Source organism: Gordonia otitidis (assembly GCF_020735545.1).
Taxonomy (GTDB): Bacteria; Actinomycetota; Actinomycetes; order Mycobacteriales; family Mycobacteriaceae; genus Gordonia; species Gordonia otitidis.
The window spans coordinates 57672-173014 of sequence record NZ_CP085974.1 but is presented as its reverse complement, the minus strand read 5'-3'; the positions used below and the strand labels follow the sequence as shown (position 1 = coordinate 173014).

The following is a 115343-nucleotide window of genomic DNA, read 5'->3' as shown; positions in this document are numbered from 1 at the left end:
TCCGTGCGATGAGGTCGCGGCGTCCGATCACCGCACCGCCCATCGCGTCGCCGTGGCCGTTGATGTACTTGGTGAGCGAGTGCACGACGAGGTCGGCTCCGTCGCGGATGGGTCGGTACAGCGGCGGCGGGGTGAACGTCGAATCGACCATGAGGAGCGCGTCGGCGTCGTGCGCGATGTCGGCGAGTGCTGCGATGTCGGCGACCTTGGTGGTCGGGTTCGCGATCGCCTCGGTCACGAGCAGGCGTGTGGTCGGGCGTATCGCTGCCGAGACCGACTCGAGGTCGGTGATGTCGACGAAGGTCGCCTCGAGCCCGTACTTACGGGGCAGCAACTCCGTCCACAGTTTCCATGTCGCCTCGTAGGTGGTGTCGGACACGATGACGTGGTCGCCGGTGCGCAGCAGACTGAAGAAGACGGCGTGCAGTGCCGCGACACCCGACGCCAGTGCGACGGCGTCCTCACCCTCGTCGAGAGCGGCCAACTTCGTCTGTAGCGCAAGCTGATTGGCGCCGGAGTTGCGGGTGTAGAGCAGTTGATCGGTGCCCGACCAGTCGACGGTCTCCGGCTCGGCAGGCAGATGGTACGAATTGGCCATCGTGATGGGCGTCCGTATGGCCGCGCCGGTGTCGTCGTTTCCGCTGTGTACAGCGCGCGTCATCTCTCCGATGCGTGCGTCTGAGCGAGGTTGCTGCGGGCTCATTTCGGTACACCTCCGGGGACCAGGTCGCGTTCAGGAGTGGTCGTTGCCGGCGAGGCGGGTGCGTCACGAGGTTCGAACGCTGCGCGGTAGGCGATCGCCGGTATCCGATGGAGCTTGCCGACGCCGACAACGCGCCGGAACTCCGCCCACGCCCAGCACGCGCCGAACACAAGCAGCGTCGCCGCGATCGCTGTGGTCTCGTCCCACGGTCGATGAGCGATGTGGATGGGCACGACGATCAGCGCGATCGCCTGGATGACGTACGAGTCGAGACTGCGGGCTCCGGTCATCACCAGCGGACGCAACCAGTCGTGGTGCCACACCCGCAGCAGTGCGCGGAAGATGCCGTAAAGCGCCGGGACCACGACCCACGCACCCAGTGCGCGAGCCGGGGCGAAAGACACCTTGTCGGCGAAATGTGCCTCGAATTCGGCCCAGGGGCCTGTGTCGATGGCGTAGTGGAAGACCATCCACACGCAGGCGGCGACCGCCACGAGCGCGACCAGATATCTGTCGATGAATCGAGCTCCATGCCATCGACGCCAGTTCCACCCGACGATCACTGCCGGGACGAACATGATCTGCCAGGCCGCCCAGTTCTCGGTGCGCGGTGACGCCATCGACTGTGTGAGGAAGAACCAGTCAGGTGAGTGGATCTGCGAGAACACGTACAACACCACCGACGCGCCCAGCACGGTGGGCCACCACCCGCGCGCCAGCAGAGGGAACACGACATACGCCGACGCCATCAGGACCATGTACAGCAACAGGATGTTGCCGCCGCTCGGAAGGTAGTCCATGGTCAACGCCAAGCGGATGCCGTCGGTCCACCCGTCGATCGGGAGGAGCAGCGTCAGCCAGCGGTGGCCGGCCATGGCGGCGGCGACGGCTACCAGCGCGATCGACAATTGGCAGACGTACAGCACGACGATCCGCTTCGTGAGCCGTCGGTAGGCGAACCACATCCCGTATCGGTCGATCCACCGCTGATACACCAGTCCCAGGACGAAGCCCGACAACAGGACGAACGCCGACATCCCGTCGACGTAGGGGAATGCGTGCGTGGGCTCGGCGATGCGCGTCCCGAGCGCGAAGTGGGCGGTGATCATCGACCAGATGGCGACGCCGCGCGTGGCGTCGATGGCGAGATCACGAGTCATGGTCACCCGAGCGTAGAAGACCGCACCCCGCGTGGCCGTGCAGGGCCGCGCGGGGTGCGGTGTGAGTCTCCTCTAGGGCGCGATCACGTGTAGAGGTCGGCGATCGCCTTCTGATGAGCCGAGTGGATGATGTTGCGCTTGAGCTTCATCGTCGGTGTCAGCTCGCCCGAGTCGATGGTGAAGTCCGTGTCCAGAATGCTGAACTTCTTGATCGCCTCAGCCTTGGAGACCTTTGCGTTGGCGGCGTCGACCGCCTCGGCGATCTCCGCTCGCAGTTTCTCGTTGGTTGCGAGGTCGGAGAGCGAGGTGTCCGATGCCAGCCCGTTGCGCTCCAACCACCCGGGAACCGACTCGGCGTCGATGGTGATGAGCGCCGCGATGAACGGCTTGTTGTCGCCGACGACGAGGCACTGACTGATCATCGGATGCGCACGGATCGAGTCCTCGAGCTGGGCAGGGGAGACGTTCTTACCGCCTGCCGTGACGATCAGCTCCTTCTTGCGGCCGGTGATGTAGAGGAAGCCGTCGTCGAGATTGCCCACGTCGCCGGTGTGGAACCACCCGTCACGAATAGCATCCGCGGTGGCTTCGGGGTTGTGCCAGTACTCCGTGAACACCACCGGACCCTTGACGAGGACTTCACCGTCCTCGTCGGCGATCGCGATGGAGACACCCGGGATGGGCCGTCCGACCGAACCCACACGCTGGTGTTCTTCGTTGTTGGCGGTGATCGCCGCAGTCGTTTCCGACAGTCCGTAGCCCTCGTAGACCGGTACCCCTGCACCGCGGAAGAAGTGCCCGAGACGCGCGCCGAGCGGGGCGCCGCCGGAGATCGCGCCGTCGCAGTTCCCGCCGAGAGCCGCGCGCAGCTTCTTGTAGACGAGGGCGTCGAACACTGCGTGCTTGAGCTTCAGCGCGATCCCCGGGCCACCCTTCTCTAGGGCCTCGCTGTACTCGATCGCGGTGTCGGCGGCCTTGTCGAAGATCGACCCCTTGCCGCCGTCATACGCCTTCTGCTTGGCCGAGTTGTAGACCTTTTCGAACACACGCGGCACAGACAGAACATAGTTCGGCTTGAAGGTCCCGAGATGTTCGACGAGGTGCGGGATGTCGCTCGTGTGGCCGACGATGACTCCGCTCTCGAGACTCGCCACCGCGATGACACGGGCGAAGACGTGGGCCAGCGGCAGGAAGAGCAGCGTCGAATTGCCTTCTTCGAGTCCCGATCCGACGGCCTCGCGAGTGGCAGCGCATTCGGCGAGGAAATTGGCGTGGGTGAGGACCACGCCCTTGGGTCGACCGGTCGTGCCCGACGTATAGATCAGTGTCGCGGCATCGGAGGAGACGGTATTGGCATGTCGCGCATCGAGTTCGGCGTCGGGGACGTCCTTGCCGCGCGCACTCAGTTCGTTGATCGCTCCGTCGTCGATGACCAACGTCTCGCGAACGGCGGGCAGCGCGTCGGTCACCTCGCGGAACTTGTCGCGGTGGTTGTCGTCCTCGACGATCAGCATCACGGTGCCCGAGTCGTCGAGGAGGTACTGCACCTGGTCGGGTGCCGAGGTCTCGTACACCGCGACGGTCGTGGCGCCCGCCCGCCAGATGGCGTAATCGAGCACCGACCACTCATACCGCGTGGCCGAACAGATGGCGACGCGGTCGCCCGGCTCGACGCCCGATGCGATGAGCCCCTTGGCGACGGCGTCGACCTCGTCGGCGAAATGCTTGGCGGTCACCGTGATCCACTCGCCCGACGACAGGCGTCGGAAGAGTGGCAGCGTTGGGCGCTCGTCACGGTAACGGAGGAGAGTGTCGACCAGCGTGGCCTTGTCTTCGACGGTCAAATCCGACGGAGTGGCGTACTGCTGCATGTAGGTGGCTCCCTGAAGCGTGTGATCCGGCATTTCGGACATAGGCGAGGTCGGGTGTGATGCCGATCGCGAATGTTGGCACCGAGAGTAGCAGGGTAGTGGTGCGCGTCACATTCGGGTGGAACGATGCCGGTCACGGCCGCGCCGTACGCGAATGCCGCTTTCAGCGGCCTCGCGGATTAGAGTTGAGTCGATGAACGGGACACCCAGACCATGACCGACAGCCCGACCCCCGACGCACCGTCGATCACCTTCGACGATCTCGACATCGACGAGCGCGTACGCAACGCCATTGCCGATGTCGGCTACGAGACCCCGTCGCCCATCCAGGCGGCCACGATTCCTCCGCTCATGGAGGGCCGCGACGTCGTCGGCCTCGCCCAGACAGGCACCGGTAAGACAGCGGCATTCGCCATTCCCATCCTGTCGCGCATCGACCCGCAGATCCGCAGGCCGCAGGCGCTGATCCTCGCTCCCACCCGCGAACTCGCTCTGCAGGTGTCCGAGGCTTTCGGCAAGTACTCGGCGCACATGCCCGACGTGCGTGTGCTGCCGATCTACGGCGGACAGAGTTACGGCGTGCAGCTCGCGGGCCTCAAGCGGGGGGCGCAGATCATCGTCGGCACCCCCGGGCGTGTGATCGACCACCTCGACAAGCACACCCTCGACATCTCCCAGCTCGATTTCCTCGTGCTCGACGAAGCCGACGAGATGCTGACGATGGGCTTCGCCGAGGATGTCGAACGCATTCTCGCCGAGACTCCCGACGACAAGCAGGTGGCGCTGTTCTCGGCGACCATGCCGAGCGCGATCCGACGACTCGCCCAGCGATACCTGCACGACGCGCAGGAGATCACGGTCAAGGCCAAGACCGCGACGGCGCAGAACATCACGCAGCGCTATCTGCAGGTCTCTCACCAGCGCAAACTCGACGCGCTCACGCGTTTCCTCGAGGTCGAGACGTTCGACGCGATGATCGTGTTCGTCCGGACGAAACAAGCAACCGAGGAACTCGCGGAGAAACTTCGTTCACGCGGGTTCTCGGCGGTCGCCATCAACGGCGACATGGTGCAGGCGCAGCGTGAGAGGACGATCAACCAGCTCAAGGCGGGAGGGATCGACATCCTCGTCGCCACGGACGTGGCCGCCCGCGGACTCGACGTCGACCGCATCTCCCATGTCGTCAACTACGACATCCCGCACGACACCGAGTCCTATGTGCACCGCATCGGGCGCACCGGTCGAGCAGGCCGATCGGGCAACGCACTGCTGTTCGTCTCGCCGCGCGAGCGTCACCTGCTGCGCGCCATCGAGCGTGCGACGCGTCAGCCGCTCACCGAGATCGATCTGCCGTCGGTCGACGACGTGAACGCGCAGCGCGTCGCGCGGTTCGCCGACTCGATCACCGAGAACCTGGCGTCGGAGAACCTCGACATGTTCCGGCAGTTGATCGAGAACTACGCGCGTGACAACGACGTGGCGATGGCCGATATCGCGGCAGCGCTGGCCCTCGAGACCCGCGACGGCGGTTTCCTCATGGCACCGGACCCGCCGAAGAGTGAGCGGCCGGAGCGCCGGGAACGGGCACCTCGGTCGGGTGGGGGCACTTTTGCCACCTATCGGATCGCCGTCGGGCGCAAACACAAGGTGTCCCCGGGCGCCATCGTCGGCGCTATCGCCAACGAGGGTGGCCTCACTCGGGGTGACTTCGGCAACATCAGCATCCGCGACGACTTCTCACTCGTGGAGCTTCCTGAGGATCTCGACCGCGACACCTTGGATCGTCTGCGACATACGCGAATCGGCAAGAATCCGATCGATATCCGGCGCGACCAGGGGCCGCCCCGTGCTCGTGGGGGCAAACGCAATGGTCAGGGCGGTGGCGGCTTCAACCGCGACCGTCACGGCAAGCGTGGTGACAGCTGGGGCAAACGCGGCAATCCGCGCGTGGCGGGGCGCGGGCGAGGCTGACACACACGCCTTTTCGGGTCCTTTCCTGAGAGCTGACCGGTGGTGCGGAGGTGGACAGATCGATATCTTTCCGTAACCTTTTTTGAGGGGAAGATGCGTTCTGACCGCACCGGCTCCCATACGCAAGCAGAAGTTCGATTTCAGGAGTGAGTCACCAGTGTCAGTGGTGAGTGCGATTACCGCAGCAGAAGCCATCGATCATGTCGAGCACGGCGACGCCGTCGTCGTCGACGCCCGTCCGCAGGTCGTCCGTCATCAGGGCAGTGTGCCCGGCGCGGTCGTCGTCGACCCGAACGAGGTCGCAACCCGACTCGCTCCCACGCCCACCGGGTCTTTCCCGCTGGTCAGTGATCGCGACACCGAGATCGCCGTCGTGTCGGTACGGTCGCAGGCTCCGCGTATCGCAGAGCAGATCGCAGGCCTGGGTTACACCAACGTGCACTACATCGACGGCGGGTTCCCCGCCCTGCGCGGTACCGCCGGTCGCTGAGCTGCTTTCACGACGGTGTCGTCAACACAGCTGGCTCGCCGGGGCCTTGGTAGCGTTGACGAACTCTGGTAACCAGGCGGGAAGGCAGCACGCGCATGACCAACGACACTCCTGATGAGCGTCGGGATCAGGTGTCGAGGCTGCTCGGCTTCCTCCGCGGCCTGGTGCGTTCGCGGTCGGTGTCGGTCACCGATGTCGACGCCCATCCCGCCGTGTTGTGGGTGGGGAAGTCCACGCCGGTATCCGTGCGCGCGGGAGCGACACCGGGCCGCGCGGTCGTTGCACTCTCGCCCGACGACGACCAGTACGAGCAGTTGTCGGCGATGGTCGACGATCTCATCGCCGAACCGGAGACACTCGAACTCGTCCTTGCCAGTGCACTCGTCACCGTCGTCGACCGTGAGAACGACGCCGAGCCTGTTGTCCGCGAACACCTGCTGACCCAGGATGTCGTCGCCGAGCGCGATCCGGAATCCGGCGCCATCACGGTCTCACTCGGATCCGGCGCCGTCCCGATGATGCATGACACCCACCTGCTCGCGTCCATCGACGGCATCGACCTCTCGGAGTCGATCACACCGAGAGGCCGTGCCGCAGGGCTCACCAACGTCGCGAACCCGGCTGCAGAACAGGTGATCGCCGCGTGGCGCGAGGCCGTCGTCGTCGACGACAACCAGGTGTCGCTGACCGTCGACATGGCGCCCGCCATCGTCCTGCGCAACCGCGGCGCGGGTTCGGCGCTGCGCTTCTACGACGCGATGCTGGCCGCGCTGCGCGACGACGACACCGAGGTGCCGATCGGGCTCGCGCAGCTCGTCGCCCCCATCGAAGCCGCCGACCGGGTGGCGGCCCTGAACCGACCGGGCACCACGCCTGCAACCGAACTCGTGGCCGACGCGATGTTCCCGCTCGCGTCCAACGTCGAGCAGCGTGACGTCCTGGCCCAGTTGGGTGTCGACAGCGGTGTGGTCGTCGAGGGGCCCCCGGGTACGGGTAAGACCCAGACCATCGCGAACGTGGTGTCGGCGCTTTTGGCCAAGGGGCAGCGCGTGCTCGTGACCAGCGAGAAAGCCAACGCTTTGCAGGTGCTGCGTGACCTCCTCCCACCAGAACTGCGTGAGTTGACCGTCTCGCTGGCTGACATCAGCACCGACAATCACGACGCCGTGGTGTCGGGAGTCGAGGCGATCGCCGACCGCAAATCGAGCTTTTCCGCGGGGGTCGCCGACGCGGAGATCGACGACCTCGCATTCCGTCGCGAACAGGCACTCGACCGACGAGAACGTGCGCTTGGGGGCCTCTGGGATCTGCGTACCTCCGAGACCGAGGTGCACGAGTGGGTCGCGGGCGACTACCGAGGCACCGCTGCGGCGGTGGTTCGCGCATGCAATGCCGACGCAGCCCGGTTCGATTGGCTGCCCGGGCCGCTCGAGGGTGCGTTGCCTCCCCTCGACCGGGGTGAGTTCACCCGACTTCTCGAACTGCTCCGCAGAATCGGCGACACCGCCGATCGGCTCGCCCAACGGCTGCCCGATCTCGACGAGTACCTGCCGGACACGATGACGATGGACGCGATCTGTCAGCGCATCGGACATCGACCCGAAGAGCCGATGGTCGGCAGCGGCTCGCTCATGTCGATTCTCTCGGACGTGCGCAGCGAGCCGTTGTTGCGGATCAAGGGCATCTGCGATCACCTCGCTGTCGCGTCCGGTGAGGTGGCGACATTCCCGCCGCTGATCGTCGACATGGCGGACAGGTTGCTCGCGGGCCAGGAAGCGCATCTGTGGACGCGCGTGACCGCACTCTCGTCAGTGATCGCCGATGCCGCCCGGCGCGACCATGCAATCGGGGCGCACGTGGTCGTGGTCGAGAATGCTCGACCTGGCGACGGTCAACTCTTCGCCGCAGCCGCCGCGCACCTCCGTGACGGCGGCCGCTGGCGAGGCCGTCTGTTGCGATCCGAACAGCAACGGGCAGTTGAGGATTCGGGTGTCATCGCCACCGTGGACGGTCGCCGCCCCACTGATGCCGAGAGCCTCGGACTCGTCGCGGATCATCTCGCGGTACTCGACGCCGTGCATCAGGTTCAGCGGGTGCTCGCCGACCTGCACGTCCCGGTCGACACCTCGGGATCGCGATCCAAACAGCTCAACCAACTCGTTCGCCTCGACACCCAACTCTCGTGGGTGTCCGACCTGCTCTCCGCGCGAGATCAGTTGATCCACGAACTGGAATACATCAGCCCCGGTGGCCCTCGGCCGCGCAGCGTCGCCGAGGTGGCAGAAGTCGCACGTGAAGGCGCATCCATCGCCGCAGCCAACGACGCTGTGCTCGCCGAGCAGGAACTGGCCGAACACGCGTACCGGCTGTCCACCGAGGTCGAAAAGGGACCGTCACACGAAGGCGACGCGCTCGTCGCGGCGCTTGCCAACGCCGACGCCGAGTCGATCCGAACGGCTCGGCGCGCCTTCACCGCCGCGCGCGGTGAGTTGCAGGATCAGGCGGCCCTCGATCTACTCGCGCTGCGACTCCGCACCAAAGCGCCGGAATTCTATGCCGCGCTCGCGGACTCGCCTGACGACCCGGCCTGGGACGCGCGGCTCCGCGATGTGGTCGCCGCGTGGGAATGGCGCCGAGCACGCACCTGGGCGGTCGAGCGTAGCGATCCGCACGCAGAGGCCCGGTTGGCCTCCGCGCTTGACGAGGCCGACGCCGATATCGCCCAGTTGACCACCGCCCTCGCGACCGCCCGCGCGTGGCGGGCCTGCCTGGCGCGCACCACCGTTGCGCAGGTTCAGGCTCTGCAGTCCTACCGCGACCACATGATCAATCTGGGCAAGGGATCAGGCAAGCACGCCAATCGCTTCCGAACGGCAGCGCGCGAGGCGATGGAACAGGCGCAATCGGCGGTGCCCGCGTGGATCATGTCGACCAGTCAGGTCGCCGACATGCTTCCGCCCGAACCGAACTCATTCGATGTGGTGATCGTCGACGAGGCGAGCCAGGCCGACATCACCAGTTCGTTCCTGCTCTGGCTTGCACCACGGGTCATCGTGGTCGGTGACGACAAACAGTGCGCCCCGCGCGGTCTGAGCGGCACATCGCTCGACGACGCCTTCGCCAAGCTCGACGCGGAGCTCCCTGATCTCCCGCACTATTTGCGCGACGGTCTGACCCCACGATCGAGTCTGTTCTCGCTGTTGCGCAGTCGATTCGGCCACCTGATCCGGTTGCGCGAGCACTTCCGGTCGATGCCCGAGATCATCGAGTACTCCTCGCGACAGTTCTACAGCGGATCGCCGCTCGTGCCGGTCCGGCAGTTCGGCGCCGAGCGGCTCGACCCGCTGCGCACCGTACGCGTCGACGGTGTGGCGATCGGTCAGGGGCAGTCGCTGGTGAACGAGGGCGAAGCTGCCGCGATCGCGGCGACCGTGCTCGACTGCCTTGCCGATCCGGCTTACGCCGGAATGGATTTCGGTATCATCGCTCTGCAGGGCAGCAAGCAGGTCGACGCGATCACTCGCGTTCTGCGCGACGTGGTCGATGAACAGACGTGGCGTGCACGCCGCATCCGTGTCGGAACGCCGCCTGACTTCCAGGGCGACGAGCGCCACGTCATGTTCCTGTCGATGGTGGTCTCCGACCCCGCGTCGCTGAGTGCGTTGACGCGTGCGGAATCGCAGCGCAGGGTGAACGTCGCGGCCTCTCGTGCCATGGACCAGATGTGGTTGTTCCACTCGGTCGCACTCGACGACCTCGGGACCAACGATCTGCGCTACTCGCTTCTGGGCTACCTGCAGGCCAACCAGGGGCCGACGATCCCACCGATGCCGTCGGATGTTCCCGACGACGAGCGTGTCGAACCGTTCGACAGTCTCTTCGAGCAGCGGGTCTTCAATCGACTTGCGGCGCTCGGCTATCACGTGACCCCGAAAGTCGTAGTCAACAACCGTGTCATCGACCTCGTGGTCATGGGCTCGGAGGGCAGGATGGCCGTCGAGTGCGACGGAGACGAATTCACCTCGACGGGTGCGCAGGCGCGCTCGGACATGGAGCGGGAGCGCGAATTACGCCGCTGCGGGTGGGAGTTCGCGCGCGTGCGTGAGTCGGAGTTCGAGCTCGACGCCGACACCGCACTCACTACGGTGATCGGACTCCTCGACCGTCGTGGAGTCAAGCCGGGGTCTGTGGCGGTGAGCGCCTCGCGCGATGTCGCCGCGTGGGAGCCGATCGATCTGACGGCAGCCGAATAGCGTTCGCGGCTGTGGGGACGTGTCGGCCAACCTAATCGGCTTTGCCTGCGCGTGCTGCGCGCACCCGCTCGATGATGTCGGGTAACCCGCGTGCCGCCGTCGTCCTGATGCTGTGAGTGGCGATGGAACTGAGCCCCGACGGCTGAGGATTGAGTTCGATCACCGGGATGCCACGTGCGGCCGCCCGCTCGGGCAGAGCCGCTGCGGGGTAGACGATCCCGCTCGTCCCCACGACGATGATCGCGTCTGCGGCGTCGAAGACCTGCTCGGCGCGCGCCCAGGCATCCGCGGGGAGTGACTCTCCGAACCATACGACACCCGGACGCACAGGCGACAAGCAGATAGGACACGCGGGCGGTTCGACTGGTCGCTCGTCTGTCGCCGTGGACGGATCGGCGTCGGTTCCCTGGTACGGATGGCCACAGCGTGAGCATCGCGGCGCGAAGAGGCTGCCGTGCAGATGACTGACGACCGTGTTGCCCGCGCGCTCGTGCAGGTCGTCGACGTTCTGCGTCACCACCATCACCGACGGCATGTCGCCCGTGCCGTCGGCCGACTCCGCAAGAGCCGTCAGTGCGACGTGCCCGGCATTGGGTTCTGCTTCGCTGACGAGGTGTGCGCGCCACTGATACCAACCCCACACGAGAGCGGGGTCGGCGTTCCAGGCCTCAGGGGACGCGAGTTGTTCCGGGTCGAAGTTCTCCCACAGTCCCGTCTGGGCGTCGCGGAAGGTCGGCACCCCGCTGTCCGCCGACATTCCCGCGCCGGTGAACACAATGATCCATTCGGCGCCGGCCAGCACGTCGACCGCGGCCTGGGGAATCCGCTCGGGCGCGTCACCCTCGGGCGTGTTCACTGCTGCTCGATGCGTTCGCGGACCGCTTCGCTCACCACGCGTGCCGTCGAGTCGGGATCTCGGACGCGACGGATCGCCAGCGACCGGAGTACGCGCAGTTTGTCCCCGCGATGTCGGGGGATCACATGCAGATGTGTGTGGAACACGGTTTGGAACGCGGCTCTACCGTCGTTGATCACGAGGTTCGCACCGTCGGCACCTTCGCCACCCGGACGCAGGGGTGCGTTTCGCAGGGCGGTGGCCACGAGTTGTCCGGCGCGCATCACCGCTGCACCGTCGTCGACCGAGAGGTCCGCGAGGCCCGTCGAGTGTGTCCGGGGCACGATGAGAACGTGGCCGCGCGTCACCGGCCTGATATCGAGAAAGCCCACCACGTCGTCGTCCTCGTACACCGTGCGGGCTGGTGCGGAGCCGTCGACGATCCGGCAGAACACGCAGTCACTCATCCCTGCACCCTAACGACTCGTGGGGGAGGACTCGACCGCGCCACGAGTTCGCGTATGTCGCAGCCCGCGACACGCAGTGCGCCACGTCACATAACGATTGGATAACGGCGTTGCAGGCCCCGCATTTCGCGCGGGTTGTCGATTGAAACACCCTGCGAACTGGTCGAACGTCGCCACGGCGAACGACGCCTCATGGCGTTCGCCTTGTTACTCGCGGGACTACTCGCGGGTATACCTGACGGTCGGAAACAACATGAGGACTCCCTCACGTTTGTGTGCCATCATGAGTTCCACGTTCATGTCGACGACGTACCAGCGCTGGTTCGTCTGTCGCCCGCCACAGCGTCAAAGGTGTTGCTGGGCAAGCATGTTCGTGAGCCACGTGTGCGCGACCCGGCGTTTGACCCCCCGCCGCCGGGTCGCCACACCGTGCCCGTATCCAGACCCTGAACTCCTGCACCTCACACACGCCGAGTCCCGATCCACGAGGAGAGCCCGTGACCGTCGACCAATTCCGCCCCGGAGCACACGGAACCCGCCCCACCGGCGGACCCGCCGAATCGCTGATGGATCGACTCGCGGCAGGCGAGCGGTACGCAGTCAGTTTCGGCGGACAGGGCGGTCCGTGGTTGTCGACGCTCGCCGAACTGGTCGTCGACGCCGACCTCGAACACAAGCTCGCGACCGCGGTCGCTGTTGCCGAGCGCATGGTCGCACCGGTCGCCGACTCGCTGGAGATCGCTCGACCGGACGGATTCCATCCGCTGGCGTGGGTCAGGGCAGCCGACGCCGGGGAGGAGATACCCTCCGACGCCGAACTCGCCGACTTCGCACTGAGTGGACCAGGTGTCCTCCTGAGCCAGGTCGCAGCCGTCGAGTCGCTCAAGAAGCAGGGCTTCGATGCCGACCTGATCGCACCTGTCGCGGTTGTCGGGCATTCACAGGGATCGCTTGCCGTCGACGCCATTCGGCACGGCGAGAGTGGATGCGGGCAGCTGCTGGCCATCGCGCATCTCATCGCCGCGGCGGGAACCCTCGTCGCCCGCCGCCGAGGGCTGGCGACCACGCCGGACGGCTCGCCGATGTTGTCGGTATCGAATGTGACTCCGGAGCGGGTCGACGAGATCCTGAAGGCCTACCGCGAGCAACTACCCGAGGCCGAGTTGGCCACTGCGCCCGTCATCGCGATCCGCAACAACCGACGTTCGGTCGTATTGTCCGGAGCACCACGACATCTCGCGGCATTCGCCGCCGAATGCGAACGCATTGCGGCAGCTGAGGCCGACGAGCGCAAGCGCAAGGTCACCGGCGGCGCCCCGTTCGCGCCGATCCTCGACGAACTGTCGGTCAGCATCGCGTTCCATCACCCGGGTATGGCCGACGCGGTGGCCCAGGTGCGCGAGTGGGCGCAGGAGTGTGGGATCGACGCCGAACTCGCAGCGCGGCACGCCGAGTCGATACTCGTCGCGCCCGTCGACTGGGTTGCCGACATCGACGGCGTGATCGCCGAGGGTGCCGCGTGGATCCTCGATTTCGGCCCGAGTGATCTCGCAACCCGACTGACCGCGCCGCTCGTGCGCGGGCAGGGTGTCGGCCTGGTCTCGACCGCGTTGCGCGGCGGACAGCGAAATCTCTTCAGCCCCGGTGGGATTCCCGAGGTCGCGCGCCGCTGGTCCGACTTCGCCCCGACGCTGGCTGTTCTTCCCGACGGACGTCGCGTCGTGCAGACGGCGTTCACCCGTCTCACCGGACGCTCTCCGATGCTTCTGGCGGGCATGACTCCGACCACCGTCGACCCTGCGATCGTCGCTGCTGCCGCGAATGCGGGGCACTGGGCAGAACTCGCCGGTGGTGGCCAGGTCACCGAGGAGATCTTCGCGCGTAACGTGGCCACGCTGAGCGACCTGCTCGAGCCGGGCCGTGAAGCGCAGTTCAACGCACTGTTCCTCGATCCGTACCTGTGGAAACTGCAGCTCGGCGGCAAGCGTCTGGTGCAGAAGGCACGTGCGCAGGGAGCTCCGATCGATGGTGTGATCGTTTCGGCGGGTATCCCCGAACTCGAGGACGCTGTGGCCATGGTCGACGAGTTCGTCGACGCGGGACTGCGTTTCGTGGCCTTCAAGCCGGGCACCGTCGAGCAGATCCGGTCGGTGATCCGCATCGCTGCCGAGGTCCCGCAGCATCCGGTCATCGTGCAGATCGAAGGTGGGCGCGCGGGTGGTCACCATTCGTGGGAAGACCTCGACGACCTGCTGCTCTCGACCTACGCGGAGCTTCGCGTCCGTGACAACGTCGTCATCTGCGTCGGTGGCGGAATCGGCACGCCGGAGCGCGCCAGCGAGTATCTGACCGGCACGTGGGCGACGCGGCACGGATATCCGTCGATGCCCCTCGACGGCATCCTGGTCGGAACCGCCGCGATGGCGACCGCCGAGGCGACCACCGCTCCCGAGGTCAAGCAGCTGCTCGTCGACACCGAGGGCGTCGACGAGTGGATCGGTGCGGGCAGGGCTGCCAACGGAATGGCTTCCGGCCGGAGCCAGCTCGGTGCCGACATCCACGAGGTCGACAACGCGGCCTCACGCTGCGGTCGGTTGCTCGACGAGGTCGCGGGTGATTCGGATGCCGTTGCGCAGCGGCGGGACGAGATCGTGGCAGCGATGTCGCCCACCGCGAAGCCGTACTTCGGCGACGTCGACACCATGACCTACCGGCAATGGCTCGACCGTTACGCGGACCTGGCGGTGGGGGACGGTCGTACCGACCATGTTCCGTGGGCAGACATCACCTGGCAGCAGCGGTTCGTCGACATGCTGCAGCGCACCGAGGCGCGCATGCACCCGAAGGATTCGGGGCCGGTGCCCACGATGTTCGCCGATATCGCCACGACAGACGATCCGCATGCGGCGATCGATGCGCTCGGTGGTGTCTACCCCGACATCGAGAGCGACATCCTGCATCCGGCGGACGTCGCCTTCTTCCTCGGCCTGTGCCGCACCCCGGGCAAACCGGTGAACTTCGTGCCCGTCATCGACAAGGACGTTCGTCGTTGGTGGCGAAGCGACTCCCTGTGGCAGGCGCACGACGCGCGGTACGGCGCCGATGCCGTCTGCATCATCCCGGGTCCGGTCGCCGTCTCCGGTATCACGCGCGTCGACGAACCGGTCGGAGCGCTTCTCGACCGGTTCGAGGCCAAGGTTGTCGACGACCTGACCGCCGACGGCGTGACCGCCGAATCCGTCACCGCTCGCAAGCAATCCGGAACGCCGAACGCAGGTCTTCTCGGCGCGGTGCTGAGCGCCGACGACGTCTCATGGGCCGGCCGCATCGTGCCGAGTCCGGTTGCGCTGCTCGGTGATCGCGAGTCGTGGGAGGTGTGCTCGGAGGGCCGGGCCGAACATGCGGCGACGGGCGCCGTACTCGAGCACCACGGTGAGGACAGGTTCGACCTCGTGGTACCCATCTCGGGATCGTCCGTACGCATTCCGTTGCGTGTCGACCGCAGCATCGCCGACGGGGGCAGTCCGCGCGTCGAGCGGGCCGATGCCGCGGGAGCGATGCGTGAGATCCTCACCGTGGCCGCAGGCGGACGCCTCGCCGAGGTCGTCGACGGTGTCGCGATCACCCGCGTCGACTGGAGCGGCGACGGCGTCTCCGACCACGCCGTGGTGACCGCCAACACGCTGCCCGCACAGCTGCATGCTGTGACGCCGTCGCAGCCGTTCGGATTCGCGGTGCCCGATACGCTCGTCGGTGCCTGCTGGCCGAGTGTCTTCGCTGTGATCGGCGCTGCCACCACCGACGACGGGGTGCCCGTTGTCGAGGGCTTGCTCGATCTCGTCCACCTCGACCACACCATCGAGATACTCGGCGCGATCCCCGGGCAGGACACAGAACTCACCGTGGTCGCGCGCTCCGGCGCTGTGCGCGACACCTCGGTTGGACGAGTCATCGATGTCGACGTCGAGATCTCGGGTCCCGACGGCGACATCGCCCGCATGGCAGAACGATTCGCCATCCGCGGTCGTGTCGGTGACGCCGACCTCGACGATCCGCAGCGCGCCGGGGGCGCGACCCGAGACGAGTCGACGGCAACCCGCAAGCTGCTGCGTACCGCCACCCTCACCGCCCCGACCCGTATGGGTGCGTTCGCAGTGGTGTCCGGCGACCGCAATCCGATCCACACGGATTCGTCGGCGGCCAAACTCGCCGGGCTCGGCGAGCCGATCGTGCACGGGATGTGGCTGTCGGCAGCTGCCCAGCATGTGGTGACCGCAGCCGATTCGCGTAACAGGGTTCCGTCGCCGCGACCGATCATCGGGTGGACGGCGCGATACCTGGGAATGGTTCGTACCGGCGACGCGATCTCGGTCCGCGTCGACCGCGTCGGACTCGATCACGGCCGCGAGGTCGTCGAGGTGACCTGCAAGGTCGGCGACACTCTGGTGATGAGTGCGACGGGTCTTCTCGCCGCGCCACGCACCGTGTACGCATTCCCGGGACAGGGAATCCAGAGCAAGGGCATGGGGCTCGACGCCCGATCGCGCTCCAAGGCGGCCCGGGCGATCTGGGATCGCGCGGACAAGCACACGCGCACAGCGCTCGGCTTCTCGATTCTGGCTGTCGTGCGCGACAATCCGACGACCCTGGTGGCTAATGGCACGACCTACAACCACCCGGACGGCGTGCTGTACCTGACCCAGTTCACCCAGGTCGCCATGGCGACGCTCGGTGTCGCGCAGATCGCGGAGCTCAAGGAGGCCGGCGGCTTCGTCGACGGAGCGATCACCTGTGGACACTCGGTCGGTGAGTACAACGCGCTGGCCGCATGCGCGGGAGTTCTTCCCCTCGAAGCGGTACTGGAGGTGGTCTTCCAGCGTGGTGAGGCCATGCACCATCTGGTTCCCCGAGATGATCTCGGACGCAGCGACTATCGCATGGCGGCGATTCGTCCCAGCCAGTTCGGTCTCGCCGACGCCGACGTCGAGTCATTCGTCGGGGAGGTCGGGGAGTCGATCGGCGAGTTCCTCGAGGTGGTCAACCTCAATCTGCTCGGCTCGCAGTACGCGATCGCGGGCACCGTGCGCGGCCTCGAGCACCTCGAAGCCGAAATCGAGCGTCGTCGAACCGAATTCGGTGGCAAACGATCCTTCATCCTCGTCCCCGGGATCGACGTCCCGTTCCACTCGACGGTGCTGCGTGCCGGAGTACCGGAATTCCGGGGCAAGCTCGACGAACTGCTGCCCGAGCGTATCGACCCGGACATCCTCGTCGGGCACTACATCCCGAACCTGGTGCCGCGCCTGTTCACCCTTGACCGGGCATTCGTCGAAGAGGTTGCGGCCCTGGTGCCGTCCGAACCGCTCGATGCCGTCCTCGCCGACTGGGACGCCCGTGCAGCCGATCCCGCAGGCCTCGCACGAGTCCTGTTGATCGAATTGCTCGCCTGGCAGTTCGCGAGCCCCGTGCGCTGGATCGAGACGCAGGACCTCCTGTTCGGCGGGGCCGAGCGTGGCGGGTTGGGCATCCAACGTTTCGTCGAGATCGGGCTCAAGGGCGCACCGACGCTCGCGGGCCTGGCCACCAACACACTCAAACTCGACGACTACAGCTCTGCGACAACGGAAGTGGTGAATCTGGAGCGCGACTCCGATGTCATCCTCGCCAAGGACGCCGGCCAAGAACTCGACGACGAGCCCGTCTCCGAAGCCCCTGCGCAGGCCGCTTCCGAGTCCGCTGCTTCCGAGTCCGCAACACCCGCGCAGGCTGCCCCGTCAGCTGCTGCGCCTGCCGCGCCTACCGCGCCTGCGGGTGCGCCACGGCCCGACGACATCGCCTTCGGCCCGTCGGATGCGGTGCGTGCTGTTGTGGCGCTCTGGACCAAGATCCGCCCGGAGCAGATCGGTGCCGCCGACACCATCGAGGCGCTGTGCGACGGCGTGTCGTCGCGGCGCAACCAGCTGCTCCTCGACATCGGCGGCGAGCTCGGGCTCGGCGCGATAGACGGCGCCGCAGAGGCCGACATGGTCGCACTCGCCGCGACGGTCGACAGCCTCGCGCGGGGCTACCGACCGTTGGGTGCTGTTCTCACCGACGCGGTCTCCGACCAGGTACGCAAGGTACTCGGCCCCGTCGGCAAGCGTCAGGCATACATCGCCGATCGGGTGACCGGTGTGTGGCAACTGGGCTCCGGTTGGGGTCTGCACACCACCGTCGCACTCGCGCTCGGCACGCGCGACGGGGCTAGTGTCCGCGGCGGCGAGCTCGGCGACCTGCTCGATGGCCCGCTCGCGAACACCGACGCTCTCGACGCGCTCATCGATCGTGCAGTCGCCGCGGTAGGGGCCTCTCGTGGAATCGCGGTCGCCAAGCCGGCGTCGGAGAGCGGTGGCGGCGCAACGGTCGACGCCGCCGCACTGGGCGAGTTCACCGAGCAGCTCACGGGACGCAGCGGTGTGCTGGCGTCGGCCGCCTACACCGTGCTGGCCAAGCTGGGACTCACGGAGGACGAGACCGCACCCGAACTCGCCGAGAGTGTGGATTCCTCGCTCGCCGAGCGTGTCAGCGCAGAACTGGGGTCCGATTGGGCGCGGACAGTCGCGCCGGCGTTCGATGCCGACAAGATCGTGCTGGTCGACGACCGGTGGGCGACGAGTCGTGAGGACCTGGTGCGCATCTGGCTGACCGCCGACACCGATCTCGACGACCACGACGCCGTCGTCGACTCCTTTGCGGGTGCGGGACAGACCGTCGCGCAGCACGCCGCGTGGTGGCAGGGCAAGGCCCGTGCCGCGGGAGAAGCCGTGCACGCGCAGATCTTCGGCGCGATCGCCGGAGCAGCCGAGGTGCCGGGAGCGGGTGAATGGTCCGACGAGGTCGCCGTGGTGACCGGCGCGGGCAAGGGATCGATCGCCGCGGGTGTGATCGCAGGGCTACTCGCGGGCGGCGCGACGGTGATCGCGACGACATCGAAACTCGACTCCGACAAGCTCGCCTTCTACAAGAAGCTCTACCGCGACAACGCACGCCACGACGCCGCACTCTGGGTCGCACCGACGAACATGGCCTCCTACACCGACGTCGACGACCTCGTCGAATGGGTCGGCAGTGAGCAGACCGAGAACATCGGTGGCACAACGGCTGTGATCAAGCCCGCCATGAAACCGACGCTGCTGTTCCCGTTCGCCGCCCCGCGGGTCGCCGGAGACCTCACCGATGCCGGCGCTCGTGCGGAACTCGAGATGAAGGTACTTCTCTGGTCGGTCGAGCGGCTCATCGCCGGACTGTGTGCGATCGGCGCGGACCACGACATCGCAGCCCGCCTGCACGTCGTGCTCCCCGGATCGCCCAACCGCGGCATGTTCGGTGGAGACGGAGCATACGGAGAGGCCAAGGCTGCGCTCGACGCACTCGTCACGCGCTGGTCGGCGGAGGAATCCTGGGGCGCGCGAACCACTCTCGCGCATGCGCTGATCGGTTGGGTGCGCGGCACCGGACTGATGGGGCACAACGACGGCATGGTCGCTGCCGTGGAGGCCGCGGGTGTGCAGACGTGGAGCACCGACGAGATGGCGGAGAACCTGCTCGGATTGTGCGTTCCCGAGCAGCGCATCGCTGCCCGTGACGCGGCGATCCTGGCCGACTTCACCGGAGGACTCGATCCCTCCATCGACCTCAAGGCATTGGCCGCCGATCAGGAGACCGTCGAGGGATCGGCTGAGGCGGACGACGTCGAGACTGCCACGGTCGCGGCGCTGCCCGCCCCGGCACGGGCTGTCACGGGTATGGCCCCCGCATGGCCATCGATCGACGCCGCGCCCGAGGACCTCGTGGTCATCGTCGGTGCGGGTGAGCTCGGACCCTACGGTTCGTCGCGCACCCGATTCGAGATGGAGGTCGATGAAAAGCTCAGCGCCGCAGGTGTGTTGGAGCTCGCGTGGAACACCGGTCTCGTTGCCTGGGATGACGCGCCCAAGCCGGGCTGGTACGACACCGAGAGCGGTGACCCGGTCGACGAGGCCGACATCGCCGAGCGCTACCACGACGAGGTGGTGGCACGGTGCGGTATCCGCCGCTACGCCGACGACGGTGCGATGGTCGACAACACGTCGCCGCTGCTCACGTCGATCTTCCTCGACGAGGACCTCAGCTTCACGGTCAGTTCCGAGGACCAGGCACGAGCATTCGCTGCCGCCGACCCCGACAAGACACGGATCGCGCCGATCTCCGACACCGGCGACTGGCGGGTCACGCGTCTGGCCGGAACCGAGATCCGCGTACCCCGCAAGTTTGAACTCAGCCGGACAGTCGGTGGACAGATCCCGACCGGATTCGACCCGACCCGTTGGGGCGTCACGCCGGACATGGTGGAGTCGATCGACCGGGTGGCGCTGTGGAATCTCGTCGCGACCGTCGATGCGTTCCTGTCCTCGGGATTCACCCCGTCGGAACTGATGCGTTGGGTCCATCCCGGTCTGGTGGCGAACACGCAGGGCACCGGTATGGGTGGCATGACCTCGATGCGGGAGCTGTACGTCAACACCCTCCTCGGGGAGGCGAAAGCCAACGACATCCTGCAGGAGGCACTCCCCAACATCGTTGCCGCACACGTCGTCCAGTCGTACGTCGGAAGCTACGGTGCGATGATCCATCCGGTCGCGGCGTGCGCGACGGCCGCGGTGTCGGTCGAGGAGGGCGTCGACAAGATCCGCCTCGGCAAGGCGATGTTCGCCGTGGCAGGTGGATTCGATGATCTCGGGATCGAAGGCATCGTCGGGTTCGGCGACATGTCGGCCACCGCGGAGTCGGCGAAGATGGCTGCCCGTGGGATCGACGAGCGGCGCTACTCGCGCGCCAACGATCGCCGACGCGGCGGGTTCGTCGAATCAGCCGGTGGCGGAACGATTCTGCTGGCGCGGGGCGACGTGGCTGCGCAGTTGGGGCTGCCGGTGCTGGGTGTGGTTGCCTGGGCGCAGAGCTTCGGCGACGGGGTGCACACGTCGATTCCCGCGCCGGGACTAGGCGCGCTCGGAGCCGCCCGCGGTGCCCTCGGGTCCCCGCTGGCGAATGCGCTGAACGCGCTGGGGGTGACCGCAGACGACGTCGCGGTGGTGTCCAAGCACGACACCTCCACGCGCGCCAACGATCCCAACGAGTCCGAACTGCACGAGCGGCTCGCGGACGCGATCGGCAGGACGCCGGGAGCGCCGTTGTTCGTCGTCTCGCAGAAGTCGCTCACCGGCCACGCGAAGGGCGGTGCCGCGGCGTTCCAGCTCATCGGCCTCTGCCAGGTGCTGCGCGACGGCGTGATCCCGCCCAACCGCAGTCTCGACTGTGTCGACGAGCAGATGCGTGAGTACCCGCACCTGGTGTGGGCGCGTGAACCGCTCGCTCTCGGTGATCGATTCCCGCTGAAGGCAGGCCTGCTCACCAGTCTCGGATTCGGTCACGTATCGGGCCTGATCGCTGTCGTGCACCCGGAAGCCTTTGTCGCAACGCTGGATGCGGAGCAGGCACAGGAGTACCGCGAGCGGGCCAAGCGTCGTGAGCGTGATGGGGCGCAACGTCGTCTGGTCGCGATGTGTGGTGGCGAGCCCGCATATCGACGCCCCTCGGGTCGTCGTCTCGACGACACAGTCGACGAGCACGACGCGGAAGCCGGTGTGCTGCTCGACCCGGCAGCCCGCCTGACGGCCGACGGCGCGTACGGCGCAGCCGTGTCCGATGGCGCCCACGGCACAGCAGTATCCGATGGGGTCTGACGCGATGGCGGTACTCGGGGTGGGGATCGACGTCGTGTCGATCCCGGAGTTCGGTGACCAACTCGACCAGGTGGGCACCACATTCGTCGAGAGGTTCACGGTGGGCGAGCGGCGCGACGCGGCAACCGGCACGGGTGAGGACGCCCGCCATCTCGCCGCACGATGGGCGGCGAAGGAGGCGGTGGTCAAGGCGTGGTCGGTGAGCAGGTTCTCGCGTTCGCCACTACTGCCGCTGATCCGGCACAGCGACATCGAGGTCGTCACCGACACCTGGGGCCGACCGGCGATTCGATTGTCAGGCGAGATCGCCGAGCATCTCCGGGATACGACAGTGCACATCTCGCTCACGCATGACGGGGATACCGCTGCGGCAGTGGCGATCCTCGAGGGGAGTTGAGCCCGCGGGCGAGGCAGCGCGAGATCGTTGCGCCGCGGGACTCAGTTCCCGGTCGATTCCTCGAGGAGGAGGTAGCCGGCGAGCATCCGCTTGAGTTCGTCGACCGTCGCCGAGTGGTCATGCCCGTCCTGTACCGAGAAACTCAGCAACGAATAGGCAGTGTGTACGAGGACCTGCGCCATCATCTCTCGCCTGATGGTCTGCGACGGCGTCAACGGGGCAAGCAGGCGGGCGACCTGCTCGGCGAGCACCCTCTCGTTGAGCGTCGCGGTGGCCCTCGTGGCAGGCGTCGATTGGACGGCGAGCCACACCGCGCGTCGCGACGGATCGTCCCGCCAGAGTGTCGCGAGGTGGTCGAGGAACTTCTCGAGCAGATTCGGCCACTCGAGCGACGGCACCTCGGACGCGAACGCGGTGAGTTCTTCGCGAACCCCGACCGTGTCCTGGCGGTCGAGTTCGCACACGATGACGTACTTGTTGGCGAAGTACTGGTAGAGGGTTCCGATGGGAACGCCGGCACGCAGGGCGATCTCCTCGCAGGTGAGTGATTCGAACCCCACCTCTGTCAAGAGATCTCGCGCCGTGGCGAGCATCGCGGAGAACTTCCGCTTGCTGCGCTCCTGCGTCGGGCGCTTGCGGGGGACCAGCGGCTGGGGACCCACCGACGCGTCGGCGTTCACACCGACAGGTCGCGCCTGAGCTTGGCGACGTGTCCGGTCGCACGCACGTTGTACTGCGCGAGCGCGATGGTTCCGTGGTCGACGAGGAACGTCGACCTGATCACTCCGGTCACGGTCTTGCCGTAGAGCTTCTTCTCGCCGAAGGCGCCCCACTCGGTCATGACCTCTTTGTCGGGATCGGACAGCAGGGGGAATGTCAGACCCTCGGCATCGGCGAACTTCGCCAGCTTCTCCGGCTTGTCGGGGGAGATGCCGATGACGGCGATCCCCTCACCGGCCAGTTCTCCCAGGTTGTCCCGGAAGTCGCATGCCTGCTTGGTGCACCCCGGTGTCGACGCCGCGGGGTAGAAGTAGACGATGACCTTGGAGTCCTCGTAGTCCGAGAGTGATACCGACGATCCGTGCGCATCGGTGAGTGTGAACCCGGGCGCGGTGTCGCCGACGGCAAGACGGGATGTGCCAGACATGGGGGTCAGGCTAACCGATGAAGCAGGTCGGCCGGGTAATCGACCCGCAGTCGGGCAATCCGGGCATCGGGGCGGCGGCCGCGCGCGGGACGAGGCTCACGACGGCGTGATGACGTAGTCTCGACGTATCGTCTGCTCCGTCGACGCGTTCGTGACCGGCTCCGGTTCCCGCGCGCGTCGGCGGTGTCATGCGGAAAGGCGCGGATCGGCTGGTCCGCAAGTGGAGTTCGACAGTCTGGGAGGACAACTGTGGCCGGCGATACCGACCGTATCGAGCAGGACATCGTGCAGGCGCGCGAGGACCTGGCCAATACACTCGATGAACTCGCTGTCCGGGTGAGCCCGGAACGGCTCGCAAGTGACGCGAAGTCCAAGGCCCTCGCGTTCGTCAACAAACCCGTGGTCAAGGTGTCACTGGCCGTCGCGGGTGCTGTCGTGTTGGTGATCGTCGCCCGCAAGGTGATCGCGTGACTCGTGCCCGTCTCCTGGGTGGGTTCGGTGAACGGATGTCCCGGGGTTCGCGTGGACGTCGTGTAGGTGCTCTGGCCGCAGCTGGGCTCGTCGTCGTCAGCGCGGCGGCCTGCTCGCAATCACCCGAGTACCCCGAGACCGTCACCAACGCTCCCGCTCTGCAGTCGTTGGCGCAGCCGACGATCTCCGTCACCGGCTGGCGCGATCGACCGATGTCCGATCACGCGGTCGGTGTCATGCCCGGCGCACCGGTGAAGGTCGCCGCGCAGAACGGCAGCCTCACGTCGGTCGTCGTCTCCGGGCCCGACGGCCCTGTGCAGGGCACCGTGTCGCCCGACGGCGGCACGTGGGTCTCGAACCAACCGCTCGACTTCGGCGGTGACTACACGCTCACCGCTGCGGCGAAGGGCGTCGAGGGTGACGGCGCGCGAAAGATCAGCTTCACCACGGCGTCCGCTGATTCGCTCGCATCCGCGTCGTCGGTGGTCCAGGACAACGAGACGGTCGGCGTGGGCCAGACCGTCGCGATCAACTTCGACACCCCGATCACCGACAAGCTCAATGCGCAGCGCGCGATCTCGGTGACCACCGACCCGCCGGTCGAGGGCGCGTTCTACTGGCTCAACGACAGCATGGTGCGCTGGCGCCCCGAACATTTCTGGACCCCGGGCACGAAGGTGCACGTCGCCGCGAATATCAAGGGCATCGACCTCGGTGGCGGCGTCTACGGCAGCAACAACCTCGACACCAACTTCAAGGTGGGTCGGAGCTTCGTCGCGGTCGCTGACGACAAGAGCAAGAACATCACGATCTCGGTCGACGGCAAGGTCGTCAAGACGATGCCGACGTCGATGGGGAAGGATTCGACGCCCACCAACAACGGCATCTACATGGTGGCCGAGCGGGAGCCGAGCGTGATCATGGACTCCTCGACGTACGGCGTCCCGGTCAGTTCGCCCGGCGGCTACCGCGAGACCGTGTACGACGCGACGCGAATCTCGTTCAGCGGCATCTACGTCCACTCGGCGCCGTGGTCGTTGGGAGATCAGGGAGTTGACGACGTCAGCAACGGATGTCTCAACGTCAGCCCCGACAACGCGGAGTGGTTCCTCAACCACGCGCTCCGCGGCGATGTCGTCATCGCCAAGAACACCGTCGGTCCACCGCTGCCCGGTGATGACGGCCTCGGCGATTGGAACGTCCCGTGGGCTGTCTGGAAGAAGGGCAACGCATGATCGTCCGTGCGAGAAAAGGCCGAGAAGAGGCTCTGAGCAGGCGATTTCACTTCTGACGCAGTGACCCTGTAAGGTTCTTTCTCGCACGGCAAGCGCCATTAGCTCAATTGGCAGAGCAGCTGACTCTTAATCAGCGGGTTCGGGGTTCGAGTCCCTGATGGCGCACAACGACAAGCGATCGCCTCGGCTTCGGCCGGGGCGATCGTCGTTTTCGGTGAGACCGGTATGCGCCCGGGGTCAACTGGCCATGTCGGTCGACTCGGGCAATCGGCATATCTCGTACACTGGTGGCGCGCTCTCGCGCACAGTCATTTGATCCACACACCGCGGTTCCGCACACGGGACCGCAACTCGGTGAAACTTGGGGCAGGAGTCACATGCGGAACGGTCGTATCCGGCGGAACGGTTTGATGATCGTCGGACTGATGGTTGCCGTGGCCGCACTGCTGAGTTCGTGCTCGCAGACGGCCAAGTACTCCGAGAATGTGCAGAGCTCGGCGCTCTTCGGTGACCTGCTCATGCCGGGCCTCGAGATCACCGAATGGGCGGAGCGGCCGCTGGTCGATCAGGCTGTCGGCGTTCAGCCGGGAGCACCGATCACGGTGCAGGCCAGCGAGGGTGCACTGACCAACGTGCGTATCGACAAGGTGGACGGCACACCTCTGCGTGGCACGCTCAGCGAGGACGCGACGCGTTGGACGAGCGCCGAACCCCTGGGCTACGGCCGCAACTACACCGTGCAGGCCGACGCCAAGGGTGTCGGCGGGACGAGCACCAAGCGCGTGTCCTTCACCACCAGGGCGCCGGCAAATCTGACACAGGCGTACCTCACGCCGTCGAACGGTGAGACCGTCGGCGTCGGACAGCCGGTCGCCGTCAAGTTCGACGAACCGATTCCCGACCGCAAGGCCGCACAGCGGGCGATCTCGATCACCGCGAATCCTCCCGTTGAGGGGGCCTTCTACTGGATCAGCGACACCGAGGTCCGTTGGCGGCCCAAGGACTACTGGAAGCCGGGGACCGCGGTCTCGGTCGCCGTGAACACCTACGGAATCGACCTCGGCGACGGCCTCTTCGGGCAGGAGAACCTCAAGGCCGACTTCAAGGTCGGGCGTTCCATGATCGTCACCGCCGACGACCGCACCAAGCAGGTGGTCTTCAACCGCGACGGTAAGGACATCCGCACCATGCCCACCTCGATGGGAAAGCCGGGCACCGAAACCGACAACGGTGTGTACCTCGTCTCCGACAAGCACGACCACATCATCATGGATTCCTCGACCTACGGCGTTCCCGTCGGTTCCGCCGACGGCTACCGGACGCCGGTCGACTATGCGACGCGGATGTCCTACAGCGGCATCTTCTTCCACTCGGCGCCGTGGTCGGTGTGGGCGCAGGGCAACACCAACACCAGCCACGGATGCCTGAATCTGAGTCCGGACGATGCGCTCTGGGTCATGCAGAACACGCTCCGAGGAGACCCCGTGATCGTGAAGAACACGGCTGGTGGCACATTGTCGGGGACCGATGGCCTCGGTGACTGGAACGTGCCGTGGGAGGTCTGGTCGAAGGGCAACGCCTAGCGCTCATCGTGACACCAACCACTGTTACGATCGTCAGTGATACTGATTGCCGACGATCGAGGTGTAAAGCATGGGCGAGCGCTCTCCCTGGGAAACCGACGACCTGACAGCGGTGCGCGATCTGGCTCGCAGTTTCTGCGAGAAGGAGATCAAACCCAATATCGAGAAGTACATCGACCAGCACCATGTCGATCGTGAGCTGTGGAACAAGGCAGGCGACCTCGGCCTCCTGTGCATGTCGATCCCCGAAGAGTACGGCGGTGGCGGCGGAACCTTCGCCCACGAGGCCGTGTTGATCGAAGAGCAGGCCCGCATCGCCGATTCGTCGTGGGGCGCGAGCTTGCACAACGGGATCATCGCTCACTACCTGCTCTCCTACGGGTCGGAGGAGCAGAAGCGCACGTGGCTGCCGAAGATGGCGTCGGGAGAGGTGGTCGGGGCCATCGCGATGACCGAGCCCGGCACCGGCTCGGATCTGCAGAGCGTCAAGACCAAGGCGATCCGTGAGGGCGACGAGTATGTCATCGACGGCTCGAAGACGTTCATCACCAACGGTGGACAAGCCGATCTCATCATCGTCGTGGCCAAGACCGACGTCAGCGAGGGTGCCAAAGGAATCTCGCTGGTTCTCGTCGAGGCCGACCGCCCGGGCTTTCGCCGAGGACGCGTCCTCGACAAGGTCGGACAGCGTGGCCAGGACACCTCGGAGCTGTTCTTCGACGGGGTTCGTGTGCCGACGTCGAATCTTCTCGGCAGCGAAGAAGGCCAGGGCTTCATCCAACTGATGCAGCAACTGCCGCAGGAGCGACTCATCATCGCGGTCGCGTCGACCGCGGGGATGGAGGTCGCCCTCGAACACACGCTTGCCTACACGAAGGACCGCACCGCGTTCGGGCGGCCGATCTTCGGATTCCAGAACACCAAGTTCAAACTCGCCGAGGTCGCCACCGAGGCACGGATCGCCCGTGTGTTCACAGACGACTGCATCATGAAGCACCTCGACGGCAGGCTCGACATCCCGACCGTCGCCATGGCGAAGTGGTGGACAAGCGAGCGCGCGATGGCTGTCGCCGACGAATGTCTGCAGCTATTCGGTGGCTACGGGTACATGAACGAGTACCCGATCGCACGGATGTGGGCGGACCAGCGGGTGCAGAAGATCTACGCGGGCACCAACGAGATCATGAAGGAGATCATCTCCCGCAGTCTTTGAGACGCCACGATCTCGGCATCTGGTGCATGCCTTCGGGTCTTCGTAACGGCCACATGGCCGACGCTCAGTCGGCGAACGCTGCGAGCATCGCGAGTTTCTCATGGTCGGGCGTGCCGGGAACCGCCGTGTAGACCAGAAGTGCTTGCACGCTATTCGGATCCAGCAATGTCTGGCACTGCACCTCGATGACTCCGAGCGAACCGTGCACGATCCGTTTGTCCGTGTCGGTGAGCCGGGTGCCGACGTCGTGCAGGTGCCACAACTCGGCGAATTCGGGACTCTCGACGAGCAGTGCGTCGGCAACCGTTGCGGCTCGCGACTGCGATCCACCACGGGTGACGGCCTCACGCAGCCTCGCGGTATGCGCACGAGCGTGCAGTGCGTGATCCTCGGGCAGGAAGCGTGCACGAGTACCCGGGTCCGTGAACCAGCGATAGGTGATCGACCGATTCAACCCGGTGAACACGCTGTCGTCACCGACGAGTGCGATCGCCAATGGTGTTTGCAGGAGGGTCTCGCCCGCACTGTTGACCACCATGGCAGGAGTGTCGGCGAGCCGGTCGATGATGCGGAGCATGCCGGGGGACACATGGTCGTCGCGACTCAAGCGGTCGGGTGCGCTGTGTCCGGCCAGACGGTACAGATGATCGCGTTCCTCGAGGGTGAGATGCAATGCCCGCGCCAACGCGGTGAGCATCTGCTCCGACGGGTGCGGCCCACGCTGCTGTTCCAACCGGGTGTAGTAGTCGACCGACATGCCCGCCAGCGTCGCAACCTCCTCGCGTCGCAGTCCGCGTGTTCGTCGGCGCTGTCCCGCGCCGAGTCCGACGTCGGCGGGTTGTAGGGCTTCGCGACGACGTCTGAGGAACTCGGCGAGGCCCACGCGGTCGACGGTGCTCACCGGACTCTCGTGGAGGGCACAGGTGCTTCACTCATCATTCAAGGGTGACCCATTCAGCGCATGCCAACCAGGGATCATGGGTCCCGGGATACCCGGTGCCTTGTCGGGGCGTCGCATCAGGAGTGAACTCGATGTCACGGAATCCCCGACCAGCCGGCTCTCACTGACCGTCGACAGGTCCACGGATCACCGGATTCAGGCTTACACGCATACGAGGAGACGACAGTGAACATCAGCGACAACACCATCTTCATCGCGGGCGCCACCTCGGGCATCGGGCTCGGACTGGCACTGCGACTTCACGAGGCGGGCAACACGGTCATCATCGGAGGGCGACGCGCGGCGCTGCTCGATCAGGTCGCCGCCGAGAATCCTGGAATCGCGACCGTCCGCATCGACACCACCGACACCGACGACGTGAATCGAGCTGCCGCCGAGGTGATCCAACGTTTTCCCGCCGTGAACGTCGTCGTCGCGATGTCCGGGATCATGCGTCCGGAGGATCTGACCACCCCGGATTTCCTGGCGACCGCCGAGCTCGAGGTCGACACCAACATCATGGGTCCGCTGCGCCTCGTCGCCGCCTTCACCGATGCTCTCACGGGCAAGGATGGGGCGACGTTCATCACGGTGTCATCGGGCCTTGCCTTCACGCCGATGGTGGGCACTCCGACCTACAGCGCCACGAAGGCGGCCATCCATTCGCTCTCGGAGAGCCTGCGAATGCAATTGTCGGACAAAGGTATCGACGTCCTGGAGCTCGTACCGCCCGCCGTACAGACCGATCTCATGCCCGGTCAAGCAGAAGCGGAGTGGGCCATGCCGCTCGACGAGTTCCTCACCGAGGTGATGTCGCTGCTGCCCGCAGCAGACCGCGAGATTCTCGTCGAGCGGGTCAAGCCGCTGCGCTTCTCCGAGCAGTCCGGGCAACACGACGAGTTGGTGAGGCAACTGGCGCACCTGAGCTGACCGGGTGTGTCCTGCAGCCACGGGAGTCCGCAACGCAGCGCCTGCCGGTTGCGGCGGCACGCGCAATCACTTGCGGTCTTTGATGATCTTCTTGACCTCGTCGGCGTCGATGTTCTTGGCGATGAGCTTGCCGCTCTTCGACTTACGCACCGAGTAGGTGTCCTTCTTTTTTCCGGGCGCGACGTGTAGGCCCGCTTTCTTGGCAGCCTTGTTCAGATCTTCCAGCACGGATGCAGATCGTAGAGCATGTAGGTGAACGATCGTGTTACGGCGAGGTTCCGTCGGAAATCCGAGGGGCTCGTGTCAGGAGGACGATTCCGGGTTTCCGTGGCCCGCCGATTCGGGCGTCGTGGCGTCGCCCGAATCAGTGGTCGACGAGGAACTCGACGACGTCGGTCCGCCAGTGTCGGCAGGATGCGTCGTCGTCGAGTCGGACTCGTCGCCGACCGCGGTATCGGCTGGGCGGCTGTGGGCGGTTGTATCTGTCGGTTTCTCAGCGGTCGTGGTGTCCGGGACCGGTGATCCCGCTGTTGGTGGGGTCAGTGAATAGTCCGTCGGAGCGGTCGCCGTGAGGGTCGTTGGACCGGCCGCCGGCGCCGATGCGACGCGTGAGGTCGCCGTGGCGCTCGAGACGGCGGTGGTCATGGTGCGCTCGGTCGTCGTGGCGCTGGCGGCGCCCTGCTGAGGGGGCAGCGGCAGAACCGGAGTGGTTTCGCGGGTGAATCCGCTGCGGTCATAGGCGGAATCGACGATCGGCTTGAGGACGGGTTGGAGTTGATCAGCGATCGCGTGGAGGCCGAGTCTGCGCAGCGGTTCGAGAAGTGGTAGGTCGGCTGTGGGCACCAGCACGTAGGTGGTGTTACCGACCGTCTTGACCAAGTTGTTCGGATCGTTGATGTCGACGTCGGTGTAGTCGGTGTGTATCAGGAGGTAGCCGGCCACGGCGTTGGCGACGGCCAGCAGGTTGCCGGGGTTGTCGGGCCAGTCGGACTCCATGTCGTACTGCCTGCTGACATCGATGATCCGGTACGCGGTGTTGGTGGGTGTCGAGCCTCCACCCGTTGCCGTGGAGACACCGCCGACGCCGCGCTGGGGATTTCCGAACACGACAAACGTCAGGTCGTCGGGACTCGGAGCGCTTGCAGCGTGCGCGTGGGCATTGAGCCACATCGTGACGACGAACCCGCCCTGCGAATAGGCCATCACGATCTTCTTGCCCGATGTTGCGGCGATTGCACTCTGCAGGTTGACCGCGCCCTGTTGCAGTGCAACCGAACCGATCGAGGCCGACGGATAGGCGACCACGGTGCAGACGTTTGGTGGCAGGCACAGCTGGCCTCGCAGCTCCTCACTCATCGGCGTGCGCACCACCAGTTGGTTTCCCGCCACGGTCAGTACCGTTGCTGCAGACCCTGCTGACGCGGCAGCGAAGGTGCCGGCCACTGCACCGACGATGGCCGTCGCTGTCAAAAAACTACGCATCGAAGCCCCGATCCGGTTCATCGCGCGACCGGCGGCCGCGCGTCATCGAGAGCTGGCGCACGACTGCGTCACACTCCCCGAGCAGGAGGTTATGTGGTGCGCCGGCCGTTCGCGCAGACTCATCGATTCAGGTCTCGACTTTCGTATGAACGAACCACAGACGGCTGGACCCGAAGCCGCTGGTGCAGCACACGCACGAAGCCCTGCCCACCGGATCGGGTGGGCAGGGCTTCGTGACCTGCGGGGTGAGCGACGGGACTCGAACCCGCGACAGCCAGGATCACAACCTGGTGCTCTACCAACTGAACTACGCTCACCATCGGCGTCGGAAACCCAGGTAGAACACTGGGTCCCAGAGCCAAGGTCATACTCTAGCGGTTCGAACGCTCCGAACTCCAATCGGTTCTGTGACCTGGACGTTCAGGCTGGTCCGAGATCGGAGACGATCGCCGCGAGCTCGTCGACGTCCGGACCGGGTTGCGGAACGAACGCAGCCGCACGGTAGTACCGCAACTCACGGATCGACTCCCGTATGTCGGCGAGCGCGCGGTGCGCGAGGCCTTTCTCCGGCTGATTGAAGTAGATGCGCGGATACCAGCGACGACACAGTTCCTTGATCGAACTGACGTCGACCATGCGGTAGTGCAGATACGCGTCGAGTTCCGGCATGTCGCGGGCGATGAATCCACGGTCGGTGGCTATCGAGTTGCCGGCAAGTGGGACCGCGCCCGGAGTGGTCACGTGCTTGCGGATGTACTCGAGCACCATCGCTTCGGCTTCCGGCACGGTGAGCGTCGACTGCCGGACCTCCTCGGTGAGTCCCGAATCCGCATGCATCTTCGTCACCACGTCGGGCATCGAATCGAGGTCGGCGTCGTCGGCGTGAATGACCACGTCGACGCCGTCTCCGAGAATGTTGAGGTCACTGTCGGTGACAAGAGCGGCGATCTCGATCAGTTTGTCCTTTTCGAGGTCGAGCCCGGTCATTTCACAATCGATCCACACCAATTTGTCCTGCACCTGTCAACCATAGCCAACTCGACGCACCGACTATTGTCTGCTGTACATCATCAGTTTGCATCGAGACACCGACGGGGAGTGGCTGTGTGCGTGCGCTCGGCCATCCATGTGATTTCCGAGAGGACGTGCTCATGACCGATCCCACCCAGGCAGCCCAAACGATTGCGCAGGGATACCAATTCACCTCGACCTCACTCGAATTGGGCACGGTCTCGGTGGACGGTCAGGTCGACTCGGCCGCCAAGGTCCGCATCCCGTTGGCGATGATGAACCGCCACGGTCTCGTCGCCGGCGCGACGGGGACCGGCAAGACCAAAACGCTGCAGCTGATCGCCGAACAGCTCTCGGCCAACGGTGTGCCCGTGGTGATGGCCGACATCAAAGGCGACTTGTCCGGGCTCAGTCGGCCGGGCGTATCGAATGACAAGATCACGGCGCGCGCGCAGCAGACAGGTGACGATTGGGCCGCTACCGCATACCCCGTCGAGTTCGTCTCTCTCGGGTCCGAGGGTGTCGGTGTCCCCGTGCGCGCGACGATCAGCGCATTCGGGCCGATTCTCCTCAGCAAGGTGTTGGGGCTCAACGACACTCAGGAATCGACCCTGGGGCTGATATTTCACTGGGCCGACCAGAAGGGGCTGCCTCTACTGGATCTCAAAGACATCCGCGCGGTCATCCAGTACCTGACCAGCGACGAGGGCAAGCCTGAGCTGAAGGGCATCGGGGGCGTCTCGACCCAGACAGCGGGGGTGATACTGCGCGCGTTGACGAATCTCGAAGCGGCAGGCGGTGATACGTTCTTCGGCGAGCCCGAGCTCGAACCCGCCGATCTGCTGCGTCTCGCCCCCGACGGGCGCGGCATCGTCACGCTCTTCGAGTTGGGCGACCAAGCGGCCAATCCCGTGCTGTTCTCGACCTTCCTCATGTGGATTCTCGCCGATCTGTTCCAGTTTCTGCCCGAGGTCGGCGACATCGACAAGCCCAAACTCGTCTTCATCTTCGACGAGTCGCATCTACTGTTCAACGACGCGTCCAAAGCATTCGTCGCGCAGGTGGTGCAGACCGTGAAGCTCATCCGCTCCAAGGGCGTCGGCGTGTTCTTCTGTTCGCAACTGCCGACCGACATCCCGAACGACGTTCTCTCCCAACTGGGGGCGCGCATCCAGCACGCGCTCCGCGCTTTCACCCCCGACGACCAGAAAGCGCTCACCAAGACGGTCAAGACCTACCCGGTGTCCGACGTGTACGCGCTCGACAAAGCGCTGACGTCGCTGGGGACCGGTGAGGCGATCGTGACCGTGCTCTCGGAGAAGGGTGCGCCGACCCCGGTTGCGTGGACGGTGATCCGCGCGCCGCGCTCGTCGATGGAAGCCGTTGCAGCAACTGACATCACCGCTGCGGCAAAGGCAAGTCCGTTGTACGCGCACTACGGGACGCCGGTCGACAACGAGTCGGCCTACGAAAAGCTCGCGGCCAAGATGCTCGCCCCCGACGAGTCGCCCGACGCGCCGGCGCCCGAACCGGTGCCGACGCCGCCTCGGGCACCGGCTCCGGCGCCCGAGGAGCCGGGCATGATCACCGAGATACTGACCAGCAAGCCGATGCAGAGCTTCCTGCGCAATGCCGCGAGCCAGGCCGGGCGCGAGTTCAGCCGCGCCATCTTCGGCACGGGACGTCGTCGACGGTGAGTCAGCGCTTCGGCGACACGGGCCAGTCGTCGGGGTAGTGATCGGCAACCTCGGCGGCGTCGCGCAAGAGTCGTTTACGTGCCTTGGTGGTGAGTCGGTCGCCGAACACCATCCCGTGCGTGTGATCGGTCTCGTGTTGCAGGCATCGTCCGAGGATTCCGCCCGCGGTGACGGTCACGGGTTCGCCGCGGTGATCGACGCCCCGGCAGGTCGCGACCGTGGGGCGAGCGAGATCTGCGTGCGCACCGGGTAGCGAGAGACATCCTTCGCCGAGAGTGGCGAGTTCTCTGTCTCGACCTTCGGGCAACTCGAGCTCGGGATTGCAGATCACCCCGACCCGACGTCTGCCCGTGTCGTCGCCGCAGTCGTAGACGAACGCGGCGAGGTCGACGCCGACCTGCGCGGCAGCCAGGCCCGCACCGGGAGCGGCGGTGTTGGTGGCGAACATGTCGGCGATCAGGTGGTGCAGAGCGTCGTCGAACTCGGTCACCAGACGGGCCGGCTTGTGTAGCACGGGATCGCCCCATCGCACGATCGGGCGTGGGGTTCCGATGCGGAGCAACTCCTCGAGCGGCATCCGAAGTCCTCTTCTCGGTGAGGCGGTATTGCCGGGGGTTACGACTCGGGTCCCAGGCGCTTGTAGAAGGTGCCGACGATGGGCGCGACGACGGCGCGCGGACTGTACCCGCCCGCGACCGACATCGCCTTCGACAGGGTGCCCGGAACCACCCGCATCTTGTTGTGTTCCAACGCATCCAGACTCATCTTGGCCACTTCGGTGCTGTTGTGCCACAGAAAGCCCGGGACCATTTTGTCGACGATCGAGGCGTCGTCGGGGTCGGGTGTGTGAGTGCGGACCGGGCCGGGGGCGAGCAGCGTGATGTGGACTCCCTGCCCGGAGACCTCGCCGCGCAGTGACTCGCTGAAGGTGTTCACGAATGCCTTCGACGCCGCGTAGGTGGCGTTGTGGGGTATCGGCATGTTTCCCGCTGCAGAGCCCACCATGAGGATTCCGCCGGAACCGCGGGCGACCATCTGGGGGAGTACCGCGAGCGTGAGGTTGTGGACGGCGTTGACGTTGAGCCGGACCTGGGCACGCTCGTACTCGGCGTCGAGTTGAGCGACCTGGCCGAAGGTCGCGATGCCCGCGTTGTTGCACAGCACCGAGATCTCGCGTTCGGCGAGTTCTCCCGCGAGGATCTCCACCGCGACGGGATCGGACAGATCACTCGGCCGCACCTCGACCTGCACGTCGTGCTGTGTGCGAAGCTCCACTGCCAGTTCTTCGAGAATGTCCCCGCGACGCGCGACGACGATCAACGAGTGTCCGCGACGAGCCAGCTCGCGGGCGAGTTCCATACCGATACCGGACGACGCGCCGGTGACGACGGCTCGCGCGGAGGCGGCCGGGGACGCAATGGGCATGGCGGCCATGGTAGCCGCCGTCGGCGCCGTCCCGGCCGTCGCCGGTCAGCTCGCGGACAGCCGGAATACCCTGATCTCGCGGTCGGTACGGTCGCGGTACACCGCGTAGACATCGGTGACGTCGCGCTCGAAGAGGCGGTAGATCCGTTCGCGTTCGGGTCCATGGAGCAGCGTGGCAACGGCGTCGACCTCCGTGCCCGCGGTGTTCACGGTGCAGGCGGGGTTGGCGAGCAGATTCGACGTCCATGCCGGGTGGCGCTCCTGGCCGAAATTGGATCCGACGACGAAGAGATCGGCACCCTCGCGTGCGTAGAGCAGCGGAGACGTCCGCGCGAGCCCCGATCGGGCGCCTGTTGTCGTCAGCAACAGGGTGGGTGCACCGATCGGGCCGAGGACGGTGAACCTGCCGCTCGACGCGTGCAGCAGACGCCGGTCGATACCTGCCGATCGGCGGACCATCCACGATCCGACGCCGGTCTTCGCGAGTGCGGTCATCGGCCGACGCAGGGGGCTCGACGTCGAACCCCAGCGACGCTCGGCGAAAGGAGATGACATCACGGTTCCTCTGTTCTGCGAGAGGTGAGCGGCTTCATCTTGCCAGCCGGTCGGGCGTGGTGTTCGCGGCTTGCGCCGATCGGATCATTCGATTCCCGCTGCGACCTCCGTGCCCTGGCGGATCGCGCGTTTGGCGTCGAGTTCTGCGGCGATGTCTGCGCCGCCGATGACGTGCGTGCGCACGCCTGCAACGGTGAGCGGGTCGACGAGATCGCGCACCGATTCCTGGCCCGCGCAGATCACCACATTGTCGACCTCGAGCAGCCGCGTCTCGCGCACCGAGCCGTCGTCGTCTCGAAAGCTCAGGTGTAGCCCGGCGTCGTCGATCTTGTCGTAGGTGGCACCGGAGATCTGTTCGACGCCCTTCATCTTCACGCTCGCCCGGTGTACCCAACCGGTCGTCTTGCCCAGCGACTTGCCCTGTTTACCGCGCTTGCGCTGCACCAGGTAGACCTCGCGGATCGGCGGCAGCGGTCGGGGTGTGGTGAGGAAGCCGGGAATGTCGAGATCTTCGCTCACCCCCCATTCTTGTTCCCACTCTTTGAGATTGAGCGTTGGCGAGTCGTCGACGGTGAGGAACTCGGTGATGTCGAAGCCGATCCCGCCGGCACCGATCACGGCGACGCGCTTGCCGATCTCACGGTCTCCGAGGACGGCGTCGGCATACGACATCACCATCGGATGGTCGATGCCGGGGATGTCGGGCATGCGTGGGGTGACGCCTGTCGCGACGACGACCTCGTCGAATCCGGCGGCGATGATGTGCTCGGCGTCGACGCGTTCCTCGAGATGGACCCGGACGTTGTTGAGTTCGAGCTGGCGGGTGTAGTAGCGCAGCGTCTCGGCGAACTCTTCCTTACCGGGAATTCTTGCGGCAATGGAGAATTGGCCGCCGATGGTCGGTCCTGCCTCGAAGAGTTCGACACGGTGTCCGCGTTGCGCAGCCGTCACGGCGGCCGACAGCCCCGCGGGTCCGGCCCCGATGACGGCGACCTTGCGTGCCCGACGCGTGGCACCGAGGGTCAGCGTGGTCTCGCGCCCTGCGCGCGGGTTGAGCAGGCACGAGACCTTCTTCCCGACGAACGCATGGTCGAGGCATGCCTGGTTGCAGCCGATGCAGGTGTTGATCTCGTCGGCCCGCCCGGTCATGGCCTTCACCGGGAACTCCGGATCCGAGAGCAGCGGTCGTGCCATCGACACCGCATCGACGCGGCCGCGGTCGAGGATCTCCTCGGCGACCTCGGGAGTGTTGATGCGGTTGCTCGCGATGAGCGGGATCGACACCTCGTCACGCAACCGTTCGGTGAACTTCACGAACGCGGCACGCGGCACCGAGGTGACGATCGTGGGCACACCTGCCTCGTGCCATCCGATGTCGGTGTTGATGGCGTCGACGCCGAGCGTCTCGGCCTTGCGTGCCATGAGAGCGATCTCGTCCCAGGTCTGACCGCCCTTGACGAAGTCGGCGATCGACTGCCGCAGGATGACGGGGAAGTCGCGGGGGACGCGGCGTCGGATCTCGGTGATGACCTCGACGAGGAAACGCTGACGATTCTCGGTCGACCCACCCCACTCGTCCGTTCGGTCGTTGGTGTGCGGGCACAGGAACTGATTGACGAGATAGCCTTCGCCGCCCATGATCTCGACGGCGTCGTATCCGGCCTGACGCGCGAGCTTCGCGGCCTGCCCGTACGAGCGGATCACGTGTCCAATGACCGCTTCGGGCATCGGCAGGTTCTTGAACGGGTGGATGGGCGAATTCTCGCTTCCGGGAGCCACTTTGAGTGGTGTATACCCGTAGCGACCCGCCTGCAGGAGCTGCATCGCGATCTTGCCGCCCGCCTCGTGCACCGCACGGGTGACGCGTTGGTGACGCTTGGCGTCGAGCGTGTTGGTCATCTTGCCCGCGAAGGGCAGGAGCTGGCCGGTGCGGCTGACGGCGAACCCGCCCGTGACGATCAGTCCTGCACCACCGCGTGCGCGCTCGGCGTAGTAGGCGCCCAGTTTGTCGGTGTCCCAGACGCGGTCTTCGAGACCGGTGTGCATCGAACCCATGACGATGCGGTTGCGCAGTGTCATGCCGCCGATGGTCAGCGGCTCGAAGAGTCGTGGATAGTAGGGATTCGGTTGGCCGGGACTGGTATTCGCTGATGGGGCTGACATCGGCGTTCTCCTGGATTGTCGGGGATGAATCAGGGGTCAGGACCCGAGGGACGGATTCGGCGCTGCGTCGATTCGACGCTTCTCGTCGTCGAGTGCGGAGATGACTTCGTCACACCAGCCGACGAAGCCCTCCTCGATGCGGACACCGCCGCGCAACACGAGGTACTGGTGCAGGCGGCGTCCGGTCAGCGAATGCGGGTCGGGGTAGTCGTTCTTCTCGAAGGATTCGTAGAGCCGCAGTCGCGTCAGATGTTCCGCGCGGTGCGTGCGGAGTTCGTCGATGACCGCGGAGAGGTCGGCGTGTTCGGCGGCACGGATCTTGAGTCCGAGGTCGTCGCGCAGTTGCTGGATCGGGGTAGGCGAAGAGACCCAGTCGCGCAGCGCGTCGCGCCCCGCGTCGGAGAGTGTGTAGATCTTCTTGTCCGGCCTGCCCTCCTGGGCGACGGGTTCGTAGCTCACCATGCCGTCGGCGTGGAGTTTGCCCAGGGTGCGGTAGATCTGCTGATGAGTCGCAGACCAGAAGTATCCGATCGATCGGTCGAACTGCCTGCCGATCTCGTACCCGGTGCCCGGACGCTCGGCGAGCGACACCATGATCGCGTGTTCGAGTGCCACGCGTCGACCGTAGCAATGCACTCACGCACTATGCAACAAGGTGCATAGTGCGTGAGTGCTCATCGTGCGGTCATGCAGAGGCGTGCACGACATGCGGCCACGGATCACGTTCGCGTAGTCGTCCGTCGCGCAGCTCGACGATGCGGTCGGCGATCGCGGTCACCCGGCTGTCGTGTGTGATGAGCAGCGTGGTGCGGCCGTCGGCCAGGCGACGTAGCGGATCGAGGATTCGGCTCGTTGTCGCGGCGTCGAGCCCCGACGTCGGTTCGTCGAGGATGAGTGCCGGAGTGTTCCGGAGCATCGCCCGCGCGATGGCGATGCGTTGGCGCTGGCCGCCGGAGAGGGTGAGGCCGCCGTCGTCGAGCGGGGCGTCGTAGCCGTCGGGGAGTCTGTTGATGAACTCATCGGCATCCGCGGCAACGGCCGCCGCGACGATCTCGGCTCGCGTCGCGTCGGGGCGCCCGTAGGCGATGTTGTCGGCCACTGAGGCGCCCTTGATGATCGGTTGCTGGGGCAACAGCGTGATGTGATCCCGAATCCAGTGGCCGGTCAGGTCGGCGTAGTCCGTCTCGCCGATGCGCAACTGCCCGGCGTCGGGGTGCTCGAAGCGGCACAGCAGCGAGGCCAGTGTCGACTTGCCGACGCCGCTCGGGCCGATCAGGGCTGTGACGGTGCCGGGCTCGAGGTCGAGGTTCACGCTGTCGAGGACTGTCTGGTGACTCCTGGTGAGCGTGACGTCGCGGATCGAGATGCCGAGCGGTGCCGCAGCGGCGTGCCCGCACCAGACGGGCACATCGGCCCGGTCGATGCGTTCGACGGGCCGCAGGTCGAGAACCTCGGCCACACGTTCGGCACTGATCAGTGCCGACGCGACGGCAATACGGATGTCGGCCAGTTCCTGCATCTTGGGGTACAGCATCCCGAGATAGCCGGTCAGCGCGAGCAATCCGCCGACGCTGAGCTGTCCTTGCCGTACCTGCCAGACACCGACGACAGCGATGGCGAGCGTGACGACGACCTGCCCGAAGCTCAGGATGCCGCCGAGCCCGGCCTCGACCCGCGTCTGCGCGAGGCGGGCGCCCATCCAGGTCACACCGTGCGCGTGTAGTCGAGAGTGCTCACGGGCCTGCTGGTTGTAGGCGACAGCGGTCTCGTGGCCCAGCAGTGCTGTCTCCACGGAGTCGGCGATGTCGCTGTTCGCCCCACGCTCGTCGCGGGTCACGCGCTCCTGTCGGCGTGCGAACAACGCCGACAGGCCCCACAGCACCGGTACAGCGGCCAAAGCGACGAGCGCAACCTGCCAGCTCATGACGAGCGCGGCGATCACCAGGCCGACCGTGTGGGCCGCAGCGATCACGAACTGCATCACACCCGTGCCGATCATGTACTCGACGGCCTCGAGATCGCCGGTGTGGCGCGTGACCAGATTGCCCAGGCCCAGACGTCGATGCTGGACGGGGTGCAGTAGCTGCACGTGGTCGAAGAGCCGGTCACGCAGCCGCAACACCACCCGCTCGGAGATCCCCACCGACACGACCTGGCCCAGATAGTCTCCGCCGCACGAGATCGCGGTGATGAGGAGCCAGAGCAACGCCAAGCGCGCGAACGTCGTGAAACTGTCGGAGTCGAGTGCGCCGTCGATGACGTCTGCGAGTACGAAGACGGCACCCACTTCGCAGGCAGCGGCGACGCCCAGCAGTGCGCCTGCGAGTGCGAATCGTCGTCCTTCGCCGCGGACCGCGGGCGAGAACCGGCGAAATGCTTGTCGGGCGTTCATCGGTCTCCCTTGATGACATCGTGTGGCCGACCGCGAGTCGTGCCTGCTGTTCGGTTGGAAGGTGGAGGAATCCGACGCGGGGCTCCGGACCGTAACCGCCGCGACGGCGATGTGGATCGTGTGCAGCCCCGCGTCGAATGTCCTGAGATCGGTAGGTCAGTAGACCCAGCGCCAGTCCCAACGGTGCGCGCGGGGATTCCAGAAACGCTGACGGCGGCGGCGACGCGGCGGCTGCGGAGCCGGGGCTTGACGCGGGCCGTTGGTGCTTCGCTGCGGGGTGGGAGGCATGTGGATCTCCTTCGTGGTGACTGTCGGCGGCTTTGCCGACGCAGAGAACACTAAGAACTTTCGCTGGCCGCGCCCTGCACTGATGCTGTCAGCCGGCTGTCAACGCAAAGCTGGTGTCCTGCACCGTCTTACCCAGACGTTTGTGATCGTCTCGTCTCGGCTTCACGTGGGGCGTGAAGGGCGTTGTCCTTCGTGCCGAGCGTCGCGAAACCCGGCGTCGCGGTCGGCGATACCGCAGACTGATCCCCGTGCGCAACAAGGAGACACACAGCGGAGACGACAGCGCAGGGCACGACGGTGACGAAGAGCGTGCAGGTGGGGGAGCAGGCCATTCCGGCGTGACCGCCACATCGCAACGCATCGCCGACGGGATGGGGTGGACCCGCGTCGACGTCGACGACATCGTCGGACCGGGGGAGCGGCTGTCGTGGCCCAAGACAGTCGGCATCGGCCTGCAGCACGTGGTCGCCATGTTCGGTTCGACGTTCCTGGTTCCGGTGCTGACCGGGTTCCCCCCGGCCACGACACTGTTGTTCTCGGGAATCGGCACACTGCTGTTCCTGATCATCACCGGCAACCGCCTGCCGAGCTACCTCGGCTCGAGCTTTGCGATCATCGCCCCGGTGCTGGCTGCGACGGCGTCGAACGGTCAGTCGTCGGCGCTCGGCGGGATCGTCGTGGTGGGTGCGTTGCTCGCGGTGATCGGTGTCGTCGTGCACTTCGCGGGCATCAGGTGGATCGACCTGGTGATGCCGCCGATAGTCACCGGCACGATCGTGGCGTTGATCGGGTTGAATCTCGCGCCGTCGGCGAAGACGAACTTCGAGAAACAGCCGGTGACCGCCACCGTGGTGCTCGTGCTTCTCGTCGTGTCGATAGCGCTGCTTCGAGGACTGCTCGGACGGCTTGCGATCGTGCTCAGTGTGGTGATCGGATACGTGCTGGCACTGATCCGCAACGAGGTCGACACCAGCGCGATCCACACCGCGAGTTGGATCGGGCTCCCCGATTTCCAGACCCCGACATTCCACATCTCGGTGATACCGACGTTCCTGCCGGTGGTGCTGGTGCTGGTCGTCGAGAACATCGGACACGTGAAATCCGTTGCGATGATGACCGGTTCGAACTTCGACGACCGGATGGGCAGGGCGCTGTTCGCCGACGGTCTGTCGACGATGATCGCCGGGTCGGGCGGAGGGTCGGCGACCACGACCTACGCCGAGAACATCGGGGTCATGGCGGCCACCAAGGTGTACTCGACGGCGGCCTACTGGGTTGCGGGCGCAGCGGCCATCCTGCTGGGACTCTGTCCGAAGATCGGTGCGGTGATCGCCTCGGTGCCGCCCGGAGTGCTCGGTGGCATCACGACCGCGCTGTACGGACTCGTCGCCATCATCGGTGTGCACATCTGGGTGACCAACCGCGTCGACTTCTCCAGGCCGATCAACCAGTTCACCGCGGCCATTCCGCTCATCATCGCGATCGCCGACTTCTCGTGGAGCATCGGTGATGTGAGCTTCGGTGGCATCGCGATCGGCGCGGTCTGTGCGCTGCTTATCTATCACACGATCCGGCTCATCGGTGGCTGGCGTGGGACGGCCGGAGTTCGATGTTCCTGACGGCCGCTACCGCGGATGTGTCGACGACACACGCCGTCGGCATGGTTGGGATACTGCACCGACTGCTGCCGATCCGGACCAACGCCTGCCCGTGTTGCGGTTGCGATCAGTCACGCTCAGCCAGACCGATCGCAACCCCATCGACATGGCCACGTACACTCTGCGTGTCGGTTTTCGCCTCCGTAGCTCAGGTGGATAGAGCAAGGGCCTTCTAATCCCTAGGTCGCAGGTTCGAGTCCTGCCGGGGGCACTGTGACACCTTCGCCGGCCTCCGGCCGGTGTGCGCCCACTGTGTTTGAAGGAGATTCACGCGGGCGCACTGTGACACCTTTGCCGGCCTCCGGCCGGTGTCAGCGAATGCGATGAGCCGTGTTCTGCGCCGCTGGCCGCCCGCGACTGTCGCAGCTCCCGGTGCTGATCCACGTGGATCTTCGGCGCCGGGTTGTCCACAGACTTCCTGCACGCGCATCCCACGGGGAAGTTGTCCACAGATCGCTGTCGCGGCCGTTTCTGCGTGTGATTCTGCGGAATGCTCACCTGCAGCCACCTCAGCCGGGTTCGAGCTCGGCGTCTGCAGAGGTATGGCTCATCACGGCAGGAGCAGACCAATGTACGAAACGTATTCGACGATCATCGGGCGCGTGATCTCCGAGCCCAGGCGTAACCGGACGGCCGCAGGTGACGAGGTGATCTCGTTCCGGGTGGCGAGCAACTCGCGACGACGAGACCGGGCGACGGGCGAGTGGATCGACGGCCACAGCCTCTATGTGACGGTCTCCTGCTGGCGGCGTCTGGTCACCGGTGTCGCCGGGGCCATCGACAAGGGGCGACCGGTGATCGTGCACGGGGCGATCCACACGAACAACTACACGACCAGTGACGGTGAGGCACGCACCGAGTTAGAGATGGTCGCCGACTCGGTCGGGCTCGACCTCGCGCGGTGCGTCGTCGACTACCGCGGTCGCGGCGACGGCGGTGGTAACGCGACGGCAGGCGCGGAACAGTCCGGCACGACCACGGTCGAGGAGTCAGATGCTGCGGCGTGACCGGGAATCCCGTTGCGGCGAGCGACAGAGGGGTTCGCTCGCCGCGACGGGGTCAGCGGCAGTAGCCGGTCACGGTTGCGCGACACTGTCTGCCGCACAGCGGAATCCGAGATGAGAGGTCGCTGAGTCGTCGGATTGTGGTGAGCGGGCAGCGGGCCGGTAGCGGCGACAGTACTGCGGCGAGCACAGGTGGGAGCCGCCTTTGGTGACACGGCGTACGCGTGGGGACGTGGTCGGGGCGAGGAGGTCCTGTCGCCCGTTGGGGGAGACGGTCGATAGTCCGGGCGGGATATGGCGCGGTGCGAACACATCCGACGTGCGTTCCCAGACGTTGCCGATCATGTCGAGAAGGCCGAAGCCATTGGGTGGATAGCTGCCGATTCTCGACGTCCCGGCCCACCCGTCGCTGGCGTACGGGAAATCGCCGATCCACGTGTTGGCGAGGATCTCGCCGTCGGGGTGCAACTCGTCGCCCCACGCGTATTCGTGTCCCGCGACGCCTCCTCGCGCGGCGAACTCCCACTCGGCCTCGGTCGGGAGTCGTCGCCCGATCCAGTCGGCATAGGCGACCGCGTCTGCATAGGCGATCTGGGTGACGGGGTGGTCCTCGTAGCCGACGAGGTCGCTGCGGGGTCCGAGTGGGTGCTTCCACGATGCGCCCGGTTCCCACCGCCACCACTGTCGCCAGTCGGCGAGGTCGACGGGGCCAGACGTCGGCGTGAACACGAGTGCACCGGGTACGAGGCTGACTGGGTCGGCGCCCGGAAAATCGGCCGGGTCGATCTCGCGCTCGGCGACCGTCACGTAGCCGGTGGCGGCGACGAATGCCGCGTATTGGGCGTTGGTCACGGGGTGACGTTCGATGGAGAAGGCGCCCATTCGACGCTCGTGCGCGGGGCGCTCCTCGGGATAGAACCGATCCGATCCCATACAGAACAGACCACCGTCGAGTGCGACGAGCTCGGTCGGCTGCGGTGAATCGGTCACCCTCTCGATGGTGCCAGTCTCACAGCGACATGTCCGCAGCCCCGGTTCGCAGCAGATCGTCCTCGACCGTGTGGGAGCGTGTCGCGTCACGTCGATAGAGTGGTACGCGACGTTGCGCCCAGAGCCCGTCCTGTCATCAGAGTGCGCCACCCCGCACGAGGTTCACGGGATCGGGGCTCCGGCGCAGATGACCACAAAACCGCAGGTGAGGACATTACGTGGCTGGCGAGTTCATATACACGATGAAGAAGGTGCGCAAGGCGCACGGTGACAAGGTCATCCTCGATGACGTCACCATGTCCTTCTATCCCGGAGCCAAGATCGGCGTCGTCGGTCCCAACGGTGCCGGCAAGTCGTCGATTCTCAAGATCATGGCCGGTATCGACCAGCCGTCGAACGGAGAGGCATTCCTCGATCCCGAGGCCACGGTCGGCATCCTCCTGCAGGAACCGCCCCTCAACGAAGAGAAGACGGTCAAGCAGAACGTCGAAGAAGGCATGGGCGAGATCAAGGAGAAGCTCGACCGGTTCAACGAGATCGCCGAGCAGCTCGCCACCGACTACTCCGACGAACTCATGGAGGAGATGGGCAAGCTCCAGGAGGACCTCGACAACGCCGATGCCTGGGATCTCGACTCCCAGATCGACCAGGCCATGGACGCGCTGCGGTGCCCGCCGGGCGATTCGCCGGTCACACATCTGTCGGGTGGTGAGCGTCGCCGCGTCGCACTGTGTAAGCTGCTGCTCTCCAAGCCCGATCTGCTGCTGCTCGACGAGCCGACCAACCATCTCGACGCCGAAAGCGTGTTGTGGCTCGAGCAGTTCCTGGCGTCGTACCCCGGCGCAGTGCTCGCCGTGACGCACGATCGCTACTTCCTCGATCACGTTGCCGAATGGATCTGTGAGGTCGATCGCGGCAAGCTCCATCCGTACGAGGGCAACTACTCGACCTATCTGGAGAAGAAGGCCGAGCGTCTCGAGGTGCAGGGCAAGAAGGATCAGAAGCTGCAGAAGCGCCTGAAGGAAGAGTTGGCGTGGGTGCGCTCCGGCGCCAAGGCCCGGCAGACGAAGAACAAGGCACGCCTGTCGCGCTACGAGGAGATGGCTGCCGAGGCCGAGAAGACGCGCAAGCTCGACTTCGAGGAGATCCAGATCCCCACCCCGCCGCGCCTGGGTGACGTGGTGGTCGAGGTCTCCAACCTCGACAAGGGATTCGACGGCCGCGTGCTGATCAAGGATCTGTCGTTCACGTTGCCGCGCAACGGAATCGTGGGTGTGATCGGACCGAACGGTGTGGGTAAGACGACGCTGTTCAAGACCATCGTCGGCCTCGAGGAACCCGATTCGGGTTCGGTCAAGGTCGGCGAGACGGTCAAGCTCAGCTATGTCGATCAGAACCGCGCCAACATCGACCCGAAGAAGAACGTCTGGGAGGTCGTGTCCGACGGCAACGACTACATCGAGGTCGGCCAGAACGAGATGCCCTCACGCGCGTACGTCAGTGCGTTCGGATTCAAGGGGCCGGATCAGCAGAAGCGCGCGGAGGTTCTCTCCGGCGGTGAGCGTAATCGCCTCAACCTGGCGTTGACGCTCAAAGAGGGCGGCAACCTGATCCTGCTCGACGAGCCGACCAACGACCTGGACGTCGAAACGCTCGGCTCTCTCGAGAACGCGCTCGAGTCCTTTCCGGGCTGCGCCGTGGTCATCAGCCACGACCGGTGGTTCCTGGACCGGACCTGCACCCACATTCTCGCGTGGGAGGGCAATGTCGAAGAGGGCCAATGGTTCTGGTTCGAGGGCAACTTCGAGGCGTACGAGGCGAACAAGGTCGAGCGCCTCGGGCCCGACGCCGCGCGGCCTCACCGGGTGACTCATCGGAAACTCACTCGCGACTGAGGCACGTCACTACCATCGCTGTAGGGCGTGTCATGGAGGTCGGCCCCGGCCTCCTCAAGAGAAGGTGAGTGCGGTGTCTCAAGTGAGTGCTCTGCTGCCTGCAGCGGTGGGTTGCTATCTGAACGCAAGCAATTCTCCTGGCAATGCACACGCCCAGACGGCCGCGACGGGGACCGGTTCCGCCGTCGACCCCGGGGCCTTCCCCGGAATCGACGAGGCCGATCTCGAGCGTGTGCGTCGGCACGTCGGGTTGGCGAGCACACGCGCACCGGGACAGTGCCTCGTCGACGTCAGCGCCGGGGCGGCGGGCACCGAGATCGTCGTCGTCAACGACGACATGCCGCTGCTCGTCGAAGCGGTGTTGACCGTCGTCGAGGCGCATGGGCTCACCGTCAGTCGTATCGACCATCCGGTCATGTCGGTCTCGCGCGACGACTCCGGCACGCTCACCGAGATCGGCGCGGGACCTGACCGCAGCACCGAGTCGTGGATCTACGTGGTTGCGGTGTCCAGCAGAGGCGACGTCGACGTCGACGCCCTGCGCAGTGCACTGGTCGATGTCATCGCGCGCGTCGGCGACGTCGACCGAGATGCCCTCGACATGCGCGGACGCCTCTCATCGTGTGGCGCCGACTGCGCCGTTGCACCGACCACGACACAGTCGGGAATCGCGGCCGTCGATCGCTACGAGTACTCGCGGTTGCTCGACTGGTTCGCCGGCAACCATTTCGTGCCGCTCGGCTACTGCAGGGTCAGCATTGACAGGCAGACGACGCAGGGGCGCGGCCTGTGGCGAGCCGGCTCGCTGGCCAACGGGTTCCCCGTGCTCACCGATCCGCCGCTGCTGCCGCGGGTGTCGCGGGTCTATCTCGAAACCGGCGTGCAGCGATCCAATTATCCGATCCTGATCCAGGTGCCGGAGTTCGACGCCTCGGGTGCCCACGTGGGAGAGCACCGGTTCCTGGGCACATTCACGTCGTCGGGCCTGCATCAGACGATCCTCGACGTCCCGGTGCTGCGCGGCAAGGTGCACGAAGTGATCCGTCGCGCCGGCGTCGAGGAGGATTCGTTCGCCGGGCAGTCGATGATCGAACTGCTGCAGAACTATCCACTTGTGGAGATGTTCGCCTCGTCCGACGCTGAGTTGAGCAAACGGATCGCGGAGATGCTCGACGCCGCCGCCACGCGGACGCTTCGCGCTTTCGTCCGCGTCAATCCGCAGGGCAGCACCGCCACCGCTCTGATCTATCTGCCGCGTGACCGCTACAACACGCAGAACCGACTGGCACTGCAGAGCGTCGTGTCCGAGAAGTTGCACGGCACCGCGCTCGAGTACTCGGCGCGTGTCAGCGAGATGCCGCTCGCCCTACTCCAGGTCATGGTGCGCGTCGACCGGGACGAGGCGGCTGGGCTGGGAACGTTCGACTTCGGGACGACGGAGCAGCGCGATATCCAGAGTGCACTCTCGAGCGCGATCCGCACCTGGGATGAACGATTCCGCGAGGCCGCAGGTGGACTCGACGCCGGGTCGACTCGGCTCCCCGAGGGCGGAGTCGACGCACTTCTGCGATTGCTTCCCGCGTTGCCCGACGAGTACAAGGACCAGCGCGCGCCCGCCGCGGCCGTTGCCGACCTGATCCGCGTCGCCGACCTCGGCGCAGGTGACCTCACCGTCGCGCTCGGGCCTACAGACACCGAACCCGGTGCACTCTGGAACTTCACGCTATATCTGTGCGGCGAGGCGGCGACGCTCACCGATGTACTTCCGGTGCTGCACAGCCTCGGTCTCGACGTCGTCGACGAACACCCTTACCGTCTGGTCCGTCCGGACGGCCAGGTCTGTCACGTCTACGAGTTCAGCGTCACGCTCGCCGACGGGATGTCCGTCGATTCCGAGTCGACGTCGGATCTCGCCGACCGGTTCACCGACGCGTTCGTCGAGATCTGGCGGCAGCGCGCCGAGATCGACGCGTACAACGAGTTGGTCATCCGGTGTGGTCTCGACTGGCGTTACGCGGCAATGCTCCGCGCGTACGGGCGATATCTGCGACAGTGCGGGTTCTCGTACAGCAACACACTCGTTGCCAGGACACTCGGCGAACACCGCGCCGTCACACGGGGTCTGGTCACCTTGTTCGAGACGTCCTTCGATCCGGCGCGCGCCGACGAGCTACAGCGCGAGAACGCAGTGGCTCGGCTGGGTCAGGACATCGGCAAGGTCCTCGGTCTCGAGGCCGACCGCATCGTCTCGGCGTTCTCGGCGGTCATCCGCGCCACCTCGCGTACCAACTTCTATGTCCGAGACGACGACTCCGAGCGGCCGGTCATGTCGTTCAAGGTGCGGCCCAGGGAGATCCCGCAGACTCCCGAGCCGCGCCCACTGCACGAGATCTTCGTGTACTCACCGCGCGTCGAAGGAGTCCACCTGCGTTTCGGGGCGGTGGCGCGTGGCGGCCTGCGGTGGTCGGATCGACGTGAGGATTTCCGCACGGAGATCCTCGGCTTGGTGAAGGCCCAGGCCGTGAAGAACGCCGTGATCGTGCCCGTGGGCGCGAAGGGTGGTTTCGTCGTGAAGCGTCCGCCCGCGGCGACCGGCGATGCCGCCGCCGATCGCGACGCCACGCGCGCCGAAGGCGTTGCGCGCTATCGGGATTTCATCTCCGGCCTGCTCGACGTCACCGACAACCTCGACCGTCAGACCGGCACTGTCATCCCCGCGCGCTCGGTGATCCGTCGTGACGGAGACGACTCCTATCTCGTCGTCGCGGCGGACAAGGGAACGGCCACGTTCTCCGACATCGCCAACGACGTCGCCGCCCGGTACGACTTCTGGCTCGGCGATGCGTTCGCCTCCGGTGGGTCCGCAGGTTACGACCACAAGGCGATGGGTATCACGGCGCGGGGTGCGTGGGAGTCGGTCAAGCGGCACTTCCGTGAGATGGGTCTCGACACCCAGTCGCAGGACTTCACCGTGGCGGGCATCGGAGACATGAGTGGCGATGTCTTCGGCAACGGCATGCTCTTGTCCGAGCACATCCGACTGGTCGCGGCGTTCGATCACCGGCACGTGTTCGTCGATCCGAATCCCGACGCTGCGTCGTCGTATGCCGAACGCGCACGGCTCTTCTCGTTGCCGCGTTCATCGTGGGCGGACTACGACACCTCGCTGATCAGTGAGGGGGGCGGTGTCTGGTCGCGCGAGACGAAGTCGATCCCGGTCAGCGCTCAGATGCGCACAGCCCTCGGGCTCGGTGCCGAGGTCGATGCATTGTCGCCGCCCGAACTGATCCACGCGATCCTCCTGGCCCCGGTCGACCTGCTGTGGAACGGCGGCATCGGTACGTACATCAAGTCGTCGTCGGAGTCCGATGCCCAGGTGGGCGACAAGGCAAACGATGCGATCCGCGTCGACGGAGATCAATTGCGCGCCAAGGTCGTCGGAGAAGGTGGCAACCTCGGTGTCACCGAGCGGGGGCGGATCGAATTCGATCTGGCCGGAGGTCGGATCAACACCGATGCGATGGACAACTCGGCCGGCGTCGACTGTTCCGACCACGAGGTCAACATCAAGATCCTGCTCGATGCCGCGGTCTCTGCGGGCCAACTCGAGCACGCCGACCGCGATCCGCTCCTGGAGTCGATGACGGACGAGGTCGGCGACCTCGTGCTGGCGGACAACGTGTCGCAGAACTCCGAACTGGGGTTCTGCCGCGCCTATTCGCTCGACCGGGTCGACGTCCACGCTCGTCTCCTGCACGAGATCGCCGCGCGCGGCGTGGATCTGAAACTCGAAGCACTACCGACACCGCAGGAGCTGATCAAGCGTCTGCACTCCGACGTGCACCGCGGGCTCACCTCGCCCGAGCTGGCGACACTGATGTCCCATGTGAAACTCATCGCGAAGGAGGACCTCCTCGGCGGGGATCTGCCGGAGAACGATGTGTTCGAAGGCCTTCTGGCGGACTACTTCCCGGTCCCGCTTCGTGAACGGTTCGCCGACGGCATCCACGCCCACCGTCTGCACCGCGAGATCGTCACCACGGTCCTCGTCAACGAAGTGGTCGACCGTGCGGGCATCACACACCTGTTCCGGCTGGGTGAATCGACCGGTGCCACGACCGAGGAGGCGGTGCGCGCCTACGTCGTCGCCGACCGTGTCTTCGGTCTCTCGGAGCTGTTCGCGCGTATCGTGCACGCCGATGCTCCGGTGGAGGCCATCGACGAGATGATGCTGTATGCGCGGCGCCTGCTGTTCCGGGCGTCGCGGTGGTTGCTCGCCTTCCGCCCGCAACCCCTGGCGATGGCCGCAGAGGTCACCCGATACGGCCAACAGGTGGCAGACCTGACCGCTCTGATCGACAGTTGGTTCGGGCCGCAATCGGCTGCCGACGTCGAGCACCGTGTGGCGCACTACCGTGAGCTCGGTGTCGAGACCGATCTCGCTCACGATGTCGCGATCAGTCTTCATCGGTTCTGCCTGCTCGACATCGTCGATACCGCCGAGATCGCCGATCGGGATCCCGTGGAGGTCGGCGAGCTGTACTTCGCGATCATGGAGCACTTCGGCCTGGAGGAACTACTCACCGCCGTGTCGACACTCGAATACGGCGACCGCTGGCATGCGTTGGCGCGCTTGGCTCTTCGTGATGACATGCACGGAGCGCTCCGTGCTCTCACGCTCACGATCCTGCAGAGCAGCGAACCCGACGAAGCCGCGGGCGAGAAGATCTCCGAGTGGGAGTCGTCGCATTCGTCACGGTTGGCGCGGGTGCGAACCATGCTCTCCGACATCGAGCACGGCCCCGACCTCGACCTCGCCACACTGTCGGTTGCCGCCCGACAACTCCGCAGCCTCATCAGGTAGCGAATCTCAGACCAGCACGAAGATCGACGCCCGAAGACGAAAGGAATGTCGTGCTCTACGAGGACGAAGGAATCAGGACCGACGACGGATACGTGGTCAAGGTTCCCGTCCGGTGGTCTGACATGGACGTGTTCGCACACATCAACCATGCGCGCATGGTGACCCTGCTCGAGGAAGCGCGCATTCCCTGGCTGTTCTACGACGAACGGCCGACCGCGCACCTGCGCACGGGGTGCGTCGTGGCCGACCTGCACGTGAAGTACCGCCAACAGGTGCGCCACGACGAGGGACCGATCGCGGTCACCATGTTCGTCGAGAAAGTGCGCGCGGTCGACTTCGTCGTCGGGTACGAGGTGCGTCCCGATGCCGCGTCGCCCAGCGACAGGCCCGCGGTCACGGCGACAACGCAACTCGTCGCGTTCGATGTCGACGCACAGCGACTGCGACGGCTCACCACAGGAGAACGTGAGTATCTCGAGAGTTTCCGCCGAACCCCGAGCGTCGACGCGTGACGGCACTACCCGAACGCTTCGTCATCGCCGCGGGACCCGGCGACCGGACCGACGCCACGGCTTTCGTCTCGCGGGCCATGCGACTCGACGACGCGGCGGTGATCCGGGTGGTCGAGCGCTCGGACGGCCTACTCGCCCTGTGGGCGCACACCGGATTCGACGTCCTCGTCACCCGCTCGATCTTCGGGAGTGTCGCGCCGGCCGATCTCGTCGCCGATGCCGCGACCTTGGCCAGCCGGCTCGCGGAGGGGCGGCCGGGCGAACCGGTCGATCCCGGGATGTCACTGGATTCTGCGTGGCGCGGTGCCCTCCCGATCCGTACCGGTTATCGCCACCTCGACGACGTCCCCGCACGCACCGTGGTCGAGCTGACCCGCGAGGGCGCTCGCCTCGCACGCGACGAGGGAAGCAACTTCGGCCCCGCGACCGGCCTCCTCGATCAGGGCGTCCTCGACGTCTCCTCCGGAGACGGAACGCTGACGGCGACGGTATCGCTGCGATCGCTGTTCGCGCTCACCGCGATGGGCTTCGTCCGGGATGCCGACGGACACGAGATCACCGAGACGTCGCCGATCGACGCGATCGGGGAGACCGAACCCGTGCGGGTGCGGATGTCGGCAGCGTGGATCCGCATCGATGCCCGCTATGGCGCCGTTTATCAGCGCAGGCATCGCGACCTCGAGGTCACTGTGCTCTGACCGTGTGATCGCGGCCGACAGCACCGGCTCGACGCCGATCAGATGGTCAGGATCAGATGGGGCCGATCAGATGAGCCAGGCCGCGGCGTTGGGTGCCAGCATGCCATCGACCAGGGGCGAGCTCGTCACGATGAGTTCGCCAGGCGGCAGACCGACCGGCTCGCTTGTGGTGTTGAGCGCGCACACGAGGTGTCCCTCCGAACGGCGGAACGCCAGACACCCCGCGGGTGCGCCGTACCACTCGATGCCATCTCCGGCGAACTCCGTTCTCTCGCTGCGTAACTCGATTGCAGTGCGGTACAGCGAGAGGGTCGAGTTCACGTCCTCGAGTTCACGCTCGACCGTGTACTGCGTCCACGACTCGGGCATCGGGAGCCACGTGTCGGGGTTGGTCGAGAAGCCGAACGGCGGTTCGGTGCCCTCCCACGGAAGCGGGACACGCGAGGCGTCGCGCCCGCGTTCGGTATGACCCGAGCGCTCCCACACCGGGTCCTGGAGTGCCTCGTCGGGGAGATCGGCGTTGGGTAGCCCGAGCTCTGCGCCGTTGTAGATGAAAATCGAACCGGGAAGGGCGAATTCGACGAGCGCCATGGCTCGTGCACGCGCAGTGCCCAGTGCGATGTCGCCGATGTCGGATGTCTCGGCGTCATCTTCTCGTGTGTCACGGCCGTAGCGCGTCACCTCGCGGTCGACGTCGTGATTCGACAACGTCCACGTCGGCGTCCCGTTGACGCTGTGCACAGCATCGAGCGAGTTCTCGATGGCGTCGCGGATGGCGTCGGCGTCGAAAGGTGCCTTGGCGAGGCGGAAGTTGAAGCCGAGATGCAACTCGTCGGGGCGGAGATACTCGGCGAACCGCTCGTTGTCGTCGACCCAGATCTCACCGACGTTCGCGGCGCCGGGGTACTCGTCGATGACCGCGCGGATCTTCCTGTGGATGTCATGGACTGCGTAGTTGTTGAAACGCGGGTCGTCATCGCGATTGACGAGTAGTCCTGCGGCCTCGACATCCATGTCGGGGAGGTCTGCGGGTTTGGCCATGCCGTGCGCGACGTCGATACGGAAGCCGTCGACGCCGCGATCGAGCCAGAAGCGCAGCGTCTTCTCGAGATCCTCGAAGACCTCGGGGTTCTCCCAATTCAGATCGGGCTGCTCACGCGCGAAGATGTGCAGATACCACTGGCCGGGAGTGCCGTCGGCCTCGGTGACCCTCTCCCAGGCGGACCCGCCGAAGATACTCACCCAGTTGTTGGGTGGCTCGTTGCCGTTCTCGCCACGACCGTCGCGGAAGATGTAGCGCGTGCGCTCGGGACTGTCCGGCCCGGCTGCGAGAGCGTCGATGAACCACTGGTGCTGATCGCTGGTGTGGTTGGGAACGAGATCCATGGTCACGCGTATCTCGCGTGCATGGGCCTCTTCGATCAACTCGTCGAACACCTCCAGGTCGCCGAAGAGCGGGTCGATGTCTCGCGGATCAGAGACGTCGTATCCGTGGTCGGCCATGGGGGAGCGCATGATCGGGCTCAGCCACAGTGCGTCGACGCCGAGGAGTTCGAGGTAACCGAGTTTGTCGATCACGCCGGCGAGGTCGCCGACGCCGTCACCGTTGAGATCGGAGAACGACCGAGGATAGATCTGATAGAAGATCGCCGACCGCCACCAGGTGTCGTCGGCAGGGTCCAGTTGTGCTGCGGCGAACCCGGCGACACCGTCAGCCGAGGTCACGCTCTCGTCATCTGCGGTCCCGACGACGCCGGGCTCCACGGTGTCGACTTCCGCGATGCCGGCCTCCACGCTGTCGGCCTCCACAGTGTCGACTTCCGGGCTGTCGACCTCGACGACACCGGGCTCATCGGTGGCGGTGTCGGGCGCGTCGTCGACGGTGTCGGATGCGTCGTCGACGGTGTCCGGCGCGCTGTCGGGTTGCTTTTGCGCGCCGAGCGCGGCCTCGTTGACATCGTCGGGTGTCTCGTCGCTCACCGCGACAATTCTGCCCTACCTGTGTTTTCCCGTAGAAGACCAGGTGACGTCGGCGCGTCGTGTCCGATGTGCCCGACTGACCTCGATCGGATCAGAACGGCGAATTGACCATCGACTGTGCGGCCATCTCCATGTAGTCGACGAGAGCCTGCCTGTGCGGTGCGTCGAGTGTGTCGTCGTCGATCGACGCGATGGCGGTGTGCATGCAGCGCAACCAGGCGTCGCGGGCCAGGGGACCGATGGTGAAGGGCTGATGGCGCATGCGCAGTCGCGGGTGGCCACGTTCTTCGGAGTACGTGCGCGGGCCGCCCCAGTACTGCTCGAGGAACATTCGGAGTCGACGCTCGGCGGGCCCGAGGTCTTCCTCGGGATACATGGGCCGGAGGATCTCGTCGGCGGCGACCTCGCGGTAGAAGACTCTCGTCAGCTTCTCGAAGGTCTCGTGACCACCGACCTCGTCGTAGAACGACCGGTGGACTTCGGTGCTGGCCGGCCGACCGCCGACGGGGATGTTGCCGCTCACCGGATCCATTGTCCCCACGGCCGGGTGTGGTCTCAACATCGGCGCCGCAGAATGTCTACGACAGTCTGTAGGGGTCGGTGCCCGAAGGGCGGTGGTGTGGGCTAAATTGATCACACGACCTGTGCGGCGTGAATGTGCGAGCGCGTGTTCACCGGCCGTGCGCAAGAGGTTTACCGATCGGAAGGGTCTCATGGACAACTGGATCGTCTACATCGGAATGTCGGTCACGGTCCTGGTGATTTTCTTCGCTGCGGCGTGCGTGGTGTCGATGGCATTCTCAAGCGGCGTCAAGTACCCCAAGCAGCAGGAATACACGCTCGACCAAGAGTGGGACCGAGCTCCGCTGCTGCTGTCGGCAACGGACATGGAACCGATTGCGTTGCCGCGTCACGCGGAACCCAACGATGTGGATGGAGGCTCGGCCAGTGCCAAGTGGTGAGATTTCGCAGTCGACCGGTACCGAGCGGACACCGGAGGTCGCCGCGACCTCCGCGCTTCCGGTCGGCACGGTCATCACGAACAGCGGGCGTGTCTCGGCCACCCGGTTTCCGGGCCAGACCGCGACGACTCCGCCGTTCTCGCGTGACGAACTGATCGCACTCGACGACGCGCTGCAGGCTGCCAGTGAGAAGGCACTCGTGCGCTTCTCTGTCTACATCGGCGAGCTCGGCCCCGACCCGGTCGCAGACGCACGCGAGGTGCTGCTCAAGTCGGCACCCGAGCCCGCATACGGAGCCCTGCTGGCAGTGTCGCCCAACACCCACGACGTCGTCGTGGTGTCGGGTAGCGAGGTCGCCGATCGCGTCAACGACCGCGTTGCCGACCTGGGCGTGACCGCGGCAATCGGAAGCTTCCGCCAGAACGAACTCATCGACGGACTGGTCTCCGCACTGCATGTGATGGCGACCGCCGCCGCACCGATCTGAACTCGTAACGAACCGAACTGCACATGAGAATGGCCCGGGAGCAATTCCCGGGCCAATTCTCGTGTGTGCAGTTGGTCCCATAGGCGACCAGCCAGCCGGCATCAGCTAAGGGGCAACCAGGTCTCGGGTAGACGGTGCCTTCTCCGCCGGCCCGGTCGCGGTCGGTCCGTCGTGCGCCTCGTCGCTTCTGACGGGCGTCTTGCCGAGACCGTCGTCCACCATGTCCTTCTCGTCGAACGGGACGCGACCCGTGAGCACGTCGTCGACCCGATCCTTGTCGACGGTCCCTGTCCACGACCCGACGAGCAGCGTCGCGACCGCGTTGCCTGAGAAGTTGGTGACAGCGCGAGCCTCCGACATGAAACGGTCGATGCCCACGATGAGTCCGACGCCGTTCAGCATCGCCGGTTGATGGGCCTGTAGGCCGCCGGCCAGTGTGGCCAGGCCTGCGCCGCTCACGCCCGCGGCACCCTTCGAGGCGATGATCATGAAGACGAGCAGGCTGATCTGTGCTCCGATCGACAGGGGAGCGCCCATGGCGTCCGCGATGAAGATCGATGCCATCGTCAGGTATATGGCGGTGCCGTCGAGGTTGAAGGAGTATCCCGTCGGAACGACGACGCCGACGGTGGACTTCTCCACACCGAGGTGCTCCATCTTGGCGATGAGCCGCGGCAGGGCAGACTCGGAGGACGAGGTGGCGAAGATGAGTAGGTATTCGCGAGCCAGATAGCGGACGAGTCGGAAGATGGAGACGCCCGCGACCGCCCGCAGGATCGCCCCGAGTACACCGAAGACGAACACGATGCACGTCAGATAGAAGGCGATCATCAGGATCAACAGCTGTCCGACCGCCGCCCACCCCGTCTGGCCGACGACGTTGGCGATCGCGCCGAATGCTCCGATCGGTGCCAGCCACAAAATCATGCTCAGGATCTTGAACACGAGCTTCTGGATGTAACCGACAGCGACGAGGATCGGCTCACCGCTCGAACCCATTGCCTGCAGTGCGAAGCCGACGAGAAGCGCGACGAACAGCGCCTGCAAGACGTTGCCCGACGTCAATGCAGACAGGAGCGAGTCGGGAACGATCCCCTGGATGAATGCCATCATCCCGCCGGACTCGTGGGCCTTCTCGGCCAGTTCCGAGCCCTTGCCTGCGGAGGCGCTGACGTTGAGACCCTCACCGGGTTTGATCAGATTTCCGACGACGAGCCCGATAGCGAGTGCGATGGTCGACATCACCAGGAAGTAGACGAACGCGAGACCGCCGACCTTGCCGACGGTCGCGGCCTTTCTGACCGACCCGATACCGAGCACGATGGTGCAGAAGATGACGGGCGCGATCATCATCTTGATGAGGCTGACGAAGATGGTCCCCAGTACGCCGAGGTCCTTGCCGATTCCCGGGGCGATGAGTCCGACCGCAACGCCGCCGACCACGGCGACGATGACCGCCAGGTACAGCCAGTGCGTCTTGTCTCGCTTCTTGGGCGTTGGGTTCAGGGTCTCGTCGCTCGCCGACGCGACCTCGGCGTCGTGGGACCGTCGTCTCACATTCATCGTGCTGTCCTTCCTGTCCTGCAGGTCGACGTTGACGCGCACCCGCTGTGGAAGATTGTTGGACGACCTCGTGATGTGAGTCACCATTGAGTTCATTTCGTTCATGGGGTCACCGTGATGAACTCGATGTCGATCGCGTACCGCGCGATCCTGGAAGGGTGGTGTCTACATGCTCCGATGGCGTCCTCGGACCCTTGCGGGTCAGGCCGTGGCGCTGCAATTGGCCGTCGTCCTGGTGATCGTGGTGTCCGCCGCGTTGCTCGCTTTACTGGATGCTCGATTCGATGGACTACGTGCCGCTCGCGATCAGGTGAGATCGGTGGCGGTGAGCATCGCTGACGCGCCCTCCACCGCCCGTGCGCTGGAGTCTCCTGACCCGAGCACGAGTCTGCAACCGGTGACCGAGGAGATCCGACCTGTCACCGGCGTCTCATTCATCACCATCATGAACACCGCCGGCGTGCGCTACACCCACACGACGCCCTCACTGATCGGGCAGCGATATCTGGGATCGACAAGCCAGGCGCTCCGCGGTGAGGTCTACACCGAGACCTACACGGGGACGCTCGGTCCGTCGATCCGTTCCATCGCTCCGGTCCGGAACGGGAACGGCGTGATCGTCGGGATGGTTGCCGCGGGGATCACGCAGGCCACCCTCACCGACGAGTGGTTGGAGCAACTGCCGTTGATCGCGTCGATCGGTCTGGTGGCCATCGTCGCGGCGCTGGGCGGTCTCTGGCTGATCCGGCGACGATTGTTGCGTCTCACCGGTGGTCTGGCGCCGGGAGAACTACGGGTGATGTACGACCACCACGACGCCGTGCTGCATTCGGTCACGGAAGGGCTCGTGGTGATCGACGACGGCCGGATCGTGCTGTGCAACGACGAAGCGCGACGACTGCTGGCGGGCAACCCGGCTGGCGAGAGCGTGGAATTCGACGACATGCCCGACTTCCTACTCGGCACAGAACCCCTCACGGACGTCCTCTACGTCGATCAGGGCCGGGTACTGGTGGTCAATCGCGCTCCCGTGACGTCGCGGCAGGGTAGCGCGGTCGTCACGATCCGAGACAGAACTGAATTATCCTCCGCGATAGGCGAATTGGATTCGCTCTCACGCTTCGCCGAAGCGCTCCGGTCGCAGGCACACGAGTCGGCCAACCGGCTGCACACGATGGTCGCGCTCATCGAGACGGGGCACGCGGAGCGCGCGGCCGCCCTCGCCACCGCCGATCTTGTCGTGTCACAGAGATTGGTCGACCGTGTCTCGGAGATGATCAGCGATCCCACCCTGAGCGCGTTGTTACTCGGGAAGTCGGCGCAGGCAGCCGAACGCGGGATCTCGATGACCCTCACGGAGGAGTCCGCGCTCGACGACGACGACACGTCGCCGCTGACCACTGACGAGACCATCACCGTCGTCGGGAACCTGATCGACAACGCGTTGGACGCCTGCGATCCGGCGGACGCATGGGTGGAGGTCACGGTTGCCGTGGACGACGGATCACTGCTGATCGTCGTCGCCGACAGCGGCCCGGGGATGACCGACGACGAATTCGAGAGAGCGTGCGGGCGGGGATACTCGACGAAGCCCGGCGGCGACGCCACGGGCAGAGGACTCGGTCTCGCCCTGGTTGCAAACGTGGTCAGCCGACATGGCGGCACCGTGCGAAGCGAACACACCTACGGGTCGGTCATCACCGTGGAGATCCCGAGCAGGGGGCAAGTGTGATCCGCGTGATGATCGTCGACGACGAACCACTTCTGATCCAGGCGCACCGCGACTACCTGGCTCGGATCGGTGGCTTCGACGTGGTGGCGACGGCCGGTACTGCGCGGGAGGCGCACCGCGCGGCGATGGCTGCGGCGGCGGGCGGTGCGCCTGTCGAACTCGTGTTGCTCGATCTCGGACTGCCCGACGCAAGTGGCATCGAACTCGCGTCCGCGCTGTCGGGTCTGCGGCCCGACCCGGACATCATCGCCATCACAGCGGCTCGCGATCTGCCGACGGTTCGCCGGGCGCTCACGCACGGTGCGCTGCTCTACCTGTTGAAACCGTTCTCATACGCCGCTTTCGCTGAGAAGATCGAGCATTACCTGCGCTACCGCGAGACCGTCGCCGGCGACGGTGATGCGGTGAGCCAGCGAGACGTCGACCGTGCCCTCGCTGCGCTGCGCACCGCCGACCCGCGGCGCGGTGCGCCGAAGGGCATGGCTCCCGAGACCACAGATGCCGTCGGCAGAGCGGTGCGCGATGCACCGGGCGGGCTGACCGCCTCGGAAGTCGCTGCACGGGTCGGCAGTTCGCGGGTCACCGCTTGGCGCTACCTGGAGCGGCTCGCCGACGCCGGCACGGTGCGCAGGGTTACCGAGTACGGCGGGGCGGGCCGCCCCCAGATCCGCTACGTCTGGACCGGGTGATCCAACGACGTCACTCGGCGTCGAAGACCCTGGCGCGCAATGACCGTTCGACGCCCGCGCGGCCCTCGACGATCAGCCTTTTGAGCGCCGTCGGATGGTCTTCGGCGAGGAAGGCGTCTGCCTTGTCGAGCGCCTCGGGCGTGATCTCCCACGAGGGATACAGTCCGTTGACCACGGTCTGTGCCACCTCGCTCGAGCGCCGCTTCCATACCTCGGGGACCGCCGCGAAGTATTTGTCGACGTAGGGCGCCAACAGCTCCGACTGGCCGGGCCGAGCGAACCCCGCCACGACCGCTCTGGTGTAGATGTTCGAGAGGGTGTCGTCGTCGAAGGCCGACCACGCGTCTGCCTTCGCTTCGGCGAGCGGGCGGGCTGCACGTGCGGTCGCGGCCTGGCGTGTGCCCGCCGCGGTGTTGTCGCGCTGAGCTTCGGCGTCGATCACAGGAGTCGACGCCGGATCGCCGTCGATGGCTCCCGCAGTCGCCAGCGCGAGTACGAGCTTCCAGCGCAGGTCCGCGTCGACGGTCAGCCCGGCAAGACCGTGCTCGGCCGGGTCGTCGCCGTCGAGGAGCGCCCGCACCACCGCGATCTGTTCGTCGAACAGCCTGCCCGAGAGCAGCGTGTTCACGAACGCGAGCTGATGATCGGACCCCGACTCGGCAGCGCGGGCGAGTTCGAGGAGGCGCGAGCTGAACCCGGGCCATCCGACGGTCTGCGCCCACCCCGGATCGGCGTAGGACTCGATCGCGGTCGTGGCCTGGAGCAGTACTCGCTGCACGACACCGATTTCGGTCTCGGCGGCGATGCCGTGCTCGACGAGCGCGACGAAATCACGGGCTTTCATCTCCGCCTGCCGGGTCATCTCCCACGCCGCCGACCACACCAGTGTGCGCGGCATCGAGTCGGTGATGTCGCCGATACGCGCGGTTGCCGTCGCGAGTGACTCGGGATCGAGACGCACGGAGGCGTAGGTCAGATCGTCGTCGTTGAGCAGGATCAGCTTGCCGCGCGGAACGCCCACGAGATCAGGCACCTCGGTGACCGACCCCTCGACGTCGAGTTCGACGCTCTGCACGCGTTCGAGCTTTCCCTGCGTGGTGTCGTCGTAGATGCCGACGCGCATGCGGTGCACGCGCGTCTCGCCCGCGCCGGGCGCCGCGCCGTCCTGGACGATGGCGAAACGCGTGAACGCGCCCGAGTCGTCGACGTCGAAGTCGGGGCGGATGACGTTGATGCCGGTGGTCTTGAGCCACTGGCTACCCCAGTCGGAGAGGTCGCGTCCCGATGACTTCTCCAGTGCGGCAAGCAGGTCCGAGAACGTCGCGTTGGAGAACTTGTGCGCGGTGAAGTAATCGCGCAGGCCGGCGAGGAAGTCGTCGACACCGACGTAGGCAACCAACTGCTTGAGTACGGATGCGCCCTTGGCGTACGTGATGCCGTCGAAGTTGACCTCGACCGCGGCGATGTCGGGGATGTCGGCGGCCACGGGATGCGTCGAGGGCAGCTGATCCTGGCGGTAGGCCCACGACTTCTCGACGTTGGCGAACGTCGTCCATGCGCTCGTGTACTCGGTGGCCTCCGACTGACACAGCACCGAGGCGAAGGTGGCGAACGACTCGTTGAGCCACAGGTCGTCCCACCACTTCATGGTGACAAGGTCGCCGAACCACATGTGGGCCATCTCGTGTAGCACGGTCTCGGCACGTCGCTCGTAGTTGTAGTTCGTCACGCGTGACCGGAACACGTAGTCCTCGAGGAACGTGACGGCGCCCGCGTTCTCCATGGCACCGGCGTTGAACTCGGGAACGAAGAGCTGGTCGTACTTTCCGAACGCGTACGGGATGCCGAAGTTCTTGTGGTAGAACGCGAATCCCTGTTTGGTCTCGGTGAACAGGCGCTCAGCGTCCATGTATTCCGCCAGCGACGCCCTGCAATAGATCCCGAGTGGGATGGACCCGTGCTCGTCGGTGTAGGTGTCCGTCCATTCCGCATACGGCCCCGCGATGAGTGCAACGAGATAGGTACTCATGACAGGGGTTTCGGCGAAACGGTGCACTCCGCCGTCGACGGACTCGGTTGGTGCGTTCGAGATGACCTTCCAGTCGTCCGGAGCGGTCACGGTGATCGTGTACGTCGCCTTGAGGTCGGGCTGGTCGAAGCAGGCGAACATCCGCTTGGCGTCGGCGGTTTCGAACTGTGAGTACAGGTACACGGAGTCGTCGGTGGGGTCGACGAAGCGATGCAGACCCTCGCCGGTGTGTGAATAGGCGCAGTCGGCGACGACGACCAGTTCGTTGTCGGCGGCGAGATCGGGAAGCGGGATGCCCACCGATTCGTCGAAGTCGCTCACCTCGAGCGCTTTTCCGTTCAGGGTCACCGAGCGGAGTGTCGGGGCGACCAGATCGATGAAGGTCTGCGAACCGGGGGTCGCGGTGAATGTGACGGTGCTCGTCGACCGGAACGTCTTCTCTCCGGGCTTGCCGTTACCGTCGGTGAGATCGAGTTCCACGTCGTAATGGGATACGTCGATGGTGGTGGCGCGCTCGCGCGCCTGGTCGCGGGTGAGGTTCGGGGCAGTCACAATCGCCAGCTTAGCCGCGTAACGTCGGCGTGGAATCGATGTGGACCGTCAACGGTTGGAAGACACGTCACCCAACCGACGCGTCGAGCAGTGCTCATGACGTGATGACTCGAAGGGAATGTGCGGATGTCGCAGAAGGATCGTGTTGATTTCTGGTTCGACCCCCTGTGCCCGTGGTGTTGGATCACCTCCCGGTGGATCCTCGAGACCGAGCAGGTCCGCGACATCGACGTGCACTTCCATCTCATGAGTCTTGCCGTGCTGAACGAGGGTAAGGACATCTCCGACGACTACCGCGAGGGGCTCAAGAACGCGTGGCGTCCGGTCCGCGTGATCGCGGCAGCCGTCGCGGCGAAGGGCGACGACATCCTCGCGCCGCTGTACACGGCCATGGGGACCCGAATCCACAACCAGGGCAACAAGGATTTCGACGTGGTCATCCGGGAGTCGCTCGACGAGCTCGGTCTCGATCCCGAACTGGCCAAGGCCGCCGACTCGACCGAGTACGACGAGTGGATTCGCACCAGCCACCACGAGGGTATGGACAAGGTCGGTGACGATGTCGGCACGCCGACCATCCACGTCAACGGGGTCGCGTTCTTCGGCCCGGTGCTGTCACGGATTCCGCGCGGTGAGACCGCCGGAACGGTGTGGGATGGAGCGGTCGCGCTCGCGTCGTATCCGCACTTCTTCGAACTCAAGCGGAGTCGAGACGAGGACCCGCAGTTCGACTGAGCTCGCCCGCGCAACCGGGCCGATGCGGCCCGGCAGCGGTCACAGTCTGGGTGGCGTCTCCAAACCATTCGGCAACGATCCCTCGGCGACGAGGGCAGGGTGTGGCGGCGGTGTGACCGGAATCGCGTTGCCACTGCCGACGCCCCGGACGATGGTCTTCGGGCGGAACAGTATGGCTCCCGCGCGAGTACGGTCACGCAGCGCCGCCGCGCGCCATGTGAGAACCGGGTGCGAAGCGAGCAGGTTCACCAGGAAGACGAAGAAGCCTTTCTCGTGGGTTGCGCGGTCGGCCAATTGATCGAAGTCGACGGCACGCAGCATGTACTTGCCCGCAGAGAGCACGCCCATCGCCCTGGGCGCACCTGCCGGCTGCGTGTAGTACCCGAAGTTGTCGGCGGAGTACTCCTGTGCCCGCGACAGCAGTGACCCGAGTATCGGCACCTGCATGCCGATACTCGTCGCGAGCTGGCGCCAGTATGAGGTGTGGCCTGCGGCGATGTGGCCGACCTCGTGTCCGATGATGAAGCGCAATGCTTCCGGGTCGCGTGCGCGACCTCCGATCTCGAACAGATCGGAGTAGATGACCACATACCGCCTGAAGCCGTGGCCGGATGCGAAAGCGTTGATCTGGCCGTTTCCCAGCACCACGTAGGCGTCCGGGACGTACTCGAGTCCGTAGCGTGCTGCCGCTTCCACGACCATCCGATACCCCTCGACGAACTGCGTCGGAGTCATCTGGACTCCGTTCACGCGGGGAGTGGCGTAGGTGATGCCGCGGATGAGGAACAGCAGCAACGGGAGCGCGAGGGCCAGAAGCGCGAACTGGTTGAAGACGCCGAGCATGACGAGGACCAACACCGCCCCGTAGCCGAGGGCGGAGATGAGGATCAGTACGACGAGCGTCGGGATCTCCCACGGATGCAGTCGTGGTGTGCCTGCGTACTTCGCCGGCGTGAGCCAGCGGCGGTTGGGGTCGTAGCGGCTTTCCGTCGGCTCCGGGTCGGCGAGTCCGGGAACATTGGGAATAGGCGATGAATCGTCCACGGCGTTCAATCTATAGTGGTCGCTATGCGCGTATACGTCGGTGGCGACCATGCCGGATTCGAACTCAAGGCCAAGATCTCCGAGCACCTGCAGGCGAACGGGCACGAAGTGATCGACTCCGGAGCCCATGTCTACGACGCGCAAGACGATTACCCGGCATTCTGTATCGCAACGGCCCAGAAGACCGTCGACGATCCCGGCAGCCTCGGCATCGTGCTCGGCGGCAGCGGCAACGGCGAGCAGATCGCGGCGAACAAGGTCAAGGGCGCACGATGCGCACTCGCGTGGAATGTCGAGATCGCCCAGCTCGCGCGCCAGCACAACAACGCACAGCTCATCGGCATCGGTGGCCGTATGCACACGACCGAAGAGGCATTGGCCATCGTCGACGCCTTCGTCAACACGCCGTTCTCGCAGGAGCCGCGGCATCAGCGGCGCATCGACATCCTCACCGAGTACGAGGAGACGGGCGTCGCACCTGCGCTGCCCGAGTCCTGATCGCTGAGAACGCCTGCTCCTCGCCGGTCGTTCAGAGCCTGTGCCCGAAGGTCATACGCTGCACCGCATCGCGCGGCGCCAACGAAAGCTGTTCGACGGTCTACGCGTTGCGGTGAGTTCACCTCAGGGACGCTTCGCAGAAGGAGCCGCCGTCGTCGACGGCATGGTGTTCGACGACGCCCAGGCATGGGGAAAACACCTCGTCCAGCGCTATCGCGACGGACGACGTGAGCAACTGCTGCACGTGCACCTCGGGCTCTACGGTTCCTTCACCGAGCTGCCTGTTCCGATGGGCGAGCCCGTCGGCCAGGTGCGGATGAGAATCGTCGGGGAGAAGGTCGGCGTCGACCTTCGTGGTCCTACCGCCTGCGAGTTGTACTCGCCCGCCGATCTGGAGGCGCTCGTCGCCCGGCTCGGTCCCGACCCGTTGCGACCCGATGCCGACCCGGCGCGCGCGTACGAGGCGATCACGCGGTCGCGTCGACCGATCGGCGCACTGCTCATGGATCAGAAGGTCATCGCTGGCGTGGGAAACGTCTACCGCGCAGAAGTGCTGTTCCGCAACGGAATCGATCCCATGCGGCCGGGGACCTCCATCACCGCCGACGAGTTCGACGCGCTGTGGGCCGATCTGGTCGCGTTGATGAGGATCGGCGTCAGACGCGGACGAATACACGTGGTGCGTGCCGAGGACGATCACGGTGCGCCCTCGTATGCCACGGACCGCCCGCGCACCTACGTGTACCGGCGGGCCGGTGAGAAGTGCAGAATCTGCGGAACTCCGATCGCACACGGTGAACTCGACGGTCGAAACCTGTTCTGGTGCCCGACCTGTCAGACGTGACCAAAAGCCTCGGCGCTGGGATCGGACTCAAGCGACCGGGCTCGCCGGTGCAGCCGGATTTCAGTGCGTGCGCTCTTCGGCCCGCTGCGCCATGATCAGAAGTTCGTCGCGCTGAGATGCGGCGCTGACGCGCTGGATCCGGGCGTAGAGCCTACGGCGATCGGAGGAGTTGTGGAGCTGTGCACGGAATCGTGCGAAAGACATTGGTAACGCTGCTTTCTCGTATCGGTGGTCGTGTTCGGTGGTGATGGACGCGAGGTCGGATCACCTGGGTGTGCATCGGGTGGTGGTGGCCCTCGCTCGGAAGTGTCGCACCAGAAGCTGCTCACTCAATTGTTCGCGTTAATTTCATGTAAATCAACCTGCTCCGACGTGATCTGGACTACGTCTGACCTGGGCGCTCGATGTCAGGGGCGCGGCACGGCCCGCGCAGCCAACATCTCGGCGCGACACCCTCACAGCAAAAGCTCAGTGTCGCGCAGCGCTTCTCTCATGGGCGACACGGAGCATCGATGACATGGAGACCATGAACAGCCGCGGTGCGCAGCCATGTGCGGCTCCGACGTCGCAGCCGTACCCGGTCGGTCGGATCACGGTGCTGGCCGTGGGTGGGACCGGGGAGTCCTATCGGGGTGACAGGCGGACGGCGGTCAGCGGGATGTTGGCGGCGGTCGTCGATGATCTCGACGAGCGTTTCGTGCCGCGGTGGGTCGGGTATCCGGCGAGCTACGGGCCCGCGACGGGCAGGCGCGGTATCAGTTACGCCGACAGCGTTGCCGAAGGTGTCCGTTCCCTGCGGCAGGCATTGACCGACACCGACGGGCAGGTTGTGATCGTCGGCTACTCGCAGGGTGCCGTTGTCGTTCGTCGATGTGTGCACGAACTCGAACTCGACGCTGATCTGTCGATCGATCGGGTGATCGGCCTCGGTTTCGTGGCGGATCCCCACCAGCCGCCCGGCGTGGTGACCGGTTGTTCGGGATGGGGCGTTGCGGGGGAGGGGCCACCCCTGCCCGACCGTATCCCCGCGTGGTGGGTGGGCGCCCCGACCGACATGATCTGCAACGCCGAGCCGGATTCGTTGATCCGCGACATCGCCGACCTCACCGCCTCGCTCGAGTTCCGTCGGCCCCTCAACTGGATTCGCGACATGCTGGTCGTGTTGCGGGACAATGCGTTTCAGAATGCAGCGCGCACGTCGCTGCGCCCCGCACAGTGGGGCCGGGATGTGCACCGCCTGCGCGCGGCGTGGCGGGCGGTGCGCAGATATCTACCTGCACTCATCGTCTGGCACAGCCTCGTGATCACGAACCGTGACGGGGGCAGGCACACGGCGTATTGCCGGGAGCCGTATCGCCGACTCGCGACCGCGCCGGAAACGACAGGCTGCCAGGAGTTGGCCCAGTGGTTACAGGTCGGCGCAACCTTTGCGCCGATGCGCGCCTCGAGTCGTGCGAACCCCGCCGCTGAGCGACACTGATCACAGGCCCACGACGGGTCGTCAGGCGAGAGACGAACGAAAGACTGGGCGCGTGGATCATTTCGACATCGTTGTCATCGGGTCCGGGCCGGCCGGACAGAAGGCCGCCATCGCAGCGGCGAAGCTCGGCAAGCGGGCGGCAATCGTGGAGCGCCGCAACATGGTTGGCGGTGTGTGTATCAACACCGGCACGATCCCCTCCAAGACGTTACGTGAGGCGGTCCTGTATCTGACCGGCCTCAACCAGCGGGAGATGTACGGCGAGTCGTATCGACTGAAGACGGATATAACGGTCACTGATCTCTCGGCTCGGACCACCCATGTCGTGGGCAAGGAGATCGACGTCATCCAGAGCCAGCTCGCCCGCAACGGCGTGACCATGTTGCTCGGCAGCGCGTACTTCACCAGTCCGAACGAGATCGCGATCGAGGATGCCACCGGCGATCTCAAACACGTCAGCGCCGACAAGTTCGTGATCGCGGTCGGCACGAGGCCTGCCCGCCCGCCGTCTGTCGACTTCGACGGCACGACCGTCGTCGACTCCGACCAGATCCTGGCACTCGATCGGGTTCCGCGGTCGATGGTCGTGGTCGGCGCCGGTGTCATCGGCATCGAGTACGCCTCGATGTTCGCGGCGCTCGGCACAAAGGTGACCGTCATCGAGCAGCGTCCCACGATGCTCGACTTCTGTGATCGCGAGATCGTGGAGGCATTGCAGTACCAGCTGCGTGAACGCGGCGTGACGTTCCGGTTCGGCGAGCACGTGCAGACCGTCGAGGCCCATCCCTCGGGAACGTTGACGATCCTGGCGTCCGGGAAGAAGATCCCCGCCGACACCGTGCTGTACTCCGCGGGCCGCCAGGGCGTGTCCGACGAGCTGAGGGTCGATGCGGCCGGTCTGACCGCGGACAAGCGCGGCAGGCTCACCGTGGACGCCGACTTCCGTACCGAGGTCGACCACATCTATGCGGTCGGTGACATCATCGGCTTCCCGGCACTGGCGGCAACGTCGATGGAGCAGGGAAGACGTGCGACCTATCACGCGTTCGACGAACCGGTCGGGGCAACCGACGACAACCTGCAACCCATCGGCATCTATGCGATTCCGGAGATCAGCTTCGTCGGCAGGACCGAAGATCAATTGACCGCGGCCAATGTGCCGTTCGAGGTCGGTGTTGCGCGATATCGGGAACTGGCGAGGGGCGCCATCATGGGCGATTCATACGGGCTGCTCAAGCTGCTCGTGCACGCGGAGGAACGCACCCTGCTCGGCGTACATGCGTTCGGCACCAATGCCGCAGAATTGGTTCACATCGGCCAGACGGTGATGGGGCTGGGCGGAAAGGTCGACTACCTCGTCGACGCCGTGTTCAACTACCCGACCCTGGCGGAGGGCTACAAGGTGGCGGCTCTCGATGCGTCGAACAAGATGCGCGCGATCGCCCGGGTACGGGCGGAGGGCAACAGGATGGATCTCGACGTCGGCAGCGGAAGTCTTGTCTGAACCGCGGTGACGCGGCGCGTCGGCGCCCGAATTCAGAAGACGGGAGAGGCCCGGGTCCGTATCGGACCCGGGCCTCTCCCGTATGTCTGTGAGATCAGACGTCAGACCGTTTGATCAGTTGCCGTCGTACTGGCCGCCGACGGTGCCGCGGACGACGATCGGGGTTCCCTGCGGGATCGTGTCGTAGACCCACTTGCCGTTCTCGGTGCTGATGTTGATGCAGCCGTGGCTCACGTTGCTGTTGCCCTGCTGGGCGACCGACCACGGTGCGGCGTGGATGAAGATGCCGTCGCTCGACATACGGGTGGCCCAGTAGACGTCGGTGCGGTAGCCCTCCGGCGAGTCGACCGGCACGCCGTAGGTGGACGAGTCCATCACGATGTGCTGGTACTTCTCACGGGTGTGGTAGACGCCGTTGGGCGTCGGGTGCGCGTTCGAGCCCATCGAGATCGGCATCTTCTTGACGAACTTGCCGTCCTTCCACCAATAGATGGTGTGGTCACCGTCGGTGGCCAAGGCGATCCATCCCGTCGAGGTCTTGACGTTGGGGATGGCCGGGACGCCCGGAGCCTCCTGCGTTGTCGCGGGAGGAGGAGTGGTGGTGGACGGCGCAGGCGCAGGCGCGGGAGTGGTCTGCTTCGGCGGAGTCGGCAGTCCCGGGATGTTGTCGGGAACCTCGACCGGCGGAAGCCCTGGCACCACGGTGACAGGCGTTGCCTGGGCAAGAGCCGGTGCGGCGAGCGCAACGGCGATCACACCGATCACCGCGGCGAGTAGTCCGCGGACGACGCCGCGACGGCGACGATGGGACGGAGTTGAGTTCAGCACGGGAGTTCGCAAACCTTCGCTCTTGGGACAATGTGGACGCACCCCCCCGAGGCGCCGCGACCATCGTTACACAACCGTTGTCTTTCGTTCAAAGGCAAAGCGTCGGACGGCCTCGTTGTTGTGTCGGATCGACGGTTCGTGAAGCCAAAAGGCGAGGTCGTCGCCCGACCGTCACGGATATGTGACAACGGTCACAATAATGTGTGCCGGGTTTCGGGTTCGGCTCGAACCGGCTGCGCTGCCGCGCGTTACGCGCGCAGGCCCTGGATGTCGGGATGCTCGGTCCGTAAATGAACGGCGGGCTCTGCGCACGATTCATTTCGGCATATGAGCATGGCGTCGACGCGCGGGGTGCCACTGTCGGACGTCGTCACATCACGTCGGAAAAACAATGGTGCGCCGCAGCTCGAACATCTGCGCGGGGTCTTCGAGTAACTGGAGGACATGAGTCAAGGCTACACCCGCTTGTGGCGTAGATCACACTCCGACAGGCTGCTCGCGGCTCGAGAAAGGCCAGAGGGAAAAACCCTCTGGCCTGCGTCGGAGCGGGTGACGGGAATCGAACCCGCGTAGCTAGTTTGGAAGACTAGGGCTCTACCATTGAGCTACACCCGCGTGCTGCCGATATCGGCAGCGCATGTGACTGTACCCAATGGTGGGCTCGGATCAGAAATCGACCCGTCGATCGTGGGCTCGACGTACCGGTCGGACCCGCCGTCTGACGGGTACCGTCCGCGCCGCGGGCGCGCCGGGGCGCGCCGACGGCGCAGATTCGCCAGGACCGGATTCGGTTACTGTCCGAGGGCCACGTACTATCGTCTGTTGGCCCTGCTCGTCGGGGACAGATGACCCCGCGAGGCGGGTTCATCGAGGCCGCGGTCCGCGTACCGAGGCCACCGGGATGTGGCGCAGCTTGGTAGCGCATCCGCTTTGGGAGCGGAGGGTCGCAGGTTCGAATCCTGTCATCCCGACCGATCAGGACACGGCCGACCGGACACGCACCGCGGGGCACGATCCGTGACGACAGCGTACGAGACGTATATATGAGGAGCATTCAGGCGTGAAGAGCACTGTCGAGCAACTGAGCCCGACCCGAGTCAAGCTCAATGTCGAGGTGCCGTTCGAGGAACTCTCGGGCGACTTCGACAGGGCGTACCGCTCGCTGGCACAGCAGATCCGCATCCCGGGCTTTCGCCCGGGAAAGGCCCCGGCCAAGCTGATCGAGGCGCGCGTCGGCCGCGACTCGATCCTGGCTCAGGTCGTCAACGACGCGCTGCCGGGTAAGTACTCGGAGGCCGTGGCAGAAACCGAGACCAAGGCGATCGGGCAGCCGGAGATCGACCTGTCCGAGCTCAAGTACGGCGAGAGCATCAGCTTCACCGCCGAGGTCGATGTCCGTCCGGAGATCGAGTTGCCCGACTACTCGACACTTGCGGTCGAGGTCGACGCCATCGCCGACGACGAGGACGCAGTCAACGAACAGCTCGAGGGTCTGCGCGGTCGGTTCGGCACGCTCAAGGGCGTCGATCGTCCCGTCGAGAATGGTGATCACGTGTCGATCGACCTGTCGGCGACCGTCGACGGTGAGAAGGTCGAGGACGCGTCCACCGAGGGACTGTCACACGAAGTCGGCTCCGGGCAGCTGATCGACGGCCTCGACGAGGCGCTCGTCGGTCTCAATGCCGGTGAGTCGACCACCTTCACGACCAAGCTGGTGGCGGGAGAGCATGCCGGCGCCGACGCCGAGGTGACAGTCAAGGTGAACTCGGTCAAGGAGCGCGAGCTCCCCGAACTCGACGACGAGTTCGCGCAGATGGCGTCCGAGTTCGACACCGTCGATGAGTTGCGTGAGTCCATCGTCGAGCGCGTCGAACAGTCGAAGCGCTTCGAGCAGGCCAACGCCATTCGCGATGCCGTCCTCGACAAGCTGATCGAGACCGTCGAGATCCCGCTGCCGGAGAACGTCGTGCAGGCCGAGGTCGACGGACAGCTCGAGCAGGTGCTGCACAGCATCGGCCACGACGACGCTGTCTTCGAGCAGTTGCTCGAGGCGCAGGGCACCACGCGTGAGGAATTCGAGAACAACGCCCGCGAGTCTGCGGAGAAGTCAGTCCGTACCCAGCTGCTGCTCGACGCGATCGCCGAGCAGCAGGAGACCGAGGTCAGCCAGGACGAGTTGACCCAGCAGATCCTGTTCCAGGCGCAGCGTTACGGAATGGCTCCGCAGGAGTTCATCCAGCAGCTGACCCAGGCGAACCAGGTCGGCGCCGTGTACGCCGACGTACGCCGCGGCAAGGCCCTGGCCGGGATCGTCGACGAGGTGACCGTGACCGACTCCGACGGCAAGACCGTCGACACCGCCGAGTTCTTCGGCGGGGCCGATGCCGACGAAGCCGATGCCGACGCCTCGGACACAGCCGACGATGCGAAGACCGACGACAAGGGCGAGGACGCCTGACATCACGAGGCAGGACGCGACAGCCGGATTCTGGGCAATGCCCGGGTCCGGCTGTTCTGCTCTCAGCGAATAGGGGTGTCATCGGCGGTATCGGAACCCGCCGATTGACTACTGTCGGAGAAGACGATCCCGAGCACTCGCGATCGCACCGAACGCGAGATCCCAGAAGACCAGAGGTCGAACGGGATTCGAGTTCTTCGAGTATTCGGGATCAACGAGCACACGGGCCCCGGCTTCGCTGGGGCGCCGATGACAGACCACAAACGACAGACAAGGTGGGAACCGTGAGCAAGCCGACCATTTACACACCATCGATGAGTTCAGGAGTCGCGGGGCTGAACCTGAGCGACTCGGTGTTCGAACGGCTGCTGCGCGAGCGGATCATCTTCCTGGGCACTCAGGTCGACGACGACATCGCGAACAAGCTGTGTGCGCAGATCCTGCTGCTCTCGGCCGAAGACCCGACGCGCGACATCCACATGTACATCAACTCGCCGGGCGGTTCGGTCACCGCCGGCATGGCGATCTTCGACACGATGGAACTCGCCGAGTGCGACATCGCCACCTACGCGATGGGCCTCGCAGCATCGATGGGTCAGTTCCTGCTCACCGCGGGTGCCAAGGGCAAGCGCTACGCGCTGCCGCATGCGCGCATCATGATGCACCAGCCGTCCGCGGGTATCGGTGGTACCGCCGCCGACATCGCCATCCAGGCCGAGCAGTTCGCAACCATCAAGAAGCAGATGAACGAGCTCAACGCCGAACACACCGGGCAGACGGTCGAGCAGATCGAGATCGACGCCGATCGCGACAAGTGGTTCACCGCGGACGCGGCCAAGGACTACGGCCTGGTCGACCGCGTGATCTCGCGTGCCAGGGCGGTCTCGTAGATCCGTTTTCGTCCCCAGGAACCGAGAACGACCACCGTCGAGTTCATTCGCCACCCACACTTTCACGGAGCAGATCATGACGAACATGTACGACTCGCTGCCGGCTGACGTCGCCGCAGGGATCCCCGCATCGGCCCTCGCGCTGAAGAACATCGAAATGCGGTACATCCTCCCGCAATTCATCGAGCACACCCCGAACGGGCAGCGTCAGTACGACCCGTACGCAAAGCTCTTCGAGGAGCGCATCGTGTTCGTCGGCACCCCTATCGACCAGACGGTCGCCAACGACGTGATGGCGCAGCTCCTCGTGCTCGAGTCGCAGGATCCCGACCGCGACATCACGATGTACATCAATTCGCCCGGCGGCAGCGTCCCGGACATGCTCGCCATCTACGACACGATGCAGTACGTCCACTGCGACATCGTGACCGTGTGCCTCGGCGAGGCGGCGTCGGCGGCGGCGATCCTGCTCGCAGGCGGCAGTCCCGGCAAGCGGGCCGCACTGCCGAACGCGACCATCCTCATCCACCAGCCACGCACCGGTGGAGCGTTCCAGGGTCAGGTGTCCGACCTCGAGATCCAGGCTGCCGAGATCGAGCGCATCCGCAATCGGCTCGACGAGATCCTTGCCGGACACACCGGGCAGACCAAGGAGAAGATTCGTAAGGACACCGACCGCGACAACATCCTGACCGCCGACCAGGCGAAGGAATACGGGATCGTGGACGAGGTGTTCGAGTATCGGAAGAAGTCGCTCAAGAAGTAGCGACACACCCGCGAGGTTCCCCGGGGCGGTGCGGGACAAGGGGCATGCTTGAGTGCCGCACCGCTCGGGCGGGCAGGTGGTCGGAGACGTCGAAAAGTCGTCGACGACATTTGCTCTTATCGGTCGAAGTTATGTCCACGCGCGGGTACCGTCGTGATATCGGGCGATCCTGCGTGAAGCGATAGTCCGCGTCCGACTGCCTCTGCAACGGGTTCTTTCGAGACGACACGACGACACGGCAGCACGGCAAGCAAGGGAAGTAGGTACAGCGCGCGATGGCACGAATCGGAGACGGCGGCGATCTGCTGAAGTGCTCGTTCTGTGGCAAGAGTCAGAAGCAGGTCAAGAAGCTCATTGCCGGACCCGGCGTGTACATCTGTGACGAGTGCATCGACCTCTGCAACGAGATCATCGAAGAAGAGCTCGCCGAGAACGGCGACGTGAAGCTCGACGAGCTGCCCAAACCGGCAGAGATCCGCGACTTCCTCGAGAACTACGTCATCGGACAGGACACAGCCAAGCGCACGCTCGCGGTCGCCGTCTACAACCACTACAAGCGCATCCAGGCCGGGGAGAAGAAGGACTCGCGCAGCGGTGAGATCGTCGAACTCGCCAAGTCGAACATCCTGATGCTGGGACCGACCGGCTGCGGCAAGACCTACCTCGCGCAGACCCTGGCCAAGATGCTCAACGTGCCGTTCGCGATCGCCGATGCGACGGCCCTCACCGAGGCCGGCTACGTGGGCGAGGACGTCGAGAACATTCTTCTCAAACTGATCCAGGCCGCCGACTACGACGTCAAGCGCGCCGAGACGGGCATCATCTACATCGACGAGGTCGACAAGATTGCACGCAAGAGCGAGAACCCGTCGATCACGCGCGATGTCTCCGGCGAGGGCGTGCAGCAGGCATTGCTGAAGATCCTCGAGGGCACGCAGGCATCCGTACCGCCGCAGGGTGGGCGCAAGCATCCGCACCAGGAGTTCATCCAGATCGACACGACCAACGTGTTGTTCATCGTCGCCGGTGCGTTCGCGGGTCTCGAGAAGATCATCTCGGAGCGCATCGGCAAGCGGGGGATCGGTTTCGGCAACGAGGTCGCCAGTCGCGAAGACGTCGACACCACCGATCACTTCGCCGACGTCATGCCTGAGGACCTCATCAAGTTCGGTCTGATCCCCGAGTTCATCGGTCGTCTGCCGATGATCGCTTCAGTGACCAATCTCGACAAGGAATCGCTTGTGTCGATCCTGTCGGAACCCAAGAACGCGCTGGTCAAGCAGTACACCAAGCTCTTCGACATGGACGACGTCGAACTCGAGTTCACCCAGGACGCCTTGGAAGCCGTCGCCGACCAGGCGATCCATCGCGGCACCGGGGCTCGCGGCCTGCGCGCCATCATGGAGGAAGTACTGCTTCCTGTCATGTACGACATCCCCAGCCGCGACGACGTCGAGAAGGTCGTCGTGACCGCCGAGACCGTCAACGACAACGTGCTGCCGACCATCGTGCCGCGGTCGAGCAACTCCGAGGAGCGTCGGGACAAGAGCGCCTGACACCTCTGATCCCTGAAACGCGGGTCATCGTCTCCGGACGGTGACCCGCGTTTCGTCGTCTTGCTGATTTCGACGCCGCGGCTGGTACAGACTGGGCAGATGACACGCAGCGAAGAAAAGACCGCGGGCATTGTGTTGGCGGGCGGCCGTTCACGCAGGATGGGCAGCGACAAGGCGGCGCTCGACTGGAACGGCGAGCCGATGCTCGCCGGGGTGGTCCGGACCATCTCGCAGCGCTGCGATCCGGTGTTCGTGGTCGCGACCGAGGACTCGGGAGCCTACCGGTTGCTGCACGGCACAGGCGGCCCGGAAGCCGTGTGGGTGACCGATGAGGAACCCGGTGCCGGTCCGCTCGCGGGACTCGCGGTCGGCCTTGCGGCGGCGCGTGACGCGGGATGCTCACACGCGTTCGTCTCGGCCACCGACATGCCGCTCATCGAACCCGGCCTGATCGACGAACTGCTGGTCGCGGTGACCGACTCGGCGGGAGCCGTGGTCGCTCACGACAACGAGCGTGACCATCCCATGGCGGCGATCTACCGCACCGACGCCGCCGACGCCATCGCCGAACTCGTCTCAGCAGGGGAGCGTCGGATGACCGCGGCCCTCGAAGCGCTCGGAACCTATCGGGTGACCGTCTCCGACCCTCTCTGGCTGACCAACGTGAACTCGCCCGAGGATGTTCATCGTGTCCGTGTTTCGGCCGATGCCGCGCGTGCCGAGGCCATCGGCTGAGCGCTCCGCGGAGAGGGTGTGAGTGTCGTCGGAGCGGTTCCCTAAGATTGAGGGGTGACCGACTCGACGCCTGCGCTGCCGAAGTCCTGGGACCCTGCCGACCACGAGTCGAAGCTCTACCAGGGCTGGGTTGACGCCGGATACTTCACCCCGGATGCCTCCAGCGACAAGCCTGCCTACTCCATCGTCATCCCACCGCCCAACGTCAACGGGTCGCTGCACATGGGGCATGCCTACGAGCATGTCCTGATGGACGCGCTGACCCGGCGTGCCCGGATGCAGGGCTACGAGACGCTGTGGCTGCCAGGTATGGATCACGCAGCCATCGCGATGCAGACGATGGTCGAGCGCAAGCTCGCCGCCGAGGGTTTGACCCGCGACGATCTCGGCCGCGACGCCTTCATCGAGCGAGTCTGGCAGGAGAAGGCCGAGATCAGCGGCAACATCGGTGAGCAGATGCGCCGACTCGGTGATGGCGTCGACTGGACCCGCGAGCGTTTCACGATGGACGAGGGACTCTCGCGCGCGGTCCAGACGGTCTTCAAGAAGATGTACGACGACGGGCTGATCTACCAGGCGGAGCGCCTCGTCAACTGGTCGCCGGTGCTCAAGACCGCCGTCAGCGACATCGAGGTCAGCTACGCCGACGTCGAGGGCGAACTCGTCAGTTTCCGCTACGGGTCCCTCGACGATTCACAGCCCCACATCGTCGTCGCGACCACGCGAATGGAGACGATGCTCGGCGACACGGCGATCGCTGTGCATCCCGACGACGAGCGGTACGCCGATCTCGTCGGCACCGAACTCGACCACCCGTTCGTCGATCGAAAGATCCCGGTCATCGCCGACGACTACGTCGATCCGGAATTCGGTACCGGCGCCGTCAAGATCACCCCGGCACACGACCCGAACGACTTCGCGGTCGGGACGCGACACGGGCTGCCGATGCCGACGATCATGGATGAGGAAGCGCACATCGCCGGCACCGGAACCGAGTTCGACGGCATGGACCGCTTCGAGGCCAGGGTCAAGATTCGCGAGGCGCTCGCCGCACAGGGGCGGATCGTGAAAGAAGTTCGGCCGTACCTGCACAGCGTCGGGCACTCGGAGCGCACGGGCGAGCCGATCGAGCCCCGCCTGTCCATGCAGTGGTGGGTCAAGGTGGAGTCGCTGGCCAAGGCCGCTGGTGACGCCGTGCGGGACGGGTCGACGGTGATCCACCCGACGTCGATGGAGCCGCGGTGGTTCGCATGGGTCGACGACATGCACGACTGGACCATCTCGCGGCAGTTGTGGTGGGGACACCGCATCCCGATCTGGTACGGCCCCGACGGTGAGGTCGTGTGCGTCGGACCCGACGAGCAGGCCCCCGAGGGATACGTCCAGGAGACCGACGTGCTCGACACGTGGTTCTCCTCGGGCCTGTGGCCGTTCTCCACCCTCGGCTGGCCCGAGGACACCCCGGATTTCGAGAAGTTCTATCCCACATCGGTTCTCGTCACCGGGTACGACATCCTGTTCTTCTGGGTGGCGAGGATGATGATGTTCGGCACGTACGTCGGCAAGGATCTCGACGCCGACAAGAAGGTGCCGTTCCACAACCTGTTCCTCCATGGCCTGGTGCGCGACGAGCACGGGAAGAAGATGTCGAAGTCGCGCGGTAACGGCATCGACCCGCTCGACTGGGTCGACCGCTTCGGAGCCGACGCCCTGCGTTTCACGCTCGCCCGCGGCGCCAACCCGGGTTCGGACATCTCCGTCGGCGAGGACCACGCGCAATCGTCGCGCAACTTCGCGACCAAGCTGTACAACGCCACGAAGTTCGCGCTGATGAACGGCGCACAGGTGCCTGCCGATGGCGAACTGCCCGACGCCGCGGACCTGACCGTCGCCGACCGCTGGATTCTCGGACGCCTGGATGAAGTGCTCGCGGAGGTCGACGCGGGGTTCGACTCCTACGAGTTCTCGAAGGCCTGCGAGGCGTTGTACCACTTCGCGTGGGACGAGGTCTGCGACTGGTACCTCGAGCTCGCCAAGGTGCAGTTCGCCGAAGAGGATCCGAAACGCTCGAGGTCGACGGCCCTGGTGCTCGGCGCGGTTCTCGATCCGCTATTGCGTGCCCTGTCGCCGGTCATGCCGTTCGTCACCGAGGTGTTGTGGAAGACGCTGACCGGGGGCGAGTCCGTCGTGATCGCCCCGTGGCCGACACGATCCACGCGTGAGCTGGACACCGCCGCGGCCACCGAGATCGATGACCTGCAGCGCCTGATCACCGAGGTCCGACGCTTCCGCAGCGATCAGGGGCTCCGTCCCGGGCAGCGGGTCGCGGCCGAGATCGACGGTCTCGACGTCGCGGGGCTGGGGGATACGCGGCCCTACCTGGATTCGCTTGCCCGTCTTGATCCCGCGGGCGACGGCTTCGCGGCGACGGCGACCATCGATGTGCGTCTGTCGTCGGCGACGGTCACCGTGCGCATCGACACCTCGGGAACCGTCGACATCGACGCCGAGCGCAAACGCGCGGCCAAGGATCTCGCCGCCGCCGAAAAGGAACTGGCCCAGACGACCGGAAAGCTCGGCAACGAGCAGTTTCTCGCCAAGGCTCCCGACAACGTCGTCGCCAAGATCCGACAACGGCAGCAGGTTGCGACCGAAGAAGTCGAGCGGCTCACGGCGAAACTGGCATCGCTGGGCGGGTCATGAGCCCGCGCGACGGCCGGTCCGACCGGTCGGACGACGACTACGTTCCCGAATCAGTCGACGGGGACGAGGAGCCTATCTTCACATCCGCCGACTTCGCGGGATACGAGGACGGCGACGTCGAACCGGACCCGATGAACCTGGGCTCGCTCCTCGGTGACGACATCGACGACACACCGATCATCGTCGTCGACAGCCCGTCGGATCTCGCCGAGCTCGCGGATCTGGAGAACGAACTCGACACGCGGTGGCCGGAAACGCGAATCGAGCCGTCCCTCACGCGCATTGCGGCGTTGATGGATCTCCTGGGTTCGCCGCAGCACGCCTATCCGGCCATCCACATCGCCGGTACCAACGGCAAGACGTCTGTCACGCGGATGGTCGATGCACTGATGGTCGCGTTGCATCGTCGATCCGGCCGCTACACGAGCCCGCACCTGCAGCGGGTCACCGAACGCATCGCCGTCGACGGCCGGCCGATCTCGGCGCGCGACTTCATCGACACCTATCGCGACATCGAGCCCTACATCACCATGGTCGACGATTCGTCGACGGCGGCCGACGGTCCGCGGATGAGTAAGTTCGAGGTCCTCACCGCCATCGCGTTCGCCTACTTCGCCGAGGCGCCTGTCGACGTCGCCGTGGTCGAGACGGGGATGGGCGGGCGTTGGGACGCAACCAACGTCGTCGACGCGACAGTCGCCGTCATCACCCCGATCGCGATGGATCACGCAGACTACCTCGGCGATTCGCTCGCCGCGATCGCAGGGGAGAAGGCCGGGATCATCAAGCCGGCCAAGGACGATCTGGTGGTGACCGATCCCGTGACGGTGATCGCGCCGCAGGAGCCCGAGGTGATGGACGTTCTGCTACGCGAGGCCGTTGCACAGGACACCGTCGTCGCACGGCAGAACTCGGAGTTCGCCGTGCTCGATTCGATCACCGCGGTCGGCGGCCAGATGCTGCGGCTGCAGGGACTCGGCGGCGTGTACGACGAGGTCTTCCTGCCACTGCACGGCGAGCACCAGGCGCAGAATGCCTCGATCGCGCTTGCTGCCGTCGAAGCGTTCTTCGGTGCCGGCCCCGATCGACAGCTCGACATCGACGCCGTCCGTGCCGGTTTCGCCGCGGTCAGCAGTCCCGGAAGGCTCGAACGTGTGCGCAGCGCGCCGACGGTGTTCGTCGACGCCGCGCACAACCCGCACGGGGCGCACGCCTTGGCACACGCACTGACCGACGAGTTCGACTTCCGACGTCTCGTCGGCGTCATCGGGATGCTCGGCGACAAGGACGCCGAGGGATTCCTCACCGAGCTCGAGCCGGTGCTCGACGCGGTGGTCGTCACCAACAACGGATCACCGCGGGCGGTCGAGGCCGAGGCTCTCGCCGAGACCGCACGCGAGGTGTTCGGCGAGGAACGGGTCCACGTGGAGCCGTTCCTGCCCGACGCCGTCGAGATGGCGATCGGACTCGCAGAGGAATCCGACGGCGAACCGGTCTCCGGAGCGGGCGTGGTGATCACCGGGTCGGTCGTGACCGCAGGTGCGGGACGTACCCTGTTCGGGAAGGACCCGTCATGAGCGAATCCGCAAGTGAGGCACCGAAGTTCACTCCACCGACAAACGATCCGTGGAAGGGCCTGCGCGGTGTCATGGCGGGCACGATGGTGCTCGAGATCATCGTGATGATTCTGACCTTCCCGATTGTGGCGCGGGTGGGAAACGGCCTGACGTGGGTTTCCGGAACGTACCTGGGTGTGGTGACGCTGCTCATGGTGCTCGCCGTCGGAATGCAGAAGCGACCTCAGGCACTGAACATCGATCTGGCACTGCAGGTGCTTGTCATCATCGGTGGTGTCTTCCACTGGTCCATCGCGGTGATCGGTGTGATCTTCGGTTGCGTGTGGCTCTACATCCGCTACATCAAGGGTGACGTCCAGAAACGGATCGACCGCGGACTGCTCTACGGGCAGGAGCCCATCGAGGGGTGAGGTCCTCGCCGCAATTGTCCGATTAGCGCGCAGCGCAACGGATTTCGCTACTGTGGCCTCCCGGGACGACGTTCGTCGTCCGAGTTGAGGGGGCCGCCGACGTGAGTGATCTGTCCTACCCGCAAGCCGTCGTGCTCGGATTGCTGCAGGGTGTCACCGAACTGTTCCCGGTATCGAGTCTCGGCCATTCGATCCTCGTGCCTGCGTGGCTCGGCGGCGACTGGGCTTCGCTGGTCACCGAGTCGAAGAGCTCCGGTCACACTCCCTTCTTGGCATTCGTCGTCGCGCTGCACGTGGCGACCGCGCTCGCCTTGATCCTTTTCTACTGGCGTGACTGGGTGCGTATCGTCACCGGACTCATCCGGTCCATTCGGCGTCGCAGCGTCGTCGACGACAACGACGGTCGGCTGGCGTGGCTTCTCATCGCGGGCACGATTCCGGTGGGCGTTGTGGGCCTGATCGCCGAGAAGCCGCTGCGCGTGCTCTTCGCGACACCCATCGCCGCGGCCATCCTGCTGTTCCTCAACGGACTGGTGCTGCTCACGACGGAGCTACTCCGCAGAAGGCGGCGTCGGATCGGTCGCCATGCAGTCGCTCGTGAGGCACCTGCCCGGTCGGTCGCCTCGTTGTCGATGAAGGAGGGGGCGGCGATAGGGTCGGCGCAGATCCTGGCGCTCTTCCCCGGGATCTCCCGGTCGGGGTCGACGATTTCGGCTGGGCTACTGCGTGGACTCGATCACGAGGACGCCGCGCACTTCGCATTCTTGCTTGCCACGCCGGTCATTCTCGCTGCGGGTGTCCTGAAGATTCCCGAGTTGTTCGGCCCCGATGGTCAGGGCATCGGAGGGCAGGTGGTCGTGGGTTCGGTGTGCGCCTTCGTCGCCGCATTCGCCGCGGTGGCATTCCTGGCGAAGTACTTTCACACGCGAACGCTCTATCCCTTCGTGGTCTACTGCCTCGTCGCCGGTGCCATCAGCATCGTGCGGTTCGCCTGAGCTGCATCGACCCGTATCGCACTGCGGCCGATACGGCATATGTGATGTAGTCATCTTTCCATTCGGTGAGTGCTCTGTGACAATGGCGCACGCACCGGGGGCATGCGAGCGAGGCCTCCCGTGCCGCACGCACACCGACGGCGGGACATCCCGTCGCGCAGCGGGTGCCCAGTACGGCGTCAGACGCACATCCACCCGAGAGGAGCCGCGTGACCTTTCGCGCCCCGACCAGCCCCATCCACTCTCCGGCGACCGCCACCTCGCGACGTCTTCGAGTCGCGCTCACCGCGACAGCATCGATCGCGCTGGTGCCGCTTGGTGCGATGAGCGCGCCGGAGGCCTCGGCCGTACCCGCGCCGTCGGCGCCGCACTCGACCGCACCGCACTCGACCGCACCACAATCCGGGCAGCCACATACGCCGGGAGCTCGTGGATCGTCAGAGTCGGACACCCCGCTCCCGACACCGGGTCCACCCATGCCCGTTCCGGACGACGCATACGGTTACCTCGCGACACACGATCTCACCGTGAGAATGAACGCGATGAATCTGCCGCAGGCAGTGGCCGCACTTCCGGTGCCGGACTCCTATCGACCCGCGAACCTCGCTTTCGCGGGCCAGTTCGACCGGGCGGTGACAGCGGCGCTGGCCGCGCCCGGCGGGTGCGTCCAGGTGATCATCAATTCGCACACCGCGGCGGGCAACCTCTTCGACTACGGATTCTTCCCGATCGAACCCAAGTACTGCCCGTGATCGTGCGTGCCGAACCGTCGGTCCGGGCGGAGAACCGGCGGTGCGCATGGAGAAGCGGCGTCGGGTCGATACAGTGTGCTCGTGACTGAACGGACTCTGGTACTCATCAAGCCCGACGGCGTCTCCCGTGCGCTGGTCGGCGACATCCTCGCCCGCATCGAGCGCAAGGGTCTCACCTTTGCCGCGCTCGAACTCAAGAACGTCAGCGACGACCTCGCCGCCAAGCATTACGCGGAGCACGAGGGCAAGCCCTTCTACCCGTCGCTGGTGGAATTCATCACCTCGGGCCCGCTCGTCGCGGCCGTTCTCGAAGGCCCGCGTGCCGTCGCGGCGTTTCGGCAGATCGCCGGCGGGACCGATCCGGTTGAGAAGGCCGTACCGGGCACGATCCGCGGCGATTTCGCATTGAGCACGCAGTACAACCTCGTCCACGGTTCGGACTCGCCGGAATCGGCCGAGCGCGAGATCGCACTCTGGTTTCCCGACCTGACCGTCTGACAGATCCCCGCGTATCCGAGCGCGCGTCGACGGCAGTACACCCCGTTGACGCGCGCTTTCGCGCATAGTTTGCGGGATACGACGCACCGTATGGGATACTTGCTTGGTTATCGCGAACACACTCTGCTCGTGATGACGACGATGGCGTTCGGCGTCGGACGCAGCAGTGGAGATCGTTGCCAGTGGTAGCGGTCCACACGGCTCGCGTGCGACAGATCGCTTTCCCCATGGACGTCGAGAAGAGACTCGACGGGCGGCCCAGGCCGCCGCGCATGGCGTGGAAGGCATGACGGACCTCATCACCCAGCAAGAGCGCAACCTGCGGACTCCGGACAACGGAACACCAGGAGCGCGGAGACCATATAACACCGGTCCGGGAGGATCGGGACACACGAGAGACCCCCGCGTGGCCGCCGACAATGTCGCGCCCGGGGGTTCAAGGAGACATCAGTGACCGACAACGGGTCGCCGATCGACGCGAACGCTGCGTCAGGCTCGGCGGAGGATTTTCCCAGCAAGCTCCGGGTGCACGCGCTGGCGCGCACTCTCGGCCTCACGAGCAGGCAGGTGCTCGCGCATCTCGCCGAATTGGGCTGGCACAGTCGTAGTGCCCAGTCGAGCGTCGAGCGAAGCATGGCGCAGGCCGTCGCCGACCGCGTGCGCAACCATGTGGAGGTCGACGACGCCGGACTAGCCGTCGACGCACCAGCGCCGGTTGCCGAGCAGCCGGGCACCACCGACCCGACTGTCGCGGATTCCGAGCCCGCAGGGGTGGCAGAGCCGACCGAGGCCCCCACAGCCGCCGAAGAGCCGCAGGCGGCCGATGAGCCTGCAGCCGCGGCGGCCGGGGCCGACGCTCAGGCGGCGACGCCCGCGCAAACCTCGGAGGCCGCGGCTCCCGCGGGCACCACCGCCGACGTCGCGATCGCAGGCGCGGAGGGTTCACAAGAGGGGAACCCGGAGCCGACCGGGTCGGCCACAGAGGGGGAACCAGAGCCGACCGGGTCGGCGACGCTGTTCTCCGCGATAGAGACAGAGAGCCCACAAGCGCTGGCGGCTGCAGAAGCCGTCGCAGCAAGCCCGCTGTTCCTCCCGCCTCAGCCTGCGACCGTCACCGAGACCTCCGCCGGCCGTCACCGCAAGAACGCGGATGCGGATAGGGACGGTACTGACAAGGCGGGCTCGGATAAGGCCGGCGCGCCTGCCGCCCCCGACAGCGCGCCCGACGACGACCGTTCCGATGACGCTGCGCGGACAGACGCGAACACCGTGGATTCGGCCGACACCGACGACTCCGAGGGCTCCGGCGACGAAGGCGGCCGCAATCGTCGGCGTCGTCGTGGCCGTCGTGGCCGTGGCCGCGGCCGTGGTGATCAGAATGATCGCGACCAGGGCGAGGGCACGAGCTCTGCTGACTCGACGGACACAGTCGAGTCGGACCAGACCGACACCGCGGGGTCCGAAGCCGCGGAGTCCGACGCCGAAGATGGCCGTCCGTCAGGAAAGAAGCGTAAGAAGTCCGGCAAGGGCAAAGCGGCCGAGGGCAAGGGGACCGGAAGCTCCTCGGACGACACCGGCTCCGACGACGAGGCGGACGCGGACACGACTGACGTCGACGATGCCGACAACGGGTCCGAGGATGCCGACTCAGACGGTTCGTCGACCAAGCGCCGTCGCCGTCGCCGTCGTCGCAAGGGAGGCGGCGAAGGAGACGACGTCTCGCCCGACGATCCGCCGAACACCGTCGTCCACGAGCGCGAGCCGCGTAGCAAGCGCGCCCGCGACGAGGTGCAGGGAATCTCGGGCTCGACGCGACTGGAGGCCAAGCGCCAACGCCGTCGTGACGGACGCGACGCGGGGCGTCGCCGTCCCCCGATCCTGAGCGAGTCTGAGTTCCTCGCGCGTCGTGAGGCCGTCGACCGCGTGATGGTGGTGCGCGAGCGCAGTGCCAACGTGCGGCTCGCGCAGTCCGACGAACACGAGCACGTAACGCCTGTCGAGGACTACACACAGGTCGCCGTGCTCGAGGACGGTGTGCTCGTCGAGCACTTCGTCACCACGGAGACGTCGTCGTCGATGGTCGGCAACATCTACATCGGCCGGGTGCAGAACGTCCTGCCCGGCATGGAAGCGGCGTTCGTCGATATCGGCCGGGGACGCAACGGCGTGCTCTATGCCGGTGAGGTCAACTGGGACGCGGCGGGCCTCGACGGCGGTTCCCGCAAGATCGAGCAGGCTCTCAAACCGGGCGACCCGGTGCTCGTGCAGGTCAGCAAGGACCCGGTGGGCCACAAGGGCGCCCGACTCACCACGCAGATCTCACTGGCCGGCCGCTACCTGGTGTACGTGCCCGGCGGGACGTCGACCGGAATCAGTCGCAAGTTGCCCGACGTCGAGCGCAAGCGCCTCAAGCAGATCCTGGCGAAGCTGGTTCCCGACGACGCCGGAGTCATCATCCGCACGGCATCGGAAGGTGTCAGCGCAGACGATCTCGCCGCCGACATCGAACGCCTCGAGAAGCAGTGGAAGTCGATCGACGAGGCATTCGGCAAGGCCAACAAGGGATCGGTCTCGCCTCGCCCGCTCTACGAGGAACCCGACCTGCTGGTTCGAGTCGTGCGTGACCTGTTCAACGAGGATTTCAAGAAGCTCGTGGTCGAAGGCGACAAGGCGTGGAACCTTGTCGAGGGCTACGTCAGCTCTGTCGCACCCGACCTCATGGAACGCGTCGAGCGGTTCGAACGACCGCACGCCGACGCTCCCGACTCCTTCGTGGTGCATCGCATCGACGAGCAGCTCGCGAAGGCACTCGACCGGAAGGTGTGGCTCCCGTCGGGCGGCACGCTGATCATCGAGCACACCGAGGCGATGACCGTCGTGGACGTCAACACCGGTAAGTTCACCGGCTCGGGGGGCAACCTCGAGGAAACGGTGACACGCAACAACCTCGAGGCCGCCGAAGAGATCGTGCGCCAGATGCGGTTGCGCGACATCGGCGGCATGATCATCGTCGACTTCATCGACATGGTGCTCGAATCCAACCGTGACCTGGTGCTGCGTCGGCTCACCGAGGCGCTCTCGCGTGACCGCACCCGCCACCAGGTCTCCGAGGTCACATCCCTCGGCCTGGTGCAGATGACACGCAAGCGACTCGGTACCGGTCTGCTCGAGGCGTTCTCGACGACCTGTACGACCTGTGGTGGCCGCGGAATCATCGTGCATTCGAGCCCGGTCGAGGTGACCTCCGACGACGGCGCGAAGTCGGAGAACTCCGGGAGCAAGCGGTCGCGGCGTAACAAGAAGAAGACCGAACCGGTCGAGCAGAAGCCCGCGCACAACCCGGCAGAACACCCGATGTTCCGCGCCATGGCAGCACACGCCCACGACGAGGACGGCGAGGTGATCGACGTCGAGACGGTCATCGACGAGGCCGTGACGTCCCCGACCGATGCGACGGGCGCACGGTCGGCGGGCGAGAGCGCCCAGTCGGCGGACGGGAGCGCACAGTCGGCTGATAGGAGCGCACGGTCGGCGGACGGGAGCGCACAGTCGGCGGACGGGAGCGCACAGTCGGCGGACGGGAGCGCACAGTCGGCGGACGGGAGCGCACAGTCGGCGGACGAGAGCGCACAGTCGACGGACGAGAGCGCACAGTCGACGGACGAGAGCGCCCAGTCAGCGGACGGGAGCGCCCAGTCGGCGAAACGTCGACGCCGCGCGGTTCGCCGGGCAGCGTCGCCGACCGGGACTGCCGAGCCGGTGGTTCTCACCGACGAGGCGCCCGCGAGCGAACCGCTGACCACGTTCGGTCCGGTGTCGTCGGCCCCGACGACCGTCGCGGTGCGCCGCAGGCCGCGGCGGCGGACAGCTGGACGGCCTGCAGGTCCGCCGGTCGAGGACTGACCTGATCGGCGGCTGTGCTGACGTGGTATGGCGAGTTTGACCCAGCGGCGAGACGTCCCGTAATCTTGATTGGTCGCCTTCCGCGGCGGGTTCGAGCTGTGCCGGTTATGCCATGGACACCGCTGACGAGACCCGCGGACAGGCCCTCTGGTGTGATCCGTGAGCATCCCGGGCAGTAATGCCCGATGCCGTGCGGCCCGCACCGGGACGCACACACCCACAACGCTCGTGCGCGACGGACGCGCAACGAGCCCGATGATGAGTAAGAGGACAGCTTCGATGGCAACGTACGCGATCGTCAAGACCGGCGGTAAGCAGTACAAGGTCGCTGAGGGCGACATTGTGAAGGTCGAGAAGATCGACAGCGAGCCCGGCAGCAGCGTGAGCCTGCCCGTGGCGCTGGTCGTCGACGGCTCGACCCTGACCACCGACGCGGACAAGCTCGCGAAGATCTCGGTCACCGGCGAGGTGGTCGAGCACGTCAAGGGTCCGAAGATCCGCATCCACAAGTTCAAGAACAAGACCGGCTACCACAAGCGCCAGGGCCACCGTCAGAAGCTGACGGTCCTCAAGGTCACCGGTATCAAGTAATTTCCGGGGCCACGGCCCTGATCCCCACCCAGACATCCAGGTAGCCAGGAGGACGAGAAAATGGCACACAAGAAGGGCGCGTCCAGCTCGCGCAACGGTCGCGATTCCAACGCCCAGCGCCTCGGTGTGAAGCGCTTCGGCGGCCAGCAGGTCAGCGCCGGTGAGATCCTGGTCCGCCAGCGCGGCACCAAGTTCCACCCGGGCGTCAACGTCGGCCGCGGCGGCGACGACACCCTGTTCGCTCTCGAGTCGGGCGCCGTGCAGTTCGGCACCAAGCGCGGCCGCAAGACCGTGAACATCGTTCCGGAGACCGCGCAGGCCTGACCGAGCGGTTTTCGAGCACAGCTCTCATCACAGGGCGGGCCAGGGGCATATGCACCCGGCCCGCCCTGTTGTTTGTTTCAGAAGTACACGGTTGGTCAAGTAGAGATCAGGTTCGACGAGGCGTCCGCGGTAGGTGCGGAGATCATCGAACGAGAAAGGACGTCATGTCGCGGTTCGTCGACCGGGTGACGATTCACGTCGCCGCGGGCAATGGTGGCCACGGCTGTTCGTCGGTGCATCGGGAGAAGTTCAAGCCCCTCGGCGGCCCGGACGGCGGCAACGGAGGTAACGGCGGCTCCGTGCGGCTCGTCGTCGACCCGCAGGTGCACACACTGCTCGACTTCCACTTCCGGCCGCACGCGAAGGCCGGCAACGGGACGCCGGGTATGGGAGACCACCGCAACGGCGCCACCGGCGACGACCTGATTCTCCACGTACCCGACGGCACCGTCGTGCTCGATGAGAAGGGCACCATTCTCGCCGATCTGGTCGGGGAGGGGACGACGTTCGACGCCGCGTCGGGTGGACGTGGCGGACTCGGCAACGCCGCGCTGGCGTCGAAGGCGCGCAAGGCTCCCGGCTTCGCACTTCTCGGTGAGGAGGGGCAGCATCGCGATCTCGTCCTGGAACTGAAGTCGGTCGCCGACGTCGGTCTCGTGGGGTTCCCATCCGCGGGCAAGTCGTCGTTGGTGTCGGTGCTGTCGGCCGCCAAGCCGAAGATCGCCGACTATCCGTTCACCACGCTGCAGCCCAACCTGGGCGTGGTGCAGACCGCAGGCGGCGTATTCACCATCGCCGACGTCCCCGGACTGATTCCCGGTGCGTCGACCGGTCGCGGTCTCGGACTGGAGTTCCTGCGGCACCTGGAGCGGTGTGCGGTTCTCGCCCACGTCGTCGACCTGGCGACGCTGGAACCCGGCCGTGATCCCGTGTCCGACATCGACGCGCTCGAAGCAGAACTCGCCGCGTACGAGCCCGCACTTCACTCCGATCACGGGCTCGGCGACCTCGCCGAACGCCCGCGGGTGGTGATCCTGAACAAGACGGACGTGCCTGAGGCCAACGAGCTCGCGGATCTCGTCGAACCCGAACTCGCAGAACGCGGTTGGCCCGTGTTCCGTATCTCTGCAGTTGCACACCAGGGTCTCAAGGAGCTGACCGACGCGCTCGCCACGATGGTCGAGGAGTATCGCCGAGCACATCCCAAGCCTGCGGCCCGTCGTCCTGTCATCCGCCCGAAGGCCGTGGACGACAGTGGATTCACGGTGGTCGCCGACCCCGCGACGCCCGGCGGTTTCATCGTGCGGGGTACCAGGCCTGAGCGCTGGATCGCGCAGACCCAGTTCGACAACGACGAAGCCGTCGGCTACCTCGCCGACCGTCTCAACCGGCTCGGTGTCGAGGACGAACTCGTCCGGCTGGGCGCAGAACCGGGCGCTCCGGTCACGATCGGCGACGTCAGCTTCGACTGGGAGCCGACGACACCGATGGGCGACGACGTCCCGATCACCGGTCGCGGCACCGACATCCGGCTCGATCGTTCCGAGCGCGTGGGCGCAGCGGAGCGCAAGGAGGCACGTCGTCTGCGCCGCGGACTGCAGGATGAGACCGACGGTGAGTGACGTACGCGAATCCATCGCCGCAGCGCGCAGCGTCGTCGTCAAGATCGGGTCATCGGCGATCACCGACCTCGACAGCGGCCTCGATCGTGAACGGCTCGGTCGACTGACCGATGCCCTCGAAGCGCGGATGCGAGCTGGTTCGGACGTCATCGTCGTCTCGTCGGGGGCGATCGGTGCGGGAATCGCGCCGCTCGGACTGAAGAAGCGTCCGACCGATCTCGCCACCAAGCAGGCTGCCGCGAGCGTCGGGCAGTTGGCTCTCGCGCATGCCTGGGGGACGTCGTTTCACCGGTACGGGCGCACCGTCGGGCAGGTGCTGCTGACCGCAGACGACATCTCGAACCGCGCGCACCACGCCAACGCCCAGCGCACGCTCAACCGACTCGTGGCATTGCACGCCGTCCCGGTGGTCAACGAGAACGACACCGTGGCCACCAACGAGATCCGCTTCGGTGACAACGACCGTCTCGCTGCCTTGGTGGCGCATCTCGCAGGTGCCGACGCGCTCATGCTGCTCTCCGACGTCGACGGCCTGTATGACGGTGATCCCCGCAAGGTCGGTCCCGACGGTCAACGTGCGCGCTTCATCGACGAGGTGAACGGCCCCGAGGATCTCGACGGTGTGATCGCCGGTTCCGGCGGAACCCTGGGGACCGGCGGCATGGCGTCGAAGCTCGCAGCGGCACGGTTGTCGGCGGATGCGGGGGTTCCCGTGCTGCTGGCCGCGGCGTCCGATGCCGACCGTGCGCTCTCGGACGCGTCGGTCGGCACCGTGTTCGCCGCGCGACCGGAACGTCTGTCCGCCAAACGTTTCTGGGTCAGGCACGCAGCCGACGCGCGTGGGCAGATCGTGCTCGACGACGGCGCTGTCGCGGCTGTCGCCCGCAGGCGGCGGTCGCTGCTCGCGGCCGGCGTGGTGGGGGTGAGGGGTCGTTTCTACGACGGCGACGTGGTTGAACTCGTCGACATCGCGGGCAATCTACGTGCGCGCGGGGTGAGCAGCTACGACTCCGACGAGGTCGCCCGGATGGTGGGCCGGTCGACGTCGGAGCTGCCGAATGAGTTGCACCGACCCGTCATTCACGCCGACGATCTGGTTGCCGTCTGAGTCTGTTGGCGCAGACTGACGGGAGTGCGCTCGCCGAGGAGTGGGGACTATCGGTACAGGTCGAGTCCTGCTCGGACGCTGTCTTCTACGACGTCGCGCGGTCAGGCCGCTGCGTCGCGCGTGAGGGCGGGGAGCACCTGGCCGCAGAAGTGGCCGATCTTGAGGTCCGCGATGTCGTCGGCCCGCGTAATACCGCGGTTGATCACCACGAGCGGTTTTCCCGTGCGATGTGCGTGCCGCGCGAATCTCAGGCCGGACATCACCGTCAATGACGAGCCGACGACGATCATTGCATCGGCGTCGTCAACCGCTGAGAATGCCTGCTGCACGGTCGTTTTCGACGCGTTCTCACCGAAGTAGACGATGTCGGGCTTGAGGGTTCCCCCGCACGCCGCGCAGTCGGCGACGACGAAGTCGCTCGTGTCATCGAGTGTCGCGTCCGCGTCGGGTGCCACCTCGATCGCGCCGCGACTCGCCACGCGTTCGGCGAAGCCGGGATTCAACGCGTCGAGCGCGTCGGCGAGGCGTCGTCGTGAGATGGTTTCTCCGCAGTCGAGACACCGGACGCGGCCGTAACAGCCGTGCAGTTCGATCACCCCGCGCGTGCCCGCCTTCGTGTGCAGCATGTCGACGTTCTGGGTGATCACGGTGGTGAGCCGCCCGTCGCGCTGCAGGTCGGTGAGCGCGTGATGGGAGGCATTGGGCCGAGCGGCATCCATGTGTCGCCAGCCGAGATGATTACGCGCCCAGTAGTGGCGTCGGAACTCGGCTGAGGACAGGAACATCTCGAGAGTCATCGGGGTACGGACGGGTGCACCGGGACTGCGATAGTCGGGGATACCGGAGTCGGTGGAGACACCTGCCCCGGTGAGTACGACGACACGTCGACCGTCGACAAGGCCGTACAGCTGCTCGAGGCGGGAATCGAGATCGTCGTCGATCTGGGTCGGTTCGGCCGGCGTCCAGCCGATCTGTAGCCGCGTGCGCACCCTGTCCAGGATAGACCTCTGAAACGACTCTGCCGCGGCCTCGAGAGGTCGAGGCCGCGGCAGAGTCGTTGTCGATGAACCGCCGGAGGAGGGTCAGGCGTTGGCGTGTTTGCCGCTCGCCTGCTCGGGGACGGTCACGAGTGGGTAGATCCCGTTCTCGTCGTGCACCTCGGTGCCGACGACCGGGGGGTTGAAGACGCACAGCATGCGCATCTCGGTCTCGGCCGTCACCGTGTGACGATCGTGATCGTTGAGCAGATACATCGAGCCTGCCGCCAGGGGATAGGTCTCACCGGTGTCGCGGTTGAGCAGAGTGCCCTCGCCCTCGACGAGCCACACGGCCTCGATGTGGTTGGCGTAGTGGAAGTCGTTGACGGTGCCGGCCTTGATGGTGGTCTCGTGGAACGAGAAGCCGACGCCGTCGCCGCCGAGGACGATGCGCTTGGACACCCAATTGCCCTTGGGGTCGGCGACCTCGCGGTCGGTTCCGGTGATTTCCTGGGTGGTACGGACGATCATGCGATCACCTCCTCCACGGAGTCGACGAGGATGCCGAGTCCGCGGTCAAGTTCTTCGGTGGAAATGTTCAGCGGCGGAAGAAGTTTCACAACCTCATCCGACGGGCCGGACGTTTCTGCGAGCAGTCCGGCCCCGAATGCACGTGCGCACGCCTTGGCGGCGAGCGTCGGCTCGTCGAAGACGAGTCCGCGGACCATGCCACGTCCGCGCGTCGACAGACCTTCGTGGCGATCCGACAGCGCAGAGAACACCTCGTCGATCTGCCGGCCCTTGCGGTGGACGTCGCGGGTGAGCTGGTCGTCGGACCAGAATTCCTCGATCGCCTTCGTCGCGGTGATGAACGCGGGGTTGTTGCCGCGGAAGGTGCCGTTGTGTTCACCTGGCGCCCAGACATCGAGATCACGACGGATCAGCGTCAGGGCCATGGGCAGGCCGTAACCGCTGATCGACTTCGACATGGTGACGATGTCGGGCTTGATGCCTGCCTCCTCGAACGAGAAGAACTCGCCCGTGCGTCCGCAGCCCATCTGGACGTCGTCGACGATCAGCAGGATGTCGCGACGCTTGCACAGGTCGGCAAGTCCGCGCAGCCACTCGGCGCGTGCGACGTTGACGCCGCCTTCGCCCTGCACCGTCTCGACGATGACCGCGGCAGGGGTGTTGAGGCCGCTGCCGGAATCCTCGAGCACGCGCTCGAACCAGCTGAAGTCCTCGACCGTGCCGTCGAGGTAGTTGTCGAAGGGCATCGGGGTGGCATGCACCAGCGGGATTCCTGCCCCCGCACGCTTCATGGAATTGCCTGTCACAGACAGCGATCCGAGCGTCATGCCGTGGAACGCGTTGGTGAAGCTCACGATCGACTCGCGGCCGGTGACCTTACGGGCCAGCTTGAGTGCCGACTCGACGGCGTTGGTGCCGGTGGGGCCGGGGAACTGGACCTTGTAGTCGAGTCCACGCGGCGAGAGGATCTTGTTCTGGAAGGTCTCGAGGAACTGGCCCTTCGCCACGGTCGCCATGTCGAGGCCGTGGGTGATGCCGTCCGCCGAGATGTACTCGAGAAGAGCCTCTTTGAGGATCGGGTGATTGTGCCCGTAGTTCAGGGCACCCGCGCCCGCGAAGAAGTCGAGGTATTCGCGGCCTTCGGTATCGGTGATCCACGAGCCACGCGCACGGCCGAACACGGTGGGCCAGTTGCGGCAGTAGCTGCGGACCTCGGACTCGTTCTGAGTGAACACCGAGTCGTCGATGGTGGTTTCGAGAAGTTGCATCGTGCATCCTCCATAGTGGGAAATCTGTGTGCCACAGAGCTGTTCGGACGCGAAGCGTCCACAAGCACTGTGGGGACGCGCATCTGCGCGTCAGCGCGCCTTGTGCGCCGTTGTCGGACGCGTGACGTTGTCCGCATCGGGAACGCGCAGAGCGGCGAGCCGCGAGGTGAGAGCCGGAGCGACGACGGCGCGTCCGGCGGTCGGGTTAGGGTTCGCCGACCTTTGGCTCGAGCATGTAGAGATCCTCGGGCTCGTGTGCGTCGGGGAAGTCGCCGACGGCGAAGAGGTCTCGCCGGACGAAGTCGAGGCCACGATCGCGTGCCACTGACGCGAACAGGCGTTGCGACGCAACATTGTCGGGACTGATTGTGGTGTGCATGGCCACCACCGAACTGCGTCGAACACGATCGAACAGGTGGTGCAGCATCTTTGCTGCGATCCCATGTCCGCGGAAGTCGTCGTCTACGGCGACCTGCCAGACCATGATCGTCGACGGATCCGACGGACGTCGGTACCCGGTGACGAAACCTACTGCGCGGCCGTCGACTTCGGCGACAATTGAGGTGTCGGCGTAGTCGTGGCACCACAGCACATAGGCGTAACTCGAGTTGACGTCGAGAACCTGTGAATCCGAGGCGATTTCCCAGAGTCTGGTTCCGTCGGACACCGTCGGCGTCCGATATTCGATCGTCAGGACAGTTGATGGGGCCGTTCTCGTTGAGGAAGGGCTCATAACGTTTTAAAGGTTAACAACGTGTGTCGGTGAAGTCATGCTGCTGCGGAAATCGGACATTGAAAGCGGGGTGTCGGCGCTGTTCAACCACCCAATGTGATAGGGGTCACAACGGTGTTTTTCGCGATCCTGCCGTGCCGAGGAGTTGGGTGCCAGGCCGGGGGATCATCGAGCAGAATACGACCAATGACGAGAATCATCGCCGGTGAGTTCGGCGGGCGTCGACTCAAGGTCCCGGACGACGGGACTCGGCCCACTTCCGACAGGGTACGTGAGGCGGTGTTCAACGTGCTCGACGCGCGGATCGATTTCGACGACGCTCGCGTCCTCGATCTGTACGCGGGTTCGGGGGCGCTCGCCATCGAGGCGATGTCGCGGGGCGCGGAACGGGCGACGATGGTGGACAGCCGTAAACGAGCCACGTCGATCATCGCTGCGAATGCGCGGTCGCTGGGTCTCTCGGCCCGGTCGCAGGTGGTGACCGCAGGTGTGGCGTCGTACCTCGACGGCGCGCAGCCGGAACAGTTCGATCTCGTCTTCTCCGATCCGCCCTACGCGCTCGAGACCGCCGAGGTCGAGGTCGACCTGCGGCGACTGGCGTCCGGGTGGCTGGCCGATGACGCTCTCGTCGTCGTCGAGCGTGATGTGCGGTCGCCGTCGCCGACGTGGCCGGAGGAGTTCGAGGTGATCGTCGAGAAGGTCTACGGGGAGACCCGGGTGCAGGTCGGTAGGTTTACGCCATGAGCAGCGCAGTGATTCCAGGCTCCTTCGATCCGTTCACCAGGGGGCATCGGTACATCGTCGAACGTGCAGCACTTGCCTTCGACGAGATCGTGGTCCTCGTGGTGGTCAATCCCAACAAGCACGGACTGTTCAGCATCGACGAACGCATCGCGCTCATCGAGCAGGACTGTGCCGACCTCTCCAACGTGCGGGTCGACCGCTGGACCGGTCTGCTCGTCGACTATTTGAACGAACAACACATCCGGGTCCTCGTGAAGGGGCTCCGCTCGGGCGTCGACTTCGACTACGAACTGCCGATGGCACAGATGAACCGGGAGCTCGCCGACGTCGAGACCGTCTTCATGCTCACCGATCCGCGGTTCGCGCATGTCTCGAGTTCGCTGGTCAAAGAGGTGGCGAAGCTCGGCGGCGATGCGTCGCCGTACCTGGCACCGCACATTCACCAACGCCTCGAGGCCGTGCTGGCGGGGGAGCGCACCGCCTGACCTCTGGTGCCACAAATGCCACTGGCGACACGCCCATATCATTCAGCTCCTCAATCACAGCGACCCCATTCGGCACAATAGTCACATCAGTTTCACGCGGGGCTGCGTCACAGGACACAGGTCTGACTGACACAAGCAATGGCATGAGCCGGATTGGGGTAGCTGTGTACCGGGTATTTGAAGCTCTCGACGAACTCGTAGCCATCGTCGAGGAGGCACGAAGCGTTCCCATGACCGCGGGCTGCGTCGTGCCGCGCGGCGATGTCCTCGAACTCCTCGACGACATCAAGGACTCGATCCCTGGCGAACTCGACGACGCGCAGGACGTGCTCGACCAGCGCGAGAACATGCTCGGTGACGCTGCCGACCACGCCGACAAGGTGGTCACCACCGCCGAGTCGGAATCCGACGCGATGCTCGCGCATGCCCGTGCCGAGGCCGACCGCCTCCTGGCCGATGCCAAAGCGCAGGCGGATCGGATGGTCGACGAGGCAAGCGCGCACGGCAAGAACCTCGTCGACGAGGCGACCGCCGAGGCCCATCGGCTCTCGACGAGTGCCGCACGCGAGTTCGACGCGGTCACCGGTCGTGCCCGCGCCGAGGCTCAGCGGACCATCGATTCGGCGAACAACACCTACGACAAGTCCGTGGCGGACGGTATCGCCGAGCAGCAGCGGCTTGTGTCGGAGACCGAGGTCGTCGCGGCAGCGAAGTCGGAGGCCGAGCGGATCATCGACGCCGCACACGCCGAGGCCGACCGTCTGCGCGGTGACTGCGACATCTATGTCGACGAGAAGCTCGCCGAGTTCGAGGAGATCCTCACCGGGACACTGCGTTCGGTGAACCGTGGTCGTCACCAGCTGCGCACCGGCGCAGGCATGCACGACTACGTCGAGTACCCGCGCAGCGTCGACGATGCGTCGGCGCGTCGGAACAGCTCTGACCAGGCCCGATCGGCTTCTGCGGACGTACACGACCACAGCTCGCCGCTGGCCGTCTGACGGCCGTGTCGGGTGGTTCGATGAAAGCGCCACCCCAGCGTATGGTGCAGATGTGGCCGAGAATGCAGTGAATCAAAGCGCACCGTCACAGCAGGATCCGTTCGTGCTCGACATCCGCTCGATGGGCAGGCGTCCGGGAACGATGGAAGAGGTACATCGCACGGTCGTCACGCCCGAGCGCATCGGCGTCGAGATGATCGCGATTCCCGCGGGTTCCGACGTCGACCTCGACCTCCGGTTGGAATCGGTGTCCGAGGGGGTCTTGGTGACGGGCACCGTCTCGGGTGAGACCGAGGGGCAGTGTGCGCGCTGTCTGGAACCTGTCGACGGCACGGTCACGGTGTTCCTCACGGAGCTCTACGCCTACCCCGACAGCGAGACGGAGCAGACCACCGACTCCGAGGACATCCACCGCATCGTCGACGATCGGATCGACCTCGAGCAGGCCGTCATCGACGCCGTCGCACTGGAGTTGCCGATGTCTCCGCTGTGTAGCGACGACTGCGCGGGACTCTGTAGTGAATGTGGAGTGCGGTTGGCGGTTGCGGAGCCGGGGCACTCCCACGAGATCATCGATCCGCGGTGGGCGGGGCTGGCCGACAAGTTCGGATCCCTGCCGCAGGATGGGGCGTCGGATTCGGCTCCGACGAGTCCCGAGGATGTCGGTGACGCGGACTCGACTGCCGGGGACGCCGGTGGGCGGGGCTCGGCGTGAGTGGTCTCGACGACGCGTCGTCTGCCACGGAGGGTCACGCGCATGAGATAGGGGCGTCGTCGGAAGGCGTCGGCTCGTTGTTGGCCGCGCTCGGTACGCCGATCTCCGACGAGCTGCTCACGCTGGCCCTGACCCACCGCTCCTACGCCTACGAGAACGGTGGCCTGCCGACCAACGAACGGTTGGAGTTCCTCGGCGATTCGGTGCTGGGCGTCGTCATCACCGAGCGGCTCTACCTGCGTTACCCGGATCGACCCGAGGGCGAGCTCGCGAAGATCCGGGCCAGCGTCGTCAACATGCACGCCCTGGCCGACGTCGCGCGCGGACTGGGGGAGGGCGGCCTCGGGCGACACCTCTACCTCGGGCGTGGCGAAGAGATGACGGGTGGACGAGACAAGGATTCGATCCTCGCCGACGGGCTCGAATCATTGTTCGGCGCAATGTATCTCGACCATGGCCTGGAGACGTCGCAACAAATCATCCTCAATCTCTTCGACGAGATCCTCGACCGCGCGGGTCAACTCGGTGCCGGCCTCGATTGGAAGACCTCGCTGCAGGAGTTGGCTGCCGAGCGCGGTTACGGGCCGCCGCAGTACCAGATCAGTTCTACGGGACCGGATCACAGCAAGGAGTTCACCGCGCGCGCGGTGATTGCAGGCGAAGAACTCGGTGAGGGCGTGGGGCGCACCAAGAAGGAAGCCGAACAGAAGGCCGCCTCACTGGCGTGGCAGGCGCTCGCAGAGCGTGGCCCCTCGAGCGATGCCTGAGCTTCCCGAAGTCGAAACCGTTCGTTCCGGTCTCGAGAAGCATGTCGTCGGCCGAACCATCACCGATGTCGAGGTGCTGCACCCCAGAGCGGTTCGCAGGCACGTCGGTGATGCCCCCGACCTCGTCGGAAGGCTGAGCGGCGCAACGATTCTCGCGGCTCGTCGACGCGGTAAGTATCTCTGGCTCGACGTTGCGGCGCCACAGGGTGATGATCGGTTCGCGCTCGTCGTCCACCTGGGCATGAGCGGTCAGATGCTCGTCGCACGGGTCGGCGCACCCGATCACACCCATCTCCGGGTGCGCGCGACACTCGATGACGGCAACGAGCTGAGGTTCGTCGATCAGCGGACCTTCGGCGGCTGGCATCTCGACGACTACGTCGACGCCGGAGAGGAACTGCCCGGCGACTCCGAAGCGCTGCCCCGCTCGATCGCCCACATCGCGCCCGACCCGTTCGATCCGGCATTCGACCGTGACGACGTGGTGCGGCGGATGCGCGGTAAGCACACCGAGGTCAAGCGGGCGCTCCTCGACCAGTCGCTGGTCTCGGGAGTCGGCAACATCTACGCCGACGAGGCGCTGTGGAGAGCCCGGCTCAACGGAACCCGTGTGACCGACGGTATCTCGAAGGCGAAACTCGCCGAATTGCTCGACGCGGCGACAGAGGTGATGAGCGATGCGTTGGCCGCCGGCGGCACGTCGTTCGACGCGCTGTACGTCAACGTCAACGGGCAGTCAGGGTACTTCGAACGGTCGTTGAACGCCTATGGGAGGGCGGGCCAACCGTGCCGACGCTGCGGGACGCCGATGCGACGGGAAGAGTTCATGAACCGCTCGAGCTTCTACTGCCCGGTCTGTCAGCGCAAACGCTAGCGGAGCGGTCGCATGCGCCGAGGCGCTGCAGTCTGGTGACCACGATCTCGGTCGGCGGTTCAGGGGAACTCTCTGGGAGATACGACGCGGTCACCTGGAAATACCGAACGCTGTGGCACCGTTTGAGCTATCACCAGACGAGACGACAAGGGGAGCGACGCCCGAGACAGCTGAGCGGAGCGTCGTCGATCACAAGTGTGAAGGGAGTCATCGCGAGATGACCAGTGAGAATTCGACCGTGGCCACGGCGGCCTCGGGTTCGCGGGAGCCGGACGCCGGAGCACACACCGAGTTGTGGGTGCAGCGGACCGGGACGCGTCGCTACACCGGCAGGAGTTCGCGTGGAGCAGAGGTGCTGATCGGCTCGCAGGACGTCGACGGCGTGTTCACACCCGGTGAGCTGTTGAAGATCGCGCTTGCGGCGTGCACGGGCATGTCGTCGGATCGACCGTTGGCGCGACGCCTCGGCGACGACTACGACGCGACGATCCACGTGTCGGGCGATGCCGATCGCGAGAACGAGGTGTATCCGCGGCTGCGTGAGGTTCTCGACGTCGACCTGTCAGAGCTCGACCCGGCTGCCGCCGAGCGGTTGCTGGTCGTCGTATCGCGTGCGATCGACTCGGTGTGCACCGTTGGGCGGACCCTCAAGGCGGGTACCGAGGTCGAACTCGTCATCGAGAGCGAGTGAGTCCCCGATGACAGGCTCCGACGCGGCGGTTCGGATGACGGCGCACGTCCACGGACAGGTCCAAGGCGTCGGATTCCGTTGGTGGACGCGGGCGCGAGCCCTGGAGTTGGGGCTGGTCGGTTCGGCGACGAACCTCGCAGACGGTCGGGTACAGGTGGTCGCCGAGGGACCGAAGTCGCAGGTGCACGCGCTGCTGGATCGACTCCGCTCCGGCGACACTCCCGGTCGGGTCGACCTCGTCGTCGAGCGTTTCGACGACCCCCGCGGTGACCTGCAGGGATTCGTCGAACGCTGAGTGCTGCACCGGCGGCGTCCCCGGTTGGCGCAACCCGGATGCCCTGATGGGTAGGCTTTACGGTCGTGCACCTGAAAAGCCTGACCCTGAAGGGCTTCAAGTCCTTCGCGTCGGCCACGACGCTGCGATTCGAGCCCGGCATCACCTGCGTGGTGGGCCCCAACGGCTCGGGTAAGTCGAATGTGGTCGACGCGCTGACGTGGGTCATGGGTGAGCAGGGTGCCAAGGCGCTGCGCGGCGGCAAGATGGAAGACGTCATCTTCGCCGGGACGTCGGGCCGACCACCTCTCGGTCGCGCCGAGGTGACGCTGACCATCGACAATTCCGACGGCGCGCTCCCCATCGAGTACTCCGAGGTCTCGATCACCCGCCGCATGTTCCGTGACGGCGCAGGAGAGTACGAGATCAACGGCAGCTCGTGCCGCCTCATGGACGTGCAGGAGCTGTTGTCCGACTCCGGCATCGGCCGTGAGATGCACGTCATCGTCGGGCAGGGGCGTCTCGCCGCGATTCTGGAGTCGCGGCCCGAGGATCGTCGAGCCTTCATCGAGGAGGCCGCCGGTGTCCTCAAGCACCGCAAACGCAAAGAGAAGGCAGTACGCAAGCTGGACTCGATGCAGGCGAACCTCGCGCGCCTCACCGACCTCACCGCTGAGCTGCGTCGTCAACTCAAGCCGCTCGGACGACAGGCCGAGGTCGCACGGCGCGCGCAGACGGTGCAGGCCGACCTGCGCGACGCACGCTTGCGGCTCGCCGCCGACGACCTCGTCACGCGCCGAGCAGAGATGGCCGAACACACCGCGGTCGAGGAGGAGATCCGTGGTCGATCCGACGAGGTGACCGCGGAACTCGACGCCGTCAATGCCGAGGTCGCCGAGCACACCGACCACCTGGCCCAGGTGACTCCCGCGGCCGCTGCGGCCAATCAGGCCTGGTTCCGCCTGTCGGCGCTCGCCGAGCGGGTCGACGCGACGAACCGCGTGGCAAGCGAACGCAGTCGGTACCTCGCAGAGCCGTCGGTCACGTCCAGCGGGCCGGACCCGGAACAGCTCGAACGGCAGGCGGAAGAGGCCGCGCTGACCGAGGCCGAAATGGCCGAGGCCGTATCGCTGGCCGCGGAGTCGCTCGAGGTCGCCAAGCTCGAACTCGAAGAGTACGAGCGCGTCGCCGCCGAGGCCGAACGCGCCCACATGGCTGCCGTGCGCGCCATCGCCGACCGACGCGAGGGACTTGCACGGCTCGAGGGCCAGGTCGAGAGCCTGCAGACCAAGGCCGACGGGGTCGACGCCGAGGCCGCACGCCTCACCGCAGCGATCGCCGCCGCCGTCGAGCGTGCGGAAACTGCTGGACAACAACAGGATTCGGCTGCCGAGTCACTCAGTCAGATGGAAGCCTCCGAACAGGGTCTCGACGAGCACCACGAACGGTGCGTCGCCGCGCTGAACCTCTCCAACGAGCGGGTCGCCTCGCTGCAGGCCGCAGAACGTGAGGCCGAGCAACGGATCGCGTCACTCAGTGCACGTATCGAGGCGCTGTCTGTCGGGTTGGAACGCAACGACGGCGGCGCCTGGCTGCTCGAGAACGCCCCGGACGGCCTGACCGGTCAGGTTGCGGAGCTGTTGGACGTGAACGCGGGCTACGAGACCGCGATCGCAGGCGCCCTCGGACCGGCTGCCGACGCCATCGCGACGGTTGACGCTCTCGCTGCTGTCCGTGCCCTGCAGGCACTCAAGACAGGCGACGGTGGTCGAGCCGCATTGCTGTTGGGCGGCATCGGCAGTGCCGGACCGCAACGCGATCTGCCATTGCCCGACGGTGCGGTCTGGGCGACGTCGGTGGTGGTTGCGCCGCCGCAGATCCGTGGGGCCGTCGATCATCTGCTCACCGACGTGGTGATCGTCGACGACGCCGCACAGGGCGTCGATCTCGCTGTGCAGCACGGGCTTCGATGCGTCACCCGCGACGGCGACCGGATCGGCCCGGCATCGGTCGAGGGCGGGTCGTCGAGGCGTCCGTCGACGCTGGAGGTCACCTCGGCCATCGACACGGCGACGGCCGACCTCGCCGCCGCACGACGGACCACCGAGGAGACGCAGGCGGCGCTCGAGGGCGCGCTCGTCGAACAGCGGGCCCGACGGGAGGCGGCCGAGGAGGCTCTGGCCGCCCTCCACGAATCCGACGCCGCTGTCGGAGGTACCTACGAACAACTCGCCCGACTGGGGCAGGAGGTGCGGGCCGCGCGCGCCGAAGCCGACAGACTGACGCGGCAGCGTGACCGGGCCGAAGAAGGCCGCGGCGAGATGCTCGCGACCCTCGCGCAACTACAGGAACGGCTGCGACTGGCTCGCGACGAATCGACACCCGAACCCGTCGAGACCGGGGGGAACGGCGACGAGCGAACCGCCGCTGCCGCTGCTGTCGCGGGTGCGCGCTCGACAGAGATGGAGGCGCGCCTCGCGCTGCGCACCGCAGAAGAGCGCCTCGCGTCGGTACGCGGACGGGCCGACTCGCTACGACGAGCCGCGCAGCGCGAACGGGACGCGCGCGAACGCGCACGGCGACAGGACGAGGCCCGTCGGGTCGCCGCCCGAGTTGCGGCCGAGGTCGCCGACGCCGCGACCGCCGTGTCCGAGCGGCTCGTCGGCGCGGTCGCGACGGCGCAGACCGGACGCGACGAACTCGAGCAGGTCAAGGCTGCGCGCACCGAGACCCTCGAGGCGCTCAAGACCCGGGCGGCGGCGCTGACCGACCAGCTCAACGCCTTGCGCGACTCCGTTCACCGCGACGAGGTCGCACGCGCACAGTCGGCGCTGCGCATCCAACAACTCGAGGAGCAGATCCTCGAGAACTTCGCGATGTCGCCGGACGATCTGATCGCCGAGTACGGTCCCGACGTACCGATGCCCCCCTCGGCGCTGGAGATGTCCGAGTACGAGCAGGCCAAGGAACGCGGAGAGAACGTCGTGGCGCCCGCACCACTCCCGTACGACCGCGCATCCCAGGAGGCTCGCGCGAAGAAGGCGCAGAAGGACCTCAACACTCTCGGCAAGGTGAACCCGCTGGCCCTCGAGGAGTTCGCGGCGCTCGAGGAGCGCTACAGCTTCCTCTCGGCGCAGCTCGAAGACGTCAAGGCGGCGCGAAAAGACCTTCTCGACGTGGTCGAGGACGTCGACGCGCGCATCCTGCAGGTCTTCACCGAGGCCTACGCCGACGTCGAGCGCGAATTCTCCCAGGTGTTCTCGACGCTGTTCCCCGGCGGCGAGGGCCGACTCGTGCTCACCGAGCCCGGTGACATGCTGACGACCGGAGTCGAGGTCGAGGCTCGTCCACCCGGCAAGAAGGTGAAGCGACTGTCGCTGCTGTCCGGCGGCGAGAAGTCGCTGACCGCGGTGGCGATGCTCGTCGCGATCTTCCGTGCGCGACCCTCCCCGTTCTATGTGATGGACGAGGTCGAGGCCGCACTCGACGACACCAACCTCCGTCGTCTGATCACGCTGTTCGAGCAGCTTCGCGAACGATCGCAACTCATCGTCATCACGCACCAGAAGCCGACGATGGAGGTCGCCGACGCGCTCTACGGCGTGAGCATGCGAGGTGACGGCATCACGACCGTGATCTCGCAGCGTCTACGCGGACAGAACGTCGCCGTGTCGGCGACGACGAGACAGGGCGACGGGGACCTCGACACGGGAGAGAACCACGAGAAGGAAGTCGACGTTCAGCAAGCGAACAGTGCGACAACATAGAGAACGCGCCCTCCGCTAGCCGGCCAGGGAGCACGATGCACAACGCAGCCCGAGATATGCGGGAAGAACTGGAGAAGCAGTGAACACCGGAATCATCATCGGAATAGTCATCGCGGTCGTCGTCATCCTCGCGTTGATCATCGCGGGGCTCGTCCTCGCGCGCCGTCGACGGATCTCGCTGCGTGACGACAGCCAGACGCAGGTGGTCGACGGATCCAAACCGCAGGTCGACCGCTCGGGCGGCTACAAAGCGTCGTCGGGCTTCAGCTTCAGCCAGGGCGGCGCGGCGTCGGGCACCGCGGTCGCAGAACCACCGCAACCGCCGGTGGCGCCGACCGAGCGGACCGAGGTGGACGGTCAGCCCGGCGTCGGAGACGACGCGTCGGTTCCGCGCGATTCCGAACGCAGGGGTATCACCAACGTCGTCCTGCCCGACAGCGACACCGACACCGCGGGCGCGGAACCGGCAACCGAGACCACTGCTACCGACTCCGCTGCGACAGACACCGCTGCGACAGAGACCGGGGCGACCGTCGCCGGTACGTCGGCTGCGGAGACCTCCGAGAGCACCGCGGATTCCGCCGAGTCTCCGCTGACTAGTTCGACGGTGCCCGTCGACGACGCGGATGCCTCGTTCACCACGCCGCTGTTCGAGGAGATCGTCGAGTCGGTCGGGGAGAGCCCCGACGAGATCATCGAAGAGATCGACGAAATCGAGGACGATGAATCCGCAGGCTCGACCGCGACGACCGTCGAGGCCGGCGCCCTCACCGCCGAATCGGCAACCACCGCTGCGCCGCGCGAGGAGATCGAGCCGACCGCAGGCAGGCTCGGTCGGCTCCGCGGGCGTCTGTCGCGCTCGCAGGGGGCGATCGGCAAGAGCATGCTCGGGCTGCTCGGCGCGGGAGATCTCGACGAGGAGAGCTGGGAGGAGATCGAGGACACCCTGGTGATGGCCGATCTCGGCTCTACCGCGACGGACGCGGTGATCGAGCGGCTGCGCACCGAGCTGGCCACCAATCCGGTACGCAACGCCGACGAGGCGCGTGCTCTGCTGCACAAGGTGCTCGTCGAGCAGTTGCATCCCGAGTTCGACCGGTCGATTCGGGCGCTTCCGCACGCCGACAAGCCCGCGGTCGTGCTCATCGTCGGGGTCAACGGCACCGGCAAGACCACGACGACCGGCAAACTCGCGCGTGTGCTCGTGGCCGACGGTCGGCGGGTGCTCCTCGGTGCTGCCGACACCTTCCGCGCCGCAGCGGCAGACCAGTTGCAGACATGGGGTGAGCGTGTCGGCGCAGGCATCGTGCGCGGCAAGGAGCAGGGCGATCCCGCCGCGGTCGCATTCGACGCGGTCGCCAAGGGCATCGAGGAGGGGGTCGACGTCGTTCTGATCGACACCGCGGGACGACTGCACACCAAGACCGGCCTGATGGACGAGCTCGGCAAGGTCAAGCGCGTCGTCGAGAAGAAGGCGCCCGTCGACGAGGTGATCCTGGTGCTCGATGCGACCGTCGGCCAGAACGGTCTGGCCCAGGCGAAGGTGTTCGCCGACGTCGTCGACATCACCGGTGTCGCACTGACGAAGCTCGACGGCACCGCCAAAGGCGGCATCGTGTTCAACGTGCAAGAGGTGCTCGGCGTGCCGGTGAAGCTCGTCGGACTGGGCGAAGGCGCCGACGATCTCGCTCCGTTCGACCCGGACGCCTTCATCGACGCATTGTTGTGATCGGCACATCGGGCCGAGGAGAGTTGTCCGATTCACCTGGTGGTTTACCTGGGTGACATGTGAATCGGGCTTTGGTTCACACGGTGGAAACACGGGAGCACCACAGCTGAAACCACTTGCCGACAGAGTCTTTGCAGGCGCCGAGCCGTCGGCGCGCTCTGAGGAGGTTTTCTACAGTGGTCTCTGCACTACCAGATAGTGTTTTCGGAGAGCCTGACGCCGGCAATACAGCGTGGATGCTGGCCAGCGCGTCGATGGTTCTACTGATGACTCCGGCGCTGGCCTTCTTCTACGGGGGGCTGTCTCGGGGTAAAGCGGTTCTGAACATGATGATGATGTCGTTCGGTTCGGTCGCGACCGTCAGCATCGTCTACGTTCTGTGGGGGTTTTCTGAGTCGTTCGGAAACACCGTCACCGGTGACTCCGACATCTGGGGAGTCTTCTCGAATCCGTTCTCGCTCTTCGGTTCCGACCAGTTGATGAACACCGCGGGAACCGAGGACAAGCCGACCTACGTGCTGTGGACGGGCGTCGACACCCATCTGCCCGCCATCGTCTTCCTTGCGTTCCAGCTCACGTTCGCCGTGATCACCGTGGCCCTGATCTCAGGTGCCGTGGCCGAGCGCGTGAAGTTCTCTACGTGGCTGGTGTTCTCGGTGCTGTGGTCGACCATCGTCTACTTCCCGCTCTCCCACATGGTGTGGGGTGGCGGTCTGATGTCGAACGCCGAAAAGGGCTTCGCCTCCTGGATGTTCGGCACCAATTCGGACGGCACCGCCAACGTCGCGCCGATCGACTTCGCCGGTGGCACGGTCGTCCACATCAACGCCGGTATGGCCGGCCTGGTGCTTGCGCTGATCGTCGGCACCCGCGTCGGTTTCGGCAAGACCGCCTACCGCCCGCACAACATCCCGTTCGTGATGCTCGGTGCAGCTCTGCTGTGGTTCGGCTGGTTCGGCTTCAACGCAGGCTCCGAACTCGCCGCCGACATGACTGCGGGCAAGGTCTGGGTCAACACCACCGCCGCGACAGCGGCCGCGATGGTCGGCTGGCTCGCAGTCGAGTGGGTGCGCGACAAGCATCCGACCAGCGTCGGCGCCGCATCGGGCATCGTCGCGGGTCTCGTGGCGATCACCCCTGCCTGTGGTGCGCTGACCCCGGTCGGCTCGCTGATCCTCGGTGTGATCGCAGGCATCCTCGCCGCACTCGCCATCGGTCTGAAGAACAAGTTCGGTTACGACGATTCGCTCGACGTCGTCGGCGTGCACCTGGTCGCAGGCCTGTGGGGAACCATTGGCATCGGCTTCCTCGCCAAGGACACCGGCCTGTTCTGGGGCGGCGACTACAAGCAGCTCGTGGTGCAGATCGTGATCGCCGCATTCGCACTGGCTTTCACCGGTGTGCTCACCACCATCATCGCTCTGGTGCTCAAGCCGCTCGGCTGGCGCATCAAGCCCGATGAGGAGAAGAGCGGCATCGATGAGGCCGAACATGCCGAGAGTGCGTACGAACTGGCATGAATCCCCGGTCATTCACTACTACGCTGATTCCTGTGGAGAGGGATAACTAATGAAGCTCATCACCGCAATCGTGAAACCGTTCACGCTTGAGGACGTCAAAGCCGGCCTCGAGCAGGCCGGGATTCTGGGAATGACTGTCAGCGAGGTGCAGGGTTACGGCCGCCAGAAGGGACACACCGAGGTCTATCGAGGTGCCGAGTACTCGGTCGACTTCGTGCCCAAGGTGCGAGTAGAGGTCGTCGTGGACGACGCAGCTGTTGACAAGGTTGTCGATGTCATCGTGGAGGCCGCGCGAACCGGCAAGATCGGTGACGGAAAGGTGTGGGTCTCCCCGGTTGAGTCGGTCGTTCGCGTCCGAACCGGCGAGCGCGGCGCCGACGCGCTGTAGCGAGGCCCGTTGCCTTTCGTCAACTCCGACCGTGGCCCTGCGTCCGACGACTCGTCGGGTGCAGGGCCACGATCTGGCATGGGACCAGGCGGTGGCCCTCTCGCCGCCACCGACCTGGCACGCACACGCAAGCAACTGACCGAGGCGACCGGGGTCGGTCGACTCGACGCCGCCGGATTGCGGCAGGTCCTGGTGGACCTGCACGAGTTCTGGTTGACCAGCAAGGCGGCAGAGCTCGGGATCAGGCCGCACAGCGGACTCGCGATCGTCGCGGTGGGTGGACTCGGCAGAGGAGAGATGCTGCCGCACTCCGACCTCGACCTGATCCTGCTCCACGACGACCTCTCGGCCGACCGGCTCTCCGAGGTGGCCGACGGGCTCTGGTATCCGTTGTGGGACGCCAACATTCCGCTCGACCACAGCGTGCGTACCGTTCCGCAGGCGCTGCAGGTGGCGTCTGAGGACGTGACCGCTGCGCTCGGTCTGCTCGAGGCGCGGCACATCGTCGGTGACGAGGATCTCTCCGCATTGCTGATCGGCGGCGTTCGGCAGCAATGGCGTACCGAGATACGGCACCGATTCCCCGAAGTGGTCGAACACGCCCAGGATCGGTGGCGCCGTGCCGGCGATATCGCGCATCGTGCCGAGCCGGATCTGAAGAACGGCCGCGGCGGCCTCCGCGACGTCCAACTCCTCGGTGCCCTCGCGATCGCCCAACTCACCGATGGCATGGGCGGGTTGCGTCCTGACTCACCGAACGCCGGCCCGCAGATGGCCTATCACCGTTTGTTGGACATCCGTACCGAACTGCATCGGATCGCGGGACGCCCGCGGGAACAGGTCCGCGCCCAGGATGCCGACGAGATGGGCGCGTCACTGCGTATCGGCGATCGCTTCGACCTCGCGCGGGTCATCAGCGACTCGGCTCGAACGATCAGCTACTCCATCGACGTCGGTCTGCGTACGGCGGGCAATGCGCTTCCGCGCCGCGGCCTCTCCAAGCTGCGACGTTCGCCGATCCGGCGACCCCTCGACGAGGGCGTGGTGGAGCACAACGGCGAGATCGTCCTGGCGCGCAACGCGATTCCCAGCAAGGACCCGGGACTCATCCTGCGCGTGGCGTCCGCATCCGCGCGGACCGGGCTCCCGATCAGTGCGTCGACGTTGTCGCGGCTCGCCGACTACGCACCAGAACTCCGCGAGCCGTGGCCCGCCGAGGCTCTCAGCGATCTGCTGGTGCTGCTCGGTTCCGGGCACCACATGATCGATCCCATCGAAGCGCTCGACCGCACCGGCCTGTGGGGCAGGCTGCTGCCGGAATGGGGTGCGGTACGTGATCTGCCGCCACGCGACGCCGTGCACACGTGGACCGTCGACCGGCATCTCGTCGAGACCGCGGCATACGCGAGTTCGATGACCACCCGTGTGTCACGTCCCGACCTGTTGGTGCTCGGGGCGCTCATCCACGATCTCGGCAAGGGCCGCGGCGCCGATCACAGCATCGTCGGCGCCGAACTCGCCGTGCAGGTGGGCAACAGGTTCGGACTCTGGCCGCAGGATGTCGACGTGCTCTCGGATCTGGTTCGCCATCACCTGCTCCTGCCGTCGATCGCGACACGACGCGACCTCGATGATCCGGCGACAGCCGCCGAGGTGGCCGAGACACTCGGATACGACCGGGTGCTGTTGGAATTGCTCGCGGCGTTGGCCGAGGCGGATTCGCGCGCCACAGGACCCGGGGTGTGGGGGGAGTGGAAGGCCTCGCTGATCAACGATCTGGTGCGCCGCACCCTGCGCTTGATCGATGGGGAGGCTCCGGACGAACCGGAGCCGCTGAATGCGGAGGCGCGAGCGCTCGCCGAGAGCGGACCCTACGCGGTCAGTCTCACTCCGGGCGAGGGTCCGCACACCTTCACTGTGGTGATGGTCGCACCAGATGCCCCGGGGCTGCTCTCGAAGATGGCGGGGGTGGTCGCGCTGAACGGCCTTCGTTCGCATTCGGCGACGGTCCAGACCATGGAGACCTCGGACGGCCAACGCCGTGCGGTCAACACATTCGTCGTGGTTCCGACATTCGGCTCGCCACCCGAAGCCGGTCTGCTCCGGCAGCAGCTGATCGCCGCGGTCGAGGGCAAGATCGACGTGATCGAACGGCTCGACGCGCGGGAACGAAGCTCACCCATTCCGACGATCGGCACCGTCAACGCCGTCCCGGGGACCGGCGCTGCGGCCGCTGCCGGCAGTACCGATCCGGCCGTCGACGGCGCCGGGCACCCGAAGAACGCTGTACCGGCGTTGTTCGCCATCGCGCCGCCCCGGATCATCTGGGCGTCGGCGCCGTCCGACGACGAGGTGCTCATGGAACTGCGCACCGACGATCGGCTCGGGCTGCTCAGTCGGGTCAGTGCCGTGATCGAGCAGCACGGCGGCGACGTTCGCTGGGCGAAGGTGACCACCCTCGGCCCGACCGTCGTCGACAACTTCTGTCTGCGTCTCGCCGACGACACCCCACAGGCGCGCACGGCGCTCGCCGACGCGGTGATCGCGGCATGTCCGCCGCCACAGCCGAGGTCTGATTCGGGCAAGGACGACGGCGCGTCGGGTGCGACCGGCTCCGGGCGTTCGGGCGTACCGATCAGTTGAGGGCCGAGATCGTCTGCGGCTGACGCACACGCGGTGACCGCAACTCGCACCGCTGCGGCACGCCAGGTCGGCGTCGTGGGACACTGGGGGAATGTTCGACTCCCTCTCCGATCGCTTGACCGGTGCGCTGAAAGATCTGCGCGGCAAGGGACGCCTGTCCGACGCCGACATCGACCGCACCGCCCGTGAGATCAGACTCGCGCTGCTCGAAGCCGACGTCTCGCTGCCTGTGGTGCGCGCATTCATCGCGCGCATCAAGGAACGCGCCAAGGGCGCAGAGGTCTCGCAGGCACTCAACCCCGCGCAGCAGGTCGTCAAGATCGTCAACGAGGAACTCGTCGGGATCCTCGGCGGTGAGACGCGGCGCGTGCAGTTCGCCAAGAACCCGCCGACCGTCATCATGCTCGCCGGCCTGCAGGGTTCCGGTAAGACGACGCTCGCGGGCAAGCTCGGCCACTGGCTCAAGCAGCAGGGCCACACCCCGCTGCTCGTCGCCTGTGATCTCCAGCGTCCGGGCGCCGTGTCGCAGCTGCAGATCGTCGGTGAGCGCGCGGGCGTGACGGTGTTCGCGCCAGACCCGGGAACGAGCATCGGCCAGTCCGGTGAGTTGGGCACCGTCAGCCATGGCGATCCCGTTGCCGTCGCGCGCGCCGGTGTTGCCGAGGCCCGCGACCACCACTACGACGTCGTCGTCATCGACACGGCCGGTCGCCTCGGTATCGACGAGGAGCTGATGGGTCAGGCCTCCGACATCCGGGAGGCCACCGAGCCCGACGAGGTGCTGTTCGTCGTCGACGCGATGATCGGTCAGGACGCCGTCGCCACCGCAGAGGCCTTCCAGAGCGGCGTCGGTTTCACCGGCGTCGTACTCACCAAGCTCGACGGCGACGCGCGCGGTGGTGCCGCATTGTCTGTTCGCGAGGTGACCGGGCAGCCGATCATGTTCGCGTCGTCGGGTGAGAAGCTCGAGGACTTCGACGTCTTCCATCCCGATCGCATGGCCAGCCGGATCCTCGGCATGGGTGACGTGCTCAGCCTGATCGAACAGGCCGAGCAGCACTGGGATGCCCAGCAGGCCGAGGCAGCCGCACAGAAGATCAGTCAGGGTGAGCTCACCCTCGAGGATTTCCTCGAGCAGATGCAGATGCTGCGCAGGATGGGGCCGATCGGCAACATCCTCGGAATGTTGCCGGGCGCCAACCAGATGAAGGACGCGCTCTCGCAGGTCGACGACAAGCAACTCGACCGTGTGCAGGCGATCATCCGGGGCATGACGCCTGCCGAGCGCGACAATCCCAAGATCATCAACGCCTCGCGCCGACTGCGCATCGCCAACGGTTCTGGTGTGACCGTGAGCGAGGTCAACCAACTCGTCGACAGGTTCTTCGAGGCCCGCAAGATGATGGCGCAGATGTCCGGCCGCATGGGCATGGGTGGCGGCTCGCGCAAGACCAACCGCAAGAAGGGCAAGGGCAAGAAGGGCAAGGCCAAGGGACGCGGACCGACGCCACCGAAAGTACGCGGCGGTTTCCCCGGGATGCCCGGTGGATTCCCGGACCTCTCGGGCATGCCCGCGGGCCTCGATGAGCTGCCGCCCGGGCTCGAGGGCATCGACATCTCACAGTTCCAACAGCCGAAGAAGAAGTAACGGCGTGACGGCTCCGGCAACGACGGACTCGTCTACGGCGCGTCATTATCACGGCTGTGACCCGCTGACCGACGACGTCGTCGACCTGTGGGTCGTCGGCGACGCCATCACCCGTGAGCCGGTATCGGGCGCTGTGACCGTGGTGGCCGACGGCTGGATCATTCCCGGGCTCGTCGACGCGCACAACCACGTGGGGATCGCGCCAGGACTGGGGGTGACCATCGACCAGGCGCGTGCCTTCGCGCATACCGACGCCACTGCGGGTGCACTGCTGATCCGCGAGGTCGGTTCACCGCTTGACACCCACCCCCTCGACGGAACTGCGGGTCCGGTGTTCATCCGTTCCGGAAAACACATCGCTCGGACGAAACGGTATCTGCGCGGGTACGGCGTCGAGCTCGACGATCCGGACGAGCTACCCGCCGAGGTGGCACGCCAGGCCGCCGCGGGTGACGGGTGGGTGAAGCTCGTCGGCGACTGGATCGACCGCGAGGTAGGCGATCTCGCGCCGCTGTGGACCCGTGCCCAACTCGACGCGGCGGTCGCCACCGCGCACGACGCCGGTGCGCGGATCACCGCGCACGTGTTCGGCAGTGACGCGCTCGATGACCTCATCGCCGCCGGCGTCGACTGCATCGAACACGGCACCGGCCTGCACGCGGATCAGATCGATGCACTCGTCGAGAAGTCGATCGCCCTGGTACCCACCATGATCCAAGTGGACAACTTTCCCGAGATCGCCGCAGGCGCCGACAAGTACCCGACGTACGCGGCACACATGCGAAAACTGCACGGCGCCGCTCCCGACACGTTCGGCGCGGCACGAGAGGCCGGCGTGGCGATGTTCGCGGGTACCGATGCGGGTGGATTCATCGAGCACGGGCGCATCGTCGACGAGATCGAACGCCTCGCCCAGATCGGTTTCGGTGCCATCGGCGCGCTCGCCACGGCAACGAGCGCGCCTCGACGATGGCTCGGAGCGGGGACCCTCGAGGAAGGCGACCGTGCCGATTTCCTCGTCCTCGACGACGATCCACGGACTGACCTGTCGACGCTCCGCAGGCCGCGTGCCGTCGTGTGCGCCGGTGTGCACGTCGTCTGAAACGACCCCGGGCGCTGCCTCGGTGAGCGACGGCGTCCGCGTCTCCGGCTGCGGTGCGCCGCGAGTCAGCTGAAGCAGGACAGCCCCTGGGTGTGAGGTACGCCACTGACGACGCCATGGTCTGCGAAGTTACCCCCTAGTAGGGTGGCAATCACGTTGCATCGACGCGCGTACGCGGTCCGGTTCGGCGCTGCAGCACACCCATGTTCGTGCTGTGGACATCGATGTCGCTGTGGTGGCCCGGGCTCCCGTTGGACCGCGCAGAGCTCGTATGGGGCATGCGGTTGCCTTTCGCGGGGTGGGCAATCGCATGTTCCATACGACAGCGCCCGCGGTCAGCGGCTTCATCGTCGGGTCCGCCGACCCTCTGGCTGCCGGTTGACGGGATTTTTTCCAGGGGCCGCCGTCTGGCACAATGGATCCTCGGTTCGTCGGACCGGTCACGCACCGCCCGACGGTCACACCCGAATAGATCGCAAAACCGGGTCCGCCACATCGGGCGGGCTGCTGAATTGCGCAGTGACCACTGGAGAAACACCATGGCTGTCAAGATCAAGCTCACGCGGCTCGGCAAGATCCGCAACCCTCAGTACCGCATCGTCGTTGCCGACTCGCGGACCCGCCGCAACGGCCGCGTGATCGAGACCATCGGCAAGTACCACCCCAAGGAAGAGCCGAGCCTCATCGAGGTCGATTCCGAGCGCGCGCAGTACTGGCTGGGAGTCGGCGCGCAGCCGACCGAGCCCGTCGCAGCGATCCTCAAGATCACCGGTGACTGGCAGAAGTACAAGGGTCTGCCGGGTGCCGAGGGCACGCTGAAGGTCGCCGAGCCGAAGACGTCGAAGCTCGACCTGTTCAACGCGGCACTCGCAGCCGCCGACAGTGCGCCGGTCGCCGAGGCGATCACCCCCAAGAAGAAGGCCGCGAAGAAGGCCGACGAGGCTCCTGCCGCCGACGAGGCTCCCGCCGCTGACGCCAAGGACGAGGCGTGAGCGCTGTCGTCGCCGACGCGGTCGAGCATCTCGTCCGCGGGATCGTCGCCAACCCCGACGACGTGCGCGTCGAGCTGATCACGGGTCGCCGCGGTCGTCTGGTCGAGGTGCACGTCAATCCGGAGGACCTGGGAAAGGTCATCGGTCGCAACGGCCGTACGGCCACCGCCCTGCGCACCCTGGTCTCCGGGATCGGTGGCCGAGGCGTCCGGGTCGACATCGTCGACACCGACCGCTGAACCGGCTCCCACGATGGACCTCGTGGTCGGCCGTGTCGCGAAATCGCACGGAATCCGCGGTGAAGTCGTCGTCGACGTCCGTACTGACGTTCCCGAGGAACGATTTGCAGTCGGCACCGTCGTACGTGGACGGCCGGGCCGTGGAGGCAACGAGAAGAACTACACGGTGACAGCCGCCCGGCAGCATGCCGGGCGGCTGTTGCTGTCGTTGGCCGAGGTGTCCGACCGCACTGCCGCAGATGCGTTGCGTGGCACGCTGTTTCTCATCGACAGCGCCGACGTCGACTCTGGTGACGACCCCGACGAGTTCTATGACCACGAACTCGAGGGCGTCGCGGTCACGACCGTCGACGGTGTCGAAGTCGGGGTGCTCAGTGCGATCCTGCACCTCCCCGCGAACGACGTGCTCGCAGTGACGACGCCGTCGGGGTCGGAGGTACTCGTGCCGTTTGTCCGCGAGATCGTGCCGACGGTCGGTGTCGACGGCATCGTGATCGATCCGCCGGACGGGCTGATCGACGACGAGTCATGAGCGATCCACAACACAGCGAACCCACGACAGCGCACACCGTCGCCCCGGCTGTCGCACGCCTAGGCCCGATGCGCATCGATGTGGTCTCGATCTTTCCCGAGTACCTCGACCCACTGCGAATCGCCTTGCTGGGCAAGGCGATCGACAAGGGGGCCATCGAGGTCGACGTGCACGATCTGCGTGACTGGACGCACGATGTCCACCGTGCGGTCGACGACTCGCCGTATGGCGGCGGCCCCGGCATGGTGATGAAGCCCGAGGTCTGGGGCCCATGTCTCGACGACGTCTGTCCCGACGACGCGCTCCTGGTGGTGCCGACTCCCGCGGGTGTGCCGTTTCGGCAGGAGACCGCCGAACGGTACAGCCGAGAGAAGCACCTGGTCTTCGCGTGCGGTCGGTACGAGGGAATCGATCAGCGTGTCTTCGACGACGCGGCACGTCGTGTCCGCGTCGAGGAGGTCTCGCTGGGCGACTTCGTGCTGATCGGTGGGGAAGTGGCCGCGATGGCGATGATCGAGGCGACAGTGCGCCTCATCGACGGCGTGCTCGGCAATCCGCGCTCACACGAGGAGGATTCGTTCTCCGACGGCCTGCTCGAAGGGCCGAGTTACACCAGACCGGTGCAGTGGCGTGGACTCGAGGTCCCGCCTGTGCTGCTCAGCGGTGATCACGCGAGGGTGGAGAAGTGGCGTCACGAACAGTCGCTGCAGCGCACGCGCGAGCGTCGGCCCGACCTGCTCGCGGATTCATCGACACAGCCCGAGTGAACCTGGGGGGTCGCTCGACGACACCGGTGGCCGCGCAACCGTTGTCCACAGGCCTGCGTCGAGTCGACGTGTGACCGTGCCGGGACGGCTATGATCTGCCCATACGTCGTGGGGAGGGGCCGTTGTGCCGGACAGGTGGACACGAATGCTCGACGACCTCGAGCGCCAACGCGTCGAATTGGCAAGAGTGACCGGCGAACTCGATCGGCTGACCGCGCAGGCCACCACGCCGGACCGACTGATCAGTGTGACCGTCGGGTCGCGGGGGCTCATCCGCGATGTCGACATTCGCCCCGCCGCACTGCGGCATTACCGTGCCGAACAATTGTCTGTATCGATCGTCGAGCTCGCCAGGCGTGCCGACGCGGAACTGTGCGAGCAACGGGAACGACTGTTGCGCAGCGTGTCCGAGATGCGGCCGGGATACGCAGACGTACGGCGTGACGGGTATGACGGTCGCACCCGTGCTGACGAGGTCCGCCGGTGAGCGGTTCGGCCGATGGCCGGGAAGCCCCCGAGGAGGGTTCTGCCACGATGCGGCTCGACGCGCGGTTCCACAGCGATGTGCTCGGACGGTTGAGCCGGGTCGCCGATCAGCTCCATGCGCTCCGCGACGAACTCGTCACGGTGTGTGCCGTTGCCGACCGCGCCGTCGGTGAAGGTGTGCAGGCCGAGGCCTTCCGGTCGGGAGCACGTCCGATCGCTGTCGAGTGCGTGCGCGGCGTCGACACCGCGTCGAGCGCTCTCGACACGATCGTCGACCGTGCCCGCCGCGGCGCCGAGCAGATCGTCGACACCGACCGGGAACTCGCTGCACGCGGACGTGCCGACACCGACGAGCGGACAGGCCCCGAAGTCACATGACCAACGCGAACTCGGCAGCGACGACATCGCCGACCGACGAGCTCCGCACCCTCGCCGAGGCACTGGTGCCGGGATGCTGGCCGACGGCGGACGACGCGACATTATTGGACTGCGGCCGTCGGCTCCGCGCACTCGGAGAGGACCTTCGCGACCTCGCCGACGCCGTCGACTCGGCCCGACGAGATCGTGATGGCTCGGGGCGGTTTCACGACGCGC

93 protein-coding genes and 5 tRNA genes (2 of these 98 cut by a window edge) are annotated in these 115343 nt (G+C 66.0%); 67 read left to right on the top strand and 31 right to left on the bottom strand.

Features of this window, described 5'->3' with window-relative positions; genetic code table 11:
* From LK459_RS00775 to LK459_RS00765, 3 genes are all read right to left on the bottom strand, one after another.
* On the bottom strand, positions 1-703 hold the 5' portion of the coding sequence (locus tag LK459_RS00775) for a trans-sulfuration enzyme family protein (protein WP_227921194.1). Its footprint begins 494 nt before the window's first position; 703 of the gene's 1197 nt are visible here — the first part of the coding sequence; its start codon is at positions 701-703; the stop codon falls past the left edge of the window.
* Positions 700-1863 (bottom strand): OpgC domain-containing protein, encoded by a 1164-nt coding sequence (gene opgC / locus LK459_RS00770; RefSeq protein ID WP_227921192.1) that lies wholly within the window; start codon positions 1861-1863, stop codon positions 700-702. The genes LK459_RS00775 and opgC overlap by 4 nt, the downstream gene beginning before the upstream one ends.
* Before the next feature lie 83 nt (positions 1864-1946).
* The gene (locus LK459_RS00765) at positions 1947-3734 is read right to left on the bottom strand and encodes an AMP-dependent synthetase/ligase (RefSeq protein WP_227921190.1); all 1788 of its coding nucleotides are present in this window, start codon (positions 3732-3734) and stop codon (positions 1947-1949) included.
* A gap of 213 nt (positions 3735-3947) precedes the next feature.
* Here LK459_RS00765 and LK459_RS00760 point away from each other — a divergent pair, with 213 nt between their 5' ends.
* The 3 genes from LK459_RS00760 (at position 3948) to LK459_RS00750 (ending at position 10448) form a co-directional block, all read left to right on the top strand.
* Positions 3948-5705, top strand: a complete 1758-nt coding sequence (locus tag LK459_RS00760) for a DEAD/DEAH box helicase (RefSeq protein WP_227921188.1) — start codon at positions 3948-3950, stop codon at positions 5703-5705.
* A gap of 157 nt (positions 5706-5862) precedes the next feature.
* Positions 5863-6195 carry a rhodanese-like domain-containing protein gene (locus LK459_RS00755; RefSeq protein WP_007236854.1) on the top strand — a complete coding sequence of 111 codons (333 nt, stop codon included), beginning with the start codon at positions 5863-5865 and terminating at the stop codon, positions 6193-6195.
* A gap of 95 nt (positions 6196-6290) precedes the next feature.
* Positions 6291-10448 carry an AAA domain-containing protein gene (locus tag LK459_RS00750; RefSeq protein ID WP_227921187.1) on the top strand — a complete coding sequence of 1386 codons (4158 nt, stop codon included), beginning with the start codon at positions 6291-6293 and terminating at the stop codon, positions 10446-10448.
* Positions 10449-10479: 31 nt separating this feature from the next.
* On the opposite strand, the gene LK459_RS00745 is transcribed toward LK459_RS00750, so the two are convergent.
* Both LK459_RS00745 and LK459_RS00740 read right to left on the bottom strand, forming a co-directional pair.
* Complete coding sequence (locus tag LK459_RS00745) at positions 10480-11304, bottom strand: NAD-dependent deacylase (protein ID WP_227921186.1); 825 nt, start codon at positions 11302-11304, stop codon at positions 10480-10482.
* Entirely contained in the window at positions 11301-11750 is a 450-nt protein-coding gene (locus LK459_RS00740) for an HIT family protein (protein WP_227921184.1), read from the bottom strand. The genes LK459_RS00745 and LK459_RS00740 overlap by 4 nt, the downstream gene beginning before the upstream one ends.
* A 497-nt stretch (positions 11751-12247) precedes the next feature.
* Between LK459_RS00740 and LK459_RS00735 the strand changes: the two genes are divergently transcribed.
* Both LK459_RS00735 and acpS read left to right on the top strand, forming a co-directional pair.
* Positions 12248-21511: a type I polyketide synthase gene (locus LK459_RS00735; RefSeq protein WP_227921179.1), complete on the top strand. Its 9264-nt coding sequence runs from the start codon at positions 12248-12250 to the stop codon at positions 21509-21511.
* Positions 21512-21515: 4 nt separating this feature from the next.
* Positions 21516-21908, top strand: coding sequence for a holo-ACP synthase AcpS (gene acpS, locus LK459_RS00730; RefSeq protein ID WP_039994204.1), 393 nt, complete (start codon positions 21516-21518; stop codon positions 21906-21908).
* 41 nt (positions 21909-21949) lie between these two features.
* Here the strand turns inward: acpS and LK459_RS00725 are convergent, their stop codons facing one another.
* On the bottom strand, positions 21950-22570 hold the full coding sequence (locus LK459_RS00725) for a TetR family transcriptional regulator (RefSeq protein WP_039994203.1): 621 nt from the start codon (positions 22568-22570) through the stop codon (positions 21950-21952).
* Positions 22571-22584: 14 nt separating this feature from the next.
* Positions 22585-23055, bottom strand: a complete 471-nt coding sequence (gene bcp, locus LK459_RS00720) for a thioredoxin-dependent thiol peroxidase (protein ID WP_007239556.1) — start codon at positions 23053-23055, stop codon at positions 22585-22587.
* Between the two features lie 249 nt (positions 23056-23304).
* On the opposite strand from bcp, the gene LK459_RS00715 reads away from it, so the two are divergent.
* The 5 genes from LK459_RS00715 (at position 23305) to LK459_RS00695 (ending at position 27557) form a co-directional block, all read left to right on the top strand.
* The gene (locus LK459_RS00715; protein WP_227921177.1) at positions 23305-23526 is read left to right on the top strand and encodes a DUF3618 domain-containing protein; all 222 of its coding nucleotides are present in this window, start codon (positions 23305-23307) and stop codon (positions 23524-23526) included.
* Entirely contained in the window at positions 23523-24761 is a 1239-nt protein-coding gene (locus LK459_RS00710) for a L,D-transpeptidase (protein ID WP_007239554.1), read from the top strand. The genes LK459_RS00715 and LK459_RS00710 overlap by 4 nt, the downstream gene beginning before the upstream one ends.
* A gap of 92 nt (positions 24762-24853) precedes the next feature.
* A tRNA-Lys gene (locus tag LK459_RS00705) sits at positions 24854-24926 on the top strand.
* Between the two features lie 212 nt (positions 24927-25138).
* On the top strand, positions 25139-26344 hold the full coding sequence (locus LK459_RS00700; RefSeq protein ID WP_007239553.1) for a L,D-transpeptidase: 1206 nt from the start codon (positions 25139-25141) through the stop codon (positions 26342-26344).
* A gap of 70 nt (positions 26345-26414) precedes the next feature.
* Positions 26415-27557, top strand: coding sequence for an acyl-CoA dehydrogenase family protein (locus LK459_RS00695; RefSeq protein ID WP_007239552.1), 1143 nt, complete (start codon positions 26415-26417; stop codon positions 27555-27557).
* A 64-nt stretch (positions 27558-27621) separates the two neighbouring features.
* On the opposite strand, the gene LK459_RS00690 is transcribed toward LK459_RS00695, so the two are convergent.
* Entirely contained in the window at positions 27622-28458 is an 837-nt protein-coding gene (locus LK459_RS00690; protein ID WP_227921176.1) for a helix-turn-helix transcriptional regulator, read from the bottom strand.
* A gap of 225 nt (positions 28459-28683) precedes the next feature.
* Between LK459_RS00690 and LK459_RS00685 the strand changes: the two genes are divergently transcribed.
* On the top strand, positions 28684-29427 hold the full coding sequence (locus LK459_RS00685; RefSeq protein WP_007239550.1) for an SDR family oxidoreductase: 744 nt from the start codon (positions 28684-28686) through the stop codon (positions 29425-29427).
* A 66-nt stretch (positions 29428-29493) separates the two neighbouring features.
* Here the strand turns inward: LK459_RS00685 and LK459_RS00680 are convergent, their stop codons facing one another.
* The 4 genes from LK459_RS00680 to orn form a co-directional block, all read right to left on the bottom strand.
* Entirely contained in the window at positions 29494-29655 is a 162-nt protein-coding gene (locus LK459_RS00680) for a hypothetical protein (protein WP_007239549.1), read from the bottom strand.
* A gap of 75 nt (positions 29656-29730) precedes the next feature.
* Positions 29731-30909, bottom strand: coding sequence for a PE-PPE domain-containing protein (locus LK459_RS00675; protein WP_227921174.1), 1179 nt, complete (start codon positions 30907-30909; stop codon positions 29731-29733).
* 244 nt (positions 30910-31153) lie between these two features.
* Positions 31154-31226: transfer RNA gene (locus tag LK459_RS00670), tRNA-His, on the bottom strand.
* Positions 31227-31329: 103 nt separating this feature from the next.
* Positions 31330-31929 (bottom strand): oligoribonuclease, encoded by a 600-nt coding sequence (gene orn / locus LK459_RS00665; RefSeq protein WP_039994198.1) that lies wholly within the window; start codon positions 31927-31929, stop codon positions 31330-31332.
* 131 nt (positions 31930-32060) lie between these two features.
* Between orn and LK459_RS00660 the strand changes: the two genes are divergently transcribed.
* On the top strand, positions 32061-33617 hold the full coding sequence (locus LK459_RS00660) for a helicase HerA-like domain-containing protein (protein WP_227921172.1): 1557 nt from the start codon (positions 32061-32063) through the stop codon (positions 33615-33617).
* A 1-nt stretch (position 33618) separates the two neighbouring features.
* Here LK459_RS00660 and def read toward each other — a convergent pair whose 3' ends face one another.
* The 6 genes from def to LK459_RS00630 all read right to left on the bottom strand — a co-directional run bounded on the left by def (position 33619) and on the right by LK459_RS00630 (position 40152).
* Positions 33619-34194, bottom strand: a complete 576-nt coding sequence (gene def, locus LK459_RS00655) for a peptide deformylase (protein ID WP_227921170.1) — start codon at positions 34192-34194, stop codon at positions 33619-33621.
* Positions 34195-34232: 38 nt separating this feature from the next.
* Positions 34233-35051, bottom strand: a complete 819-nt coding sequence (gene cmrA, locus LK459_RS00650) for a mycolate reductase (protein ID WP_007239543.1) — start codon at positions 35049-35051, stop codon at positions 34233-34235.
* A 36-nt stretch (positions 35052-35087) separates the two neighbouring features.
* Complete coding sequence (locus LK459_RS00645) at positions 35088-35597, bottom strand: nitroreductase/quinone reductase family protein (protein WP_007239542.1); 510 nt, start codon at positions 35595-35597, stop codon at positions 35088-35090.
* An 84-nt stretch (positions 35598-35681) separates the two neighbouring features.
* Positions 35682-37760, bottom strand: coding sequence for an NADPH-dependent 2,4-dienoyl-CoA reductase (locus tag LK459_RS00640; RefSeq protein ID WP_227921168.1), 2079 nt, complete (start codon positions 37758-37760; stop codon positions 35682-35684).
* Between the two features lie 36 nt (positions 37761-37796).
* A complete protein-coding gene (locus LK459_RS00635; protein ID WP_007239540.1) occupies positions 37797-38375 on the bottom strand; it encodes a PadR family transcriptional regulator in 579 nt (192 codons plus the stop codon).
* Between the two features lie 70 nt (positions 38376-38445).
* Positions 38446-40152: an ABC transporter ATP-binding protein gene (locus LK459_RS00630; RefSeq protein ID WP_227921167.1), complete on the bottom strand. Its 1707-nt coding sequence runs from the start codon at positions 40150-40152 to the stop codon at positions 38446-38448.
* A gap of 659 nt (positions 40153-40811) precedes the next feature.
* Here LK459_RS00630 and LK459_RS00625 point away from each other — a divergent pair.
* From LK459_RS00625 to LK459_RS00615, 3 genes are all read left to right on the top strand, one after another.
* On the top strand, positions 40812-42059 hold the full coding sequence (locus tag LK459_RS00625) for a uracil-xanthine permease family protein (RefSeq protein ID WP_227924018.1): 1248 nt from the start codon (positions 40812-40814) through the stop codon (positions 42057-42059).
* 176 nt (positions 42060-42235) lie between these two features.
* Positions 42236-42309: transfer RNA gene (locus LK459_RS00620), tRNA-Arg, on the top strand.
* A 358-nt stretch (positions 42310-42667) separates the two neighbouring features.
* Complete coding sequence (locus LK459_RS00615) at positions 42668-43105, top strand: single-stranded DNA-binding protein (protein WP_227921165.1); 438 nt, start codon at positions 42668-42670, stop codon at positions 43103-43105.
* Between the two features lie 69 nt (positions 43106-43174).
* Here LK459_RS00615 and LK459_RS00610 read toward each other — a convergent pair whose 3' ends face one another.
* On the bottom strand, positions 43175-44035 hold the full coding sequence (locus LK459_RS00610; protein ID WP_407648832.1) for a formylglycine-generating enzyme family protein: 861 nt from the start codon (positions 44033-44035) through the stop codon (positions 43175-43177).
* A 299-nt stretch (positions 44036-44334) separates the two neighbouring features.
* Here LK459_RS00610 and ettA point away from each other — a divergent pair, with 299 nt between their 5' ends.
* The 4 genes from ettA to LK459_RS00590 all read left to right on the top strand — a co-directional run bounded on the left by ettA (position 44335) and on the right by LK459_RS00590 (position 52061).
* The gene (ettA, locus tag LK459_RS00605) at positions 44335-45987 is read left to right on the top strand and encodes an energy-dependent translational throttle protein EttA (RefSeq protein ID WP_039994501.1); all 1653 of its coding nucleotides are present in this window, start codon (positions 44335-44337) and stop codon (positions 45985-45987) included.
* Between the two features lie 64 nt (positions 45988-46051).
* Entirely contained in the window at positions 46052-50851 is a 4800-nt protein-coding gene (locus LK459_RS00600) for an NAD-glutamate dehydrogenase (protein WP_227921162.1), read from the top strand.
* A 50-nt stretch (positions 50852-50901) separates the two neighbouring features.
* On the top strand, positions 50902-51363 hold the full coding sequence (locus LK459_RS00595; protein ID WP_227921160.1) for an acyl-CoA thioesterase: 462 nt from the start codon (positions 50902-50904) through the stop codon (positions 51361-51363).
* A complete protein-coding gene (locus tag LK459_RS00590; protein WP_007240578.1) occupies positions 51360-52061 on the top strand; it encodes a hypothetical protein in 702 nt (233 codons plus the stop codon). Before LK459_RS00595 ends, LK459_RS00590 begins: the two co-directional genes overlap by 4 nt.
* 66 nt (positions 52062-52127) lie before the next feature.
* On the opposite strand, the gene LK459_RS00585 is transcribed toward LK459_RS00590, so the two are convergent.
* Together LK459_RS00585 and LK459_RS00580 are read right to left on the bottom strand one after the other, a co-directional pair.
* Positions 52128-53786 (bottom strand): glycoside hydrolase family 13 protein, encoded by a 1659-nt coding sequence (locus LK459_RS00585; protein ID WP_227924016.1) that lies wholly within the window; start codon positions 53784-53786, stop codon positions 52128-52130.
* 346 nt (positions 53787-54132) lie between these two features.
* The gene (locus tag LK459_RS00580) at positions 54133-54573 is read right to left on the bottom strand and encodes a globin (RefSeq protein ID WP_227921158.1); all 441 of its coding nucleotides are present in this window, start codon (positions 54571-54573) and stop codon (positions 54133-54135) included.
* Between the two features lie 181 nt (positions 54574-54754).
* Here LK459_RS00580 and ctaJ point away from each other — a divergent pair, with 181 nt between their 5' ends.
* Both ctaJ and LK459_RS00570 read left to right on the top strand, forming a co-directional pair.
* A complete protein-coding gene (gene ctaJ / locus LK459_RS00575; RefSeq protein ID WP_227921156.1) occupies positions 54755-55003 on the top strand; it encodes an aa3-type cytochrome oxidase subunit CtaJ in 249 nt (82 codons plus the stop codon).
* A complete protein-coding gene (locus LK459_RS00570; protein WP_007240582.1) occupies positions 54990-55490 on the top strand; it encodes a DUF5130 domain-containing protein in 501 nt (166 codons plus the stop codon). Before ctaJ ends, LK459_RS00570 begins: the two co-directional genes overlap by 14 nt.
* Positions 55491-55595: 105 nt before the next feature.
* On the opposite strand, the gene LK459_RS00565 is transcribed toward LK459_RS00570, so the two are convergent.
* Positions 55596-57053 (bottom strand): cation:dicarboxylate symporter family transporter, encoded by a 1458-nt coding sequence (locus LK459_RS00565; protein ID WP_227924013.1) that lies wholly within the window; start codon positions 57051-57053, stop codon positions 55596-55598.
* A 169-nt stretch (positions 57054-57222) separates the two neighbouring features.
* On the opposite strand from LK459_RS00565, the gene LK459_RS00560 reads away from it, so the two are divergent.
* Both LK459_RS00560 and LK459_RS00555 read left to right on the top strand, forming a co-directional pair.
* Entirely contained in the window at positions 57223-58785 is a 1563-nt protein-coding gene (locus tag LK459_RS00560; protein WP_227921151.1) for a sensor histidine kinase, read from the top strand.
* Positions 58782-59474 (top strand): response regulator, encoded by a 693-nt coding sequence (locus LK459_RS00555; RefSeq protein WP_227921150.1) that lies wholly within the window; start codon positions 58782-58784, stop codon positions 59472-59474. The genes LK459_RS00560 and LK459_RS00555 overlap by 4 nt, the downstream gene beginning before the upstream one ends.
* A 10-nt stretch (positions 59475-59484) precedes the next feature.
* Here LK459_RS00555 and pepN read toward each other — a convergent pair whose 3' ends face one another.
* Entirely contained in the window at positions 59485-62055 is a 2571-nt protein-coding gene (gene pepN, locus LK459_RS00550; protein ID WP_227921149.1) for an aminopeptidase N, read from the bottom strand.
* 126 nt (positions 62056-62181) lie between these two features.
* Here pepN and LK459_RS00545 point away from each other — a divergent pair, with 126 nt between their 5' ends.
* Positions 62182-62790 carry a mycothiol-dependent nitroreductase Rv2466c family protein gene (locus LK459_RS00545; RefSeq protein ID WP_227921148.1) on the top strand — a complete coding sequence of 203 codons (609 nt, stop codon included), beginning with the start codon at positions 62182-62184 and terminating at the stop codon, positions 62788-62790.
* A gap of 39 nt (positions 62791-62829) precedes the next feature.
* On the opposite strand, the gene LK459_RS00540 is transcribed toward LK459_RS00545, so the two are convergent.
* Positions 62830-63885: a M48 family metallopeptidase gene (locus LK459_RS00540; RefSeq protein ID WP_007240588.1), complete on the bottom strand. Its 1056-nt coding sequence runs from the start codon at positions 63883-63885 to the stop codon at positions 62830-62832.
* Here LK459_RS00540 and LK459_RS00535 point away from each other — a divergent pair.
* Complete coding sequence (locus LK459_RS00535; protein ID WP_227921147.1) at positions 63859-64332, top strand: ribose-5-phosphate isomerase; 474 nt, start codon at positions 63859-63861, stop codon at positions 64330-64332. The genes LK459_RS00540 and LK459_RS00535 overlap by 27 nt on opposite strands.
* 40 nt (positions 64333-64372) lie before the next feature.
* The gene (locus tag LK459_RS00530) at positions 64373-65176 is read left to right on the top strand and encodes an Fpg/Nei family DNA glycosylase (protein WP_227921146.1); all 804 of its coding nucleotides are present in this window, start codon (positions 64373-64375) and stop codon (positions 65174-65176) included.
* 60 nt (positions 65177-65236) lie between these two features.
* On the opposite strand, the gene LK459_RS00525 is transcribed toward LK459_RS00530, so the two are convergent.
* Positions 65237-65380: a hypothetical protein gene (locus tag LK459_RS00525; protein WP_227921145.1), complete on the bottom strand. Its 144-nt coding sequence runs from the start codon at positions 65378-65380 to the stop codon at positions 65237-65239.
* A gap of 313 nt (positions 65381-65693) precedes the next feature.
* On the opposite strand from LK459_RS00525, the gene LK459_RS00520 reads away from it, so the two are divergent.
* Positions 65694-66656, top strand: coding sequence for a PE-PPE domain-containing protein (locus LK459_RS00520; protein ID WP_407648686.1), 963 nt, complete (start codon positions 65694-65696; stop codon positions 66654-66656).
* A 52-nt stretch (positions 66657-66708) separates the two neighbouring features.
* Positions 66709-68160, top strand: coding sequence for a Si-specific NAD(P)(+) transhydrogenase (gene sthA / locus LK459_RS00515; protein WP_227921143.1), 1452 nt, complete (start codon positions 66709-66711; stop codon positions 68158-68160).
* A 114-nt stretch (positions 68161-68274) separates the two neighbouring features.
* Here sthA and LK459_RS00510 read toward each other — a convergent pair whose 3' ends face one another.
* Together LK459_RS00510 and LK459_RS00505 are read right to left on the bottom strand one after the other, a co-directional pair.
* Positions 68275-68988 carry a L,D-transpeptidase gene (locus LK459_RS00510; protein WP_227921137.1) on the bottom strand — a complete coding sequence of 238 codons (714 nt, stop codon included), beginning with the start codon at positions 68986-68988 and terminating at the stop codon, positions 68275-68277.
* A 544-nt stretch (positions 68989-69532) separates the two neighbouring features.
* Positions 69533-69603, bottom strand: a tRNA-Gly gene (locus LK459_RS00505).
* 282 nt (positions 69604-69885) lie between these two features.
* Here LK459_RS00505 and LK459_RS00500 point away from each other — a divergent pair.
* The 17 genes from LK459_RS00500 to proB all read left to right on the top strand — a co-directional run bounded on the left by LK459_RS00500 (position 69886) and on the right by proB (position 89876).
* A tRNA-Pro gene (locus tag LK459_RS00500) sits at positions 69886-69959 on the top strand.
* A gap of 89 nt (positions 69960-70048) precedes the next feature.
* A complete protein-coding gene (gene tig, locus LK459_RS00495) occupies positions 70049-71446 on the top strand; it encodes a trigger factor (RefSeq protein ID WP_007240594.1) in 1398 nt (465 codons plus the stop codon).
* Positions 71447-71730: 284 nt separating this feature from the next.
* Entirely contained in the window at positions 71731-72336 is a 606-nt protein-coding gene (locus tag LK459_RS00490; protein WP_007240595.1) for an ATP-dependent Clp protease proteolytic subunit, read from the top strand.
* A gap of 76 nt (positions 72337-72412) precedes the next feature.
* Positions 72413-73102, top strand: coding sequence for an ATP-dependent Clp protease proteolytic subunit (locus LK459_RS00485; RefSeq protein ID WP_039994496.1), 690 nt, complete (start codon positions 72413-72415; stop codon positions 73100-73102).
* A gap of 275 nt (positions 73103-73377) precedes the next feature.
* Positions 73378-74658 (top strand): ATP-dependent Clp protease ATP-binding subunit ClpX, encoded by a 1281-nt coding sequence (clpX, locus tag LK459_RS00480; protein ID WP_227921135.1) that lies wholly within the window; start codon positions 73378-73380, stop codon positions 74656-74658.
* 99 nt (positions 74659-74757) lie between these two features.
* Positions 74758-75393, top strand: a complete 636-nt coding sequence (locus LK459_RS00475; protein WP_227921133.1) for a molybdenum cofactor guanylyltransferase — start codon at positions 74758-74760, stop codon at positions 75391-75393.
* A gap of 54 nt (positions 75394-75447) precedes the next feature.
* Entirely contained in the window at positions 75448-78096 is a 2649-nt protein-coding gene (locus LK459_RS00470) for a valine--tRNA ligase (protein ID WP_227921131.1), read from the top strand.
* Positions 78093-79673, top strand: coding sequence for a bifunctional tetrahydrofolate synthase/dihydrofolate synthase (gene folC / locus LK459_RS00465; protein WP_407648685.1), 1581 nt, complete (start codon positions 78093-78095; stop codon positions 79671-79673). The genes LK459_RS00470 and folC overlap by 4 nt, the downstream gene beginning before the upstream one ends.
* On the top strand, positions 79670-80083 hold the full coding sequence (locus tag LK459_RS00460; protein WP_007240601.1) for a DUF4233 domain-containing protein: 414 nt from the start codon (positions 79670-79672) through the stop codon (positions 80081-80083). Before folC ends, LK459_RS00460 begins: the two co-directional genes overlap by 4 nt.
* A gap of 101 nt (positions 80084-80184) precedes the next feature.
* Positions 80185-81078 (top strand): undecaprenyl-diphosphate phosphatase, encoded by an 894-nt coding sequence (locus LK459_RS00455; RefSeq protein ID WP_227921125.1) that lies wholly within the window; start codon positions 80185-80187, stop codon positions 81076-81078.
* Positions 81079-81287: 209 nt separating this feature from the next.
* On the top strand, positions 81288-81830 hold the full coding sequence (locus tag LK459_RS00450) for a hypothetical protein (RefSeq protein ID WP_227921124.1): 543 nt from the start codon (positions 81288-81290) through the stop codon (positions 81828-81830).
* Positions 81831-81911: 81 nt separating this feature from the next.
* Positions 81912-82328 carry a nucleoside-diphosphate kinase gene (gene ndk / locus LK459_RS00445; RefSeq protein WP_039994506.1) on the top strand — a complete coding sequence of 139 codons (417 nt, stop codon included), beginning with the start codon at positions 81912-81914 and terminating at the stop codon, positions 82326-82328.
* Between the two features lie 450 nt (positions 82329-82778).
* Positions 82779-86231, top strand: a complete 3453-nt coding sequence (locus LK459_RS00440; RefSeq protein WP_227921122.1) for an Rne/Rng family ribonuclease — start codon at positions 82779-82781, stop codon at positions 86229-86231.
* Positions 86232-86510: 279 nt separating this feature from the next.
* The gene (rplU, locus tag LK459_RS00435; protein ID WP_005176586.1) at positions 86511-86822 is read left to right on the top strand and encodes a 50S ribosomal protein L21; all 312 of its coding nucleotides are present in this window, start codon (positions 86511-86513) and stop codon (positions 86820-86822) included.
* Positions 86823-86882: 60 nt separating this feature from the next.
* Entirely contained in the window at positions 86883-87146 is a 264-nt protein-coding gene (gene rpmA / locus LK459_RS00430; RefSeq protein ID WP_007240607.1) for a 50S ribosomal protein L27, read from the top strand.
* Between the two features lie 164 nt (positions 87147-87310).
* Positions 87311-88768 (top strand): GTPase ObgE, encoded by a 1458-nt coding sequence (gene obgE / locus LK459_RS00425; protein ID WP_007240608.1) that lies wholly within the window; start codon positions 87311-87313, stop codon positions 88766-88768.
* On the top strand, positions 88761-89876 hold the full coding sequence (proB, locus tag LK459_RS00420; RefSeq protein ID WP_227921121.1) for a glutamate 5-kinase: 1116 nt from the start codon (positions 88761-88763) through the stop codon (positions 89874-89876). Before obgE ends, proB begins: the two co-directional genes overlap by 8 nt.
* A 101-nt stretch (positions 89877-89977) precedes the next feature.
* Here the strand turns inward: proB and LK459_RS00415 are convergent, their stop codons facing one another.
* The 4 genes from LK459_RS00415 to ectA form a co-directional block, all read right to left on the bottom strand.
* Entirely contained in the window at positions 89978-90865 is an 888-nt protein-coding gene (locus tag LK459_RS00415) for an NAD-dependent protein deacetylase (RefSeq protein WP_227921119.1), read from the bottom strand.
* A 93-nt stretch (positions 90866-90958) separates the two neighbouring features.
* A complete protein-coding gene (locus LK459_RS00410) occupies positions 90959-91384 on the bottom strand; it encodes an ectoine synthase (protein ID WP_227921117.1) in 426 nt (141 codons plus the stop codon).
* Positions 91381-92652, bottom strand: coding sequence for a diaminobutyrate--2-oxoglutarate transaminase (gene ectB / locus LK459_RS00405; protein WP_007240612.1), 1272 nt, complete (start codon positions 92650-92652; stop codon positions 91381-91383). Before ectB ends, LK459_RS00410 begins: the two co-directional genes overlap by 4 nt.
* A 205-nt stretch (positions 92653-92857) precedes the next feature.
* A complete protein-coding gene (gene ectA, locus LK459_RS00400) occupies positions 92858-93385 on the bottom strand; it encodes a diaminobutyrate acetyltransferase (protein WP_039994499.1) in 528 nt (175 codons plus the stop codon).
* 186 nt (positions 93386-93571) lie between these two features.
* Here ectA and rsmD point away from each other — a divergent pair, with 186 nt between their 5' ends.
* The 22 genes from rsmD to LK459_RS00290 form a co-directional block, all read left to right on the top strand.
* Positions 93572-94129 (top strand): 16S rRNA (guanine(966)-N(2))-methyltransferase RsmD, encoded by a 558-nt coding sequence (gene rsmD, locus LK459_RS00395; RefSeq protein WP_007240614.1) that lies wholly within the window; start codon positions 93572-93574, stop codon positions 94127-94129.
* Complete coding sequence (gene coaD / locus LK459_RS00390) at positions 94126-94614, top strand: pantetheine-phosphate adenylyltransferase (RefSeq protein ID WP_227921115.1); 489 nt, start codon at positions 94126-94128, stop codon at positions 94612-94614. Before rsmD ends, coaD begins: the two co-directional genes overlap by 4 nt.
* A 164-nt stretch (positions 94615-94778) precedes the next feature.
* On the top strand, positions 94779-95615 hold the full coding sequence (locus LK459_RS00385) for a DivIVA domain-containing protein (RefSeq protein ID WP_407648831.1): 837 nt from the start codon (positions 94779-94781) through the stop codon (positions 95613-95615).
* A gap of 52 nt (positions 95616-95667) precedes the next feature.
* Positions 95668-96330 (top strand): YceD family protein, encoded by a 663-nt coding sequence (locus LK459_RS00380; protein WP_227921112.1) that lies wholly within the window; start codon positions 95668-95670, stop codon positions 96328-96330.
* Between the two features lie 47 nt (positions 96331-96377).
* On the top strand, positions 96378-97097 hold the full coding sequence (gene rnc / locus LK459_RS00375) for a ribonuclease III (protein WP_039994507.1): 720 nt from the start codon (positions 96378-96380) through the stop codon (positions 97095-97097).
* Entirely contained in the window at positions 97090-97971 is an 882-nt protein-coding gene (gene mutM / locus LK459_RS00370) for a bifunctional DNA-formamidopyrimidine glycosylase/DNA-(apurinic or apyrimidinic site) lyase (RefSeq protein ID WP_227921110.1), read from the top strand. Before rnc ends, mutM begins: the two co-directional genes overlap by 8 nt.
* A gap of 217 nt (positions 97972-98188) precedes the next feature.
* On the top strand, positions 98189-98662 hold the full coding sequence (locus tag LK459_RS00365; protein WP_227921108.1) for an OsmC family protein: 474 nt from the start codon (positions 98189-98191) through the stop codon (positions 98660-98662).
* Positions 98663-98669: 7 nt separating this feature from the next.
* Positions 98670-98957 (top strand): acylphosphatase, encoded by a 288-nt coding sequence (locus LK459_RS00360; protein ID WP_227921106.1) that lies wholly within the window; start codon positions 98670-98672, stop codon positions 98955-98957.
* A 65-nt stretch (positions 98958-99022) separates the two neighbouring features.
* A complete protein-coding gene (gene smc, locus LK459_RS00355) occupies positions 99023-102703 on the top strand; it encodes a chromosome segregation protein SMC (RefSeq protein ID WP_227921105.1) in 3681 nt (1226 codons plus the stop codon).
* 79 nt (positions 102704-102782) lie between these two features.
* The gene (gene ftsY / locus LK459_RS00350; protein WP_227921103.1) at positions 102783-104432 is read left to right on the top strand and encodes a signal recognition particle-docking protein FtsY; all 1650 of its coding nucleotides are present in this window, start codon (positions 102783-102785) and stop codon (positions 104430-104432) included.
* A 176-nt stretch (positions 104433-104608) separates the two neighbouring features.
* Positions 104609-105952 carry an ammonium transporter gene (locus tag LK459_RS00345; protein ID WP_007236802.1) on the top strand — a complete coding sequence of 448 codons (1344 nt, stop codon included), beginning with the start codon at positions 104609-104611 and terminating at the stop codon, positions 105950-105952.
* Positions 105953-106001: 49 nt separating this feature from the next.
* Positions 106002-106340, top strand: a complete 339-nt coding sequence (locus tag LK459_RS00340; RefSeq protein ID WP_005176661.1) for a P-II family nitrogen regulator — start codon at positions 106002-106004, stop codon at positions 106338-106340.
* Positions 106341-106349: 9 nt separating this feature from the next.
* The gene (locus LK459_RS00335) at positions 106350-108983 is read left to right on the top strand and encodes a [protein-PII] uridylyltransferase (RefSeq protein ID WP_227921101.1); all 2634 of its coding nucleotides are present in this window, start codon (positions 106350-106352) and stop codon (positions 108981-108983) included.
* Between the two features lie 91 nt (positions 108984-109074).
* A complete protein-coding gene (gene ffh / locus LK459_RS00330; RefSeq protein WP_227921099.1) occupies positions 109075-110631 on the top strand; it encodes a signal recognition particle protein in 1557 nt (518 codons plus the stop codon).
* A 4-nt stretch (positions 110632-110635) separates the two neighbouring features.
* The gene (locus tag LK459_RS00325) at positions 110636-111733 is read left to right on the top strand and encodes an amidohydrolase family protein (protein WP_227921098.1); all 1098 of its coding nucleotides are present in this window, start codon (positions 110636-110638) and stop codon (positions 111731-111733) included.
* Positions 111734-112272: 539 nt separating this feature from the next.
* A complete protein-coding gene (gene rpsP, locus LK459_RS00320; RefSeq protein WP_039993096.1) occupies positions 112273-112725 on the top strand; it encodes a 30S ribosomal protein S16 in 453 nt (150 codons plus the stop codon).
* On the top strand, positions 112722-112964 hold the full coding sequence (locus tag LK459_RS00315) for an RNA-binding protein (protein ID WP_005176668.1): 243 nt from the start codon (positions 112722-112724) through the stop codon (positions 112962-112964). Before rpsP ends, LK459_RS00315 begins: the two co-directional genes overlap by 4 nt.
* A 13-nt stretch (positions 112965-112977) precedes the next feature.
* Positions 112978-113496 (top strand): ribosome maturation factor RimM, encoded by a 519-nt coding sequence (gene rimM / locus LK459_RS00310; RefSeq protein WP_227921096.1) that lies wholly within the window; start codon positions 112978-112980, stop codon positions 113494-113496.
* 68 nt (positions 113497-113564) lie between these two features.
* Positions 113565-114263, top strand: coding sequence for a tRNA (guanosine(37)-N1)-methyltransferase TrmD (gene trmD / locus LK459_RS00305; protein ID WP_227924000.1), 699 nt, complete (start codon positions 113565-113567; stop codon positions 114261-114263).
* Between the two features lie 145 nt (positions 114264-114408).
* Positions 114409-114750: a YbaB/EbfC family nucleoid-associated protein gene (locus tag LK459_RS00300; protein ID WP_227921090.1), complete on the top strand. Its 342-nt coding sequence runs from the start codon at positions 114409-114411 to the stop codon at positions 114748-114750.
* Positions 114747-115127: a hypothetical protein gene (locus tag LK459_RS00295; RefSeq protein ID WP_227921089.1), complete on the top strand. Its 381-nt coding sequence runs from the start codon at positions 114747-114749 to the stop codon at positions 115125-115127. Before LK459_RS00300 ends, LK459_RS00295 begins: the two co-directional genes overlap by 4 nt.
* On the top strand, positions 115124-115343 hold the start of the coding sequence (locus LK459_RS00290) for a hypothetical protein (protein WP_227921087.1). The gene runs 803 nt beyond the window's last position; 220 of the gene's 1023 nt are visible here — the first part of the coding sequence; it begins with the start codon at positions 115124-115126; its stop codon lies beyond the right edge, outside the window. Before LK459_RS00295 ends, LK459_RS00290 begins: the two co-directional genes overlap by 4 nt.

Bases quoted from the DNA above. Each gene is read 5' to 3' on its own strand.
- opgC (WP_227921192.1), bottom strand. From the start codon at position 1,863: ATGACTCGTGATCTCGCCATCGACGCCACGCGCGGCGTCGCCATCTGG.
- LK459_RS00765 (WP_227921190.1), bottom strand. From the start codon at position 3,734: ATGCAGCAGTACGCCACTCCGTCGGATTTGACCGTCGAAGACAAGGCC.
- LK459_RS00760 (WP_227921188.1), top strand. From the start codon at position 3,948: ATGACCGACAGCCCGACCCCCGACGCACCGTCGATCACCTTCGACGAT.
- LK459_RS00750 (WP_227921187.1), top strand. From the start codon at position 6,291: ATGACCAACGACACTCCTGATGAGCGTCGGGATCAGGTGTCGAGGCTG.
- LK459_RS00740 (WP_227921184.1), bottom strand. From the start codon at position 11,750: ATGAGTGACTGCGTGTTCTGCCGGATCGTCGACGGCTCCGCACCAGCC.
- acpS (WP_039994204.1), top strand. From the start codon at position 21,516: ATGGCGGTACTCGGGGTGGGGATCGACGTCGTGTCGATCCCGGAGTTC.
- bcp (WP_007239556.1), bottom strand. From the start codon at position 23,055: ATGTCTGGCACATCCCGTCTTGCCGTCGGCGACACCGCGCCCGGGTTC.
- LK459_RS00700 (WP_007239553.1), top strand. From the start codon at position 25,139: ATGCGGAACGGTCGTATCCGGCGGAACGGTTTGATGATCGTCGGACTG.
- LK459_RS00695 (WP_007239552.1), top strand. From the start codon at position 26,415: ATGGGCGAGCGCTCTCCCTGGGAAACCGACGACCTGACAGCGGTGCGC.
- LK459_RS00675 (WP_227921174.1), bottom strand. From the start codon at position 30,909: ATGCGTAGTTTTTTGACAGCGACGGCCATCGTCGGTGCAGTGGCCGGC.
- LK459_RS00660 (WP_227921172.1), top strand. From the start codon at position 32,061: ATGACCGATCCCACCCAGGCAGCCCAAACGATTGCGCAGGGATACCAA.
- def (WP_227921170.1), bottom strand. From the start codon at position 34,194: ATGCCGCTCGAGGAGTTGCTCCGCATCGGAACCCCACGCCCGATCGTG.
- cmrA (WP_007239543.1), bottom strand. From the start codon at position 35,051: ATGGCCGCCATGCCCATTGCGTCCCCGGCCGCCTCCGCGCGAGCCGTC.
- LK459_RS00645 (WP_007239542.1), bottom strand. From the start codon at position 35,597: ATGTCATCTCCTTTCGCCGAGCGTCGCTGGGGTTCGACGTCGAGCCCC.
- LK459_RS00640 (WP_227921168.1), bottom strand. From the start codon at position 37,760: ATGTCAGCCCCATCAGCGAATACCAGTCCCGGCCAACCGAATCCCTAC.
- LK459_RS00630 (WP_227921167.1), bottom strand. From the start codon at position 40,152: ATGAACGCCCGACAAGCATTTCGCCGGTTCTCGCCCGCGGTCCGCGGC.
- LK459_RS00625 (WP_227924018.1), top strand. From the start codon at position 40,812: ATGGGGTGGACCCGCGTCGACGTCGACGACATCGTCGGACCGGGGGAG.
- LK459_RS00615 (WP_227921165.1), top strand. From the start codon at position 42,668: ATGTACGAAACGTATTCGACGATCATCGGGCGCGTGATCTCCGAGCCC.
- LK459_RS00610 (WP_407648832.1), bottom strand. From the start codon at position 44,035: ATGGGATCGGATCGGTTCTATCCCGAGGAGCGCCCCGCGCACGAGCGT.
- ettA (WP_039994501.1), top strand. From the start codon at position 44,335: ATGAAGAAGGTGCGCAAGGCGCACGGTGACAAGGTCATCCTCGATGAC.
- LK459_RS00580 (WP_227921158.1), bottom strand. From the start codon at position 54,573: ATGGATCCGGTGAGCGGCAACATCCCCGTCGGCGGTCGGCCGGCCAGC.
- ctaJ (WP_227921156.1), top strand. From the start codon at position 54,755: ATGGACAACTGGATCGTCTACATCGGAATGTCGGTCACGGTCCTGGTG.
- LK459_RS00565 (WP_227924013.1), bottom strand. From the start codon at position 57,053: ATGAATGTGAGACGACGGTCCCACGACGCCGAGGTCGCGTCGGCGAGC.
- LK459_RS00560 (WP_227921151.1), top strand. From the start codon at position 57,223: ATGCTCCGATGGCGTCCTCGGACCCTTGCGGGTCAGGCCGTGGCGCTG.
- LK459_RS00545 (WP_227921148.1), top strand. From the start codon at position 62,182: ATGTCGCAGAAGGATCGTGTTGATTTCTGGTTCGACCCCCTGTGCCCG.
- LK459_RS00535 (WP_227921147.1), top strand. From the start codon at position 63,859: ATGCGCGTATACGTCGGTGGCGACCATGCCGGATTCGAACTCAAGGCC.
- LK459_RS00540 (WP_007240588.1), bottom strand. From the start codon at position 63,885: ATGGTCGCCACCGACGTATACGCGCATAGCGACCACTATAGATTGAAC.
- LK459_RS00525 (WP_227921145.1), bottom strand. From the start codon at position 65,380: ATGTCTTTCGCACGATTCCGTGCACAGCTCCACAACTCCTCCGATCGC.
- LK459_RS00520 (WP_407648686.1), top strand. From the start codon at position 65,694: ATGGAGACCATGAACAGCCGCGGTGCGCAGCCATGTGCGGCTCCGACG.
- LK459_RS00485 (WP_039994496.1), top strand. From the start codon at position 72,413: ATGACGAACATGTACGACTCGCTGCCGGCTGACGTCGCCGCAGGGATC.
- clpX (WP_227921135.1), top strand. From the start codon at position 73,378: ATGGCACGAATCGGAGACGGCGGCGATCTGCTGAAGTGCTCGTTCTGT.
- LK459_RS00475 (WP_227921133.1), top strand. From the start codon at position 74,758: ATGACACGCAGCGAAGAAAAGACCGCGGGCATTGTGTTGGCGGGCGGC.
- folC (WP_407648685.1), top strand. From the start codon at position 78,093: ATGAGCCCGCGCGACGGCCGGTCCGACCGGTCGGACGACGACTACGTT.
- LK459_RS00460 (WP_007240601.1), top strand. From the start codon at position 79,670: ATGAGCGAATCCGCAAGTGAGGCACCGAAGTTCACTCCACCGACAAAC.
- rplU (WP_005176586.1), top strand. From the start codon at position 86,511: ATGGCAACGTACGCGATCGTCAAGACCGGCGGTAAGCAGTACAAGGTC.
- rpmA (WP_007240607.1), top strand. From the start codon at position 86,883: ATGGCACACAAGAAGGGCGCGTCCAGCTCGCGCAACGGTCGCGATTCC.
- obgE (WP_007240608.1), top strand. From the start codon at position 87,311: ATGTCGCGGTTCGTCGACCGGGTGACGATTCACGTCGCCGCGGGCAAT.
- LK459_RS00410 (WP_227921117.1), bottom strand. From the start codon at position 91,384: ATGATCGTCCGTACCACCCAGGAAATCACCGGAACCGACCGCGAGGTC.
- ectB (WP_007240612.1), bottom strand. From the start codon at position 92,652: ATGCAACTTCTCGAAACCACCATCGACGACTCGGTGTTCACTCAGAAC.
- ectA (WP_039994499.1), bottom strand. From the start codon at position 93,385: ATGAGCCCTTCCTCAACGAGAACGGCCCCATCAACTGTCCTGACGATC.
- rsmD (WP_007240614.1), top strand. From the start codon at position 93,572: ATGACGAGAATCATCGCCGGTGAGTTCGGCGGGCGTCGACTCAAGGTC.
- coaD (WP_227921115.1), top strand. From the start codon at position 94,126: ATGAGCAGCGCAGTGATTCCAGGCTCCTTCGATCCGTTCACCAGGGGG.
- mutM (WP_227921110.1), top strand. From the start codon at position 97,090: ATGCCTGAGCTTCCCGAAGTCGAAACCGTTCGTTCCGGTCTCGAGAAG.
- LK459_RS00365 (WP_227921108.1), top strand. From the start codon at position 98,189: ATGACCAGTGAGAATTCGACCGTGGCCACGGCGGCCTCGGGTTCGCGG.
- LK459_RS00360 (WP_227921106.1), top strand. From the start codon at position 98,670: ATGACAGGCTCCGACGCGGCGGTTCGGATGACGGCGCACGTCCACGGA.
- LK459_RS00340 (WP_005176661.1), top strand. From the start codon at position 106,002: ATGAAGCTCATCACCGCAATCGTGAAACCGTTCACGCTTGAGGACGTC.
- ffh (WP_227921099.1), top strand. From the start codon at position 109,075: ATGTTCGACTCCCTCTCCGATCGCTTGACCGGTGCGCTGAAAGATCTG.
- rpsP (WP_039993096.1), top strand. From the start codon at position 112,273: ATGGCTGTCAAGATCAAGCTCACGCGGCTCGGCAAGATCCGCAACCCT.
- rimM (WP_227921096.1), top strand. From the start codon at position 112,978: ATGGACCTCGTGGTCGGCCGTGTCGCGAAATCGCACGGAATCCGCGGT.
- trmD (WP_227924000.1), top strand. From the start codon at position 113,565: ATGCGCATCGATGTGGTCTCGATCTTTCCCGAGTACCTCGACCCACTG.
- LK459_RS00300 (WP_227921090.1), top strand. From the start codon at position 114,409: ATGCTCGACGACCTCGAGCGCCAACGCGTCGAATTGGCAAGAGTGACC.